This window comes from Kocuria sp. CPCC 205235, assembly GCF_040980905.1.
Lineage (GTDB): Bacteria > Actinomycetota > Actinomycetes > Actinomycetales > Micrococcaceae > Kocuria > Kocuria carniphila.
In genome coordinates this window covers 1-93,611 of sequence record NZ_JAVKPR010000014.1, presented here as the reverse complement: position 1 = coordinate 93,611, position 93,611 = coordinate 1, and the positions used below count along the sequence as shown (strand labels likewise).

The following is a 93,611-nucleotide window of genomic DNA, read 5'->3' as shown; positions in this document are numbered from 1 at the left end:
TGGAATACCGGACCCAGGCCCTAGCGGCCTAAGCTTTTACTTGGCCAGTCCAACTTCTTGGGACCAGTTCAATTGACGGCGTGGGCCCCGGACCGCTCGTACAGAGCGATCCGGGGCCTTTCTCCTGTGATAGCGTCACATCAAGATCGCAACCTTTAAGTCCGTCCAGTGAGGCGGGGAAGGAGGCGGCACGTGAGCGTGCCCGAACACGGCGAATCATTGCCCGCGACCACGTCGCGCGTGATTCTCTCGACTGCCGACATAGACCGGGCCCTGACCCGGATAGCCCACGAGATCCTGGAGTCCAACAAGGGCACCGCAGGTCTCGTGATTTTGGGCATCGCCCGCCGCGGTTATCCACTGGCCCAGCGTTTGGCCGCCAAGCTCGAACAGACCGACGAGTCGTTCGATGCCCGTACGTCCACCGGACAGTTGGACATCACCATGTACCGCGATGATCTGCGCAAGAATCCCGCGCGGACCCCGCAACCCACCATTATCCCGGACAGTGGCATCGACGGCCGCACCGTGGTGCTCGTGGACGACGTCCTGTTCTCGGGCCGCACTATCCGCGCGGCCCTGGACGCCCTGGTGGACGTGGGTCGCCCCAAGGTCGTGCGCCTGGCCGTTCTGGTCGACCGCGGTCACCGCGAACTCCCCATCCGTGCCGATCACGTGGGCAAGAACCTGCCGACGTCTTCGCAGGAAAAGGTCCGGGTACTGCTGCGCGAATCGGATCCCGAAGAACGCGCGGAGAACCACGAGGACTGCGTGGTCATCGACGCCCCCGTCGCCTCCGATCCTGACGTGGCACGCGCGGAGAAAGGGGTCACCTCGTGAAGCACCTGCTGACCACCGCCGACCTGAGCTACGCCGACGCCCTCAGCATTCTGGACACCGCCGATCAAATGGCCTCCGTGTCCTCACGTTCCGTGAAGAAGCTGCCCGCCCTGCGCGGTCGCACCGTGGTCAACCTGTTCTTCGAGGACTCCACCCGCACCCGCATTTCTTTCGAAACGGCCGCCAAGCGACTCTCGGCGGACGTGATCAATTTTTCCGCCAAGGGGTCCTCGGTCTCCAAGGGTGAATCCCTCAAAGACACCGCGCAGACGCTGATGGCCATGAGCGCGGACGCCGTGGTCATCCGCCACGGTGCCTCGGGCGCACCCCAGCAGCTCGCGTCGTCGGGCTGGATCGACGCCGCCGTGGTCAACGCCGGTGACGGCAAGCACGAGCACCCCACCCAGGCATTACTGGATGCGATGACCCTGCGGCGGGTGCGCGCGCGTCGCGAGGACCGGCCCAGCACGGGCATGGACCTGGAAGGTATGCACGTGGTGATCGTGGGGGATGTGCTGCACTCCCGCGTGGCCCGCTCCAACGTGTGGCTGCTCAACACCCTGGGAGCGCGCGTGACCTTCGTGGCACCCCCCACGCTGTTGCCCGTGGGCATGGGTCACTGGCCGTGCGAGGTCTCCTACGACCTGGACGAGGTACTCGCGCAACGTCCTGACGCGGTGATGATGCTCCGGCTGCAGAGCGAACGCATGAACGCCGCGTTCTTCCCGAGCGAGCAGGAGTACACGCGTGCGTGGGGATTGACCCCGGAACGTGTTGCCGCACTGGACGCGATGGATGCGCCCACCGTGATCATGCACCCGGGACCCATGAATCGCGGCCTGGAAATCTCGTCCGAAGCGGCTGATTCACCCCGGTCCACCGTGCTGGCCCAGGTGGCCAACGGTGTGTCCGTGCGCATGGCCGTGTTGTTCCTGTTGCTCTCGGGAGACGAGAGCACCCCGTCCCTCTCCGACAATTGAAGGTGACATCGTGAGTTCCTTTCTCATCAGCACTGTGAGCCCCGAGGGCTCGGACCCCGTTGACCTTCTGATCGTGGACGGCGTGATCCAGGCCGTGGGCGAGCCCGGCTCCCTGGAGACCCCGGACGATGTCACCGTGGTGGACGGCACCGGACTCATTGCCTTGCCCGGCCTGGTGGACATGCACACCCACTTGCGCCAGCCCGGCCACGAGGATGCCGAAACGGTCGACACCGGAACCCGCGCCGCGGCCAAGGGCGGTTACACCGCGGTCTTCGCCATGGCGAATTCCAAGCCCGTGGCGGACACCGCCGGTGTGGTGGAGCAGGTCTGGCAGCTCGGTCAGGACGCCGGCTGGGCGGACGTGCACCCCGTGGGCGCCGTAACCGTTGGGTTGGAGGGCCAACAGCTGTCCGAGATTCGTGCCATGGCCGAATCCCGCGCTCAGGTGCGGATGTTCTCGGATGACGGCAAGTGCGTCCACGACCCCGTACTCATGCGCCGCGCCCTGGAATACGTGAAGTCCTTCGACGGACTGGTCGCCCAGCACGCCCAGGAACCGCGCCTGACCGAGGGCGCGCAGATGAACGAGGGTGTCGTCTCGGCGGAACTCGGGCTGACCGGTTGGCCGGCCGTGGCGGAGGAAGCCATCATCGCCCGAGACGTCCTGCTGGCCCAGCACGTGAACTCCCGGTTGCACATCTGCCACCTCTCGACCAAGGGCTCGGTGGAGATCGTGCGCTGGGCCAAGGAACGCGGCATCAACGTGACCGCGGAGGTCACCCCGCACCACCTGCTTCTCACCGAAGAACTGGTGCGCACCTTCGACCCGGTTTACAAGGTCAACCCGCCGCTGCGCACCGATGAGGACGTCATGGCGCTGCGCGAGGCCGTGGTGGACGGCACGATCGACGTGATCGGCACCGACCACGCTCCCCACACCATTGAGGACAAAGAATCCGAGTGGAGCTGCGCCGCAATGGGCATGACCGGTCTGGAGACCGCACTGTCCGTTGTGCAGAAGACCCTGGTGGACACCGGAATGATCGACTGGTCGACGGTGGCCAGGATCACCTCGCGCCGCCCGTCCGAGATCTTGCGTCTGCGGGATCAGGGTGGCGCACTCGAGGCCGGCGCTCCCGCCAACATCACGCTGTGGAATCCGGCGGGGGAGACCCCGGTCAATCCGGAAACGCACGTGTCCAAGGGTCGCAACAGCCCCTACAAGGGCATGCCGCTTCCGGGCAGCGTGAGCGCAACCTTCTACCGGGGCCACCCCGTGGTCCTGGACGGAGAGCTCAACTCGCCGCTGTCCTCCTGAGACCCGCTCCGACCCGTATCACGAAAGGCAACCCCGTCCATGTCTGACAAGCTTCTCCCCACGCTCCTCGCGATCCTGATCGTGGTGGTGCTCTTCGCCCTGGTGTGGTGGGGGTGGCGTGGCCGCATTCGACGCCAGTCGGACGTGCCCCAGTTGCCGCAGGCACCCGTTGACCTGCTGGATCGGCTCGTGACCCGAGCGGACGGCATGTACGTGGTGACCACCTACACGGCCCAGCCGCTCGAGCGGATCGCGATTCACGGCCTCGGAGTGCGCTCCAACGCTGAGGCGATCGTCGCCGAGGACGGCGTGCTGATCAACCGTCAGGGCGCTCAGGACGTCTACATCCCCCGCGAGCAACTGCGCTCGGTGGCCACCGCCTCCGGAATGGTCGGCAAGTTCGTTGAACGTGACGGCCTGGTCGTGTTCACGTGGGAACTCGGCGAGACCGTGGTTGACACCGGCTTCCGCGCACGCAACGGCGAGGAATCCCGCGAACTCGAGAACGCGGCGTCGGCCCTCGTGAACGCCCACTGAATTAGCTTCCGTTGCGCCCAGCGCATGCAGTTTTTCATGAAAAGGAAAGGAGTTCTTCGTGAACTCACACCCCCTTCAACCGTCCGTCCTGGTGCTCGAGGACGGCCGCGTGTTCCGCGGCCGTTCCTGGGGCGCTCCCGGCAACACCTTTGGTGAGGCCGTGTTCGCCACCGGAATGACCGGCTACCAGGAAACGCTGACGGACCCCTCCTACGCGGGCCAGATCGTCATCCAGACCGCACCGCACATCGGCAACACCGGCGTCAATGAGCAGGACGCCGAGTCCCGCAAGATCTGGGTCAACGGTTTCGTGGTGCGCGACCCGGCGCGCCGCGCATCCAACTGGCGCTCCGAGCGCAGCCTGGACGACGAGCTCGCCGCCCAGGACATCGTGGGTCTGCAGGGTGTGGACACCCGCGCTCTCACGCGTCACCTGCGCGACAAGGGCGCAATGCGTGCCGGCATTTTCGCCGGCGACGACGCCGCTCGGCCCGTGTCCGAGCTGGTCCAGCTCGTCAAGGACCAGCCCACCATGGAGGGTCAGAGCTTGGCCGAGTCGGTCAGCATCGACGAGGCCTACGTGGTGGAACCGGCCGATCACGGCTGGGATGGCCCGGTCAAGCACGACCTGGCCGCCGTAGACCTGGGCATCAAGGGCATGACCCCGCAGCGTTTCGCGGAGCGCGGTGTGCGCGTGCACGTGCTGCCCGCGACCACCACGTTCGAGGACATCACGAACCGCAACGTGGACGGTGTGTTCTTCTCCAACGGTCCGGGCGACCCGGCGACCGCGGATCACCAGGTGGCGCTGCTGCGCGAGGTCCTGGACGCCAAGATCCCGTTCTTCGGAATCTGTTTCGGCAATCAGCTGTTGGGCCGCGCCCTGGGCTTCGGCACGTACAAGCTGCCCTTCGGCCACCGCGGCATCAACCAGCCCGTCATGGACCTGACCACGGGCAAGGTGGAAATCACCTCTCAGAACCACGGGTTCGCCGTGGACGCGCCGGTGGGGGAGACGGTGACCGCACCCGAATCCCGCTTCGGCCGTACCGAGGTATCCCACGTGGGGCTCAACGACAACGTGGTGGAGGGCATCCGTTGCCTGGATCTGCCGGCCTTCTCGGTGCAGTACCACCCCGAGGCCGCCGCGGGTCCGCACGACGCCGCCTACCTTTTCGACCGCTTTATCGACGTGATGGACCGGGCCGCTCAGGGCACCGCGACTCAGGAAGCAGGACAGCGCTAATGCCCCGCAGGCAAGATTTGAACAGTGTTTTGGTGATCGGCTCCGGCCCCATCGTGATCGGCCAGGCCGCGGAGTTCGACTATTCCGGTACCCAGGCGTTGCGCGTGCTCAAGGACGAGGGCATTCGCGTGATCCTCGTGAACTCGAACCCCGCGACCATCATGACGGACCCCGAGTTCGCTGACGCCACCTACGTGGAACCGATCACCCCCGAGGTGGTCGAGAAGATCATCGAGAAGGAACGTCCCGACGCCGTTCTGCCCACCCTGGGTGGCCAGACCGCGCTCAATACCGCGCTGGCACTGGATGCGAACGGTGTGCTGGACAAGTACGACGTCGAACTGATCGGCGCGGACGTCGAGGCCATCAACCTGGGCGAGGACCGCGAGGCGTTCAAGGGCGTGGTGGAGCGCTGCGGCGCGGAATCCGCCCGCTCGGTGATCGTCCACTCCATGGACGAGGCCCTGGCCGCCGCCGAAACCCTCGGCTACCCCATGGTGGTCCGCCCGTCCTTCACCATGGGTGGACTGGGCTCCGGCATGGCCTACAACGAGGCCGACCTGCACCGTATCGCCGGCGCCGGCATCCAGTACTCGCCCACCTCCGAGGTGCTGCTCGAAGAATCCATCCTCGGATGGAAGGAATACGAGCTGGAGATGATGCGCGACGCCAACGACAACGTGGTGGTCGTGTGCTCGATCGAGAACGTGGACCCCGTGGGCGTGCACACCGGTGACTCGATCACCGTGGCCCCCGCGTTGACCCTGACCGACGTGGAATACCAGCGGATGCGCGACATCGCGATCGCCGTGATCCGCGAGGTGGGCGTGGACACCGGCGGCTGTAACATCCAGTTCGCCGTGGAGCCGGACACCGGTCGCATCGTGGTCATCGAAATGAACCCGCGTGTCTCCCGTTCCTCCGCGCTGGCCTCCAAGGCCACGGGCTTCCCGATCGCCAAGATCGCGACCAAGCTCTCGCTGGGCTACACACTGGACGAGATCCCCAACGACATCACGCAGAAGACCCCGGCGAGCTTCGAGCCGACGCTGGACTACGTGGTCGTCAAGGTTCCGCGCTTCGCGTTCGAGAAGTTCCCGGCCGCGGATCCGACACTGACCACCACCATGAAGTCGGTGGGCGAGGCCATGGCCATCGGTCGTAACTTCACCGAGGCGCTGCAGAAGGCATTGCGCTCCCTCGAGCAGAAGGGATCGTCCTTCGACTTCACCAAGCCCGCGGTGGAGGCCGGCCCCAACACCGTGGCCCGGCTGGTGGAACGCACCAAGGAGACCACCATGGAGCGCTTACGCAACGTGCAGCAGGCGCTGTTGGCCGGTGCCACGGTGGAGCAGGTTTTCGACGCGACCGCGATCGACCCGTGGTTCTTGGACCAGATCCAGCTCCTCAACGAAACCGCCGAGCTGATCCGAGAGGACCGCGATCTGCGCCCCGAGACGCTGCGCGAGGCCAAGCGCCACGGCTTCTCCGACGCGCAGATCGGTGAACTCGTGCACCTGGACGAGGCCGTGGTGCGCGGTATCCGCCACGCCCTGGACATCCGTCCGGTGTTCAAGACCGTGGACACGTGTGCGGCCGAGTTCGAGGCGTTCACGCCGTACCACTACTCGAGCTACGACGAAGAGAACGAGATCGCCCCGCACGACAAGCCGTCGATCATGATCCTCGGTTCGGGACCCAACCGCATCGGTCAAGGCATCGAGTTCGACTACTCGTGTGTGCACGCCTCCATGGTGCTGCGTGAGGCCGGGTACGAGACCGTCATGGTCAACTGCAACCCGGAGACGGTTTCCACCGACTACGACATCTCCACTCGCCTGTACTTCGAACCGCTCACGTTCGAGGACGTCATGGAGATCGTGGAGGCCGAACGCCGCAGCGGTGGCCTCATGGGTGTGTTCGTGCAGTTGGGCGGCCAGACCCCGCTCAAGTTGGCCGCCGATCTGAAGGCCGCGGGTGTGCCCATTCTGGGGACCACCCCCGAGGCCATCGATCTGGCGGAGGACCGCGGCGAATTCGCCCGCGTGCTCCACCAAGCCGGTCTGCGCCAGCCCAAGAACGGCACCGCCTCCACCTTCGAGGAGGCGAGTGCGATCGCCAACGACATCGGATACCCGGTGCTCGTGCGTCCCTCGTACGTGCTCGGCGGCCGCGGCATGGAAATCGTCTACGACGAGGACTCACTGCGCCGTTATCTCGAGAACGCGACCGAGGTGAGCGCCAACCGCCCCGCGCTGATCGACAAGTTCCTGGAAGATGCCATCGAGATCGACGTGGACGCGCTCTTCGACGGCAAGGAAGTGTACGTGGGCGGCGTGATGGAGCACATCGAGGAGGCCGGTATTCACTCCGGTGACTCCGCGTGCGTGCTCCCGCCGGTCACGCTCGGTCCCGAGGTCGTGCAGCGTGTCCGAGAGGCCACCGCCGATATCGCCCGCGGTGTGGGGGTCAACGGACTGATCAACATCCAGTTCGCCCTGGCATCGAACATCCTCTACGTGATCGAGGCCAACCCGCGCGCCTCGCGCACCGTGCCGTTCGTCTCCAAGGCAACGGGCGTGCAGTTGGCCAAGGCCGCCGCACTCATGGGCACGGGCCGTTCCATCGCCCAGCTGCGGGACGAGCACGTGCTGCCGTCCAAGTACGACGGCGCGGACCTCCCGGTGAACACCCCGGTCGCCGTGAAGGAGGCCGTGCTGCCCTTCGCCCGCTTCCGTACCGCCGAGGGTTCCGTGGTGGATTCGCTGCTGGGTCCGGAGATGCGCTCGACCGGTGAGGTCATGGGCATCGACAAGTACTTCGACACCGCGTTCGCCAAGGCCCAGGCCGCCGTGGGCGGGCCGTTGCCGACCTCCGGGCGCCTGTTCGTCTCGGTGGCCAACAAAGACAAGCGCTCCGCGGTCATCTACGTGAAGATGTTCTCGAACCTCGGTTTCGAGATCGTCTCCACGGGCGGCACCGCCGATGTGCTGCGCCGCAACGGCATCGAATCCACCGTGGTCTCCAAGATCACGGACGCCCCCGAGGGGGAGGATTCCGTGGCGGACTGGATCACCGACGGCAAGATCGACCTGATCTTCAACACGCCTTCCGGCGGGCAGAAGGCACGCAGCGACGGCTACCAGATCCGCGCGGCGGCCACGTCCATCGGTGTGCCGATCATGACCACGGTGTCCGAGCTCGGTGCCGCGCTGCAGGCCATCACGGCGCAGCGGCAGTACTCGTGGTCGGTCAACAGCCTGCAGGTGCACGAGAAGAACCTGCGCGACGCCGTCCTCGCCGGGGAAGCGCGTGGCTGAGCAGGGAACACATCGAGCGGGTGACGACGCCGCGGCGTCGTCACCCGCGCTCGGGTCGCCCGAGGCATCGACCGCGGCCCGTGCGCCTTTCGGGACACGACTGCGCGAGGCCATGCTCAGGCACGGTCCGCTGTGCGTGGGCATCGACCCCCACCCGGCGTTGCTGGACGCTTGGGGACTGCCGTACTCGGTCGCGGGCCTGGAGAAATTCTCCTTGACCGTGGTCGAGGCGGCCGAGGGCCACGCGGCCACCCTGAAACCTCAGGTGGCGCTGTACGAGGCGTTCGGATCGGCCGGCATGGCGGTGCTCGAACGTGTGCTGAAGGAATCCCGCGAGGCCGGGGTCCTGAGCATTGCCGATGCCAAGCGCGGTGACATCGGGTCGACCATGGCCGCCTATGCGACGGCGTGGCTTTCCGATGATTCGCCGCTCGCGGCGGACTCCGTGACGCTGAGTCCGTACCTCGGGTTCGAATCTTTGCGGCCGGCCCTGGATCTCGCCCGCGAAACGGGCCGCGGAACCTTTGTCCTTGCGTTGACATCAAATCCCGAGGGCGCGAGCGTTCAGCACGTGGGAGGTGCTGAATCGGTGGCGAAGACAATCCTGAAAGCTGTACAGCACGAAAATCTTCGGAATACCGCTGCTACCTCGGTAAATAGCGTGTCGGGCGTCACAGAGAACCGTGACGAACGGACATCACAGGTAAATCGTGACCAAATCGTTATAAATGGTAAAAATAATACTCTGGGATGTTGCGGAGTGGTTATTGGTGCCACCGTCTCGGATGCCCTCTCACAACTGCAGATAAACCTCCAGGGCTTCAACGGCCCGATCCTTTCCCCGGGTTATGGGGCCCAGGGGGCCGATGCACACGCGGTGGCCGAGGTGTTTGGCCAGGTCAGCGGGAATGTTCTTGCTAATTCATCCCGGGGTGTCTTACGCCATGGTCCGGACGTTTCCGCATTGCGTTCAGCAATGCAGCGAGCCGGTGATGAACTTAGCGCTGCCCTTTATGGATGAATCGCTTCTCTGAAAGAGGCTGAAACACCACAGAAAACCCTGATCAGGGGCTATTCGTGGTGTTTACGGCTTTATTAATGTCGGGTACTTTTCCGATAGCGGCTACCCCCCAGATCCGCTACTGCAGGCGTGTGGGAGCGCACGCAGAGCAACCAGAGGAGAGAGATCCATATGGCATTACGTCCATTGACAGATGAAGAGAGAGCGCGGGCACGTGAGAAGGCGACTGCAGCGCGAACAGTGCGGGCGGAGGTGAAGAAAGCACTGCGTGAGGGCACCATGACCGTGGCCGAGGTTCTGCAACGCGGCGACAGCGATGAAGCCGTGAGCCGACTGAAGGTCACGGATCTGCTCGAAGCCACCCCCGGAATCGGAAAGGTCCGATCGGCGGCCATCATGGACCAGATCGGTATCGCACGAACCCGTCGGGTGCGTGGTTTGGGGCAGCACCAGCGACGTGCATTGATCGACTACCTTGACCGGTGAGTCGAGATCCACACCGGCGGAGCATTCGGTGAGCAGCGGCACATTGTTGTGAACGCAGCTGTTTGATCCCATTGATTGACCCGTTGGTACAGTGGCGGAACAGGTTTTCACCTGTTCCGCCACTTCTTTTTCCGGAGGTCCACGTGCCCGTCAAACCCACCGTCACCGTGCTGGCTGGACCCACGGCGGTCGGCAAGGGCACCGTGTCCACCTACATCCGCGATCACTACCCGCAAGTGTGGTTGTCGGTTTCGGCCACCACGCGTGCGGCTCGTCCCGGTGAGGTGGACGGTGTGCACTACTTCTTCGTCTCGGACGAAGAGTTCGATTCCATGGTGGCCAACAACGATTTGTTGGAGTGGGCCGTGGTGCACAATTCGCACCGCTACGGCACACCTCGGCAAAAGGTGGACCAAGCGTTGGCCCAGGGCAGAAGCGTGTTGTTGGAGATCGACCTGCAGGGCGCGCGTGAAATCAAGCGCACCCTGCCGTCCGCTCAGTTCGTGTTCTTGGCCCCGCCCAGCTGGGAAGAAATGGTGGCGCGATTGGTCGGTCGTGGGACCGAAACACCGGAGCAGCAGCAGCGACGGCTGGAAACAGCTAAAGTAGAGCTTGCGGCGCAACCAGAATTCGATCACACGGTGATCAATGACCGCGTGGAACGCGCCGCCGCTGAACTTGTAGAGCTCATGGGGTTGCCCGCCCAGACGCGGGACTGACCGCTGATCACCACGCACCCAGCCCACACGGCCAGGAGCCTACCCATTACCAAGAAGTCCATGACAGGAGTCATTCACTCGTGAGCACGAATTACGAAGGCATCGTCAACCCGCCCATCGACCGGTTGCTCGGCAAGACCGATTCCAAGTACGGGCTGGTCATCTTCGGTGCTCGGCGTGCCCGTCAGATCAACGCGTACTACTCGCAGTTGCACGAGGGCCTGTTCGAGTACGTGGGTCCGCTCGTGGACACCCAGCTCAACGAGAAGCCGCTGTCTATCGCGTTCCGCGAGATCGACGAGGACCTGATCGAGACCACCGAGGTCGATCACGCGGGCTTCTCCGCCAACGGCCAGCTCGTGACCGAGGAAGCAGCGTCCGCTGACGTCTTCGGCGGCGACTTCTTCGCTCAGGGCACCGACGAGGCCTCCGCGCCCATGTTCTCCGACAGCGCCGAGGTGGCCCCGGAAGAAGTCGTTGAGGTCGAGGAGGTCGTCGAGACCGAGGAACCCACCGACAAGTGACGGTTCCGCACGCTTCGGGTACCCCCGTTCACTCCCAATCGACCGCGCCGTTGCGCGTGGTCCTGGGCGTGGGCGGGGGTATCGCCGCATATAAGGCTGCACTGCTGACGCGCTTGTTCACCGAGGCCGGCCATCACGTGGTGCCCATGCCCACCGCGGCCGCGCTTGAATTCGTGGGGGCACCCACGTGGGAGGCGCTCACGGGGGAGTCGGTCTCCACGTCCGTGTTCGATCGCGTGGACACCGTCAATCACGTCTCCCAGGGGCAGCAAGCGGACCTGGTGGTCATCGCACCGGCCACCGCGGACCTGATGGCCAAGATCGCCCACGGCCTGGCGGACGACCTGTTGACGACTACGGTCCTGGCCTCCCGGGCGCCTGTCGTGCTGGCCCCGGCCATGCACACGGAGATGTGGCTCAACCCCGCAACCCAACGCAACGTGGCGCTGCTGCGCGAGCACGGGCACACGGTCATCGACCCGGATACGGGCCGGTTGACGGGTAAGGACAGCGGGCCGGGCAGGCTTCCCGAGCCCCAGCGAATTTACGACGCCGCTCTGGCCGTTCTCGTGCACGGCACCGAAGCGGCGTCGTCGGGCCCGCTGGCCGGGCGTCGAGTCCTGATCACGACGGGAGGAACCCGCGAGGCGCTGGACCCCGTGCGTTTCCTGGGCAATCGGTCTTCGGGCAAACAGGGGATCGCGCTGGCCGAGTCCGCCCGGGACGCGGGAGCCACCGTGCATCTGATCGCGGGACATGTGGAGACCGAGCTGCCGAGCGGCGTCGAGATCTCGAACGTGTCCTCCGCCCTGGAACTCCACGACGCGACGCGCGACGCCGCTGAGCAAGCGGACGTCGTGATCATGGCGGCTGCCGTGGCGGATTATCGACCCGTGTCGGTTGGGGAGCACAAGATGAAGAAGTCCGAGGACGGCACGGACCCCGTCATCGAGCTCACCCGCAATCCGGACATCCTGCGCGCCCTCGTGGACGATCGCAAGAACACGGGCCGCGAGCAGCTGATCGTGGGATTCGCGGCGGAAACCGGTGACGGCGAGCACTCCGTACTGGACTTCGGCCGGGCCAAACTGCAGCGCAAGGGCTGTGACCTGCTGGTCGTGAACGAAGTGGGTACGTCCAAGGTGTTCGGCCAGGACGCGACCGAGGTCACGGTGCTGTCTGCGCACGGCACCGAGGACGCTCACGCCGCCGGCTCCAAGGCCGAGGTGGCGCAATTCATCGTGGATCGTGTGGGCCTCGAACTGGGAGTCTGAGTGGACGGGTAGTCTTGGACGGTGACCGAATCTAGCCCCCACCTGAGAATTTTCACCTCCGAATCAGTGACGGAGGGACACCCGGACAAAATCTGTGACCAGATCTCGGATTCCATCCTGGACGCCCTGCTCACCGAGGATCCCGAGTCCTCGGTGGCCGTGGAGACCATGGTGACCACCGGACTGGTTCACGTGGCCGGTGAAGTCAAAACCAAGGCGTACGTGGAGATCCCGCACATCGTGCGCAAGTGCCTCCTGGACATCGGCTACAACTCGTCCGTGCACGGCTTCGACGGCGAGTTCTGCGGCGTGTCGATCAGCGTTGGCGAGCAGTCCAGTGAAATCCACGATGGCGTGTACAACTCCCTGGAGAGCCGTTCCGGTGTGGCCAAGGATCCGCGTGACATTCAGGGCGCCGGGGACCAGGGCCTGATGTTCGGTTACGCGTCGGACGAGACCGACGTGCTCATGCCCGCACCGATCTCCATTGCCCACCGGTTGTCCGAGCAGCTCACCCGCGTGCGCAAGACGGCCGTGCTGCCGAACCTCCGCCCGGACGGCAAGACCCAGGTGACCCTGGGCTACGACGGGCACACTCCCGTGTCCGTGGAAACCGTGGTCGTGTCCTCGCAACACGCCGAGGGATATGACCTGAATCAGCTGGCCACCGACATCTCTCAGTCCGTGATCGACCCGGTGCTCGCCGATTCCGGCCTGGACCTGTCCAACACCAAGATCATCGTGAACCCCGCCGGCAATTTTGTCCGCGGTGGCCCCGTGGGTGACGCAGGTCTGACCGGCCGCAAGATCATCGTGGACACCTACGGCGGTATGGCCCGCCACGGCGGCGGTGCGTTCTCCGGTAAGGACCCGTCCAAGGTGGACCGTTCCGCCGCGTATGCCATGCGCTGGGTCGCCAAGAACGTGGTGGCAGCGGGTCTGGCGCGCCGAGCCGAGGTGCAGGTCGCGTACGCGATTGGTCAGGCGCACCCGGTGGGTCTGTACGTGGAGACCTTCGGCACCGAGACCGTGGACCCGCAGCGCATCGAGAAGGCCATCCTGGAGGTCTTCGACCTGCGACCGTTGGCCATCATCGAGGACCTGAACCTCAAGCGCCCCATTTACGCCAAGACCGCGGCGCACGGTCACTTCGGCCGCACTGACCCCGATTTCACCTGGGAGCGCACCGACCGCGTCGAAGCGTTGCGTTCCGCCGCGGGACTGTGAGCGAGCGTTCCGGGCCGGGGGCAGTTCCCGACCCGGACGCCGCCCCGGAGCAACTCTCCCTGGACGGGTTGCCCGAACCTTCACCCGCACCCAAGAAATCTGACCTTCCGGTGGGGGCTGAAGGCCCGGCACCCGAAAACCCCATTGCCAAGGTGTTGTTGGACGCCTATGTTCCCCACCTTGATCGGCTCTTCGACTACCGCGTGAGCGCCGGTCTCGACCCGGACGCCGTGGTGGGTGCCAAGGTCTCCGTTCCTTTCTCCGGCCGCCTGATGACCGGATGGATCGTGGACCGCGTTGCCGAGTCCGACGTGACCGGTCGTCTCTTGAGCATCCGCAAGGTCCTTTCTCCGTTGCCCGTGCTCAAGCCGGGGATCGTGGAGCTGGCTCAGGCCGTGGCCGCCCGTTCTGCCGGAACCGTGTCGGACGTCCTGCGGGTAGCCGTGCCACCGCGAGTGGCCCGTATCGACAAGGAAATGCTGGCGCGCCGGAAGGCGGCTGCGGCCGAAGAATCCGAGGCGATACCGGCAACGGGCGATACGACCAAACACGACGCCGACGCCGCCAACGTGGCGCACGGCGATCCCCAAGCCGGCGAGCTCGGGCCGTCGGATGCCGAAGACGTGAAGCCTTCGGGCGACGTCGACAATGCGGCCGAAACTACCGAGGCGACCGACGCGGAGAAACCCGACCCAGCGACGTCGGCGGGGGAGGAGCCCGACGCGCCGGTCACCGTGCCTCGTGAACTCTGGCGTTACTACGACGGCGGCCCCGAGTGGCTCACCGCGGCCACGGAGGGAGCTCCGGCCCGAGCTGTGGTCGAAGTGTTGCCGTCCCCGGAGGACCACGACTGGGCCCTCCTGACGGCCTCCGCCATGGCCGCCACCTACGAGGCCGGGCACGGCGCCTTGGCCGTGGTGCCCGACTACAAGTCGCTCGAGCGCCTGGCAGCGGGTCTCGAATCGCTGGTGGGATCTGACCGCGTGGTGCGACTGCACGCCGACGACGGCCCAACGCCGCGATACCGGGGCTACATGGAGCTGTCCCTGGGCTACAAACGCTTGGCGATCGGCACGCGTTCCGCCGCCTACGCACCCGTTCACGATCTGCGCCTGGTGTGCTGTCATGACGACGGTGACACAAGCTATGTGGAGCAACGCGCGCCGTATCAGCACACGCGAGACGTGTTGTTGTTGCGCGCCCAGCAGGAAGACACGGCGGCGTTGTTCACGGGTTACAGCGTGAGTCCGGAAGCGCAGCGTCTCATCACCACGGGCTGGGCGGCCCACCTGCGTCCCGAGCGTGCGACCCTGCGCACGCACTCACCGAGGGTCGAGGCGACATCGGACTCGTTCAATCTGTCGCGCGATCCCATGGCCGCGCGAGCGAGGCTGCCGCACGAGGCGTTCCGGGTGGCTCAGCAGGCACTGACTCGTGGACCGGTGTTAGTTCAAGTTGCTCGTCGCGGCTATGCGCCATTCGTGGCCTGCGAGCGCTGCCGGACACCCGCCCGCTGCCGCGGCTGCGGGGGATCGCTGTCGCTGCGTTCGGGGCGCGAGGCTCCCGTGTGTACGTGGTGTGGTCGCAACGCCCACGGCTGGCAGTGTCAGGAATGCGGTTTTCAACGCCTGCGGCTGAGCAAGGTCGGGGCGCTGCGCACAGCCGAGGAGCTGGGGCGCGCGTTCCCGCAGGTTCCCGTCATTTCTTCGAGTGCCGAACATGTCCGAGCAAATGTGGGCTCCGAGCCCGCGCTGGTCGTGGCGACCCCCGGCGCGGAACCGGTCGCCGAGGGTGGCTACGCGGCGGCCCTGCTGTTGGACGGCAACGAGATGCTGGCGCGGCCGTGGCTGCGCGCCGAGGAACAGACCCTGCGGCGCTGGTTCAATGCGGCGGCACTCGTGCGGTCTTCATCGAAGGGTGGGACCGTGGTCGTGACCGCTGACCATGATCAGGCGGTGGGTGCCCTGGTTCGCTGGGACCCGTCGGGCCACGCCTATCGTCAACTGCAGGAACGTCACGAGCTGGGCCTACCACCAGCAGTACGGACCGCAGCCCTCACCGGCCCGCGGGACGCGCTGACCGCAACCCTGCGCGACCTCGACCTGCCGTCGCAGGTCAACGTGGTAGGCCCCGCGCCCATGAAAGATCAGGTGGGTGGCTGGTCCGACGAGGGCGATCCGGGGACCCTGGCCGGCCTCGCGACCGAGGATGAGCCGCAGTACCGGGCGCTATTGTTCTTCGGCTTCGGGATCGCTCCGCGCATCACTGCGGCATTGCGGGCCGAGAAGGCCCGTGCCTCCGCGCTGCGCGAGCACGCGGTGGTTAATGTGCGCTGCGATATCACTGACCTGTTGTAGTTGGGCCGCCACCCAGGTTGACGTCGGTCTCGAACGCCACGGGGGTTCCGTGTTCTACCGTGCGTGAGACGGTGCAGTACTTGTCGTGCGAGAGCTTCACCAGTCGGTCGACCAGACCGGCGGCCTTGCGCCCGCCCTCGTCATCTGGGAACGACAGGTTGAAGGAGAGGTTCAGGTCCTCCAAGCGGCTCCCGCCGCTGTCCTCCGCGATTTTGTTACCGCTGGCCTCGACCTTGAATTCCGCGGGCTCGGAACTGCGCGAGGTAACGGTATCCACGTCGATGGACGAGCACCCCGCGATGGCGGCCAGGAGCAGTTCCACCGGAGACATCAGGTCGTCGCCACGTCCGAAAGTGACCTCGACACCGGCCGCATTACGGGCGACGTAGCGGTTGGTGGCGGTGCGGATCAGTTCGACCGAGTGCGTGGGGTTCTGGTGATTGCTCATGACGTCATGATCTCATCGGTAACTGTTATGAGTCAGAATGTGGTTCACCACGCGAAGGAGACTGACACTGACGACAAACAACCCGACTTCCAACGATTCACCGACGGTACCTACGGATCCGGGTGAGCAGCTATGGCAGTGGAATGCGAGCGAGTTGGCTCGAGCAATCGCCGCAGGGCTCATCTCCAGTAGAGAAGTGATCGAGAGCTGTCTGGGCCGCATCGAAGACGTCAACCCACAGCTCAACGCGTTGGTTGAGGTGCGACCAGAGGAGGCGCTGTCTCTGGCCGACGCCGCTGATCGTCAGCGTTCGTCCGGTGCAGAGATGGGACCCCTCCATGGTGTTCCGGTTGCCACCAAAGTGAATTCGGACGTAGCGGGCTATGCGACTACGGACGGTATTCCGGCGTTGAAGGACTCCGTAGCGAAACAAGACAGTCCTCACGTCGCGAGTTTGCGGCGAGCTGGTGCCGTGCTTTTGGGCCGTAGTAACTCTCCGGCCTTCGCCTACCGCTGGTTCACCAACAACGATCTGTACGGCAGGACGCTCAATCCGTGGGACCCCTCGCGGACTCCGGGCGGCTCAAGTGGCGGGGCGGCCTCTGCCGTCGCTTCGGGAATGGTGCCGATCGCAGGGGGTAACGATATCGGAGGGTCGGTGCGGTATCCCGCATACGCCTGCGGTGTGGTTGGTCTGAGGCCCACTGTTGGTCGTGTGGCGCAGACATACCAGTCGGATGAAGTTGATTCATCATTGTCCGTGCAAATCATGGCCGTTCAAGGACCACTTGCGCGCAGTGTTGAAGATGTTCGTCTCGCGATGAAGGCCCTCGAAGATTTCAGTCATCGAGATCCGGCATTCGTTCCCGGTGCACGAGCTGCCAAACTCCGCGGGCATCGTCCGCGTGTCGGGCTCGTCCGAGACTTCGGCATTGGTACTCCTTCTTCTGCGGTCAATACATCGTTGGAGTCGGCCGCAGACTATCTCCGCAGCGCGGGGTATGTCGTCGAAGAAATCGAGTTGCCCGTTCTCGCTGAGGCCTACCGCCTGTGGTATTTGCTCTGTATGGAGGAGTTCCGGCTGGCGATGCCTCTGGTCAATGAGGTCGGTGATCACGGCATGAAAAAGGCCGCCGAGCATTACTATGCAGTCGCCCAGGAATGGTGGGGGAACAAACCCAGTCTTGATCAGTTCATTGCTGGTTACGCGCGCCGGGGCACACTGATTCGTCAACTCGGCGGGATCCTCGAGTCCCACCCGCTAATTCTCCTGCCGGTCTCATCAGAGCAAGCCTTCGAGCAGGACGCGGACATCGCCAGCGTGGAGAGCATGGGCCGGCTCATGGACGCTCAGGCCTCCACGATGGCAATACCCGTTTTGGGCTTTCCCGCCATGTCCGTGCCCACGGGTGTGGTCGATGGATTGCCAACCGGGGTACAACTGTTGGGCAGGCGGTTCGACGAGGACACACTTCTGGATGCAGCCACCGTCATCGAGGCGCACGCTGGAACATTCACGCCGATTGGGCCTCGCTGAGACAATTCACCGCTCAGGGAAGCGTTAGTTCGTCTTTGGCAGCGCCGGCAGTTTCTTCTCGAACAGCCAGTCATGCAGCAGCGGCTCCACGGGGCGTCCGCTGACCTCGGATGCCAGCGCGAAGAACTCTGCCGTGGTCACGTTGCCGCACCGGTTCTGGGAAGTCCACCGCTGCAGGATCGTGAAGAAGGTCTGATCGCCCACGGCCATCCGCAGTGCGTGCAACGTGAGTGCGCCGCGCACATAGACACGGTCGTCGAACATTTTCTTCGGCCCGGGGTCCCCGATCACCACTTTCTGTTTCGACCCGGACAGCTCCGCGTAGGCAGCCCGTGCTTCATCGTGGGCCGAGCGGCGACCGGAGGCCTCGGACCACACCCACTCCGCGTAGTGGGCAAAGCCCTCGTTGAGCCAAATGTCGGACCAGGAGGCCGGGGTCAGCGAATTGCCGAACCACTGGTGGGCCATTTCGTGGGCAATGAGTCGTTCGGACTCCCACGACTCGGTCATATGATTGGGGCCGAAAATCGACAGCGGTTGCGATTCGAGCGGAATTTCCAGTTCATCGTCGGTCACGACCACGCCGTAGTAGCCGAACGGGTACGCCTCGAACCGTTGTTCGAACACGGACATCATCGCGTGCTGTTTCGCCAACACGTGCTGAGCCTGTGACCACAGATGTTCACCGCAGGCCAGCGTCAGCGGAACGCGCGCCGGGGGATAGGACCCGGGTTCCACGGACCCGCGCCGGTACTGACCCATTTGCACGGTGGCCAAGTAGGTCGCCACCGGTTCGCGGGATTCCCAGGTCCACGCCGTGCGCGGACCGCGAGAATCCACCGAGACCAGCTCGCCGTTCGAAATCGCCGTGTAGTCGGAGTCCACCAGCACCGTGACCCGGAACGTCGCCTTCTGACTCGGATGGTCGTTGCACGGGAACCACGTGTCGGCACCGACCGGCTGCCCGGCGACCAGAACGCCGTCGGAAAGCTCCTCCCACCCGATGTCGCCCCACGCGCCAGAGGCCGGAGACGGCGTTCCCCCGTAGTGGATCTCAAGCGTGAGCGCCTCGTCCACGGAAAATCGCTCGCGAGCGTCCACCACCAGTTTGGTCTTCGCCTGTTTGAACGAACTGGGCTGACCGTTGACCAGCACCCGCTCCACCGTCAGCCCCTCAAGGTCCAGGGACAGCGCCGAACAGTCCTCCAGGACCCGGGCGTCCAACACGGCTCGCGCTCGCAGTGTGTTGGGCAGGATGTCGTAGTCGAGATCCAGGTCGTAGTGCGTGACGCGCACCTCGGACGTGCCCGACTGTGGCGTGTAGGAATCCAAGTAACTCATGGTGCTCCTTCCCCGGAACTGACGCCCGGTTCAACCGCGCTGATGCAGTTCGATCGCGAGCTCCAGGAGCCGTCGCGCGGAATCCGCCCACGTATGGACGCGTACCCGTTCCAGTCCCCCCAGGACCCGTTCTTGTGCGAGCTGCGGATCGGCGAGCTCGCGCACCCGGGTGGCGAACGCGGCGGCGTCGTCGGCGGGTGCGTACCCTGCGGCGCGGCCGGCCACCTCCCGAAAAATCGGTGTGTCCGAACAGACTACGGGAGCCCCGGCTGCGAACGCTTCGATGAGCGGTAAGCCGTAGCCTTCGGCGCGCGAGGCCGTCAGCAGGGCGGCGCACGAGGACAGCAGGTCTTGGTACTCGGCGTCGGTCACACCGCGGTGGAAGACCACGTTGTCGGCGGGGCCCACGAGCGCACGCAGTGCTTTTTCCCGCGCCGGCGAAATCCGGGACAGCACGTGCAGCGTGTGGTCGGGCAGCTGCCCGGCCGCGCGCAGCAGGGTCTCCACGTTCTTGTACGGCAGGAACGAACCCATGTAGAGCAGGTCCGTGCCGCGCGTTGCGAGCCTGGCGAGCGCCTCGCCGTCGGACACCGCCGCCGACGACGCCGCATTGGGCACCACGCGCACGTCCCGTTTGGTCAGGCGGTGGGCCAGGATCTGCTCGCGAGAAGTCTCGGAAACCGTGACCACGGCGTCGGCTCGGTTGAGCGCGACCCGCTGCGGCCACCACGCCTTGTGATAGGCCCGCCACCCCCATTGAATGGGCAGCGGCAGATCCGAGGGCGGCTGGGGATGTTCGTAGTAGATCAGGTCGTGAAGGGTCAGGATCAACTTGTACCGGCGGCCCAGCGAACCCATGGTCTGCATGGGGGAGAAGACCACGTCCGGGCGGTAACGATTGAGCTCAAGCGAGGCGAGAACTTCGGCGGGTGAGGTCACCGACGGCCCGGTGAGGTGGGGGAGTTCAGGGACATGCTCCAGCTGGGCGGGGTCGCTGATCAGCGCGGCCAAGCGGACTCGGGGATCGTCACGGGTCAGTTCGGCCAGCGCAGTGAGGAGCTCGGCGCTGTAGCGGCTGATGCCGTCGTGGTGGTCGGTGCGGATGTAGCGGGCGTCGAAAAGGAACTTCACGGGTGCTCATCACCGGCACTGCGGTCGTCACGGTCGCGGCGCTCGCGGAAGGCCTGCTGTGCGGCTTGTTCGCGGGCGAGCTGGTCCTGGCGAATGATCGGGGTCATGCCGGTGAGTTGGTCGGGCGTGGACTCGGTGGTGTCCGCGAGCGGTAGCTGGTCGTGAACGTCCAGGGGCTCCGGAGCGGGAGAGGAAAGGAAATCATTAATGTACTCGGCCGCGAGGACCGGGGCCTCGTAGTGGATCAGGTGGCCGGTCTCCGGAATGATTTCCAGGCGGTGGCTGCGGATCCAGGAGGCCATGGTCTCCTGGGACTGCACGGAACCCAGATCGTCCTCGGCACCCACGATCAGCAGGGTGGGCATGGTCAGCTGCATGGCGACCTCGGCCACGGTGCCGGAAACGGACGCCTGGTACGCCTCGTGGAGGACATCGCGGTTGGCGAAGGTCGAGAAGTAGGACTCGTGCTGGCGCAGTGCGTACTTCTTGACCTCGGGGTCCTGGGACTTGACCATCACATCCGTCATGAGCTTCACCACGGACCCGGAGGACAGCAGCTTGGAGCCCAACGCGCGGGGCAGCTTCTTGCCCACACCGTAGTAGAACTCGGTGAGTTTGGTCAGCCCCTTGTGCTGGCCGTCCAGGGCCGGCTCTGAAATCGGGTTGATGAGCACGAGCCGCTGCACCATGGACGGGTAATCGACAGCGAAGTGCGAGGCAATGATGGAGCCGAAGGAATGGCCGACCACAACGATGCCGCTGCCGCTGTCCGGGGACACCGCACCATCGGTCAGAGCCGTGATGAAGTCCCGTGCGAAGTCCACGTAGTTCGGGATGTTGTGTTCACGCGCCGGGAAGGGTTCCGAGCGACCGAAACCCGGCAGATCGGGCACGACCACGTGGTACTTATCACGCAGCTCGGTGGCGATCAGTTGCAGACCGTGGTGGTCCCCGCGGAAACCGTGAAACATGACGATGAGCGGTTTGTGCTGTTTGTCGGCGTCGTAGAACCAGTACCTGACCTTGTATCCGTCCAGTTGAACGCTGCGACGTTCGGCGTACGGATTATCCACGGTGACCTCCAAGTCATGGGCGAGCAGCGGGTCCATGGTAACCGTCCGGCCCGGGAGCACGCCGCAGTTGCGGTGCTGGTCTAAACTGGCGAGAGATCCCCATGTCATTCCGCGTGGAATCACCATGCCAGCGGTTGCCGCCGGTCAGGGCGGCGCGTGAATGACTCAACAATGTGATGTGAAGGCGAGGCACGTGAGCGCGCAGAACACCCCGGAGACGGGAACCGAGTACGACGTCCAGCGAATTGAGGCCGCCTGGCCCCAGTTCTGGGACGAACAGCAGGTGTACAAGCCCCTCGACGACGGTTCCAAGCCCCGGCGCTACGTGCTGGACATGTTCCCCTACCCCTCCGGTGACCTGCACATGGGTCACGCGGAAGCCTTCGCCATGGGCGACGTGGTGGCCCGTTACTGGAAGCACCGCGGCTATGACGTGATGCACCCCATTGGCTGGGACTCCTTCGGTCTGCCTGCGGAGAACGCCGCGATCAAGCGGAACACCCACCCGGCGGAGTGGACCTACCGCAACATCGACACGCAGAAGAAGTCCTTCCAGCGCTACGCGATCAGTGCGGACTGGACGCGGGAGATCCACACCTCGGATCCCGAGTACTACCGCTGGACCCAGTGGCTGTTCCTGCAGTTCTACAAGCACAACCTGGCCTACCGAAAGGACTCGCCGGTCAACTGGTGCCCCACGGACCAGACCGTGCTGGCCAACGAACAGGTCGTCAACGGACTGTGCGAGCGTTGCCATACGCCGGTGACCAAGAAATCCCTGAACCAGTGGTACTTCAAGATCACCGATTACGCGGACCGGCTCCTGGACGACATGAAGGAGTTGGGGGGCCACTGGCCCGAGCGCGTGCTGGCCATGCAGCGCAACTGGATCGGCCGTTCCGAGGGCGCGCACGTGAACTTCGTGATCGAGGGCGCCCCGGCCGAGGGTGCGGATGCCTCCGACGCCTCCGGTCGCACCGTCACTGTGTTCACCACCCGACCGGACACCCTCTACGGCGCCACGTTCTGCGTGGTCGCCGCGGATGCCGCAATTGCCGGTGAGATCGTCGACGACGAGCACCGGGCGTCCCTGGAGGAATACCAGGAGAACATCAAAGCGCTCTCGGACATCGACCGTCAGGCCACCGACCGCACCAAGACCGGCGTGTTCCTGGGCCGCTACGCGGTCAACCCCCTCAATGGCGAGAAGCTGCCGGTGTGGGCCGCGGACTACGTGCTGGCCGACTACGGCACCGGCGTGATCATGGCCGTGCCCGCCCACGATCAGCGTGACCTGGACTTCGCCCGCGAATTCGATCTGCCCGTGCGCGTGGTCGTGGACACCGGTGAAGAAGACCCCGCCGTCTCCGGCGTGGCCACCACCGGTGACGGCCAGTTGGTCAACTCCGGTCCGCTGGACGGTCTGCCCAAGGCTGAGGCCATCACCCAGGCCATCGACATCGTGCGCGAGGCCGGTACCGGCGAGCGCTTCATCAACTACCGGCTGCGTGACTGGCTGCTGTCCCGTCAGCGCTTCTGGGGCGCACCCATCCCCATCATTCACTGCGAGGCGTGCGGCGAGGTGCCGGTCCCCGAGGACCAGCTGCCCGTGAAACTGCCCGAAAACCTGCGCGGCGAGGAACTCTCGCCCAAGGGACAGTCCCCGCTCGCGGCGGCGTCGGACTGGGTGAATGTGACCTGCCCCGAGTGCGGCGGGCCCGCTAAGCGCGATACCGACACCATGGACACGTTCGTGGATTCGTCCTGGTACTACCTGCGTTTCGCCTCGCCCAATGACGAGAACGCCCCGTTCGATCGTGACGAGGTGGACCGTTGGCTGCCCGTGGATCAGTACGTGGGCGGTGTGGAGCACGCGATCCTGCACCTGCTGTACAGCCGGTTCTTCACCAAGGCCCTCTACGACTTTGGCCTGATTGGTTTCCAGGAGCCGTTCAAGGCGCTGCTCAACCAGGGCCAGGTGCTCAACGGTGGCAAGGCAATGTCCAAGTCGCTGGGCAACGGTGTGGACCTGGGCGAACAGCTGGACGCCTTCGGTGTGGATGCCGTGCGCCTGACCATGGTGTTCGCCTCCCCGCCCGAGGACGACGTGGACTGGGCGGACGTGTCCCCGCAGGGTTCGCAGAAGTTCCTGGCCCGCGCGTGGCGTCTGGCCCAGGACAGCACCGCCGGCCCGGATGCGGACTTCTCCGCCGGTGACAAGGCGTTGCGCAGCGTGACCCACCGGACCATTGCCGACGCCACGCAGCTGCTGGATTCCGGCAAGTTCAACGTGGTCATCGCCCGCACCATGGAGCTGGTCAACGCCGTGCGCAAGGCCATCGACAGTGGCCCCGGTGCCAATGATCCCGCCGTGCGCGAGGCCGTGGAGGCCGTGGCCATCCTGCTCTCCCTGGTGGCGCCCTACACCGCCGAGGACATGTGGCACGCGCTCGGTCACGAGGATTCCGTGGTGCTCGCACCGTGGCCCGAGGTGGACGAGGCTCTGCTCGTGGACGACACGGTCACCGCGGTGGTCCAGATCAAGGGCAAGGTCCGCGATCGCCTGGAAGTCGCCGCGGACATTTCCGAGGCCGACCTCGAGGCCGCAGCACTGGCCTCGGGGACCGTCCAGCGCCACATCGGTGACGCCACGGTCCGGAAGGTCATTGTGCGCGCGCCCAAGCTCGTGAATATCGTGGTGTGATGAACTCCGCCAGCGAACAGCGCCCGTCACCCGGAACTCCGCCGGGGGACGGGCGCTGTCCCGTTCCCGGGGCCAAGGTCGCGGTGGTGACGGACAACGCGGCCGCGCTTTCTTCCGCCTGGCAGGCAGAGTTCGAGGCCTCCGGGGTCTTCGCGAGCGTCGAGTTGCCCGTGTTGATCGGCGGTCAGCTCTACACCGAGGACGAGGCGGACATGCTCTCGTCCCTGGTCATCGCGCTCGCGGAAGGTCGGTCGGTGACGACCTCCAGGCCGGCCCCAGGGCAACTGCGCAAGATCTACGAGGCGTTCCAGGCCGCGGGTTTCGAAGCGATCGTCTCGGTGCATCTGTCGGCGGAGCTGTCCGGGACGCTGGGTGCGGCACGCATTGCGCGCCAGGACATCGGCATCCCCGTTCGTCTCGTGGACACCCACAGCGCCGCACTCGGGCAGGGCCTGGGCGTGCGCGCGGCGGTCCAGGCGGCCTTGGCGGGGCAGGGGATCGACGACGTCGCTGCGGCCGCCTCCGCGGCGGCCTCCGACGCTCAAGTGCTGATCCAGGTGAGCTCACTGGAGACGCTGCGCCGGGGCGGGCGGATCAACCCGACCTCGGCGATGCTCGGGACCATGCTGCAGATCAAGCCGCTGCTGTCCCTCCACGAGGGCAAGATCGTGACCGTCGAGCGGCCGGTGTCTGCGATCAAGGCGCGCGGCCGCTTTATGACGCTCGTGGGGGATGCGCTGGCCCACTCCGAGGCGTCGACTCCCGTGCTGTGTATTCACCACGTGTCCGATCCCCATGGCGCTCGGGAGATCGGGGAAACCCTGGTGGACCGGTACCGCCCGGATGCCCAGCTGATCCTGAGCGAGTTGCCCGCGGTGTTGAGCGCACACGTGGGGTTGGGGACCAAGGCCGCGATCGTGGAGGGCCCGACGAGTCGACCCATCGCGCACGGCAACCGGGCTGCACCGGCGGAGTCCTGACTCTTTTTCCGCCACGGTGATCCCCTGACCGTGGCTTGAGCATTGGTTCGTCCCGTCCCGGCCGGTTGGCTGGTGGACATGAGCGGGGTCAATTATCGGGGACGAGCACGGCTGCGGGATCAACAGGCCACGGAGCGGTTATCCGCTCTCCTTGAGGGGGTGGCGGAGCGCGCGGACGGACCGGTGGATGCGGCGTTGGATGCAGAGGGCTTCGAGTCCGCTCGCGATCCTGCCGTCGAAGTGGGCGGGCCTCAACACCGAGAGCCGGTGGCCGTGCGGGCGTTCTTTGCTCGCCCCGCCGTCGTGGTGCTGATCGCTGTGCTGCTCGTGGTGTGCGGGGTCTCCGCGCTGTCCTTGCTGCCGGGCGGCTCGGACCCGGAAGCCTCCGTGGTGGCGGAAGCGGACGCTTCTGGGTCCCCAGAGGATTCGGGGCAGGCATCGGGCGCTGGATCACCAGCCAGCCCACCAGGCCCGGCCCCCAGTCCCGGCGCCCCGCATTCTGCGACTCCAGCCGGGGCGCCCTCATCCGCGCTGACCGTGCACGTGGTCGGTGAGGTGAAAAAACCCGCGGTGGTGCAGTTGTCCCCGGGTGCTCGCGTGATCGACGCCGTGGAAGCCGCCGGAGGGCTCACAGATGCCGCCATCACCGAGCGCATCAATCTGGCTCAGCCCGTTACCGACGGACAACAGGTACTGATCCCCAACAAGCAAACTGCGGCGGACGTGCAAGCCCCGGGACAACCGGCAGGTTCCGCACCCGGGCCACCGGCGGGGGACGACCCTGCAAAGACACCGGGGAGTGAGGGAGCCGGAAAAGTACCTGGTGACGGCGCTGGGAAGAGTGGGGCGGCGTCGGGCGGGATGATCAACCTCAACACCGCGACTGCTGCCGACCTCGAAGAACTACCTCGGGTCGGACCGGTCCTCGCCCAACGCATTATCGATTTCAGAACCGAACAGGGCCCCTTCACCGCCCCCGAGCAACTCGATGATGTGAGTGGAATCGGCCCAGCCATGCTCGACGCCCTGTTGCCACTGGTTACGGTATGAATCGTCGGTGGGACCTCCGCCTGGTCCCGTCGGCCGTCACGGCCTGGTTGTGCTCCATGGTGTTCCTGACCGGCGGGGTTACACCGGCCACGTGGACCGGTCTGGCGTGTGTGGGCGTCACCGGTGCGATGTTGTTCCTAGTGCGTCGTCTTCGGCACCGTCGACGACGCCGCGGCGGCCATCCGTACCCCCGCCACCCACCCGGGCGTCTCACCGAGGTCACGGGGGCGCTCGCCGTCGTGGCCCTCTGCGCCGCCGCTGCCGTGTTGACAGCGTGGAACACGACCCAACCCGCACGCGCTGCACTGAGCGATCATCCGCCCGGGTCGACCGTACGGGTGAGCGCCACGGTGAACGACAAGCCCATGGCGTACTCGAGCCAGTCGTTCGCAGGTCGGGGTGAGGAGGGAGAGGGGACGGCCGTCTCATTACGCACGGAACGGATCGGCAACGATCTGGAGACCACCGAGGTCACCGTCTTCGCCACCCACCCTGACTGGCGAGAACTCGATGACGGCGACAAGGTGACCGCCACGGTGACACTCACCGATACCGCGAGCCCTGCAAAGCTGACGGCACGAGCGTCGTCGGCGCCCGTGGTGGGGAGGGTCCAGAACGAGACGGAACAGGAGCCGGGACTGCTGGAGAGAGCCCGAGCCGACCTGGCGCGGTTGAGCCTGTCCCACGGGGCCGCCGCGGCGGGGCTGGTGCCCGGCATGACGGTGGGGGACACCTCGCAGATCTCACCGTCGCTGACCGAGGACATGCGGACCACCGGACTGACGCACCTCACGGCGGTGTCTGGGTCGAACTGTGCCCTGGTGATGACCCTGACCGGATACGTGGCGCTGGCGATGGGGGCCGGGCGGCGACTGTGCCTCCTGGCGGGTCTGCTGGCACTGGGCTGCTTCGTCCTGCTCGTGGGGCCCGACCCGTCCGTGCTGCGAGCCTCAGTGATGGGTGCGCTTGGTGCACTGAGTATGCTCAGCGGCCGCAACGGGGTGAGCCTCAATGCGCTGAGCGCCGCCGTGATCGGCCTGGTGCTGGTCTCACCGGGGCTGTCCATCGACTTCGGGTTCATCCTGTCGGTGCTCGCGACCGCGGGAATCGTTGTGAGCGGCCGCGCCGTCGCCCGCCTGTTGGCGTTGAAGCTGCCGGTGCCCGTGGCGCTGTGCATCGCCATCCCGTTCGTCGCGCAGCTGTGGTGCGGTCCCGTGCTCCTGCTGCTCAACCCCGCGCTACCCACGTATTCACTGCCGGCCAATATGGCGGCCACACTGCTGGTGCCCGTCGCGACCGTGGCCGGGCTCATCGCCGTCTGTGTCCTGGTCGTCCCCAAGGTGTTGATGCCCGCTCTCCTGCTGATTCCCGGATTGGAAGCCGATCCCGTGACCGGCGCGTGGGAGCGAACCGCGCAGCTTCCTCTTGCGGTCGCCGCTCTGCCGGCCCGCGGGGTCGCCTGGATCGCGGACTTCTTCGCCGGTCTACCGGGCTCACTCACGCCGTGGCCACCGGGCCTCTGGGGCATCGTCCTGCTCGCCGCCATCAGCGTGACGGCCGGAGGAACCCTGCACTGGCTGGACGCGCGGTGCCAACGCCCCACCGACACCCACGGGATCGTGGTGAGGACGCCCGCGCCCGCTCCCATACCCGATCCTGTCTGGCGGCAACTCGCCGACCAACGCCGCCGACGACGCCGCGCGCTCGCCGTCCTCGCGGCCGTCACCACGTTGGTGTTCATCGTTCAGGGGCTGATCTGGTGGCTACGTCCCGCCCCGGCGTGGGATTCGGTGGTGTGCGACGTGGGCCAGGGCGATGCCGTCCTGCACCGCACGGGGGAACACAGCGCAGTGCTGGTGGATGCCGGGCCCGAACCACGGGCCCTGAATTCGTGTATCCGCCAGGCCAAGATCGAGCGGTTGGATGCCGTGATCCTCAGCCACGACCACGCCGACCACACCGCCGGTCTGGAAGCACTTGCGGGTGACTTTCCGGTGGATCACGTCTGGTACTCGACCGCGACCGGTGATGTCCCGGAGGCCGCTCGACACTTCGCTGACCGAGCTCAGGTTCCCCGCCCCGGGGAGACCCTGGAGTTGGGATCGACCACGGTGACCGTTCTGGGGCCCGTGCCACCTTCGGCGGGATCCGGAGCACGCCGATCCGCCCCAAGTTCCGAAGATGAGAACAACGCGTCTCTGGCACTGCGCATCACGATAACCGGCGAGAACGGAACCACCACGTGGCTCTCAGCCGGTGATCTCGAGGAGGACGGCGCCAACCGTCTGATTCGTAGTCAGCCCGATGCTGCCACACTCGAGGCCGACATCCTCAAGGTCTCCCACCACGGTGCCCGCAACGGCGGCACCCGACTCATCGACACTGTGAACCCGGCGCTCGCGGTCATCTCGGTCGGGGAGGACAACACGTACGGCCACCCGCATCCGACTATTACCCAAGCCCTGCAGGACAGTGGAGCCTCTGTGGCAAGAACCGACCAGAACGGCTCTCTCTGGATCCGCAAGGACGGGTCCCGCATTTCCGTCTCGACGCGGTGAAGACACCACCCCGGCCAGGGCCCCTCTCCGTGGTGACGGTACATTGCTCCACAGAGGAGGGTGCCTTGGGACGGGAACTCTGCGAGAACGCAGTCATGAGACGCGTCCCGATAGCTATCCCATAGAGAGGGTTTCACCCGACGGGTTGTCCTTGGGCCAGTGCCAACACATCTTCAGTCGTCAGCGAGTTTCCGCCGATGGCCCAGTCGCCACTGGCAACTTCTTCGATAACACACCACGTAACGGTGCGCAGGTTCTCGCCCTCGATACTCACCATGGTGTCGGTGAGCTTGCGTGCGATCTCGTGTTTCTGTTCGGAAGTGAATACACCTTCGATGATTTTGACGTTGATGAACGGCATGACGTGCTCCCTTATTGAGGTGTCCTGAACAGGACACTTCGACAGTAGGCGTGGAACGTGAGTCGGCGCATCGGCAGCAGCCGCCATTAAACGTGACCGGGCACGATGACCGGTGGCGGGTAGTACCCAACCCGCCAACGAACCAGCAGACGCCGCTCGTGGAAAATCCGGGCCACCCGAAAGCCCGAATCACGTTCCGGAGCTGCGGCGGATCAGCTCGGGCAGCATTGCGGCGGTGGCCGCTCGGGCAGATTTTCCCGACAGGTCGAGTTTTGCGTAGACGTTGGAAAGGTGTCTTTCTACCGTCCGGGCACTTAGCAACATGCGATCGGCGATCTGAGAATTGCTGAACCCTCCGGCAACCAATTCCACGAGCTCGATCTCTCGTGCGGTAAGAACGGCGGTCGGGCGGCGCGTGATACCGGTGAATGCATCGACTTCGGCCAGGAACTGGGGCCATGCGTCCTCCTTCGCGAGGAGGATGTGGTTCGACGACACCAGGGAGACGAAGCGGGCACCAGGAATCATTCGGGCGAGTTGACGACCGTTCTCGAACGGTACGGCCCGATCACCTTCACCATGTACAACGAGGGTTGGCGTAGTTACAGCTGCGGCCGCCCTGCAGACGTCCAGTCCCGCTCTGGCCCGACTGCTCGCCAGAGCGGCTTCAGGGGACATAGAGCGACGTTGCAACTCGTCGAACCAGCGCATCTGAGACTCGGATGCTTCCGGAATGAACGACGTGGTGAACACACGGCGGAATACTGGGTCAGCACGTCCCCAGCCCACTTTGATCAAATGTTCCCTGAGGAGACGCTCCTCTTCTTCCTCTGCTGAGGCGCCGCGTCGAGCCGCACCCAAGGCGTACGCGCCGTAAAGGATGAGAGTGTTCACTCGATCTGGATGGGTATGCGCGTAATCCACGGCCACGGCCCCGCCCTGGGACATACCGAACAAGGTGAAACTGTGGACGCCGGCGGCGGCGATAACGGCTTCGAGGTCTGCCCGCCATGTTTTCAGGGAGTATTCGACCGGAGCGCGATCTGACAGCCCACCACCACGGTCGTCGTAGCGGATGACGGTGAATCGTTGGCCGAGCGCCTCGAGCCAGTGGCGCCAGACAGGGCTCGACCAGTCGTGGTCAAGATGAGTGAGCCACGTGCCGACCCAAACGAGGGGCGGCCCGCTTCCGTGACGCGACCAAGCGATCCGTGTCCCGTCGGCGGAAGTCACGAAGGAGACTTCCATCACCATCCTTGGATTATCCCACGCGTCCATTCATCGATACAGCGGCTCGAACCCCACATCTGCACATCGGTTGAAAACTGAATTGAACGTCGGACCGCTCAACTAGCATGGGCAGCCAGATCACTTCACACCGATCACCATCGCGCAGGTTTGTCCTGCGCCGAGGAGGGCCCATGGCAGCCACGCGCCGTTCCACGCCGTCGAACCCGGGCACTTCCTGGCGGGAAGCCGCACCCCAGCCGCTCGTATTGGCTACCGGGTCGGACGAGTACCTGATCCAGCGAGTGCGTGAGTCCCTGCGTGACCAGATTCGCGAGGAACGGGGAACGTGCGAGGTCACGCTCATTTCTGCGGCCGACTACGCACCGGGGCAGCTTTCGGTGGTCACCAGTCCGTCCTTGTTCGACGAACCCAAGCTCGTGTGCGTCACAGAACTCTCGAGCATGAACGAGAACCTCCTGACGGATGCGCTCTCGTACGTGAAGTCACCGGACCCGGAGGTCACTGTGCTCTGGGAACACGGCGGCGGCAACCGCGGCAAAAAGCTCTTGGATGCGATCAAAGAGAAGGCGCTCGTCGTGGACTGCGCGCCCTTGAAATCCGACCGCGACAAGTCCGCGTTCATCCTGGCCGAGTTCAAGCAGCACGGAAAGCGCATCGAACCCGACGCCGCTCGCGCACTGGCCGCTGCTGTGGGCACCAGTACCGCAGAACTCGCGGCCGCGTGCGCGCAGTTGATCTCGGACGGCCCCACCACCATCGATCACGACCTGGTGGAGAAGTACTACGGCGGACGCGTTGAGGTCACCGCATTCCGCGTAGCCGACGCCGCCGTGGCCGGTAACGCCGACCAAGCCCTGAAGCTCTGGCGGCAGGCGGTGGATGTGGGAGTGGATCCCGTACCCATGGTGGCCGCATTGGGCGCCAAACTGCGCCTCATCGCATTGGTGGCCGGATCCCGGGGTAGCTCGGGAAGCGTGGCGCGGGATGTCGGCGCTGCACCGTGGCAGGTGGATCGTGCTCAGAACGAGGCCCGCCGTTTCACTCCGGGGCACGTGATCGAAGCACTCAAGGCCATTGCTCACGCGGATGCCCAGGTCAAGGGGGAGTCCCGTACCCCGTACTACGCGGTCGAACGTGCCATTACCGTGATCGCGACATCCGGAAGGCACTGACCCCGACTCAGTATCCGTCGCCGGTAGCGTGTAAACATTTCGGGCAGGGCCTCGCATCCTGAACTGCGATTCTGGTACATACCTCCACCCAGAATGTCAGCAGGTACGAACCACTGTCCCAGAGGTCTCCCAGGACGCGAACCACCGCCCCCGCTCTCTCCCGGAACGGGAACTACCGCCCCAGATGTCTCCGTGAACGGGAACTACCGCCCGAGATGTCCATAATGGGCGGCACTGACCGCACCCAAACAGCAATGCTGTCGGCCACCTCGCCCAGCGGTCGTCCTCGGACATTCAGTGTGCCGATAGAACCCTCCGCTGCACGGAGTGCGGCGCTAGAACCCTTCCGAGACTCCCACCAGGTTCTAACCACCCTTGAGGTGACGTGTAACGCCCTAACCACCCTTCATGTGACGTGGAGGGCCCTCACGGCGCCTGACGTTTCTGCTTGCTATGACACCCGACACCGCTTATGACATGCCCGGGCCATACAGACATTTCTGCCTATAACCCCTATAACCCGCATATGACCCTAGATCCCAGAATGCGGCAAACGCGGGAGATGGAGATACAGCAAGAGCCCGGTACCTCGAGGTACCGGGCTCTCAGGCTGTCAGCTGAGGCTTAATCAGATCTTGGAGACCTTCTTGGCCAGGCCGGACTTCTTGTTGGCCGCGGTGTTCTTGTGCAGAACACCCTTGGACACGGCCTTGTCCAGCTTGCGGGACACGATGCGCAGGTTCGACTCGGCGGCGTCCTTGTCGGAAGCGCCGATAGCGTCGTTGACCTTGCGGATCAGGGTCTTCAGCTCGGACTTGTAAGCCTTGTTGCGCAGGCGAGCCTTCTCGTTGGTGAGGATGCGCTTCTTCTGCGACTTGATGTTGGCCACGTATAACTCCTAAAACTGTTCACGGAATTTCGGTCAGTGAGGGCTCACGGATGATCATCGACTGAGTGTGAGAGTGGGGATGCTCGGTGGCAACCATCCGCTGTGCCCGACGACCAGCGCGGACACACAGCGATAAAGCTTATCAGATCAACGTGTCCAGCGCCGGTTCCCGAGTTCTCGGGCCACGTCGTCGAAACGTTGGCGGTCCAGAACGGCGCCCTCACGACGGACATCGGCGGCCAGCACGGGAATCACGCGGTTGAGGCGAGCTTCCGACGGCCGGCCGTCGCGATCCCACGTGCCGGTTCCGACATCCACGAAGTTCGGATCGTTGTAGGACGCATTGTCGTAGTCCTTGGAGGTGAGCATCAGGCACAGCAGGTAGTCACCGGCGCGGTCCACGATCAGCACGGGACGGTCCTTGCCCTGATGGTGGTCCTCCTGGAACGGCACCCAGGTCCACACGACTTCTCCAGGATCCGGACGGCCGTCCGGGTGGGGGTCGTAGTGCGGATTCACGGGACCGGTCCAGTCACCGAGATACGGCTTGGACAGCCGACCACCGGACGAGGGTTGCGAGGAGGGCGCCTGGTACTGGCCACCCGGTTCGTATTGACCGCGCGGTTCATACCGGCCCTGAGGCTCGTACTGGCCCTGCTGCGGCGTCGGACGCTGCTGCATGTCCGGGCGGGAGTCCTGGCCGCGGTTCTGCTGCATGGAACCGGACACTCGTTTGTACATGCGGTAGGCCCGAAGGCCCTGGCGCGCGAGGCGCATGAAATCTGCCATGTCCCCGAGTCTAATGGCGGCACGCAACCCGCCCCGCGTGAGTCATGGACGCCCGGTTCGCCCATCCGCACGGAACGTGGGAAACTGGGGAGTCATCCTGAGAACGAAAGGACCGCCTGTGTCACCGTTGGCCGTCAATCCACCGGCACCCGCCTCGACCGACCCCTCGGTGCTCAGAAACTTCTGCATCATCGCCCACATCGACCACGGCAAGTCCACGCTGGCCGACCGCATGCTGCAGGCCACCGGTGTGGTGACCCCGCGACAGATGAAGGCCCAGTACCTGGACCGCATGGACATTGAGCGCGAACGCGGTATCACCATCAAGTCTCAGGCCGTGCGCATGCCGTGGAACGTGGACGGCACCGACTACGCACTGAACATGATCGACACCCCCGGCCATGTGGACTTCACGTACGAAGTCTCCCGTTCCTTGGCCGCGTGCGAAGCCACTCTTCTGTTGGTGGACGCCGCGCAGGGCATCGAGGCCCAGACGCTGGCGAACCTCTACTTGGCGCTCGAGAACGATCTCACGATCATCCCCGTGCTCAACAAGATCGATCTACCCGCGGCCCAGCCGGACAAGTACGCGGAAGAACTCGCGAACCTGATCGGCGTGGAGCCTGAAGAGGTGCTGCGCGTGTCCGGCAAGACCGGCATGGGCGTTGAAGCGTTGCTGGACAAGATCGTGCAGGACGTACCGCCGCCCCAAGGTGTCAAGGACGCCCCCTCACGCGCGATGATCTTCGATTCCGTGTACGACACCTACCGCGGCGTGGTCACCTACGTGCGCGTGGTGGACGGCACCCTCAAGCCCCGTGAACGTATCCGCATGATGTCCACGGGCGCCGCTCATGAAATGCTGGAAATCGGTGTAATTTCCCCCGAGCCCATGCCGTCCAAGGGACTCAGCGTGGGCGAAGTGGGTTACCTGATCACCGGAGTGAAGGACGTCCGCCAGTCCCGCGTGGGCGATACGGTCACCTCCCACATCAAGCCCGCCGAGGAATCCCTGGGCGGTTACGAAGACCCCAAGCCCATGGTCTTCTCGGGCCTGTTCCCGGTCGAGGGCTCGGATTACCCCGTCCTTCGCGACGCACTCGAAAAGCTCCAGCTCAACGACGCCGCTCTGGTCTACGAACCCGAGACCTCCACCGCGTTGGGCTTCGGTTTCCGCTGCGGCTTCCTGGGTTTGCTCCACTTGGAGATCACCCGCGACAGGTTGGAGCGCGAGTTCAACCTGGACCTGATCTCCACGGCACCCTCGGTGTCCTACAACGTGACGCTCGAGGACAACACAGAGACCGAGGTGACCAACCCGTCCGAGTTCCCCGAGGGCCGCATCAACGAGATCCGCGAGCCGATGGTCTCCGCCACGGTGCTCGTGCCTTCCGAGTTCATCGGCGCGGTCATGGAACTGTGCCAGTCCAAGCGCGGCGAGATGAAGGGGATGGATTACCTCTCCGAGGACCGCGTGGAGCTGCGCTACCGCCTACCGCTCGCGGAAATCGTGTTCGACTTCTTCGATCTGCTCAAGTCCAAGACCCGCGGTTACGCCTCCCTGGACTGGAAGGCGGACGGCGAACAAGCCGCGGACCTGGTCAAGGTGGACATCCTGCTGCAGGGCGAGCAAGTGGATGCGTTCAGCGCCATCACCCACAAGGACAAGGCCTACTCCTACGGGGTGGTCATGACCGGCAAGCTCAAGAACCTGATCCCGCGTCAGCAGTACGAAGTGCCCATTCAGGCGGCCATCGGCTCGCGCATCATCGCGCGCGAAAACATCCGTGCGATCCGCAAGGACGTGCTCTCCAAATGCTACGGCGGCGACATCTCCCGTAAGCGCAAGCTGCTCGAGAAGCAGAAGGAAGGCAAGAAGCGCATGAAGATGGTGGGCCGCGTTGAGGTTCCCCAGGAGGCCTTCGTGGCCGCGCTGTCCTCCGATGAAGAATCGGGCAAGGACAAGAAGAAGTAATGCCCGCTCAGCCCGAAGGGGACCCGGCTCCCGCGGACGGGTCCCTGCCCTCGAGTGCGGTGGCCCGAGCGGGCGATCGCACGCTGAGCCTGTACGTGCACGTCCCGTTCTGCGCCGTGCGCTGCGGGTACTGCGACTTCAACACCTACACAATGTCGCAGCTAGGCCCGGGCGTGTCCCGCGACGATTACCATCACGACGCCGCCGCGGAAGTACTTTTCGGCCGTTCCGTTCTCGACGCCGCTGGGGCACCCCCGCGCCCGCTGCACAGCGTGTTCTTCGGCGGCGGCACACCCACCTTGCTCCCGGCCGAGAACCTCGCCGATGTCCTGGTCCAGGCCAGGGAATGCTTTGGGCTCGCTCCGGACGCCGAGGTCACGGTGGAGGCCAACCCGGACTCGGTCACGGACCGCACGTTCGAGATCCTCGCGGAAGCGGGAGTGACGCGGGTGTCCTTCGGGATGCAGTCCGCCGTGCCGCACGTGTTGCAGGTCCTGGAACGTACCCACACCCCGGCCAATGTTCCACTGGCGGTGTCCGGTGCGCGCAAGGCGGGACTCTCGGCCAGCGTGGACCTGATCTACGGAACACCGGGGGAGACCGTGGCGGATTGGCAACGCTCCGTCGAGGCCGCACTGGAGCTCGAACCCGACCATATCTCAGCGTATTCGTTGATCATCGAGGACGGAACCAAGCTCGCAGCGCAGATCCGGCGCGGTGAGGTACCCGAGGTGGATCCCGACGATCAGGCAGAGAAGTACATCCTGGCCGATCGCCTACTGCGCGAAGCCGGATTCGAATGGTACGAGGTCTCCAACTGGTCCCGCGCCGCCGAAGGCCGCAGCGCCGAGCAGAACCGCAGCGCACACAACATTGCGTATTGGCGGAATCAGGACTGGTGGGGCATCGGCCCCGGAGCCCATTCCCACATGGACGGCGTGCGCTGGTGGAACATCAAGCACCCGCTGCCGTACACGAACAAGGTCCGTGACGGGGTATCACCGGCCGTGGGCCGCGAAACCCTGGATCCGGACACGCAGTACCTCGAGCACGTGATGCTGGGGATCCGCATACGTGAGGGTCTTGAGACTTCAAGTCTGCGTCCCGAAGGGCGTAACGCGGTGGCCGGGCTCATCGCGGACGGCTGGGTGGACGGGCCCGCCGCGATCGCTGGGCGCGTGATACTCACCGACCAAGGTCGTCTCATGGCCGACGCCGTGACCCGTCGCCTGCTCGACTGGTGACGCATCCGCCGCTGGGCGCAGCCGTCCGGTGGAATGCCACCACGAAGTGGCGCGCAGGGCAGTAGAACGAAACGCGAACAAAAACCGCCGCGTCCGGATCAACCGGACGCGGCGGCGTCGTCATAGCTGAGGTGAGGTTCAGGCCTTGGCGGAACGCCTGGTCTGCAGCTTGTCGAAAAGGTGTGTGTTGCCGCGGTATTGGTAGGGCTCGCCCTGGTTGACCTTGATGCCGGCAATCACCGATTGGACCGCCAGAACGACCCAGGTGAGGGCGGCTACCAAGGCAAAGACCCAACCGACCGCGGGAATCAGGGACAACGCAATGCCCACCAGGATGATCAGGGTGGGCAACAGGGAAAAGTTGAGCGCTTCGCGGGACTCCTGGCGGGTGAACGGTCCGCGATCTCCCAGCGTGCGGTGAATCAAGTAGCTGGGCAGTGCACCGGCGACACCGCCCAGGTGCGCGAGGGTGGCGAACTGCCTGTCCTGGGAAATATCCAAGGGTTCGGCCTGGGCGGAGATGCTCTCGAAAGCGGGAGCGTTACCGGTCACCGATCGGGAACCGGAGGGGGCGGAGGCTTGATCAACCACAGATGTCTCTTTCCGGGGCAACGAGCCCGTCGTGCAGCGAGATGCTGCGCTTGAAGTATTCGGTTCATTCTAGGGGCCTGAGTCTGTGTTCGAGCTGAGCCGGCGATGTTACTCGCACCACCCCGAAGGGCCACCATTGGCTCTGATCCATAGCCTCGGTAGTGCATTTGCTCCATTGACGTCGCGGGGGGAATTACTGCGGTGCCGTGAGGAAATCGATGAGCTCCTCGACCCGTCCCAGCAGTGATGGTTCCAGGTCCGAGTAGGAGTCCACGCGGGCCAGAATCCGCTGCCAGGCCTGCCCGATGTCCGCGGGAGTCTTATGGGGCAGACCCAGCGCCTTGGCCATGCCCGTTTTCCAATCGATCCCGCGCGGAATCACGGGCCACTCCTGTAAGCCCAGAACCGAGGGTTTCACGGCCTGCCAGATGTCCACATACGGGTGGCCAAGGACCAACAAATTGCCCTGGGCCCCGGGAACGCGCAGCGCGTCCGCAGCGATCTTGGATTCCTTGGATCCTGTGACCAGGTGGTCCACCAGAACGCCGAGTCGTCTTTCGCGGCCCGGATTGAACTCGCGGACCGCCGCGGGAAGATCGTCGATACCGTGCAGCGGTTCCACCACGATGCCCTCGACCGCCAAGTCATGACCCCAGACCTTGGCGACCAGTTCGGCGTCGTGATAGCCCTCGACCCAGATGCGTGACTCCTTGGCCACGCTGGCGCGCAACCCCTCCACCGCCACGGAGCCCGAGCGGGTGCGAGCGGGTTTCTTGGGCCCGGTCTTTCGCGCGGGTGGCCCCAGCTTGATGGGCTCACCGTCGAGCAGGAACCCGGGTCCGAGCGGAAAGGTCTTGATCTTCCCGTGCCGGTCCTCCAGACCGACCACGCGCATACCACCAATGGTTTCCAGGCTCACCGCGGCACCCACCCAGCCGGTCTGCGCATCTTCGAGAACCATGCCGGGTTCCAGCGCGGTCTCGCGGGGCACGGGTCCGGTGCGGGCCACCGCTGGGCTGGTCAAATCCTGCGGGCCCCAGGTCCAACCGGATGCTGTCACGATGCGCCGTCCTCACGTGCGGGGTGGATGATCAGCCGCGAGCGTACCAAATAGCGTGCGGGGAGACCGGGGGTAGACTCATGTGAATTAGCACTGTCAACCATTGAGTGCCAAAATAGCCACGGAGACCAGATCCATGGTGCAAGCCCGTCCACGCCGGGGAGGTGACACGAGTGAGCCAGCCGCGCAGAGCAGAAATCTTGCGGGCCATTGTCGAGGACTACGTCCATTCACGGGAGCCCGTGGGATCCAAGGCGCTGGTGGAACGGCATCAATTGGGCGTTTCCTCCGCCACCGTCCGCAACGACATGGCCGCGTTGGAGGAAGACGGCCTGATCGTGGCCCCGCACACCAGTTCCGGCCGCATCCCTACGGACAAGGGTTACCGCACCTTCGTGGACCAGATTGCCTCGGTTCGGCCATTGTCGTCTCCGCAGAAACGCGCCATCCAGTCGTTCCTGGACGGCGCGGACGACCTCGACGACGCCATGGAACGCACCGTGCGGCTCCTCGCCCAGCTAACGCACCAGGTGGCAGTGATCCAGTACCCGGCGGCCTCCGGCACCACCCTGCGCCACGTGGAGCTCGTGGACGTGGGCGGCACCTCCCTGCTGGTCGTGTTCATTCCAACGTCCGGCCGGGTCCTGCAGCGCATCGTTGAAGTGAGCCGGGCACTGCCTGAGCACGAACTCATGGAGCTGCGGGCCCGTGTGCTGGCGTCGGTCATGGGGCGGCCCCTGCAGGACGTACCCGCGGGCGCCTCGAACCTGGTTCGGCAGCTGCCCCCGGAACTGGCCGAGGCCGGCACGGTGGTGGCCGAGGCACTCGCGTCGCTCGCGGCGTCGTCGGAGGACCACCGACTGGTCATGGCCGGCACGGCCAACCTGGCGCGCTTCAGCGGTGACTTTGCTCTCAGTATCGGTCCCGTGCTCGAAGCACTTGAGGAACAAGTGGTCATGCTGCGATTGTTGTCAGAGATGCAACAGGATGTCCGTGGTGTGGCCGTGCGTATCGGGTCCGACAGTACCGACGACCCGCTCGCGGAAACTTCCGTGGTGGCCACCGGCTACGGCCCAGAATCCGTGTCCAAACTGGGCGTGGTGGGTCCCACCCGAATGGATTACCCCTCCACCATGGCCGCGGTCCGCGCCGTGGCACGCTATTTGTCCCACACGCTGGGGGAGTAGCGGCGCCCGCCGTGGCACCGTTCCCCATCCGCGTTGAGAAACACACACTGACGAAAGAAGAATCGATTCCATCGTGAGCGATCACTACGAAACCCTGGGCGTGACCCGGGATGCCAGCCCGGAAGAGATCAAGCGCGCCTACCGCAAGAAGGCCCGCAAACTCCACCCGGACGTGAATCCCTCCCCGGAGGCCGCCGAAGAGTTCAAGCGTGTGTCCCACGCGAACGATGTCCTGGCGGACCCCGAAAAGCGCCGCGTCTACGACGCCACGGGTAACGAGAACGGAACCGACACCGGTTTCGGCGGGGGCTTCCCCGGCTCCGGCTTCGGTTTCGCGGACATCTTCGAGACCTTCTTCCAGGGCGCCGGTGCCGCCGGGCAGCGCGGGCCCCAGTCCCGTACCCGACAGGGCCAGGACGCGCTCATCAACGTGCGCATTTCGCTGAAGGACGCAGTGTTCGGCATTGAGAAGGACATCACCGTGGACACCGCGGTCGTCTGCCCCACGTGTCAAGGTTCGTGCTGCCAGCCCGGCACCAGCCCCACCACGTGCTCCATGTGCCGCGGCTCCGGTCACATGCAGTACCAGAAGCAGTCGATCCTGGGTGTGGTGACCACCCAGGCACCGTGCGCGTCCTGTAACGGCTTCGGCACCGTGATCGAGAACCCATGCCACGAATGCTACGGCGAGGGTCGCGTGCGTGACCGCCGCCCGCTCACCATCAAGATTCCGGCGGGCGTCCAGTCCGGTAACCGCATCCGACTCTCGGGTCAGGGTGAGGCCGGTACCGCCGGCGGACCCAACGGTGACCTCTACGTGGAACTCAAGGTCGATCCCGACCCCACCTTCCATCGCGAAGGCGACGACCTGCACGCCCGCCTCCGCATTCCCATGACCTCGGCCGCCCTGGGTACCACGGTCCAGCTCGACACGTTCGACGGCGCTCGCGACGTCGACGTCGCCTCGGGCACCCAGTCGGGTGCCACCGTGACGCTCGAGGATCTGGGCGTGACCCACCTGCGTGGCAAGGGCCGCGGTGATCTTCAGGTGCACATCGAGGTGGAGACCCCGCAGGATCTCAACTCCGAGCAGCGGGACTTGATCGAGCAGTTGGCCACCCTGCGCAATGAGCGCCGCTCGGACGCAACCACCATGAACACGCCGTCCTCCGGTGGCTTCTTCTCCCGGCTCAAGGATCGGTTCAACGATCTGTGACGGATCCGGTCTTCTTCGCCGACGGTTCCGAACTGAACGGCGCGAGCGCCGGTGAGGAGTTCGTCCTCGCCGGCGCCGAGGCGCGCCACGCGGTCACAGTCCGCAGGCTACGGGCGGGGGAGACCCTCGATCTCGTGGACGGCGCCGGGAAGCGGGCAGCGTGCGAATTCGTGAGCGGTGAGAAAGACACCATGACCGTTCGGGTCGTCTCCGTGACGCAGGAGCCCGCCCCCGCCACCGAGTTCGTTCTGGTCCAGGCGCTGGCCAAGGGTGACCGTGATCTGCAGGCCGCCGAGAGCGCCACCGAGCTGGGCGTGGACCGGGTGATCCCGTGGCAGGCAGACCGAAGCATTGTGCGACTCAAGCCCGAACGCGCCGCCAAGACTCTCGCCAAATGGCAGTCCACGATGGCCGCTGCGGCCAAGCAGTCACGGCGTGCGCGCTGGCCCGAGCTCGGGGAGCACGTGAATTCGAGCGGCCTTGCCTCCTTGATGCAACAGGAAAGCGGAACTTTGTGGTTCGTGCTGCACGAGTCCTCCGCTGTCTCCTGGGGCGGTCTCGAATCCCAAGAGCTCTCCGGAGCCGAGTCGATCGGTGTGATCGTGGGCCCAGAGGGCGGGATCAGCGATCAGGAACTGAATCGGTTCGTCGCGGCAGGGGCGAGACCCCTGAAGCTCGGCCACGAGGTCATGCGCGCCTCGACCGCCGGACCGGCAGCTCTGGCCGCATTGTGTGCCTTGACCGGGCGTTGGGCCTGATCTCCAGCGCCGCCGTGGCTCGCTCATCGGCGATCAAGGAGTGAACCGACGCCCCACACCAGGGGTGAGTTCGGGTAGGTTGCTCAGTCTTCGACGACCGTGACAGTGTGGTCGTCCTTGACCTCTTGTCCTGCGTCATTCACACCGATGACCCGCACCGTGTACTCACCAGCGGGAACCTCGACCGGGAAACGGAACTCGGTTCCGGCGGTGGACGCGGGTGTGTTCTTCGGTTCGGAAATCTCTCCCGATTTCACAGCTCGATCTTCGCCCTCCGGAATGACTTCCCACCGGGCCGATGCGTATTCCGGCAGCACCCTGCCGAAGATCGTCATGGGCTGACCCGCTTCCGTACCGGTCTGGGGATCGATCAACCACACCGGTGAGGCTATCGAGGCGTCACGGGAAATCGGTTCATCCAGGTCCACGGAACCGAAAGCCTTGTATCCGGTTTCACCGTCCACCAGGACGCGAACTTCTTTGGCCGTAGCGGCATCGAGGAGTCCAGCCGTAACGGCTGCAGCGGACACGGTGTAGACGAGTTGTTGGAGTGCAAGTTTCGCGTCGTCCTCCGAAAGCCTGCTGGCAAAGGCGGTGGAGGGCATGTCCACGGTGATGGTTCCATCCGGGGACACGGATGTGCCCACGTTCTCCACCTGGGTCCACATCGAACGGTAATCCTCGTCGAGGGGCGACAGCGTGGTCATCATGACTACGGCTTCGGCCACGGGATCCACGGTGTCCGCGTTGGAGGCGGTGCGGAACTCCCGGAAGAGATAACCCTCTTGCGCTCCACTTCCGGCCCAGTAGACCGGAGTCTGTTCGGTGGCGACACCCTCGTAGGCGTTGTCCGTGCTCATGGGTGCGGAGGCAATCCTGGGAGCGGTGCTCAAGGCATTGGTCGCGCGGTCAGCGGCGGACCCGCATGCGGAGAGAACCAGGCTCACGGCAAGACCCGCGGACAGTAGGACCGCCGCATTGCGGGCAGAGTAATGCCTGTGTTCCATGAGTTCACCACCCCGGTATGAGCTGTAGCAGTTGATCGCCGCACACGAGTTGAGAGCGCGCAGAACGTACGAGTTTGGTACCGGTGGACAAAGATACCCACAGTTACAGGTGGCGATGAACCCAGAAGTGCGTCCTGGGTGAAACCGTTATCAACCTGCAACACAACGAGCGGTAGGCTGGACCCCAATGACTGATCATGTATCCGGGGTCGATCCGAACCCACAAGACCACGAAGGCCACACCCGCGTTGTCGTGCACATGCCCGACCGGGACACCGCTCTCCGCGCACTTGGACAAGCCGATGCCACGCTGCGCCTTCTTGAACAGAACTTTCCCGCCGTGCGCATCACCGTGCGCGACGTTGACGTTGCCTTTGAGGGGCCCGTGCACGACACGCGCTCGGCCGCTGCACTGCTCGAAGAACTCGTGGTCCTGGCTCAACGAGGGACCGAGATCACGGAGCGAACCGTCATGCGCGTGACGCGCATGCTGCGCGAGGCCGAAGGCATGCGCCCGGCCAGTGCGCTGTCGACGAGCATCCTGTCGACCCGCGGCAAGACCATCCGGCCCAAGACGGTGAACCAGAAGCACTACGTGGACGCCATCGACGAGCACACCGTGGTCTTCGGCGTGGGCCCGGCCGGTACGGGTAAAACCTACTTGGCCATGGCCAAGGCCGTGCGCGCTCTGCAGGCCAAAGAGGTCAGCCGGATCATCCTCACTCGCCCCGCCGTGGAGGCTGGCGAGCGCCTGGGGTTCCTGCCGGGTTCCCTCAACGACAAGATCGATCCGTACCTGCGCCCGCTCTACGACGCGCTGCACGACATGATGGACCCGGAGTCCATTCCGCGTCTCATGGAAGCGGGCACCATTGAGGTGGCTCCGCTGGCTTACATGCGCGGCCGCACCCTGAACGACGCCTTCGTGATCCTCGACGAGGCGCAGAACACCACGCCGGAACAAATGAAGATGTTCCTCACCCGCCTGGGTTTCGGTTCGCGCATCGTTGTCACCGGCGACGTCACCCAGGTGGACCTGCCCGGCAGCACGTCGTCGGGCCTGCGCCAGGTGCAGCACGTGCTCCAGAACATCGACGACATCGCGTTCTGCGAGCTCACGGCCCAGGACGTGGTGCGCCACGAACTCGTGGGCGAGATCGTGGCCGCCTACGATCAGTTCGACACCACCAACCGGCACCGGAACGAGCGCCGTCGCCGCAAGGACGAGCGCAGGGTGGCCGCTTCGGTTCCCCTCGAACAGGGCGAGCAGAACGAGCGAGCATGAGCATTTTCATCGACACCCCGTGGGACTCCCCGGAAGAACAAGCGACGTTCCCCGCTGCCTACCGCGCCGTGGACCAGGAACAACTGACCGCACTGACCGACCTCGCCTTCGCTCGCTGGCACCTTCACCCGGACACGGAGCTGTCCATTTCGGTGGTGGACGAGGACGAGATGGCCGAGCTGCACGTCCAGTGGCTCGACCTGCCCGGTGCCACGGACGTGATGTCCTTCCCCATGGATGAGCTGACGGCCGGCACGGAGACCGAACCGAGCCTGGGTGTGCTCGGAGACATCGTGCTCTGCCCGCCCGTGGCCGAACGACAGGCACAAGCGGCGGGGCACAGTACACAGGACGAACTGTGCCTGCTCACCGTGCACGGCATGCTCCACCTCCTCGGACACGACCACGTGGAAGAGGACGAACGCGAAGCAATGTTCACCCTTCAGCGGGGCCTGCTCGAAGAGTTCCTGGGGCGCGACGCCCCTGTCGAAACGATGAAGTAGTCCCGCCCCCACGCTTTCCGAAAGGACACGTTGATGTCTGACGATCATCAGGACACCCCCGACCATCAGTTCCGCGCGGGATTCGCCGTGTTCGTGGGCCGCCCCAACGTGGGCAAGTCCACGTTGACCAACGCCCTGGTGGGCCGCAAGGTGGCGATCACCTCCAACCGGCCCCAAACCACCCGCCACACGATTCGCGGCATCGTTCACCGCCAGGACGGCCAGTTGATCCTGGTGGACACCCCGGGCCTGCACCGCCCCCGCACCCTCCTCGGACAGCGGCTCAACGACGTGGTGGCCGAGACCCTCGGTGAAGTGGACGTGATCGGTCTCTGCATCCCGGCAGATCAGAAGGTCGGCCCCGGCGACCGGTACATCGCACAGCAGGTGGCGGCGGCGGCCGGGCGTAATCCCGTGGTCGCCATCGTGACCAAAGCTGATTCCGTTCCGCGCGACAAGCTCGCCGAGCAGTTGGTCGCGGTCACCGAACTCGGCCGCGAGGTCATGGCCGAGGAGCAAGCACAGCGCGAGCAACGACGACGACGCCGCGCGGCGTCGTCGTCGAATGTCGCCTCCGTCAACGAAAAGCCGCGCGCGGACCAGTCCGAGGCCGGGTGGAGTAACGTGATTCCCGTGAGCGCCAAGGACGGCTTCCAGGTTGAGGAACTCGCCTCGCTGCTCGTGAGCCTGATGCCGGAATCCCCGCCGCTCTACCCTGACGGCGAACTCACGGACGAACCCGAGATCACCATGATGGCGGAGCTCATCCGCGAGGCCGCGCTGGAAGGCGTGCGGGACGAATTGCCGCACTCGCTGGCCGTCGTGGTGGACGAAGCGTCCGAGCGGGAGGGCCGCCCCGAGAACAACCCGATGTTGGATGTCCACGCGAGCCTGTTCGTCGAACGGCCCTCGCAGAAGGCCATCGTGATCGGCAAGGGTGGCTCGCGGTTGCGGGAGATCGGTACCAAGGCCCGCACCCAGATCGAGGCACTGCTGGGGACCAAGGTGTACCTGGATCTGCACGTGAAGGTCGCCAAGGAATGGCAGCGGGATCCCAAACAACTGTCTCGCTTGGGATTCTGATCCTCGCAATCATTCTCAGGTGGGATTAGGGAAACCTCACTAACCTGTCTGGGGCCCAGCACGGCGTCACGTACCGATACAGGAGATTTACCCAGTGGATTCACGCAGCACACACGGCCGCGACAAGAACGCGTCCCGTGAAACTGCGCCCTGGGACACTCCCGCCACGCGTCGCGAGTCCCTCCACGAGGACCGCGAGTTCGAGCACGTCAAGCTCAAGCAAACGGGTCGCCATCACCGCTCTCGGGACCACCGGCCCTCCGCCCGCAAGATCGCGGTGATCCTGGCCGTATTCGGTCTGATCGCGGTCATCGGTATCGGGGGAGTGGCGGCCCTGCGACTCAGCAGCAACCTGGACAGCAGCCCCCTGAACCTTTCGGACGGTTCCTCGTCCGTGGGCGATGGACCATTGGACATCCTGGTCATGGGCTCGGACACGCGCACCGGCTCCGGCAACAGCGAGTACGGCGACGAGGAGGATGCCACCGGACGCACCGACGTGATGATGCTCGTGCACGTCACCGAGAACCGTGATGCGGTGACCGTGGTGTCCTTCCCTCGCGACCTGATGGTTGACATCCCCAAGTGCACCGATCCGGAGACGGGCGAGGTCTTCCCGGCGCACCGGGACATGATCAACTCCGCCGTGGAGAACGGCGGTCCCGGGTGCACCGTGGCAACGGTGAACGAGATGGCCGGTGTGGACATCGATCACTTCATGCTCGCCGACTTCAACGCGGTCAAGGAGCTTTCGTCGACGGTCGGCGGTGTGCAGGTGTGCGTGAACCGACCGGTGGACGATCCCAAGTCCGGGCTGAAACTTCCCGCGGGTATTTCCTCGGTCGAGGGAGATCAGGCCCTGGCGTTCCTGCGTTCCCGTGCCGCGTTCGGTGACGGCGGCGACGAATCCCGGATTCGTTCACAGCAGTCCTTCCTGGCCTCCCTGACCCGCAAGATCCAGGGCGACGGCACGTTGAACAATTTGCCGCAGCTGTACCAGATCGCCGAGGTCATGACCCAGAACCTGCACGTGGACGAGGGGCTCACCTCCCTGCCCACGCTCGTGGGGATCGGCGGGACGTTCGCGGGGATCGACCTGGGACGGATCGCGTTCGTCACCGTGCCCAGTGTCCCCAATCCTGAGAATCCCAACCGTTTGATTCTTGACGAGGAGCCTGCCGAGCGCCTGTTCGACACGCTCCAGGAGGATCGCGCCGTGACTGACGCGGCGCCGTCGGCCTCCGCGAGCGGGTCCGCCGCCGAAGCGGGACAGGAATCCGGCCCGGCACAGCAGGACGACGCCGCCGCGGAACCCACCGAGGCTCCGGGCACCACCGACGCCGCTCCAGCCGAAACCGTCGCCCCCGCGGCCCCGACCACCGCACCCGAACCGTCCGCGACCGAGGACTCCGCCGATGAGTGGGTGCCCCAGGTGCAGCCGTCGTTGGTGCCGCTGACGGTGGCCAACCGCTCGGGTGACCCCGATCGCGGTGAGGAAATCCGGGACCTGCTCGCGGAGGCGGGTTACGCGCAGGCGGAAACCAGCCGCACCGGGACCGCTCTGGCTGGAACGCAGATCTTCTACAACCCCTCGTGGGCCACCGCAGCCGATGATCTCGCTGCCCTGCTGGGCGTCCCGGACAGTCAGCTCGTGGCCGACTACGAAATGCAGGGCCTGCGTGTGTCGATCGGTCAGGACTTCACCTCCGGCGACAAGCTGGACCTCTCCGGTGCACTGCCGGACGAGCTGCAGGGTCAAACAGCGGAACAGTTCACTTGCCAGGATTGACAAGTGGTACGTTGGATCACATGCGGCCTGGGAACGTGCGACTCCTGCTTATGTGCCGCAGCGGGGCCTCACCCATCTGACGGACGGCCGACCTACCCGCTGCGGAGTTTTGTGGTGCCGGCCCTATCTCGTATTTATTGAAAGGCCCGCTTTTCGTGAAGAATTTGCAGCGTCCCTCCGGTATGCCCGTGCACAAGTACACGCCGTACCAGCAGAATTTCCCGTTCGACATGTCGGACCGCACCTGGCCCGACAAGGTCATCACCAAGGCACCCCGCTGGTGCGCGGTGGACCTGCGTGACGGCAACCAGGCTCTGATCGAGCCCATGGATCCCACTCGCAAGCTCAAGATGTTCGAGCTGCTGGTCGGCATGGGCTACAAGGAGATCGAGGTGGGTTTCCCCTCGGCCTCACAGATCGACTTCGATTTCGTCCGCAAGCTGGTTGAAGAGGACCGGATCCCCGAGGACGTGTCCATCCAGGTCCTCACGCAGTCCCGCGAACACCTGATCGAACGCACCTACCAGGCCATCGAGGGCGCACCCAACGCGATCGTGCACCTGTACAACTCCACGTCCCGGCTGCAGCGCCGCGTGGTGTTCAAGCAGGACATGGACGGCATCGTGGACATCGCCCTGACCGGTGCCCGCCTGTGCATGAAGTACGAGGAGCAGCTCAAGGACACCAACGTGACCTACGAGTACTCGCCCGAGTCCTACACCGGCACCGAGCTGGAGTTCGCGGCACGCATCTGCAACGAAGTGGCCGAGACCTTCGAGATCGGCGACGGTCGGCAGATGATCGTCAACCTGCCCGCCACGGTGGAGGAAGCCACTCCCAACGTGTACGCGGATTCCATCGAGTGGATGGGCCGCCACCTCTACCAGCGTGACGACATCATCATCTCGCTGCACCCGCACAACGACCGCGGCACCGGTGTGGCCGCGGCAGAGCTGGGCTACTTGGCCGGTGCGGATCGCATCGAGGGCTGCCTGTTCGGCAACGGTGAGCGCACCGGCAACGTGGACTTGGTGACCCTGGGCCTGAACATGCTGACACAGGGGGTGGATCCCCAGATCGATTTCTCCGACATCGACGAGATCCGCCGCACCGTGGAGTTCTGCAATCAGCTGCCCGTGCCCGAGCGCAGCCCGTACGGCGGCGACTTGGTCTTCACCGCGTTCTCCGGTTCACACCAGGACGCGATCAAGAAGGGCTTCGAGTCCATGGAGAAGGACGCCGCCGAACAGGGCGTGGGCGTCAACGACCTGGAGTGGGCCGTTCCTTACCTGCCCATCGACCCCAAGGACGTCGGTCGCAGCTACGAGGCCGTGATCCGCGTGAACTCACAGTCCGGTAAGGGCGGCGTGGCCTACCTGCTCAAGAGCGAGTACGGCGTGGACCTGCCCCGCCGCGCCCAGATCGAATTCTCCGGCGTGGTGCAGAAGTTCACGGAGACCTCCGGTTCGGAGGTGTCCGGCGAGCAGCTGTGGAAGATCTTCACGGACGAGTACCTGCCGGCCCGCGAGAGCGGCGAGCACCGCTGGGGCTGCTACCGGATCTCAAGCATGTCCACCCACGCGGAGGACGAGGGCAACACGGTTCTGGAGATCGGCCTGGACGTCGACGGGCAGCGTCACGACCGCACTTCTCAGGGCAATGGCCCAATTGACGCGTTGATCTCGCTGTTCAACAACGAGGGCGTGGACGTGCGTCTGCTCGACTACTCCGAACACACGATGTCCGCGTCTGCCAATGCGCAGGCCGCGAGCTTCGTCGAGTTGGCCGTGGGCGACCGCGTCCTGTGGGGCGTGGGCATGGACAACAACACCACGCGCGCGTCCCTCAAGGCCGTGATCTCCGCAATCAACCGCGCCGTGCGCGACGCCCAGTTGGCGGAGCAAGCCTAAGCGTCGTTGTCTCGATCCAGCCGCCGACGCCGCTCGGTGACCTCCCGCACGGAGGGCCACCGAGCGGCGTCGGCGTTTTTGCGTGCCCGCCCGGGCACCCAGGAGAACGTGGGAGACTAGAGCGGTGGCCGGTTCAACTTTCGCTTCTCGCTCGTACCGCGATGAAGCCGTGGTGCTTCGCACCTATAAATTGGCCGAAGCGGACCGCATTGTCATTCTCCTGACCAAGGACCACGGACAGGTCCGCGCGGTCGCCAAGGGTGTGCGTCGGACGACCTCACGCTTCGGTGCACGGTTGGAGCCGTTCAACGTGGCCACGCTGCAGCTTGTGCAGGGGCGCACCCTGGACATCGTCTCGCAAGCGCTGGGCAAGCGCTCCTACGGCGAACAAATCGGTTCCGACTACGCCAAGTACACGGCCGCGGCCGCCATGGTGGAGACCGCGGAGAAGTTGACCGCAGACGACTACGACACCGCGCGACAGCACTACCACTTGCTCATCGGGGCCCTCTCGGCGGTGGCGCGTGGACTCCATGAACCCGGACGCACCCTGGACTCGTATTTGCTGCGGGCCGTGTCGATTGCTGGCTGGGCTCCCAGTCTTGTCGACTGCGCCCGGTGCGGTGCGCCGGGGCCTCATCGCTCTTTTTCCGCCGCGATCGGCGGCGCGGTGTGTCCTCAGTGTCGGCCACCGGGGTCCGCCGCACCGAGCGAGGCGACCTTCGTGCTGCTGCAGGGCTTGTTGGCCGGAGACTGGGAAACCATCGATGCCGCGGACTCCAAGACGGCGCGGGCCGCCGCGGGTCTGGTCGCCAGCTACATTCAATGGCACATGGAACGATCGGTGCGTTCCTTGAGCCTGGTCGAACGCACCGAATGATTCAGTAAAGGACTGTGAGCGTGAGCAGATTTATCCCACCTCCGGCGCACCCCAGCGGCGCCAAGCCCCCCGCCATCCCGGAGCAATTCGTTCCCAAGCACGTTGCCCTGGTCATGGACGGCAACGGGCGCTGGGCCAACGAGCGTGGACTGCCGCGTAACGAGGGGCACCGTGCGGGGGAGCGGGCGCTGCTGGACGTAGTGGCCGGTGCCATCGAGATGGGCATTCCCAACGTGTCTGCGTACGCCTTCTCCACCGAGAACTGGAAGCGTTCGCCCTCGGAGGTCGCGTTCCTCATGAACTTCACCGGGGACGTGATGAAGCGCCAGCTGCCCACGTTCCAAGAATGGGGTATCCGGGTGCGCTGGGCAGGCCGTCGACCCAAGCTGTGGAAGTCCGTGATCAACCGCCTCGAGCACGCCGAAGAAGAAACCAAGGACAATGACGTGGTCACCCTGACCATGTGCGTGAACTACGGCGGCAGGGCAGAAATTGCCGACGCCGCGGCAGCCATGGGCCGGGACATTCAAGCCGGTGTGCTGGACCCGCGTTCCATCTCCGAGTCGACGGTGCAGCGGTACCTGGACGAGCCCGAGCTGCCGGACGTCGATCTGTTCCTCCGGTCCTCGGGTGAACAACGCATTTCCAACTTCATGCTGTGGCAGTCGGCCTACGCGGAGCTCGTGTTCCTGGATGTGCTGTGGCCTGATGTCGATCGCACGGTGCTGTGGCGCGCCGTCGAAGAATATGCGAGCCGGGACCGCCGTTACGGGGGAGCCGTGGATAAAGTCGCACGGCGTAGTTGAGAGTTATACTTAAACGTTAAATCGTGAGTTGAATAATTTGTGACTCCTTGAGCGCTCGAGTTCGAGGGTTGGGACCGTATGTAAAACTGAGACCATGCGCTTGTACCCCACGTTCTTCAAAGTCGCGTTCTCCTGGATGGATGCGGAACTTGCCCACACCCTCGGTTTTGCCGGCATCAAGGCGGTGCACCGCAGTGGCCTCGGCTCCGTTCTGAACAAGGTCACCCGGCCCGATCCCGGAAGCGCAGTGGAGGTCATGGGACTGCGTTTCCCGTCCGCCTTCGGTCTGGCCGCCGGTTTCGACAAAGGTGCCACTGGGACCCACGCGCTCACGGACCTCGGGTTCGGTCACGTGGAGATCGGCACCGTCACGGGCCAGCCACAGCCTGGGAATCCCAAGCCCCGCCTGTTCCGCCTGATTAAGGACCGCGCGGTGATCAACCGCATGGGATTCAACAACGACGGCGCGGCGGCGGTCGCGCCGCGCGTTGCTGCGGCCCTGCAATCACTCAGCGAACAGGCACTGAAGACCGGACTCGAGCGACCCATCGTGGGTGTGAACATCGGTAAGACCAAGGTGGTCGATCTCGAGAATGCCGTGGGGGACTACGTCACGAGCACTCGCGCCCTGGCCCCGTACGCCGATTACCTGGTGGTCAATGTGTCCTCGCCCAACACCCCTGGACTGCGGCAACTGCAGGAACTTGATTCGTTACGGCCACTGCTCACCGCTGTGCGTGAGGAGTCTTCGGCCGTCACCGGGCGCCATGTGCCCCTGCTGGTCAAGATCGCGCCCGACCTGGCCGATGCGGACGTCCAGGCGGTCGCCGAACTGGCCCTCGACCTGGGACTGGACGGCATCGTGGCCACCAACACGACCATTGCCCGCGAGGGCCTGGGGCTGCGTAGCACCGAGGACGAGGTCGCCGCGTGTGGTGCGGGCGGGCTGTCCGGGCGAACAGTGCGGCGTCGTTCGCTGGACGTTCTGAAAATGCTGCACCAGCACGCGGGGGACCGGCTGACCCTGATCTCCGTGGGTGGGGTGACCACCCCCGAGGACGTGATCGAACGTCTCGATGCCGGTGCGGATCTCGTGCAGGGCTACACCGCGTTCCTGTACGAAGGGCCGTTCTGGGCCGCCAGGATCAACCGTGGACTCAAAAAGGCCGCGCGCCGCGTTCGTGGCTGACGATTGAGCGTTCACTCTCGAGTGCAGAGTGACGCGCAAAGCAACGGGACCCGCACCGATGTGGTGCGGGTCCCGTGTGCTGTTGCAGATGAGAAGGGTAGGGCCTAGGCGGGGCGTTCTCCGCGGCGAACCTGCGGCTTGGGCAGGCGAAGACGGCGGATGGTGAAGGTGCGCATCGCGGCGTACCAGCGGGTTCCCCGTTGGACCTCGCCGAACTTCCGGCGCATTGCGGACTGCATCCGGGTCGTGGTGATGATGGCGTCGATCACGCACAGGGCGATGTAGCCGTACATGATCCAGATGAAGGTCAACCCGATCGCCTGGTTGGGCAGGAACAGGATGAACAACATGAGGATCAGGAAAATCAGGACGAACTCGCCGATATTGAAGCGTGAGTCGATCCAATCTCGGGCGAAGCGGCGCTGCGGGCCGCGATCGCGTGGGCCGAGGTAGCGCTCGTCACCTGCGGCCATGCCCGCCTGTGCCACGGCGCGGCGTTCACGTTCTGCCTGACGTGATTCGGCCTTGGCGATCTTACGGTCGGCGGGGACCAGAGGGCGCTTGCGCGCGGCTTCCTGTTCCTTGCGGCTAGGAGTGGGTCGACCCTTGCGGCCATCGGTGGGAGCGGTTTCCACCGGCTCGCTCGAGGCGCCTACGGCCGTTGATCCCGTGGATTCATCTGCTTTCTTGCGTCCAAACACCGATCCAGGATAGCGGAGTCCGCGCGAGACGCGGCATCGCGGTGCCTTCGGCGCGTAACCGGGGCGCGGCGATAGTGTTGGGGCCATGAGTACCGAGTTCACTCCACCGAGCCAGGACACCATCGATGCGCTGCGGGAAACCGTCAACGGATCCCGTGACAAATTACTGGGGGAGCTCTCCGAGCTCGTGGCGATACCGAGTGTGGCCTGGGATTCTTTCGATCCCGCCGATCTGGAGCGCAGCGCGGAAGCCGTCAAGGGTCTGCTGTCGGAACTGCCGTTCGACAGCGTTGAGATCCTGCGCGTGGCTCAGGGCGATCAGCCCGGGCACCCTGCGGTTGTGGCTCGCACGGCTCCGGCACCGGGATACCCGACCATTCTTCTGTACGCCCACCACGACGTGCAGCCTCCGGGCAAACGCGAGCTGTGGAACACCGAACCGTTCGAAGCCGTCGAGAAGGATGGCCGACTGTGGGGCCGGGGCGCCGCGGACGACAAGGCCGGAGTCATGGCCCACATCGGTGCCTTGCGGGCGTTCTTCGAGCACACCGGCGAGGAACCGTCACTGGGTGTTGCCGTGTTCATCGAGGGCGAGGAAGAGGTCGGTTCGCCCGGTTTCGAGGATTTCCTGCGCGAGTATCGTGAGCAGCTCGCGGCGGACGTCATCGTGATCGCCGATTCGGCCAACTGGGAGGTCGGGGTTCCGGCCCTGACCACCAGTTTGCGCGGCGTGGTCGGAGGCATTGTCGAGCTGTCGGTTCTGGACCACTCCGTCCACTCAGGTATTTACGGCGGTCCCGTGCTGGACGCGCCCACACTGCTCGCCCGCCTGATTGCCACCCTTCACGACGACGACGGCGCCGTTGCGGTAGCGGGTTTGCTCTCCGAGGACGACGTGGAAGTGGACTACGAGGAAGACCGCTTCCGGGCGGACGCTGGAGTGCTCGACGGCGTGCAGTTGGCCGGCACTGGTTCCATTGCCTCCCGGCTCTGGACCAAGCCGGCACTGTCCGTGACGGGCATCGACGTGACGGACGTGGCCACCGCGTCGAACTCGATTGCCGCAACCGTGCGTGCCAAGCTCAGCCTGCGGATCGCCCCGGGCCAGAACCCCAAGGACGCGGGGGAGGCCCTCCGCCGGCACATCGAGGATCACGCGCCGTTCGGTGCAGACGTGAGCTTCTCGGTGGAAGAAGCCGGACCCTCCTTCCGTGCGGACACGCAAGCCGTCAGTTCCCAGATCGCCTTGTGGGCTTTCGAACAGGCCTGGGGGCGGCCGGCCGTGAAATCCGGCATGGGAGGCTCCATCCCGTTTACGGCGACCCTCACCAAGGCGTACCCTGATGCCCAGATCCTCATCACGGGAATCGAGGATCCGGACACCCGGGCCCACAGCGCCAACGAATCACTGCACATCGGGGATTTCCTCCACGCAGTGACTGCAGAGGCTCTCGTGTTGGCCGCGCTGGCCGAACAGGGCCGCGCAAACGCGGAATGATTCCCGCGCCCGCAACGTTTGAAGATTAACGAAAGGTTCGTCTCAGCGAACCGCTCCCGGTTGGACAGAAAGCGAGCACCATGAGCGTCACCACCGAAAACGAGACCACCCAAGAAATGCCGACCCACGAGGTCCAGTTGACCGATGTCGCCGCGCAGAAGGTTCGCGATCTCCTGAACCAGGAAGGTCGTACGGACCTTCGGTTGCGCGTGGCCGTTCAGCCCGGCGGTTGCTCGGGCCTGATCTACCAGCTCTACTTCGACGAGCGGGTCCTCGACGGCGATAGCACCCGCGATTTCGACGGCGTGGAGGTCATCGTGGACAAGATGAGCGTCCCGTACCTCAACGGCTCCACCGTTGACTTCGAGGACAGCATCTCCAAGCAGGGCTTCTCGATCGACAACCCTAATGCCGGCGGTTCCTGCGCCTGCGGTGACTCCTTCCACTAAGCAGTCCCAACCACTCCTGAGCGGGGTGAATCCAGTGCCACGTCGCACTGGATTCACCCCGTTTTCTGTTGTTCTCTCCTACTTCTCGCGGTGCGTGTGCGGCACGTCCGAGAAGGTGACCTGATCGGCCGGAAAAGGCGACACGGCACGGTGACACAGTGTCACCAGAAGTGCCGGTCGAGAGGTAAGCTCTCAAGGGAGAATTATTAACGGGCCACGTATGCCCTCTGCCCAGCGCAGAAGCAGCTACGTAGCCCACACAAAGAAGAGGAAGGGCCGTCTGTGAGTTCGCAAACTCGATCCGGCAGCCGCCGAAGCCGGATGCTCAAGGCCTCGGCAGTGGCAGTCCTGGCTGCGACCACGCTCACCGCTTGCTCCGAACAAGCGAAGATGGGCTTCTTGCCCACCGAGCGTGGCACCACTGACAACGCGGACCACATCATTGATCTGTGGATCGGTTCGTGGGTAGCAGCACTGGCAGTGGGTCTGGTCACCTGGGGCCTCATGCTCTGGTGCATGATCGCTTACCGTCGTCGCAAGAACGAGACCGGTTACCCCCGTCAGTTGGCCTACCACGCACCGCTCGAGGTGTTCTACACCATCGTCCCGATCGCTTTGATCGTGTCCCTGTTCTTCTTCTCGGAGCGGGCACAGACGGCCATCACGGCGCGCCACGACAACCCTGACGTCACCGTTCAGGTGTACGGCAAGCAGTGGGCATGGGACTTCAACTACCTCGATGACGACGTCTACTACCAGGGCGTTCAGGCGCACCTGACCGGTGAGGAAGGCGTGGAGGAAACCCTCCCCACCCTGTACCTCCCGGTGGACAGCAAGGTCGAGCTCGAGATCAAGTCCCGTGACGTGATCCACTCCTTCTGGGTTCCCGCCTTCCTCGAGAAGATCGACATGTTCCCCGAGCGCACCAACTACATGAGCTTCACCACCGGTCGCGAGGGTGTCTTCGCCGGCAAGTGCGCCGAGCTCTGCGGCGAGTACCACTCCGAAATGCTCTTCAACGTTGCCGTTGTGAGCCAGGAAGAGTACGACGCTCAGATGGAACAGCTGCGCAGCGAGGGCAACACTGGCTCCGTCGGGGACGAGTACAACCGCAACCCGAACCAAAACGAAACGTCCAACAACTAGGGGATAGGCAATGTCTACGCTCGAATATTCGCGGGACGAAGCGACCACGGTCGCTCCCCGTGTTGTGCCTAGGTCAAAGGGCAAGGTGATCGTCAATTGGCTCACCTCCACTGACCACAAGACCATCGGGTACATGTACCTGATCGCGTCCTTCATCTTCTTCTGTGTCGGTGGCGTCATGGCGCTGCTGATCCGCGCGGAGCTCTTCGATCCGGGCATGCAGATCCTGGAGACCAAGGAACAGTACAACCAGCTGTTCACCATGCACGGCACCATCATGTTGCTGATGTTCGGTACTCCGCTGTTCGTCGGTTTCGCCAACGTCATCGTCCCGCTTCAGCTGGGCGCCCCCGACGTCGCGTTCCCCCGTCTGAACGCCCTGGCGTTCTGGTTCTTCCTGTTCGGCTCCCTGATCGCCGTTGCCGGCTTCGTAACCCCCCAAGGCGCCGCGTCCTTTGGCTGGTTCGCGTACGCGCCACTGAACAGCACAACGTTCAGTCCAGGGGTCGGTGGTGACCTATGGGTCTTCGGCCTGGTCCTGCAGGGCTTCGGCACCATCATGGGTGGCGTCAACTTCATCACCACCATCCTGTGCATGCGCGCACCGGGTATGACCATGTGGCGTATGCCCGTCTTCACCTGGACCACGCTGATCACGTCCTTGCTGATCATCATGATCTTCCCGCCGCTGGCAGCCGCGCTATTCGCACTGGGTATGGATCGACGGCTCGGTGGTCACATCTTCGACCCGGAGAACGGTGGTGCCATCTTGTGGCAGCACCTGTTCTGGTTCTTCGGTCACCCCGAGGTGTACGTGCTCGCTCTGCCGTTCTTCGGCATCGTCTCCGAGATCATCCCGGTGTTCTCCCGCAAACCGATCTTCGGGTACAAGGGCCTGGTCTTCGCGACCATCGCCATTGCTGCCCTGTCCGTGACCGTGTGGGCGCACCACATGTACGTGACCGGTGCCGTGGCTCTCGGGTTCTTCTCGTTCATGACCATGATGATCGCGGTGCCAACCGGTGTGAAGTTCTTCAACTGGATCGGCACCATGTGGCAAGGGTCGCTCACCTTCGAGACACCCATCCTGTGGGTGCTGGGCTTCCTCTTCACCTTCCTGTTCGGTGGTTTGACCGGTATCATCCTGGCCACCCCGCCGTTGGACTTCCACGTCTCCGATACGTACTTCGTGGTGGCGCACTTCCACTACGTGATCTTCGGAACCATCGTGTTCGGCATGTTCGCCGGCTTCTACTTCTGGTGGCCCAAGTTCACCGGCAAGATGCTCAACGAGCGCATCGGCAAGATCCACTTCTGGCTGCTGTTCGTCGGCTTCCACATGACCTTCCTCATCCAGCACTGGCTGGGCGTTGACGGCATGCCTCGCCGTTATGCGGACTACATGCCCGAGGACGGTTTCACCTGGATGAACCAGTTCTCCACGTGGGGCTCGATCCTCCTCGGTATCTCGATGATTCCGTTCTTCTGGAACGTGTACACGACTGCGCGTAACGCCAAGAAGGTCGAAGTTGATGATCCCTGGGGCTTCGGCGGCTCCCTGGAGTGGGCAACCTCTTGCCCGCCCCCGCGTCACAACTTCACGTCCCTGCCCCGCATCCGTTCCGAGCGACCCGCTTTGGACCTGCACCACCCCGAGCTGGCAGCGTTCTCCAGCCAGCAGTACGATGCAGAACAGCCGCTCGTCGGCGGATCTGGAAGGACCGGTCGATGAAAACCACTATCAAAACGTTCATCCTCCTGGGCGTCTTCTGCGCGGTCGTAGGCATGGTCTACGGATACCTCACCGGTTTCCAGGAACTGGCCGGGTTCCCGGCGTTGCTGGCCGTTGCAGCCATGAGTTTCATGCTCGCGATCTACCTCTGGCTCGTGGATCGTTCCACCGGTGCCATGCTTCCGGAAGACCGTGAAGACGGCGAGATCGTGGAGATGTCGGGGGACTACGGAGCCTTCTCCCCGTGGAGCTGGTGGCCGCTTCTGCTGGGTATCGGTTGCGCGATCTTCGTCCTGGCTCTCGCCGTTGGTTGGTGGATCATTGGTCTGTCCGTGCCGGTCGTGATCCTGGGCCTGTTCGGCCTGATCTTCGAGCATTCCCGCGGAGACCACGCTCACTGATGTAACCGTTCTATTCCCTGAGAAGCCCTCCTCGTCTTCGGACGAGGAGGGCTTCTCTGTGCCGTTCTCGGATCATGGAGCGTGGGCCCCGCCATTCTCGCGCGCCTGCGTCACTGTCCTGCCTGAGAGAACGCAGGGGTGGATAGAGTAGAAGGCGTGGACAGGACAGTGGAATCCCGGTTGACCAGACGCTCTCTCATGACCGTGGCCCTGGGAGTTGGCGCGGTCACTGTCGCGGGTTGCGCGACGCGTACGGATACAACGCAGGAACAAGCTTCGGTTCCCCCGAGGTCGAGCCCTGAGGCTTCATCCGCCGCACCGTCACCGACGGCTCCAGTCCTGTCGCGAGAGGAAGTCGTCGCCGAGTACGGTTCTCGAGCTCCAAATTCCTGGGGGATCGACGTACCCGGGGTAGCAATGTCCCTGCCCGAAGGAACGGAACCTGTTGCTCTGACCTTTGATTGCTGTGGCGGGCCCGGAGGCGACACTCTGGACGAGGCCCTGGTGAAGGCATTGCGCGGCTCTGGAACCGCCGCCACATTCTTCCTGGCCGGTCGATGGGTAGAAGCGAATCCGGCCCTCACCGAGGAACTGGCGGCCGATCCGCTGTTCGAGATTGCCAATCACGGTACGGCACACCAGCCACTGTCCGTGTCTGGTGCATCTGCCTACGGCATTGCTGGCACGACGGACGCCGCAGCCGTCTACGACGAGATCATGGGCGCACAGAAGCTGATCGAAGAGCGAACCGGGGCCACTCCCACTTTCTTCCGATCGGGGACCGCTCATCTGGATGATGTGTCGGCGGAGATCGCCCGGTCCTTGGGGTTGCTCGTCGTCAATTTCAACCGCAATGGCGACGACGGTGGCACACTGCCCGCACCTTCTGTCACTGACCGATTGGTGGGCATGGAACCAGGAGACATCCTTCTCGCGCACTCCAACCATCCCTCGGGTGGCACGGCCGCTGGTGTCACAGCCGCTCTGCCCGTCCTTCGAGAGCGCGGAATGAGCTTTGCCCGGCTTTCGGACGTCCTTCCGACCGAAGCGGAACAGGACTAGCATCGGCGCCAAGGCGAACGCGTCATAGGCTCAGCCCTTCCGCAGCCTGGCGGCCAACACGGCCGAACTCACTTCGGCTACGACCACTCTCCATCGATCGTGGCCCAACGACCAGGAGGTCGTATGTCACGCGTAAGAGTTCACAATTTCTCCATTTCACTCGATGGATTCGGAGTAGGCGAAAGCCAGTCCCTCGAGGCTCCCTTCGGACACGCAGGGGAGCGTCTGCTGCGTTGGGCCCTGCCCACCCGCACGTTCCAACGCATGGGGTTCCACGGCCGCGAGGAGCCGACCGTGGGCGTAGACGACGCGTTTGCCAGTAATTGGGCCGAGGACATCGGGGTGGAGATCATGGGGCGGAACAAGTTCGCCCCATCCAGAGGTCCATGGGAGAACGAGGAATGGCGCGGGTGGTGGGGAGACGATCCGCCATTCCACACACCCGTAGTGGTCCTGACCCACTACCCCCGGCTCCCACGCGAGATGGAAGGTGGAACAACGTTCTATTTCGTCAATGCGGATCCGCCTGAAGCGTTGCGTCGGGCTCGCCAACTGGCGGAAGGCAAAGATGTCCGGATCGGCGGCGGCACCACGACAGTCCGAGAGTTTCTCCAAGCCGATCTGATCGACCAGATGCACATCGTGGTGGTTCCCATACTGCTCGGACGCGGGGAACGGCTCTGGGAGGGTCTGGAAGGACTTGAGGATCGGTTCACTATTGAATCTGTGGTCTCTGGATCGGGTGTCATCCATCTGACCTTCACACGCCGGGTAGGGGAGTAAAGATACGAAGGAAGCCCCCGAGGCACCTCGGGGGCTTCCTTCTGGACGATCTAGCGGATCATCCGATTACTTGTCGAGCTGAGCCTTGTGGGACCCTGCACCAACGGCCTCGTGAGCGTGGTCATCGTGGTGACCGTGCGCAGTGTCGAGCTCGTGGGGAGTCACCGGGGCGACGCGGTCCTCGAAGAACCAGCGGCTCAGGCGGCCGCGGAGCTTCTCGCTTCCGGTCACCTTGCCCTTGACGTTGGCACGGGCGGGCTGTACCTGCTGGTCCTCAAAGTTGACCAGACGGTAGCGCTTGTACTCGTCCAATGGCTCATGAACCTCCACGAACTCGCCGTGGGGCAGCGCCTGAATCCTGCCGGACTCGCGACCATGCAGCACGATCTCACGGTCCTTACGCTGCAGAGCCAGGCACATCCGTCGAGCAATGATGAACGCGAGGATCGGGCCGAGGAAGTATGCGGCGCGGAGCCAATACGTAACGTCGTTCAGACCCACATGGAAGTGCGTGGCGATGAGGTCGGAACTCGCGGCCATCATCTGGACGGCGTAAAACGTGACAGCCGCAGCACCAATTGCGGTACGGAACGGCGCGTTACGCGGGCGATCCAGCACGTTGTGGACGCGGTTGTCCTTGGTGACCCAACGTTCGATCCAGGGGTAGGCGAACATCGCGACGAACAGCAGAGCGATGGGGATTAGCGGGAGAAGAATGGCCATCGGGAGAACCCAGCCGAAAATGGTGAACTCCCAGGAGAAGGGCCAGGAACCCGGCATGAGTCGCAGAGCGCCGTCCGGGAAACCCATGTAGAAGTCAGGCTGCGAACCTGCCTGCACAGGTGATGGGTCGTACGGACCGTAGTTCCAGATGGCGTTGATGGTGGTGGTACCAGCCAAGAGCGCCAAAATACCAAACACGATGAAGAAGAAACCACCGGCTTTCGCGGCGTAGACAGGACCGACCGGGAAGCCGACCACGTTGTCCTCGGTGCGCCCCGGACCCGGGTACTGGGTGTGCTTGTGCACGACGACCATGAACAAGTGCACGACGATCATGACCAGGATCAACGCGGGGATGATCAGGACGTGGGCAATGTACAGACGACCGATGATGGCCAGTCCGGGGAACTCGCCACCGAACATGAACATCGACATGTAGGTACCCACCACGGGGATGGCCTTCAACATGGCGTCAGCAATGCGCAAACCGTTACCGGACAGAACGTCATCCGGGAGGGAGTAGCCGGAGAAACCGGCCACGATCGCCAGCAGGAACAGCACGCAACCGACCACCCAGTTAAGTTCGCGGGGGCGTCGGAACGCTCCGGTGAAGAACACGCGCAACATGTGCACGGACAGTGCCATTACGAACATGAGCGCCGACCAGTGGTGCAGCTGACGCAGGAACAAGCCACCGCGGATGTCGAACGAGATGTTCAAGGACGACGCGTACGCACCGGACATTTCCACGCCCTGCATGGGGACGTAGCTGCCGTGATACTCCATGGAGGTCATGGTGGGGTCGAACCAGAACGCCAGGAACGTGCCCGACAGCAGCAGGATGACGAAGCTGTAGAGCGCGACCTCACCGAACATGAAGGTCCAGTGGTCCGGGAAGATCTTGCGACCGAATTCCTTGACCATGGGAGAGACACCCGCACGGGTGTCCACGAAGTTAGCGATCCGCCCGGAGCGTGTGCGGGGCTGGTACTCGTAATCAGTAGTAGATGACATCAGTTTGCCTCACCCTGCATATCTCGGACTGCGAATCCGCGCTGCGAGTAGGTGGGTCCCACGGGCTCGTGGAAGTCACTACGCGCAACGAGGTATCCCTCGGAATCAACGGTAATGGGCAGCTGGGGCAGCGGACGCGATGCCGGGCCGAAGATCACTTCACACTCGTTCGTGAGGTCGAAGGTCGATTGGTGGCACGGGCACAGCAGGTGATGAGTGTGCTGCTCGTACAATGCGATGGGGCAACCGACGTGGGTGCAGACCTTGGAGTAGGCGAAGATGCCGTCCACGTTCCAGTCTTCACGGTCGGCAGAGACGTTCACCTTGTCCGGGTCGAGTCGCATGAGCAGCACAACGGCCTTGGCCTTCTCGTCCAAGTAACCGTCGTGGTGGCCCAGTTCGGAGAGGTTCTCGGGGACCACGTGGAACGCGGAGCCCAGGGTGACGTCCGAAGCCTTGATCGGGGTACCGGAGGGGTCGCGCACCAGGCGGATTCCTTCGTCCCAGATGGTGTGGCGCAGAACCGTGAGGTCGGTAGGACCCAAGTCGCGGAGCAAACCGACGAAGGGGAGCGGAGCCAGGATAGCGGCGCCGATCAGCGTGTTACGAAGGAGCGGACGGCGCTTGATGCCGGACTCGTCGTAAATGGTGGTCAGGATTTCCTGAGCCTCTGCACGCTGCTCCTCGGTACGAACGTCGTGACGTTCCTCGACTAATTCGTGGTCCGGCATGAGGGTTCGTGCCCACTGCACAACGCCAATACCAATACCGAACATGCCCAGCGCAATGCCGAGGCCCAGCAGCAGGTTCTGCAGGCGCAGCTGGCTGGTGGGCTCCGTATTCACCACGTCGTAGATCGGTCCGTCGACTCGAATACCGAAGTACGCGATGAAGAACAGAATTGATCCGAGGATCGAGATGATGAACAGCAGTACTACCTGCCGTTCGGCACGCTTAGCAGCTTTGGGGTCAACGTCTGTCACACGCGGACGGTGCGGCGGAAGTCCCGGGTCGGGGAACTGATTCTTAGCCGCTCCGTCCGAGGTGACAACCGCCCCGCTGTGCTGGGGAGTGCCGTCACGATGGTCGCCCATGTGGTCCCTCATTCTTCTCTTGATGCTTTGAATAATGCTGTGTCAGGTTGCCGGGGTGAGCCGGCAGACGCTCTCAGGCGGAGCGGGAAGTGAGCCAGACGGTGAAGCCGATGACCACGGCCAGACCGATGCTCCAGATCATGAGACCTTCAGAAACCGGGCCGAGCGAGCCGAGGTTGAATCCACCCGGGTCGGTGTTGTTGTCCAACGCCTTGATGTAGGTGATCACGTCACGCTTTTCCTCGGGAGTGATGTTGGCGTCATTGAACACCGGCATGTTCTGGGGGCCGGTCTGCATGGCCTCGTAAATGTGGGCCTCGTCGACGCCCATCAGGGAGGGAGCGTACTTGCCGCGTGTCAATGCACCACCGGCGCCGGCGGCGTTGTGGCACATGGCGCAGTTGGCCAGGAAGACCTTGGCACCGTTGGCGGAGTCACCCTTGGTGACGTCCAGGTACTCGTCCTCGGGGATGGCGGGTCCGGCACCCAGCGATGCTACGTAGCCGGCAAGCTGCTTGGTCTGTTCTTCATTGAACTGTTCCGGCTTGACCTGTGCCTGGGGGCCCTGCATCTGCATGGGCATGCGGCCGGTGCCGACCTGGAAGTCGACGGACGCGGCGCCCACACCGATGAGGCTGGGGCCGGCCTCGGTGCCTTCGGCGTTCAGGCCGTGGCAGGTAGAGCAGTTGGCCAGGAAGAGCTTCTGGCCTTCTTCAATGTCCAGTGCCGAGTAGGTCGTGGTCTCGGCCTTGGCTTCGTTGGTGGTTGTGGCAACTGCATAGAGTCCACCGGTGAGAAGCAAAGCCATGACGAGCAGTGCGAGGACTGCCAGGGGATGGCGGCGCTTTTGTGAGAGTGCCTTCACGTCAAACGTTCCTTTTACTCGGTACTTGGAGACTGGGATGGGGTGGGTCGTTCCAGCTGGCTACTGAATGAAGTAGACCAGGATGAACAGGACGATCCAGACGACGTCCACGAAGTGCCAGTAGTAGGAGACCACGATGGCCGAGGTGGCCTCGTAGTGTCCGAACCGTTTGGCAACGAAGGCGCGGCCCATGATGAAGAGGAATGCGATCAGACCGCCGGTCACGTGGATCGCGTGGAAACCGGTGGTGATGTAGAAGGCGGAGCCGTATGCGTTGGCCGCAATGGTCACACCTTCGGAAACCAGCACCGCGTACTCGTACACCTGTACGGAGACGAAGACGGCACCCATCAAGAAAGTGAGAGCAAACCATTCGGTCATTCCCCACTTGGTGAACTGGAAGATGCCGCCGGTACGGCGGGGCTGGAGACGCTCAGCGGCGAACACTCCGAACTGGCAGGTCACAGAGCTGAGCACCAAGATGATGGTGTTGATCAACGCCAGCGGGACGTTGAGCATCGCAGTCTGTTCTTCCCACAGCTCCGGAGACGTTGCGCGGAGGGTGAAGTACATGGCGAAAAGACCGGCGAAGAACATCACTTCGGACGAGAGCCACACGATGGTGCCCACGGAAGTGAGGTTGGGGCGATTGATGTTCGCGCCTACCGGTTTGGCTGGGGTATGGGTTGCAGTTGTCACAGAGACATTATGTCGCCAAAACTCTCCCCGAACCAACCACCGGGCCCTTCTGGAGGTGCCGTGTCGCGAGTCAGCTGCTTCTCTTGCAACTTATTTCAGTGCTCCTCTTATTAAGGAACCGAAATCGCCCCGCTTCGGCGGCTTCGTGCAGAGCCGGAATCTGGCGGTAGAGTCGAATTGTGACTACCTCAACTGGCTCCCAAACAAGCATGCACTGGCCGAATCTTCTGACCTCGCTCTCGCGTGGCGAGGATCTCACCTGGGATGAGTCCTATTGGGCGATGGACACCATCATGAACGGCGAAGTGCCCGACGCCGTGATCGCCGGGTTCCTCATGGCGCTGCGCACCAAGGGTGAGACGGTCGCGGAACTCAACGGTCTCGCCGATGCCATGGTTGAGCACGCGCGGGCGGTAAATGTTCCGGCGCCCGCGTTGGACATCGTGGGCACCGGGGGAGACCGGCTGTCGAGCGTGAATATTTCAACCATGTCCGCTCTCGTGTGCGCCGGCGCCGGGGTGCGCGTGGTCAAACACGGCAACAGGGCGTCGTCGTCGAAGTCCGGCTCGGCCGATGTCCTGGAAGCCCTGGGCGTTCAACTGGACATGCCCATCGACAAGGTGGAGAAGGCGGCGTCGGACGTGGGTATCACGTTCCTGTTCGCCCAGACCTTCCACCCGTCCATGCGGTTCGCGGCCGTGGCCCGTAAGGCACTCGGCGTGGCCACCGCGTTCAATTTCCTGGGGCCCATTACCAACCCGGCCAAGGTCAAGGCCTCGGCGATTGGCGTTGCAGACGCCGCACTGGCACCCCTGATGGCCGGCGTGTTTCAGAATCGTGGGGACCGAGCGTTGGTCTTCCGCGGGGGAGACGGCCTGGACGAGCTCACGGTCACGGCGCCGTCGGACGTGTGGGAAGTTCGTGACGGTCAGATCACGGAACATTCGCTCGAACCACTCGATTTCGACATGCCGCGCGCGACCATCGAAGATCTGCGCGGCCAGGATGCCCAGTACAACGCGGGGGTCGTTCGCGACGTTCTCGCCGGTACCCCGGGTCATATTCGCAACGCGGTGCTGCTCAACTCGGCCGCGGGCCTGATGGCCGTGGACGAGAACGCTGACGGCGAGTTCCACGACCGTTTCGCCCAAGCCATCGCTCGCGCTGCTGAATCCATTGACTCAGGTTCCGCGCAGGCCATCCTGGATCGCTGGGTCCAGTTCGCCAGGACGGCTTAGGTCCCGCACCTTCGTTAACTACGACGACGCCGCTCGGCCGGGTTTTCCCGGGCGGGCGGCGTCGGTCGTTGGTGGCTTGATTCCGGTTAGTCGATACCCAAGGAGAACGCGGCGTCCAGATCGTGCTCACTGTAGGCGCGGAAGGCGATGTTGGTGTTGGTCGAAACCACGCCCTTCACCTTGGACAGCTGGTCTGCGATCACATCGGCCAGCCGTTCGTGCTCGCGCACGCGGACCATGGCGATCAGATCCCAATCACCAGTGACCGAGTAGACCTCGGTGATGCCCTTGATGTTGGAGATGTCCTGGGCCACCTCGGGAATGCGGTCTGCGGATGTCTTGATCAGCACGATTGCGGTCAGCATGTGAGTCCTTTCTCGACGTTTGTCTTCAGCCTATCGATTGCGGAGTGAGCGGCCGACCAGGAGCACGATCAATCGGTACCCCAGGAGGAACAAGCCCAGGACACCCAGGCTCACCAGGACGAACGCGAGGGCAGTGCCCTGGCCCGTCAGCATGCGCAACAGCATGCCGATGATCTCAGCCGACAACCAGACGACCACGCCGGTTGGGAACAGCGCTGCAGGACGCCGGTGCGCCCGGGTGAGAACCCAGCCCACGAGGGCTCCGACAAGGAACGGCCAAGCCGTTTCCAACGCACCCCAAGGGCTTTGTTCGTGGGCGTTGCGGCCCAGCGCCGCGAAGATCGTCACGAGGACCAGGTCCGCGATCAGGAACAACGGCCAGCGATGGGAACCGGATCGCGGGGGAGAGGTTCCGTTGACCGGAGTGGGGGATGTAGACGTGGAGGACGGCGCAGATCGAGACATAGTCCCAGTCTAGGCCCGGGTCATACCTGAACTTTTACGTGAACGTTTCTGTAATAGTATGAACTATCGCTTGAAACAATCGACTTTAGCCACCGCAACTATGGGTGTGTTCAAGTGACACCGGCGGGATAAACTGCCGAGCGCCGTCGTAACCTCGAGGGCACTTCGCCAACCACTGGAGACACGGTGAGCACAACCGATGCGGCCCCCGAGCACGCGGCCGACACCCACGATCTGATCCGAGTGCGAGGTGCCCGCGAGAACAACCTCCGGGACGTAAGTGTGGACATCCCCAAGCGCCGACTCACCGTTTTCACGGGCGTCTCCGGCTCGGGTAAGAGCTCCTTGGTGTTCGGCACCGTGGCCGCGGAGTCGCAGCGGCTGATCAATGAAACCTACAGTGCCTTCCTGCAGGGCATGATGCCCACGGTCGGTCGACCCGAGGTCGACATGCTGGAGGGCATCACCACCGCCATCATGGTGGATCAGGAACCCATGGGCGCGAATCCGCGCTCCACGGTGGGCACCGCCACAGACGTCAACGCGATGCTGCGTATCGTGTTCTCTCGCTTGGCGGAACCGCATATCGGCGGGCCCAAGGCCTTTGCCTTCAACATTCCCTCGGTCAGCGGCGCCGGAGCGGTCACGGTGGAACGCGGCAACCAGAAGAAGGAAAAGAAGACCTTCTCCATCACCGGCGGCATGTGCCCTCGCTGTGAAGGCATGGGTAAGGTTTCCGATCTCGACTTACGCGAACTCTATGACGAGAACCTGTCCATCAAGGATGGCGCCATCACCGTTCCCGGCTACAACAAGGGCGGGTGGAACGTGCGCCTGTACGGCGGGCTCGAGTTCTTCCCCGGCGACAAGCCCATCAAGGACTTCACGGACAAGCAGCTCCACGACTTCCTCCACATGGAGCCCGTGAAGGTCAAGGTCGAGGGCATCAACATGACCTTCGAAGGCCTGATCCCTCGGATCCAGAAGTCCATGTTGAACAAGGACCGCGAGGCCATGCAGACCCACGTGCGGGAGTTCGTGGACCGCGCCGTCACGTTCAAGGCGTGCCCGGAATGTGAGGGCACGCGGTTGGCGGCGGGCGCGCGCAACGCGAAGATCGAAGGCGTGAGCATCGCCGATGCGTGCGCCATGCAGATCACGGATCTCGCCCAGTGGGTCCGCGGCCTGGATTACCCGTCCATGAAGCCCCTGCTCGATGGACTGACCGCCACGCTGGATTCGTTCGTGCGAATCGGACTGGGCTACCTGTCACTGGATCGCCCCACCAGCACGCTGTCCGGCGGTGAGTCTCAGCGCGCCAAAATGATCCGGCACCTGGGCTCGCCGCTGACCGATGTCACCTACGTGTTCGATGAACCGACCATCGGCCTGCATCCCCATGACATCCGCCAGATGAACGAGCTGCTGTTGGAGCTGCGGGACAAGGGCAACACCGTGCTCGTCGTGGAGCACAAGCCCGAAACCATTGCGATCGCCGACCACGTGGTGGATCTCGGACCCGGCGCCGGCACGGACGGCGGCACCATTTGCTTCGAGGGCACCGTGGACGAGCTGCGGGGGAGTGACACCAATACCGGCCGCCACTTGGACGATCAGATCGCGCTCAAGGAATCGTTCCGCAAACCCACGGGCCAGCTCGAGATCCGCGGGGCCACCTCGCACAATCTGGACAACGTGGACGTGGACATTCCGCTGGGCGTGCTCACCGTGATCACGGGCGTGGCCGGTTCGGGCAAGAGTTCACTGGTGCACGGATCGCTCCCGGACAACCAGGACATCGTGTCCATCGATCAGAGTGCGATCCGCGGGTCCCGTCGCAGTAATCCCGCGACCTACACGGGCCTGTTGGATTCCATTCGCAAGACGTTCGCCAAGGTCAACGGTGAGAAGCCCGCGCTGTTCAGTCCCAATTCCGAAGGCGCATGCCCCACGTGTAAGGGCGCCGGTGTGATTTACACGGATCTGGGCATGATGGAGGGCGTCACCTCCACGTGTGATGACTGCGAGGGCAAGCGGTTCCAGCCGGCAGTTCTCGAGTTCGAGGTGGACGGCAAGAACATCAGCGAGGTGTTCTCGATGTCCGTCTCGGATGCCCTCGAGTACTTTGCCGACGGCGACGCTCGTACGCCAGCCGCAGTCAAGATCCTCGAGCGTCTCTCGGACGTCGGCTTGGGCTACGTGAAGGTGGGTCAGCCGCTCACCACGCTGTCCGGCGGTGAACGCCAGCGCCTCAAGTTGGCCACGCGCATGGGGGAGAAGGGTGGCGTCTACATCCTGGACGAGCCCACCACGGGCCTCCACCTCGCCGACGTCGAGCGTCTCCTGGGCATGCTGGACCGCCTGGTCGACTCGGGCAAGTCGGTGATCGTGGTCGAGCATCACCAGGCCGTCATGGCGCACGCGGATTGGATCATCGATTTGGGTCCCGGTGCAGGTCACGACGGCGGGCGGATCGTTTTCGAGGGCACACCCGCAGATCTCGTGGCCGAGAAATCGACCCTCACGGGCCAGCACCTCGCGGAGTACGTGGGCGCCTGACCAAGTCTCCGGGAACGACGACGTTTGCCCCAGTCAGGCGGCCTATTTACGGTCTGACTAGGGCAAACGTTATTTATGGAGAGTTGCCGGGGGACTAGCCCGCCTGGAGCGGCCGCAGTTCAACCTTCTGACCGCAGGCCGCCGATGCCCGGGTTGCCAGATCGATGGCCACTGTTTCGTCAAGCGCCTCGACAATCCAGAAACCACCGATCGACGCTGACGACACGGAAAACGGCCCGGGGGTCACGGACGGTGTCGTGCCGGTGGCATCCACGGTGTGGCTGGATTCCGGAGGCATCAAGCCACAGGCGTAAACGAATTGTCCTGCTGCTTGAAGTCCGGCGTTGAACTCGGCGACGGCCGCGAAGGCGGCCTGTAAGGCGGCGTCGTCTTGATAAGCGGTGCCGGCGTTCTGAACGCCAGGCTCGTGGAAAACGGAAATCATGTACTGGGCCACGGGTGAACCTTTCGCGGGTCTGTCGCTCGCACAGTGAAGACGACTGCGAGTGCTTCCATCAGAGATCCAACCATCGTGAGGGCCGCACGTATCTAGAGGTGTGGAACCCGGGAACCGCCCAGATCAACCTTTGACCGATAATGTACATTATGTAAAGTAGGTCGTTCGAACGCGAGGATGCCTCTGGGCTGGCGCTCCCCTCGATCGCCGGACCGGGCTCCCATCACGTGAGTGCTGTCAGTCCGATCAGCGATGCCTCAGCTGCCCGTTGTTGGTTCGGAACTTGGCGACGAAAAGAGCAGCCTCGCGATATCGCGTGCTGCGGCCTCGGGGTCTTCACCCAGCCACGGCGGCAAGGCGTTGTTCAGCCACAGCGTGGCGAATCCGTGCACGAGTGACCATGCAGCAACCCCTCCGACGTGGACATCGCGATCACCTCTTTGCTCGGAGGGCATGTTTTCGACGCCGCCATACAGCGCGTTGGTTGCACGCTGCCGGGCCGCCACTACCCCGGTGTCGCCTGCCCGATAGAGATCAGGGCGGAACATCACCTCGAAGTGAGCTCGATGGTCGACCGCAAAGCGCACATAAGCCACGCCCACTTCGAGGAAATCGCCGCTGCGCTGCTGTTCCGCGTCGAGCGCCTCGGCAAGAAGTTCGAATCCCTGCGTGGCCAGGGCAGTCAACAGCCCGGCCTTGTCGCCGAAATGATGTGCCGGCGCCGCATGGGATACGCCAGCGCGCCTTGCCAGATCGCGCATGCTAAGTCGCTCGGGACCAGATTCGGTAATCACGGCCACCGCGGCACTCAGTATCGCCCGTGCGAGATCGCCGTGATGGTACGGCTTTGTCGTCTTCACTCTTTGAGACTATCCACCTATCTAGTCATTGACAAGACTGGATCGCGAGCGCATCCTGACAGTGTCTAGATTGACACTTCGGAAGGAAGACGTTATGGAACCCCTGATTGTTCTTGTAGTGGTCACACTCGCAGTGCGAGCGGCCGGCATGGCACGGTTCAGTCGTTTGAGACCGTGGCGAATCGCCTTGCGCGGCGGTCTGGCGGCGATGTTCTTCATGACCGGCGTAGTCCACTTCGTTGGAATGCGTGCGGAAATGATCGAAATGGTCCCGCCTGCCCTCCCAGCGCCCGAGCTACTCGTGACGGTGACCGGCGTACTGGAACTGCTCGGCACCCTCGGCCTGCTATGGTCCCGAACTGCACCGTGGGCCGCCGGAGGGCTAGCGCTCATGCTGGTCGCCATGTTCCCGGCGAACGTTTACGCCGCAGTTTCCGGCCTCACGAGCGGCCCCATGGAAGCGCTGCTCCCCCGGACCCTGATTCAGATCGTTTTCCTGGCGGCCACCTTGGCTGTAGCGGTCCCACATTTTCGTGATCGACGGCGAATCGGCCGGGATGCCGGGCGACGGTCATCTGAAGAGGTCATCGTGAACTCTTAGCGAGGATGCTCAATCTGTGCCTCGATGCACGAGTCTGTCTCCGGACCCTACCCAAGTTTCCTCAGCACGCTTAGAGTGAGTTCACGGCCGATCAAGTGACCCAAGGCACCGTGCGCTTCCAGCGTCCCGGCCACGCGGTGTCGAGAATGGAACGCCCAGGAGGCACCCCGTGATCAAAGCATTGCAGCAGCTCACCGACCGGATCGAACAGACGAACTCGCTGGACTCCGTCATCGCCTTCGCCAAGGAAAATGCCGGCCCCATCATGAAACAACCGATGGTGAGCAAGGTACTGAGCGGGGATTTCCTGGGCCATCCGCTGCATCCCATGCTGACCGATATCCCCATCGGCGCGTGGAGCATGTCGGCACTCTTAGATGTCTTGGGTGGCGAGGAGCTAGAGGATGCATCAGCCATCCTGGTGGGCGTTGGCGTGCTCAGTGCAATCCCCACGGCGGCCACCGGTCTGCACGATTGGCAGACCACTAAGGGTGCGACCAGTCGCGTGGGATTCGTCCACGCGGCGACCATGGACGTGACCGTCTTGCTGTACTCCGGGTCGCTTCTTGCACGGGTGACCGGACACCACACTCCCGGCAAGCTGCTGGGCTTGGCCGGACTGGGTGTCATGACAGTGGGTGGCTTCCTGGGTGGACACCTCACATACTCCATGGGGGTCAACGTGGAGCAGGAGGGACCCACGCTGCGGGCAGTGAAGTAACCGTCCAAAGAGGCGAACAACCGCCTCCGGAGACCCAAGAAACTCACTCCATGACCGGTCATATTTCGGGCAATTTGGCGCGCGCCACACTCCCGCGTTACTTTTGAGCGACCATCCCGAGCGGCCGAGAGACCTGGATCTGTGACGCCGCAGCAACCGGCTTCGTGCAAGGTGCTACCGCCAGGACCGATGGAGTGATTACACCATGTCTCTTGATGCCAGCACGTCCGTTCGCGCTGAAGAAGCCGCAACCGACACCGGATCCGCCTCGCCGAGAAAACACCAGCGGAGCTCCGAGGCCCTCTCAGTTCGCTTCGACAATGTCTGCCGGGCCTTCCCGGGCAAGAACGGCAACGAACCGCACGTGGTGCTCAAAGACATCACCCTGGACGTCGTCCCCGGTGAGGTTCTCGCCATTCTCGGCCCCAGCGGCTCCGGTAAGTCCACGCTGCTGCGCGCAGCATCAGGTCTGGACGCGCCCACCCAGGGAACCGTTCTGATCGACGGAACGCCAGTGAACGGAATCGACGACCGCTGCGCCGTCGCCTTCCAGGAGCCGCGCCTCCTCCCCTGGCAGAACATCCACAAGAACGTGGAACTGGGACTGCCGCAAGGAACCCCCAAGGCCGAGGGCCAGGAACGTGTCGAGAAGCTCCTGGAACTGGTCGAGCTCGCCGATTTCGCCCACCTGCGTCCGCGGGAAGTGTCCGGCGGCATGGCTCAGCGCACTTCGCTGGCACGGGCGTTAGCGCGACGCCCCGGTGTGCTGCTGCTCGATGAGCCCTTCGGCGCCCTGGACGCGCTGACCCGCCTCAAGATGCAGGATCTGCTGCTGCAGGTCCACGAGGCCCACCCGACCACAGTCCTGCTCGTGACCCACGATGTGGACGAGGCACTTCAGCTGGCCGACCGCATCGTCGTGCTGGGCCGCAAGCCGCGCGAGACGGCGGCGTCGATCGCGCACGTCTTCACCGTGCCCGGCGACCGCCCGCGTAATCGCAGCGACGAACAACTGGGCCGAATGCGCCTGACGCTGCTCTCCGGCCTGGGCGTCGACACCCACCGCCACTAACGCCACACCCCGCCCATTTCGGGCTACCCCACACCCAGTTTTCGGGCCCCGAGTCTCTCGACCGGCCTACTCGCACTGCACACGATCCCCTGGAGGTCCCACCATGAATCCGTCCAAAAACACGCCGTCTCGCCGTTCCGTTCTGAGAGCGGGGGCCTTGGGCCTGGGTGCCGTGACGCTCTCCGGTTTTCTGAGCGCATGCGCCGGTGAAGGCTCCGGCGGCGAGAACATTCCGAGCCAGGGCGGCGGGGACGGAGAGGCCTTTACCCTCAACATCGACTTCGCCACGTACAACCCGTTGAGCCTGGTCATCAGGGAAAAGGGTTGGCTCGAGGAGACCTTGAAGGACCAGAACGTCACGGTGAACTGGGTTCAGTCGGCCGGCTCCAACAAGGCCAACGAGAACCTGCGCGCGGAAGCCATTCATGTGGGATCCACCGCCGGTTCCGCAGCACTGTTGGCGCGTTCCAATAACTCACCCATCAAGGTGGTCTCGCTCTACAGCCGTCCGGAGTGGGCCGCGCTGGTGGTCCCCGCCGATTCCGAGATCACCGAGGTCGCAGATCTCAAGGGCAAGTCAGTGGCCGCGACCAAGGGCACCGACCCGTATTTCTTCCTGCTCCAGGCCCTGCAGGACGCAGGCGTGGACCCCGGCGAGGTCACCGTTCAGAACCTGCAGCACGCGGACGGCCGCTCCGCCATGGAGAACGGTTCCGTGGATGCATGGAGCGGACTGGACCCGATCATGGCCGGCGCCGAAGAGAAGGGCGCCGAGCTCTTCTTCCGCAATCTGGAATTCAACACCTACGGATTCCTGAACGCCACGGAGTCCTTCCTGGAAGACAAGCCGGAGATCGCGCAGACCGTGGTCGATGCCTACGAGTACGCCCGCGAATGGGCCGCAGAGAACGTTGACGAAACCGTCAAGATTCTCGCCGAGGTCGCAGGTCTGGACGAGTCGGTCGCGCGCAAGGTCATCGCGGAACGCTCCAACCTGGACGTCGATCCGGTTCCCGGCGACGCCCAGCTCGAAGTCCTGCGCCGCGTAGGCCCGTACCTGGTGGAGTCCGGTGACGTCTCCAGTCAGTCCCAGGTGGACGACGCCCTCGACACCATCATCGACGCCTCCTTCATCGAGAAGGCCGACCCCTCGACCATCAAGGCTGACGCATGAGCACCTCGGTAGAAACTCCCTCGCCCAAGAATTCGAACGCGACCGATACAGCGAACGACGACGCCGCCCTGCAGCCTCGCGTCGCCGGTCCCCTACGCCGCGGCGTAGGGGCCAAACGCGCCGTCCTCGGTGCCATCGTCCCGTTGGTTCTGCTCCTGCTCTGGTGGTTGTCCACCAGCGTCTTGGGGATCTTCTCCCCCGTTCAGCTACCGTCTCCTAGCTCGGTGGTCGAGGCCGGGATCGACCTAGCTCAGCGCGGAGAACTGTGGACTCACGTGGGCATCTCCGTGCAGCGCGTTCTGCTGGGCTTTGCAATCGGCGCCGTATTGGGTCTGACCTTCGGCTCCCTGGTGGGCCTGTCCAAGTGGGCGGATGCTCTCCTCACCCCCACCATCGGTGCCTTCCGCGCGGTCCCCAGCCTGGCGTGGGTTCCGCTGCTGATCCTGTGGATGAAGATCGGCGAGGACTCCAAGGTCACCCTGATCGCCATTGGCGCGTTCTTCCCCATCTTCACCACCGTCTACATGGCGCTCCGTCACGTGGACAAGAACCTGGTGGAAGCCGGCCGTGCGTTCGGTCTCTCCGGGCTCAAGCTGCTGACCACCATTCAGTTGCCCGCGGTCGTTCCGTCCGTGTTCTCCGGCCTCCGACTGGCGCTCGCGCAGGCCTGGCTATTCCTGGTCGCCGCCGAACTCATCGCCAGCTCCATGGGCCTGGGCTTCCTACTGACCGATTCGCAGAACAACGGTCGAACGGACCGGCTGTTTTTGGCGATCATCTTGTTGGCCGTGATCGGCAAGATCACGGACGCCATCCTCGGGGTCGTCGAGCGCAAGGCCGTGAACCGCTGGGCCTGATTCGCACTGCTTCTTAACCGCCGACGCCGGGTGGTCGCCTCACAGAGGTGACCACCCGGCGTCGTTATGGCTAGGCGTGGGGCCTGTGCTTAGCGGCCGAGCACGCTCATGGCATCGTTGGCGCGGGAAGCCTGGACCTGGACCAGGTAGGTCTCGGCGGCCATGGTCTTGAGGGACTTGAAGTCGCGCTTGCCGCCGGTGGCCAGGTGGGCGACGAAACCGAAGATCGCACCCCAGATTGCGCCGATGACCACGGACCACAGCATGATCGAGAGCAGGCCGAAGCCGGGTGCGAAGAGGCCGAAGAGGATACCGATGAACAGGCCGAACCATGCACCGGAACCGAGTCCCGCCAAGGCTGCGCGGCCCTTGGTCATGCGGCCGGTGACGAACTCCTCGGAGCGCAAGCCTTCACCCACGATCTTGATGGTGGAGACGTCGAATTCCTTATCGGAGAGCTGATCGACGACGGCCTGTGCCTCCGCATAGTCCGGGAACCGGGCGATGGTCTCGTACTTCACGTCGGTGCTGATCTGAGGGGCCTGGATGGGCTCGGACATGCTTCCTCCTGCATTTGTTGGATGCTTCAAACTGTTATAGTTTGACTCTACCAACCACTTTTTGCGGTAACAAGCAGGGTGATGACATGAGCGGTGAGACAACGGACACAGTGACGGTAATGGCCCGGACCATGTCGGCCCTGGGGCGACTCACCACGCGGTCCAGGATGCGGCGGGAGCTCGGCGGTCAGAGCGCCAAACTCTCCCCCACCGACATGTGGCTGGTTGACCGAGTCAGTGAGTTCGGTCCGGCGCGCATGTCCGAGCTGGCTACATGGCAATCCGTGGATCGCTCGACCATGACCACGCAGGTCGGCAAGCTCGAGAAACTGGGCCTGGTGCAGCGTGCACCGGACCCGCAGGACCGCCGCGCCATTGTGGTGTCGGTGACCGAGGCGGGGCGCCAGTTGCACGAAGAAAGCCGCGCAGCTGCCTGCGCGGCTTTCGACAGTATGTTGGCCGACTGGAGTGATGCGGAGCGCAGTCGGCTGACCGAGTCACTCACCCACCTGGTGGACAGTCTGGAGAAGCATCTCTCCACCAAGTCCGAGGATCACAGCACGGAGCGGTAGACCTCCAGGGTCCGCTCCGCAATGGTCTCCCAGGCGAAGTGTTCCTGGGCGCGCTTGCGTCCGGCGATGCCCATCTGGCGAGCGCGTTCGGGGTCGCTGACCACGTCGATCAGTGCGGCTGCGAAGTCGTCCACGAACTTCTGGGGATCCAGCGGGGTTCCGGTGCCGTCGGTGACCTGTTCGATGGGAACCAGTCGCCCGGTCTCACCGTCCACGACCACCTCGGGGATGCCGCCCGTGGCGGAAGCAACCACGGCGGAGCCGCAGGCCATGGCCTCGAGGTTCACGATGCCCAGGGGTTCGTACACGGAGGGGCACGCAAACGCGGTGGCGTGGGACAGGATCTGAATGACCTCGCGGCGGGGCAGCATCTTCTCGATGAGGACCACGCCGGTGCGCTTGGCCTTGAGCTCGTCGATGAGCCCGTTGACCTCGGCGGCGAGCGCGGGGGTGTCGGCGGCGCCGGCGCACAGTACGAGCTGCACCTCGGGCGGCAGCTGCAGGGCGGCGCGCAACAGGTAGGGCACGCCCTTCTGGCGGGTCACGCGGCCGACGAACACCACGGAGGGGCGCTCGGGGTCGATGCCGTACTCCTCCAGGACGTCGGTGTTCGGGTCGTGATCCCACTGAGAGACGTCGATGCCGTTGTGCACGGTGCGCACACGGGCCGGGTCAACGTTGGGGTAGGAACGCAGGATGTCATCGCGCATTCCGTCGGAGACGGCGATGATCGCGGCGGCCGCTTCGTACGCGGTCTTCTCGGTGAAGGAGGACACGCGGTAGCCGCCACCGAGCTGTTCGGCCTTCCACGGGCGCAAGGGCTCCAAAGAGTGGGCGGAGAGCACGTGGGGAATGTCGTACATCAGGGAGGACAGGTGCCCGCCCATGTTGGCGTACCAGGTGTGGGAATGTACGACGTCAGCGCCGGACACATCACCCACCATCCCGAGATCCACGCCCAGCGTCTGGATCGCGGCGTTCGCCGAGGACAACTCTTCCGGCACCGGATAGGCCTTGACGGTTGCTCCGTGGAAGTCGGGTTCACGCGGGGCGCCGAAGCACCGCACGTTCAGGTCTACCAGTGGCGCGAGGACTCGGGAGAGCTCGGCCACGTGCACCCCCGCTCCCCCGTAGATCTCGGGCGGGAACTCTTTGCTCAAAATGTCTACTCGCACACTGCGAGCCTAGACCACATGCACCGGCCCGCCCCAGGGTTACGGCGAGCGCCACGGAAAGGCGACCTGGAGCGGCGCGGCACTCAAGCCGTACTCCTAAGGAAACTTACGCAATGTTTCGTGCGACACGATGGCGGAGGCAAGGAATTGGGACACAATAGCGGTGAAGGCCAGTCGTTGGGGATTGCGCGTTTCAGCCCTCCGGCTATGACTCGAACGGGAAGTGAGAGCTACATATGTCACGCAAGAAGAAGGTTTTGGCCATTGTCTTGGCCGGCGGTGAGGGCAAACGTCTGATGCCGCTCACGGAGGACCGGGCCAAGCCCGCGGTTCCCTTCGGTGGCGGTTACCGTTTGATCGACTTCGCGCTGTCCAACCTGGTCAATTCGGGGTACCTGCAGATCGTGGTGCTCACCCAGTACAAGTCCCATTCCCTGGACCGTCACCTCTCGGAGACGTGGCGCCTGTCCACGCAGTTGGGCAACTATGTGGCCTCGGTGCCCGCGCAACAACGCCGCGGCAAGGACTGGTTCCTGGGCTCGGCCAACGCGATCTACCAGTCCATGAACCTCATTGATGACGCCGATCCGGACATTGTGGTCGTGGTCGGTGCGGACCACGTGTACCGCATGGATTTCGCGGACATGGTCGACTTCCACATCAACTCCGGCGCCAAGGCCACGGTGGCCGGTGTGCGTCAGACCATGGACATGGTGACCTCGTTCGGCGTGATCGAGACGGACCCCAATGATGTCTCCAAGATCAGCCGGTTCGTGGAGAAGCCCCAGTCCACCGCCCCGCTGCCCGATGACCCCAATGCGTTCCTGGCATCGATGGGCAACTACGTGTTCGACCGCGACGCCCTGGTGGAAGCGCTGCGTTACGACGAGCAGCAAGAGGGCACCAAGCACGACATGGGCGGTGACATCATGCCGTACTTCTCCGATCGTGGAGAGGCAGCGGTCTACGACTTCACCAACAACAACGTACCCGGTTCCACCGACCGCGACCGTCAGTACTGGCGCGACGTGGGCACGTTGGACTCCTACTACGACTCCCACATGGACCTGATCCGTCCGCTGCCGGTGTTCAACCTGTACAACTACTCGTGGCCGCTGTACACCCACCAGATCATGGCTCCGCCGGCCAAGACCGTGCGCGGACCCAATGGCCAGCCGGGTGTGGCGCTGGATTCGATCGTCTCCCCGGGTGTGCTGATCACCGGTGGTCGCGTGGAGTCCTCGGTGCTCGCCTCCAAGGTGGTGGTGGAACACGACGCCCGGGTCTCCGAATCCGTGATCATGCAGAACGTCCGCGTGGGTGCCGGTGCACAGGTGCACCGGGCGATCATCGACAAGAACATGGTGATCCCCCCGGGAGCCACCATTGGTATCAACAAGGAAGAGGACCTGGCCCGCGGCTTCACGGTCACCGATTCCGGCCTGACGGTCGCGCCCAAGAACTTCAAGTTCGAACGCTGACACCACGCAACACATGAGCGAGTGCCCGGGTCGGAAACGGCCCGGGCATTTCGTTGTCCCCGGCGTGACCAGCACCCCATTAACACCCCCATTAGCTCCCCGACCAGCATCCCGACCAGCACCCTTACCACCCACCTACTGGCCCCCGCCCAGGTTGTGCTGCCTAGAATGATGCATATGGTGCAAAGTTCCCTGACCCGAGCCGAAGCAACGACCCGTGCGGAACAGATCAGGGTGGCCTCCTATGACGTCACGGTGGATCTGTCCGGCGCGCTGGACCCGGCGCAGACCACGTTCGGTTCCCAGGTGACCGTTCGCTTCACGGCGGAGGATGGCGCGGAGACGTTCATCGACTTCATCCACGATTCCATCTCCCTGGTCGAGCTCAACGGCGACGAACTGGACGTCGACGACGTCGTGGAAGGCTCCCGGATCCGGCTGCCCGAACTCGAGGGCGCCAACGAACTCACCGTGGTCGGCCGCGCCCTCTACTCCCGTTCCGGTGAGGGCCTGCACCGGTACGTGGATCCGCAGGACGGCAGCGTCTACACCTACACCCAGTACGAACCCGCCGATTGCCGCCGCGTGTTCCCGGTGTTCGAGCAGCCGGACCTCAAGGCGTCCTTCACCTTCACGGTCATCACTCCCCCGGAGTGGATCGCAGGCTCCAACGGCGAACACATCTCGTCCGAACTGGCCGGTACCAGTGACGTGCCCGGCGCGATCGCCCACGAATTCGCGCCCACCGAGCGCATCTCCACCTACATCACCACCATCCTGGCCGGGCCCTACACCAAGGTCTGCGACGAGTGGCAGGGCGTGGACGTCCAGGGCGAGACCCAGACCGTCCCCCTGGCGCTCTACTGTCGGCGAGCGCTCGCCGAGCACCTGGATTCGGACGAGCTGTTCGCCGTGACCAAGCAGGGCCTGGATTTCTTCACGGATTTGTTCGCCTTCGACTACCCGTTCGGCAAGTACGAGCAGGCCTTCGTGCCGGAGTACAACCTGGGCGCCATGGAGAATCCCGGTCTGGTCACGCTCACCGAGGATTATTTGTTCCCGTCCGGGGCCACGCGCACGCAGTTGGCCGGGCGCGCCAACACCATGCTGCACGAGATGTGTCACATGTGGTTCGGCGACTTGGTCACCATGACGTGGTGGGATGACCTGTGGCTCAAGGAGTCCTTCGCGGAGTTCATGGGCGCGTACGCGTCCGTGCGGGCCACCGAGTACGACGACGCCTGGGTCGCCTTTGCGCTGGGCCGCAAGGAATGGGCCTACCGCCAGGATCAGTTGCCCACCACGCACCCGATCGTTGCGGACATCGTGGACCTGGAGGCGGCCCGCCAGAATTTTGACGGCATCACCTACGCCAAGGGTGCTTCGGTGCTCAAGCAGTTGGTCGCGTTCGTGGGTGAGGAGGCGTTCATTGACGCGTGCCGCGCCTACTTCCGCCGTTTCGCCTACGGCAACACGAGCCTCAACGACTTCTTGAACGTGTTGGACGAGGCTTGTGACGCGGACGTCCGTTCATGGGCCGATGCGTGGCTGCTCACCACCGGTGTCCCCCATCTGGAAGCTGCCGTGGAACGCGATGAGCAGGGTGCCATTACGGCCGCCGCGCTGACCCAGACCTCTCACGCACCCCGCCCCCACGTGGTTGCCGTGGCCACTTACGCTCCCGATGATTCCGGGCAGCTGATCGTCCAGCGCAGCACCGAGGTGCGCGTGGACCCGGAGCACCCGGCCACGGACCTGCCCGAGCTCCTGGGTGATACGTCCCCCGTGATCCTGGCCAATGATCGCGACCTCACCTATTGCCTGGTATCCCCCGGGCCAGACGGCCTCGCCGCGCTCGCCGACGGCGTTCACCTCCTGGCCGATCCCCTCGCCAGGGCCTTGGCCCACTCCCAGTTGTGGGCGGCGGTCCGCGATGCCCGCTACGATCCCCGCGATTACGTTCACCTGGTAGCGAGTAAGGGCATCACCGAGGAGCACAGCAGCATCCTCACCACCGTTCTGGACCGTGCGGTGGAGGCCCTCGAGAGTTTCGTTCCGCCTCGCCTACGGCCGCCCCTGCGCGCCGAACTTCTCAACGCCCTGCACACCGGCATGACCGAAGCGCCAGCGGGTTCGGACGCCCAGCTTGTGCTGACCCGAGCCTTCGCGCGCGTGGCCACCAAGGACGGCTCCCACGCCAAGACCATTGCGAAGCTTCTCCGTGGTGAGAAGAAACTGCCCGGCCTGGGCCTGGGCTCCCAGCTCACCTGGGCCCTGTGGACCGCCCAGACCGCCACGACCCACGCAACGCGCTCGCAATTGGACCGGGCCCACGCTGCCGATCCCTCCCGCGAGGGCCGCCTGGGTTACGTGCGTGCCCTTGCGGCGATCCACGCCGAGGAAGCCAAGGCGGAAGCCTGGAAGGCCATCATTTCGGGCGCGCTGTCCAACGATGAGCTCTCCGCGACGATCTCCGGTTTCCAGCTGGCCACCCCCGCCCAGCTGGGCACGTACCAGGACGCGTACTTCGGCAGCATCACCGCATGGTGGAACGAGCATTCCATGGAGATCGCCACTCGGATGATCCGAGGACTGTACCCGCGGACGCTGGATGCGCAAGCGGCGTCGTCGGCGGAGGAGAACCCCACGCTGGTGGCCACGCAGGCCTGGTTGGACGAGAACAACCAGGCTCCAGGGGCGTTGCGACGTATCATGACGGAACTACTGGATGACGCGCGCCGGGCCGTGAAATTGCAGGCTGAAGTGCTGGCTCACCAGAGCCGATAGGTATTCACCGGGGCCCAAGTGTTGCCGGTGAAACCAAAGCATTCCGTGAGAAGCTGGGAGCGTTAGGCGCTGCCGCTACAGCGAGGGAGACCATGACCGATTACGCGCTCAACGACCGAGGGTCCTTGGACGTTGTCACCGAGAACTTTTACGACACCGAGATCATGCGAGTGTTCGGAGGGTTGTCGGTCGGTCGTTCCCAGACGTGGGCGGGACTGGCCGCGCTGGTGCCGGAGCCAGACCACCCCTTTGACCCGCGCACCATCTCCGTGCGCATCGGTGAGAACAAGGTGGCCCACCTGCCCACGCAGGACGCCCACCGCTACTGGGATCCCATCGCGCGTGTCGTGGCCTCCGGTTACACGCCGGTGGTGCCGCTCAAACTGGACGCGCGGCTGGAACGCAATGACGGTCTGGCGGAAGTGGACGCGACCGCGGTCATCTCCATTGCTCCCCCGGATCTGCTGTTTCCCATCAACCCCGCGCCCATCCAGGCCGCCGTGTTGCCCCAGGGCTCCTCGATCAAGGTGCTGGACGAGCAGGATTTCGCCGAGTACCTGCACTCGATCGTGCCCGCCAGCGGCGAGGGTCGCGTGATCGTCACGTTGGAGGCCAATAAGGTCCGCAACTCCCACGGCGTCACCGTGGACACCGTGGACGTGCTCTACGAACGCAAGCAGGTGGGCCGGCTGTCCACGCAGATGTCGCAGCAGTTCATCCCCATCATCAATCACGCGTTCGATCACAATCTGCTCACGGCCGCGTGGGGCACCATTCGCGGCTCCTCGTTCGAGGTCTCCATGACACTGCAGGCCGCCCGCGCCTCCGAGGTTCCGGATGCCTGGTACGAGGAACTACCCAACGACGTTCCCGAGCTCGTCGAAGAGGCCGAAACCTACGACGTGCCCCCGGCCTACATCCCGGTCGAAACCGACCGCGGCCGCAACTCCAAGAAATGGCGCAAGGGCTACACCGCCGCGCACCCGCAGGGGCCCGCCGACGCCGCCGCTTCGCGCCCTGCCGCGGGCAGCTCACGTGTCGCGGAGGATCCGCTGGCCATCGGTGATCGGCCCGCCTCCGATCGGCGCCGCGCTCCCAAGGGAGCGAAAGCTGCTGTGCTGGCGCTGGCTCTGCTGACCTTGGTGTTGATTGTGGGCGCCGTGGTGATGATCTCGTTCGAGCCCTTGGCCACCACGCTGTTCGCCATTGTGGCTGTGGCTACCGGTTTCATGGCCTTCTATCTCAATCGAACGTTGTAAGGCAGACTTAGCCCCCTATGATTTCTCGCCGCGAACGCTTCATCCAGATCATCGAGGTCCTCTCCAGGCACGGTTTCGGTTTTGCAGTGGGCGGCATCAAGCCCGAATGGCGAGCCCCGTTGGCCCGCGCCCGGCTGCTCAAGACGCAGACCATCCACACCCAACCCGAACATCTGCGCATGGCGTTGGAGGAACTGGGTCCCACGTTCATCAAACTGGGTCAGCTGGTCTCCACGCGCCCGGACCTCTTGCCGCCCGGTTACGCGGATGAGCTGCACAAGCTCCAGGACAACACTCCCCCGGTGCCCGTGGACCAGATCGCCGCCCTGATCGAGGCCGAGCCGGATTCCCAGGCGGAAGAGATCCTGGCGCACATCGACCCCACGCCCATTGCCACCGGTTCGATCGGTCAGGCCCACGCGGCGACCTACAAGGGTCACGACGTGATCGTGAAGGTCCGCCGCCCGGGCGTGATGGACGAGGTCAACCGTGACCTGGAGATCATGAGCGACCTGGCCAAGCTGGCCTCCCGTTACTGGCCGGCGGCCCGCGACTACGACCTGGAAGGTCTGGTCCACGAGTTCAACGACTCCCTGCGCGGTGAGCTGGACTACTTGCAAGAGGCTCGCAACGCCCAGCGAATGGCCGAGAACTTTACGGGCCACCCCCGCATCCACGTCCCGGAGATCTTCTGGGAGGCCACCTCGTCCCGCGTGTTGACCATGGAGCGGATGTTCGGGGTCAAGATCAACAACTACCCCGCGCTGGAAGCTCAGGGTGTGGACCGGCACCTGCTGGCCCGCGAGGCCACGGACGCGATCTGCAAGATGGTCTTCGAGGACGGTTTCTTCCACGCGGATCCCCACCCGGGCAACCTGTTCGTGGAAGAGGACGGCCGCATTGCGATCATCGACTTCGGCATGGTGGGAGAGCTCAGCGAGGAATTCCGCGATCACCTGATCACCATGATGCTCGGCGTGGTGCAGAGCAATCCGCGCCGGGCCACCACCGGCCTGCTGGGGCTGACCGCCACGGGTGAGCACGATGTCTCCAAGCGGGACCTCGAGCGGGACGTTGCGGTCATGATGCGCCGCTACGCCAACAAGCCGCTCGAAGAAATACGCGTGGGCGAGCTCATGGGCGACCTGGTGCACGTGCTGCGGTACCACAAGCTGCAACTGCCCCGGCAGTCCGCGCTGTTGCTGCGCATGCTGGTCACCGCGGAATCCATGGGCACCGGTCTGGACCCGCACTTCGATCTGGTCTCCGTGCTCCAGCCGTACGCGGAGCGCTTCATTCTGCACCGGTTGTCGCCGGAGGCCCTGATGGCTCGCCTCCGTAGCTCGGTGGAGGACGCCATGCAGATGAGCGTGGACATCCCCGAGTACGTGCGCCGGCTCATCGTGGTTCTGGAACGCGGTGGATTTGACGTGCACCTGCGCACCGACGAGCTGGAACCGGTCATGAAGAGCGGCGCCAAGATCGGTCACCAGGTCGTGGCCGGCGGCATCATTGCCGCGTCCATCAACGGCACGGCGCACATCGTGGCCTCGGATCCGGAGCGCTGGAAGAAGTACCACACGCCCATGATCCTCGGCGGCATGTCTACGGTGGGTGTGCTGGGTGGCTACCTGGCCGTGTCATCCAACGTGGACCGTGCCCGGAAAATCGTGCGGACCCTGCGGGGCAGGAGGCCTCGCGGGCTGTCCTGATCGAATCGACAACGGCGCACGCGCAACTCGCCGCGGTTTAAATCGGTGTTAGCTCTGGTCTATATTCCACCGAATTTCGTCCTCGCTCTGGCACGCCACGGTGGGTTCGAAAGACTGGGGCTTGAGCGGCTCGCCCTGGATGAACTCGCGGACGGACCCGTTGGAGACCATGACCTGGTTGAACACACCCAGGGCACCTTGGACCTCCCCGCGAATGGTTACATAGCCGAACTCCGGATTGGTCAACGGCGCCATGGCCGCTCGCAGCGCGGACTGAACGGCGCGGTCTCCCACCAATTCCATGAGCGAGGCCTGGAACACCATTCGAGGCAGGCCGTCGACCAGCACTTCCACGTCCGGGCCGTACAGGGTCTCCACCCAGCGCAATTCGCAACCGGGGTTCCCGGCGATCAGCATGGCCAGTTCACCCACCGTGGCGTATCCCGCCAGTGCCTGGTCCAGCGCCACGTAATTGGCCACATCCCACCCCGAGGGATGCTTACCCCACGTTTTGACCGTTTTGGAATCCCTCATGTCGAATTGGAAGTCGAAGGAGGAAGGCCCCGCCTGCAGGAAGGTCACCCGAATGGAGTCCGGGTCCAAAGTGTCGGCCCCCAGTCGGATGCATTCACGGAACAGATCTTGCATTCCCGTGAAGGAATCACTCATGGTCATATTCGGTATGTCGAGCTGCTGGCCGTGTGCGTTGTAGCACGTCACCAGCGCGGACATGCGGCTGATCGTCTTGGTGGAGCGGTCCCCGGTCTTGAGGGACCAGGTTTTGTCCAGTGCTTTTTTGTCCCGTGTACCGCGTGCGGCGGCCATGGCCACTCCCTGCTCAAGTCTCTGCGAATTAGCGCCAGTCAACCCCCCAACGATGAAGTCCGGGTCGGAACGTGACCCGCTCGATTCGTCTGTTGCACCGACGAATTCATCCTAGGTCACACCAGAGGCGATATTCCCTTAAGCCAAGTAATGATTGCGGTGGTGAAAGATCATTCGGCCATGTCATCCTCCCGGCATCCGCATCTGATCTGTCCTAGACTGACAACGAATCTCGCGTCCCCTACAGCGGTGCTGCTGTGGCCCACCCCCTCGGGCCATTCCCCCGGCGCACCGCCGAGATCGCGTTTGCGCCTGGAAGAGGATTATTCATGCACACGATCATGCCGATCTATGGCACTCGTCCGGAGGCCATCAAGATGGCCCCCATCGTCAAAGCACTTGAAGAAAGCCCCCTGTTCAATTGCGTGGTGACCGTGACCGGCCAGCACCGCGAAATGCTGGACCAAGTGAACGAGATTTTCGAGATCACCCCCGATCACGATCTGAACATCATTCAGCCCCGCCAGACCCTCAATGGCGTGCTCACCCGCACCGTGGACGGCCTGGACAAGATCTTCGCCGAGAACGCTCCGGACGCCGTGGTCGTCCAGGGTGACACCACCACCTCGACTGCCGGTGCCATTGCCGCCTTCTACCGAGGCATTCCCGTGATCCACGCCGAGGCCGGCCTGCGTTCCTTCGATCTCTTCTCCCCCTTCCCGGAGGAAGCCAACCGCAAGCTGACCTCCCAGATCGCCTCCCTGCACCTGGCGCCCACGTCCACGTCCCGGGACAACCTGCTGCGCGAGGCCATCAACCCGGATGACATCGTGGTCTCCGGCAACACCGTGATCGATGCGCTTCTGCACACCGTGGAGAAGCAGCTGCCCTTCTCGGACCCGCAACTCGAGGAGATCGCCCAGTCCGGCAAGCGCGTGCTCTTGGTGACCACTCACCGCCGTGAGAATCAAGGAGAGGCCATGCGCGGCGTCGGACGCGCCCTGGCCCGTATCGCTGCGGCAGAGCCTAACCTGACCATCGTGCTGCCCGTCCACCGCAACCCGGCCGTGCGCGAAGCCGTGCTGCCCGCGATCGAGAACCTGTCCAACGTGGTGGTCACCGAACCGCTGGCGTACGGCGAGTTCACCCGCATGCTTTCCGTGGCTCACCTGGTGCTCACCGATTCCGGTGGCGTCCAGGAGGAAGCGCCGTCCTTGGGTAAGCCCGTTCTGGTGATGCGTGAGAACACCGAGCGCCCGGAGGCCGTCACGGCCGGCACCGTCAAGTTGATCGGCACGGACGAGGAGCGCATTGTCGAAGAGGTCGACAGCCTGCTCAACAACCAGGCGATCTACGAGGCCATGGCCAACGCCGTGAACCCTTACGGTGACGGCAAGGCCGGTGCCCGCACGGTCGCCGCGATCGCCCAGATGTTCGGCGTGGGCGAGCGCATCCCGGATTTCGATTCACAGGTCTAACTAGTCCATCGGTAACTCTCGGGGAAAGAGGACACGCATGAAGCTGACGGTCATTGGTACGGGGTACTTGGGGGCAACCCACGCTGTCTCCATGGCGGAGTTGGGCCACGAGGTGATCGGCCTGGACGTGGATCAGGCCAAGATCGATGCCCTGGCATCCGGTGAAGTTCCGTTTCACGAGCCCGGTCTCCCGGAATTGCTGACCAAGCACATCGGTACGGGCAAGCTGCGGTTCACCACGTCCTATGAGGAGGCCGGGCCCTTCGGCGATGTCCACTTCATTGGTGTGGGTACCCCGCAGAAGGCCGAGAGCCACGCGGCGGACATGACCTACGTGGATGCGGCGGTCACCCAGATCGCGCGCGCCGCGGACCACGACTGCATCATCGTGGGCAAGTCCACGGTCCCGGTCGGTTCGGCCGTCCGCCTCCAACAGCTCGCTCGCGAGAATGCCGCCGACGGCGTTCGGGTCACCCTGGTCTGGAACCCCGAGTTCCTGCGCGAGGGCCACGCCGTGGATGACACGCTGACCCCGGACCGCATGGTGTTCGGTCTGGAGACCGACGCCAACGGGCAGTACACGGAGGAAGCGCTCGCGGCGAAGAAGATCCTGCGTGAGGTCTACGCGTCGCAGCTGGCCGCCGATATTCCGCTGATCATCACCGACTACCAGACCGCTGAGCTGGTCAAGGTGGCTGCGAACAGCTTCTTGGCGACCAAGATCTCGTTCATCAATGCGCTGTCCGAGATCACCGAGACCGTGGGCGGTGACATTCGCACCCTGGCGGACGCGATCGGCCTGGACGAGCGCATCGGGCGTAAGTTCCTCAACGCCGGCGTTGGTTTCGGCGGAGGTTGCCTCCCCAAGGACATCCGCGCACTCCGTGCCCGCGCGGCCGAGTTGGGTGTGGACCAGTCGGTCCGGTTCCTGGCCGAGGTGGATGACATCAACCTGCGACGCCGCGAGCACACCGTGCAGTTGGCCGTCCAGCAGCTGGGTGGCTCCGTGCACGGCCGTGACATTGCCGTGCTCGGCACTGCGTTCAAGCCCGAGTCCGACGACGTGCGCGACTCCCCCGCGCTGGACATCGCCGCTCGTCTGCACTCCATGGGCGCCGAGGTGCACGTCTACGACCCTAAGGCCAACGCCAACGCAGCCAAGCGCTACCCCCGCTTGGACTACGTGGACAGCATCGAACAGGCTGTGGCCCGTGCAGAGATCGTCCTCCTGCTGACAGAGTGGAAAGAATTCCGCGAGCTGACGCCCGAGCAGCTGGAACCCCTTGTTCGAGAGCGGACTATTGTGGACGGACGCAACGTGCTGGATCCGGATCAGTGGATTGACGCTGGATGGAAGTACATGGCGTCCGGACGCTCGATCAAGAAATAACTGGCTAAAATCCGCGTCACACGGTCCCCCGACCAAGTGCCGCGACCCCTCTGAACGGCAGGTTTTCCGTGGTTGCACTATATCCCTACCCCCGGGGTTTCATAATCTTCCGCAGCGACTCATCCCCCGCTCTACCGGAAGGTTGGTCCACCGTGTCTCTTGGAGACTCCGAGTGGGTCTTCGCACATGACCAATTGGAGGTTCCCGAGCTAGTTCATGCAACCGACGGTGACCGGTGGGTACTAGTACATGGATTGTGTCTGTTCGCGGGTGAAAACGAACAAGACTTGTCGCCAGCACAGCGACTGACCGAGGCCGCGATTGTAGGGGAAACCAAGTTCCTCAACCTACTTGATTACTTCGGAGGTAGGCACGTCGTCCTCTCAGGCGATGCCAACGGATTCTCTCTTTACCAAGATGCCACGGGGATGAGATCGGTGTATTACTCCAAAAGCAATGCACTGATAGCTTCACACGCGAATCTGCTGAATGAACTGGTGCCGCACCGGCGCAGAAGTCCGCAAGAAGGGCTCAACGGTTTTATGCGCGCCTGGGATCGAACTCCGTATATAGGCATAGATGCACTCCTTCCGAATCACGCGCTAAACGTCCCCGGATTCGACTTCAAGCGGTTTTTCCCTCGACAAAATAACAAATTTCGTTCATGGACCGTTCAAGAGCGAATCACGGAATTCCGAAAATTATGGGACCAAAACTGGACATCACTGGCCAAAAGCCATACCGAAATCGTAATGTCCATAACCGGTGGCCATGACAGCCGCACTACACTGGCATTGTTGTCTCATCAGATACATTCCATACGTACATTTACCTACACAACTTCTGGGAGTGCGAAGGACGCGCGCGAATCGAGCCTTCATCTCGATCGAATAATAGTAGACGAGATAAAAAAATACATTTCCCTTGACCATGAGTACATCATGGAGCCAGAGAAACGACCCATACTGGAGGAACAGATAAGTGCGCTACTCTCTAAAAATACACTAGGTAAACACGGTAGATGGTTGCTGCCTTACTATCTCGACATGGCAATAAGTCATGAAGCTGTCCATGTACGGGGCAATGCCTACGGGGTTTACAAAATTCCGTGGCGCCCTAAAAGTGACCAGGATAGTCTAGAAGAGTTCAGGAAACTGTACTTCAGACTGACTAAATCAGATCAAACTCATGAACCTGAATCCTCACGGAATGCACACTTTGTCGAAGGGTTACAGCGATGGGGATATGAAGAAGCGCTGTACGACTACCACCGTTTCGAACTTCTATTTTGGGAAATCCGTTTGGGACGATGGGCTAGTGAGATTTATAACGAGACGGATATTGCATTCAACTCTCTAGAGCCCACGAACGTTCGTAGAATGCTTGAGATTGCAACTTCGTTCACATACCCCGAGAAAGTAAATATGTTCTTTCAATCGGAACTAATCAATAGCACCTATCCGCTATTGAATTTTCCAGGTAAGAACGATGTTCGAAATCTATACGAGATTACTCGCGACAATTTAAAGGTAAACCAAAGCGTAACAAGTCAGCCCTACGAACCGGGCGGAACACGAATGGGACTTGCAAAGACTTTTAGGATTGAGAAAAACGATGGGACGTTCATCGACGAGCCCGCTTACGGAAACGAAATATCTATCCCTGCCCAAAACTTTCACCCGGGCAATTCTGTAACAAGAAAATTTAATGCCATTAAGGAAAGCGGAGATCTCACATTCACACTCTCGAATACATATGCGAACCCGAACGGCAGAGGCGTTTGGCGGCTCGAAATACTTCTCGACAATGTGCCGGCATTCTGCTTCGATGGGGCCGAAAGACATAGACCGGTACACATATTAGTTGCGAATCTATCATCCAAAACACAAGTTGCGATTCGTCTGATACCCCTCCAAAATCGCACGGGAAAACAATCATGGGCGCGCGCCAGTAGGACGCAGGTCTACGACGCCTTCCTTAGTGCCACGCATACTGTAGGACCACTCGAAGTGCACGCAGATATAGATGGATTCCGACCAATCGACTCTCAATAGTCCAGTCCACTGCTTTTAAGAGTCTGAACTCAAGGAAAACCGAAACAGGTAGAGCATGGTAATGATCGCTGACGAATACCATAAGTCACTACTTCAAGTAACGCTTGACGAATTAGCCGCACTTTCTGCCGATGTATTCCGGGAAGAGCAACCGTGCCGGTTAGACTTAGTCACGCCTGAAACAGCAATCCCCTTACTGATCGTGCGACGCGCACGCGCGAATCGTCTCCTTATACTCAATAACGGAGCCATGGACCTCGGTCGCTCAAACGGTGCCCCTACATTTCAAAGATCTTCATGGTGGAAGGATTTAGCAAGTCACCAAATCTACATATGTGACCCAGGAACAATTGGTAAGAACGCGATTTCAATTAACTGGTTCCAAAGCCAACCCCCGCTTTGGAGTACCGCATACGTTGCAAAAGCAATCAGGCAAATATCTAAACATCTAGGTGTCACAAACGCGAGAAATCGGACATATTTTGGATCCTCCGCCGGGGGTTTTGCTGCGCTACTTCAGCTTTGTGCCGACAAGAATGCGCATTGCATCGTTAACAACGCACAATTTGACTGGACTCGCTGGTTTCCCAATGAGGTCAGAACCATCCTTAATCTTCACTTTAATGGACGCACCGCGGCAGACGTGCGTAACTCATGGCCGTATCGAACCAACGCGCTGGAGTTTCTCGCTAGGACACCAAAGCCTCTCTATATTGACTATCACGTTAATATGGCGTCGAGTTATGACAGAGATGTCCAACTACCAATCTTGGAACGATTCTTGGCTGTGCATCCTGAAATATGTGGATTAGTCTGCATACATCGATATTATTCAGAAAGAGAAGGACATAACCCAATGTCAATAAGTAAAACAATAAATATTTTAAATTCGCAAACATAGGGTTAGCTATGTTATGTCTCAGGACATCGGTGACAGTTCTGTGTCAGGACATCGGTGACGGTTTGAAGGGTTTAGGTGGTGACAGTTCTGGGCTGAACTTGGTCGATGAGACCGTCTTCGCCCAGCAACTCACCCCTTGATCCCCGCGTGCGACTCGCGATCGCGTTGTGGCCTGATGATGCACCACGCGGGGCGGTGAGCGTGTTTTGTGCCGAGCAGGGGATCTCACGCAAAACCTTCTATCAATTGCGCCGACGCGCCCGTGAGCAGGGTCCCGATGCCGTGATCGAGCCCCGCTCACGCCGCCCGAAGAACTCACCGTCCAAGACAGCCGATGAGACGATCGAGATGGCGCTAGAGGTCCGTAGGCTTCTGGAGGAATCCGGGCTGGATTACGGGCCCATCAGTGTGTCCGACAAGATGGCCGCACTGGAGATGCCAGCGCCCTCACCAGCGACGCTGGCTCGGGCGTTCCGCAAGGCCGGGGTTGCCCGGGCTCAGCCGCAGAAGAAACCACGCTCGTCGTGGAAACGATTTGTCTATCCCCGTCCCAATGACTGCTGGCAAATCGATGCCACCGCTTGGGTACTCAGCGCTGGGCGCACCTGCGTGATCTTCCAGCTCATCGATGACCACTCTCGTTTCCAACTGGCTTCTTCAGCGGCGGGGTCGGAAAACGCAGCCAGCGCGGTTGAAGTCGTGACTACCGCGGTAGCTCGTCATGGGATACCGCGGCGATTCCTCTCCGATAACGGGACCGCACTGAACCCCACCCGGTTTGGCGGCTCTTCCCAAATGAGTGTGGGTGAGCGGTAGCGCCGGGTGCGTGTCACGGGGGTTGGGGAGAGGCCGAGGCCTCCAGGATGGGGGTGCTGAATCCAACCGTCCTCGAAGGCCTCGACGTGTCCCATGCTAGTTGCGCGCCGGCGTGCGCGCTTTTCGACCTGCCCGACGTCCATGTACTCACAGTGGAGCGTCACCGGTCCTCATTCACTCTTCTGGTCGAGACCACGTCGTCGCTGGCGGGCTGCCCATCCTGCGGGGTGCTCGCCGTCGGTCACGGCCGGGTTCCGGTGCTGCTGCATGATCTGCCCTGCGCCGGAGTACCCGTGCGCGTGGCCTGGCGCAAACGCCGCTACCGCTGCCACGAGACGGCGTGCGAGGTGACGACCTTCAGCGAGGTCCACGAACTGGCCGCCCCGCGCGCGAAGCTCACCACCCGCGCGATCGCCTGGGCCGTGTCCCAACTGCGCGCCCACGACATCGCTGTCTCGGCACTGGCCGAGATGCTCGGTGTCGCCTGGAACACCGTGTGGGGCGCCGTCGCCCCGGTCATCGAGGACCAGCTGGCCGCTGAGGAGCGGTTGGCCGGGGTGGATGCCCTGGGAGTGGATGAGCACGTCTGGCGCCACGTGGGTCCGCCGGGCAGCGGGCTGGTCACCGGGATCGTCGATCACTCCCGCGACGAGCACGGCCGGCCCCGGGCGAGGCTGCTGGATCTGGTGAAAGGCCGCACCGGCGCGGCCTACGGTGACTGGCTGGCTGACCAAGGAAAGGCATTCACGGACGGGATCCGCACGGCGACCCTGGATCCGTTCCACGGCTACGCCAACGCGATCCGCGACGAACTCCCTGAGGCGGTCACCGTCCTGGATGCCTTCCACGTGGTCAAGCTCGGCGGTCAGGTCGTCGACGAGGTCCGCCGCCGCGTGCAGCAGGACACCCTGGGCCACCGCGGCCGGGCCGGCGACCCGCTCTACGGGATCCGCCGGACCCTGCAGATCGGCGCCGAGCACCTCACCACCAAGCAGATCACCCGGCTCAACGCGAAGCTCGAGGCCGGGGACCCGCACCATGAAGTCACCCTCGCCTGGCACTGCTACCAGAAGCTGCGCGCGGTCTACCACGCCCGTCCCGAACAGGGACGCCGGCTGGTCGCCGAGATCCTCGCCGCGTTCCCGTCCTGCCCCATCCCGGAGGTCGCCCGGTTGGGCCGGACCCTGCGGCGATGGAGGTCGGCGATCCTGGCCTACTTCGACACCGCCGGCGCCTCGAACGGCCCCACGGAAGCGATCAACGGCGTGATCGAGACGATGCGCCGGGTCGCCCGCGGCTTCCGGAACTTCGACAACTACCGGCTACGAGCCCTGCTCGCCGCGGGAGGACGCCGACCCTGGCGGAACGCCTCTACCCACACTCAAATGTGAAGGGCCGGTTTGGCCGTTCCTCCCAGCTGGTCAATTACTTACTCAGTCTCGGGGTGCAACCGATCACCGGTAAACCGTACAAACCCACTACCCAAGGCAAGAACGAACGCTTCCACCGCACCCTGACCCAGTGGCTGTCTAAACAACCCCTGGTTGACACGTTGTCGCAGCTGCAAACCCAACTCGATGAGTTCGAGATCATCTACAACACCCAACGCCCCCATCAAAGCCTCCCAGAGCGGGTGACCCCGTTCCAGGCCTGGAATGCCCAGCCCAAAGCACCGCCACCGCAGTTACCGGCCGAGGACACCGTGAGCATCGATCCCGGCCCACGGCCGTCCCAGTGGCAGCACCGCACCTGGACCCCGGGCGTAGATGATCACGGGCTACGACTGGTGTCCTCGATAGGGGTGATCCAAATCCACACGGTGAATTTTCATCTGGGCCTGGCACTAGCCGGAGTCACGGTCGCAGCAGTCTGGGACAACAACACGGTCATGATCGCTACCACCGACGGGGAACTACTGATCACCTACCCCGCCCCAGGAAGCGACCACGCGCCCAAGGACACGAGGTACTTCAGCAAGAAACATGCCCTGGAAATCACCCCAGCACTACAGAAACTGTTACGGAAGTCCTGACACACCAAACGTCACCGATGTCCCGACACAAAACTGTCACCAAAGACCTTAGACATCACGCATAAGGACTAGCTATGTAGAACACTTCATCTTGCCAAAACGTTCCTCCAGCATCGTCCTGCTGACTCGAAGGAGTACCCAACTGAAGGGATCCGAACAATACTAGAATTACCTTGAACGGATCGGGGTTTCGATGTGAGGTGAAAGCCTTAAAAAAGACTCTTCATACGACCAACGAACTGAGACTACTTGAGCAGCTGGAGACCTCATTGCCACCTGAGTTGGCTCACGACCTGGGGCTCTGCGGCATGGCGGGGCTGTGACCTGTGGTGATGCTGTCGGCTTGGGGCGGTTTCACGCACTAATTGGATGGTTCTAGAGTCGTGGTGTGGTGTTCATCAGGCGGGTGCGGAC

At 63.7% G+C, this 93,611-nt stretch carries 79 protein-coding genes and 1 pseudogene; 57 read left to right on the top strand and 23 right to left on the bottom strand.

All coding sequences use genetic code 11. The features are described from left to right. The first annotated feature begins 192 nt into the window (after nt 1-192). The 13 genes from pyrR (at nt 193) to RF638_RS10775 (ending at nt 15,852) form a co-directional block, all read left to right on the top strand. Entirely contained in the window at nt 193-840 is a 648-nt protein-coding gene (gene pyrR, locus RF638_RS10835; RefSeq protein WP_129699309.1) for a bifunctional pyr operon transcriptional regulator/uracil phosphoribosyltransferase PyrR, read from the top strand. Then, on the top strand, nt 837-1,820 hold the full coding sequence (locus RF638_RS10830) for an aspartate carbamoyltransferase catalytic subunit (RefSeq protein ID WP_129699311.1): 984 nt from the start codon (nt 837-839) through the stop codon (nt 1,818-1,820). Before pyrR ends, RF638_RS10830 begins: the two co-directional genes overlap by 4 nt. A 10-nt stretch (nt 1,821-1,830) precedes the next feature. Then, nucleotides 1,831-3,141 carry a dihydroorotase gene (locus RF638_RS10825; RefSeq protein ID WP_129699313.1) on the top strand — a complete coding sequence of 437 codons (1,311 nt, stop codon included), beginning with the start codon at nt 1,831-1,833 and terminating at the stop codon, nt 3,139-3,141. A gap of 39 nt (nt 3,142-3,180) precedes the next feature. After that, entirely contained in the window at nt 3,181-3,678 is a 498-nt protein-coding gene (locus tag RF638_RS10820; RefSeq protein WP_095798015.1) for an ABC transporter permease, read from the top strand. A gap of 58 nt (nt 3,679-3,736) precedes the next feature. After that, on the top strand, nt 3,737-4,924 hold the full coding sequence (gene carA, locus RF638_RS10815; protein ID WP_368630461.1) for a glutamine-hydrolyzing carbamoyl-phosphate synthase small subunit: 1,188 nt from the start codon (nt 3,737-3,739) through the stop codon (nt 4,922-4,924). Beyond that, nucleotides 4,924-8,244: a carbamoyl-phosphate synthase large subunit gene (gene carB, locus RF638_RS10810; RefSeq protein WP_368842014.1), complete on the top strand. Its 3,321-nt coding sequence runs from the start codon at nt 4,924-4,926 to the stop codon at nt 8,242-8,244. The genes carA and carB overlap by 1 nt, the downstream gene beginning before the upstream one ends. 100 nt (nt 8,245-8,344) lie before the next feature. Continuing rightward, nucleotides 8,345-9,265, top strand: a complete 921-nt coding sequence (gene pyrF / locus RF638_RS10805; RefSeq protein ID WP_368842016.1) for an orotidine-5'-phosphate decarboxylase — start codon at nt 8,345-8,347, stop codon at nt 9,263-9,265. Nucleotides 9,266-9,436: 171 nt separating this feature from the next. Beyond that, the gene (gene mihF / locus RF638_RS10800; RefSeq protein WP_095798012.1) at nt 9,437-9,751 is read left to right on the top strand and encodes an integration host factor, actinobacterial type; all 315 of its coding nucleotides are present in this window, start codon (nt 9,437-9,439) and stop codon (nt 9,749-9,751) included. A gap of 143 nt (nt 9,752-9,894) precedes the next feature. Beyond that, a complete protein-coding gene (gmk, locus tag RF638_RS10795) occupies nt 9,895-10,470 on the top strand; it encodes a guanylate kinase (RefSeq protein WP_259913186.1) in 576 nt (191 codons plus the stop codon). A gap of 80 nt (nt 10,471-10,550) precedes the next feature. Further along, nucleotides 10,551-10,994 carry a DNA-directed RNA polymerase subunit omega gene (gene rpoZ, locus RF638_RS10790; protein ID WP_095798010.1) on the top strand — a complete coding sequence of 148 codons (444 nt, stop codon included), beginning with the start codon at nt 10,551-10,553 and terminating at the stop codon, nt 10,992-10,994. A 50-nt stretch (nt 10,995-11,044) separates the two neighbouring features. Then, nucleotides 11,045-12,268, top strand: a complete 1,224-nt coding sequence (coaBC, locus tag RF638_RS10785; RefSeq protein ID WP_368842015.1) for a bifunctional phosphopantothenoylcysteine decarboxylase/phosphopantothenate--cysteine ligase CoaBC — start codon at nt 11,045-11,047, stop codon at nt 12,266-12,268. 21 nt (nt 12,269-12,289) lie between these two features. After that, a complete protein-coding gene (gene metK, locus RF638_RS10780; RefSeq protein WP_368628918.1) occupies nt 12,290-13,495 on the top strand; it encodes a methionine adenosyltransferase in 1,206 nt (401 codons plus the stop codon). Then, entirely contained in the window at nt 13,492-15,852 is a 2,361-nt protein-coding gene (locus RF638_RS10775) for a primosomal protein N' (RefSeq protein ID WP_368842012.1), read from the top strand. The genes metK and RF638_RS10775 overlap by 4 nt, the downstream gene beginning before the upstream one ends. Here the strand turns inward: RF638_RS10775 and RF638_RS10770 are convergent. Beyond that, a complete protein-coding gene (locus tag RF638_RS10770; RefSeq protein WP_368842011.1) occupies nt 15,836-16,300 on the bottom strand; it encodes an OsmC family protein in 465 nt (154 codons plus the stop codon). The genes RF638_RS10775 and RF638_RS10770 overlap by 17 nt on opposite strands. Before the next feature lie 37 nt (nt 16,301-16,337). Between RF638_RS10770 and RF638_RS10765 the strand changes: the two genes are divergently transcribed. Continuing rightward, entirely contained in the window at nt 16,338-17,837 is a 1,500-nt protein-coding gene (locus RF638_RS10765; protein ID WP_368842010.1) for an amidase family protein, read from the top strand. A 24-nt stretch (nt 17,838-17,861) separates the two neighbouring features. Here the strand turns inward: RF638_RS10765 and RF638_RS10760 are convergent, their stop codons facing one another. From RF638_RS10760 to RF638_RS10750, 3 genes are read right to left on the bottom strand one after another with little or no spacing between them, the layout of a single operon-like run. After that, nucleotides 17,862-19,178 carry a M1 family metallopeptidase gene (locus RF638_RS10760; protein ID WP_368842009.1) on the bottom strand — a complete coding sequence of 439 codons (1,317 nt, stop codon included), beginning with the start codon at nt 19,176-19,178 and terminating at the stop codon, nt 17,862-17,864. Nucleotides 19,179-19,208: 30 nt separating this feature from the next. Further along, nucleotides 19,209-20,309 (bottom strand): glycosyltransferase family 4 protein, encoded by a 1,101-nt coding sequence (locus RF638_RS10755; RefSeq protein WP_368842008.1) that lies wholly within the window; start codon nt 20,307-20,309, stop codon nt 19,209-19,211. After that, nucleotides 20,306-21,418 carry an alpha/beta fold hydrolase gene (locus RF638_RS10750; RefSeq protein ID WP_368842007.1) on the bottom strand — a complete coding sequence of 371 codons (1,113 nt, stop codon included), beginning with the start codon at nt 21,416-21,418 and terminating at the stop codon, nt 20,306-20,308. Before RF638_RS10750 ends, RF638_RS10755 begins: the two co-directional genes overlap by 4 nt. Nucleotides 21,419-21,542: 124 nt before the next feature. Between RF638_RS10750 and leuS the strand changes: the two genes are divergently transcribed. From leuS to RF638_RS10730, 4 genes are all read left to right on the top strand, one after another. After that, nucleotides 21,543-24,086, top strand: coding sequence for a leucine--tRNA ligase (gene leuS, locus RF638_RS10745; protein ID WP_095798004.1), 2,544 nt, complete (start codon nt 21,543-21,545; stop codon nt 24,084-24,086). Continuing rightward, on the top strand, nt 24,086-25,066 hold the full coding sequence (locus RF638_RS10740) for a DegV family protein (protein ID WP_368842006.1): 981 nt from the start codon (nt 24,086-24,088) through the stop codon (nt 25,064-25,066). Before leuS ends, RF638_RS10740 begins: the two co-directional genes overlap by 1 nt. Before the next feature lie 78 nt (nt 25,067-25,144). Beyond that, nucleotides 25,145-26,116: a helix-hairpin-helix domain-containing protein gene (locus RF638_RS10735; protein ID WP_368842005.1), complete on the top strand. Its 972-nt coding sequence runs from the start codon at nt 25,145-25,147 to the stop codon at nt 26,114-26,116. After that, the gene (locus tag RF638_RS10730; protein WP_129699334.1) at nt 26,113-28,674 is read left to right on the top strand and encodes a ComEC/Rec2 family competence protein; all 2,562 of its coding nucleotides are present in this window, start codon (nt 26,113-26,115) and stop codon (nt 28,672-28,674) included. Before RF638_RS10735 ends, RF638_RS10730 begins: the two co-directional genes overlap by 4 nt. Before the next feature lie 133 nt (nt 28,675-28,807). Here the strand turns inward: RF638_RS10730 and RF638_RS10725 are convergent, their stop codons facing one another. After that, nucleotides 28,808-29,035, bottom strand: a complete 228-nt coding sequence (locus RF638_RS10725) for a 4-oxalocrotonate tautomerase family protein (RefSeq protein ID WP_095797970.1) — start codon at nt 29,033-29,035, stop codon at nt 28,808-28,810. A gap of 189 nt (nt 29,036-29,224) precedes the next feature. Further along, nucleotides 29,225-30,289: an alpha/beta fold hydrolase gene (locus RF638_RS10720; RefSeq protein WP_259913143.1), complete on the bottom strand. Its 1,065-nt coding sequence runs from the start codon at nt 30,287-30,289 to the stop codon at nt 29,225-29,227. 167 nt (nt 30,290-30,456) lie between these two features. Between RF638_RS10720 and holA the strand changes: the two genes are divergently transcribed. Beyond that, nucleotides 30,457-31,458 (top strand): DNA polymerase III subunit delta, encoded by a 1,002-nt coding sequence (holA, locus tag RF638_RS10715; protein WP_129699338.1) that lies wholly within the window; start codon nt 30,457-30,459, stop codon nt 31,456-31,458. 628 nt (nt 31,459-32,086) lie between these two features. Here holA and rpsT read toward each other — a convergent pair. Continuing rightward, complete coding sequence (gene rpsT, locus RF638_RS10710; RefSeq protein WP_368842004.1) at nt 32,087-32,347, bottom strand: 30S ribosomal protein S20; 261 nt, start codon at nt 32,345-32,347, stop codon at nt 32,087-32,089. Between the two features lie 147 nt (nt 32,348-32,494). Then, on the bottom strand, nt 32,495-33,136 hold the full coding sequence (locus tag RF638_RS10705; RefSeq protein WP_095797967.1) for a type II toxin-antitoxin system PemK/MazF family toxin: 642 nt from the start codon (nt 33,134-33,136) through the stop codon (nt 32,495-32,497). A 118-nt stretch (nt 33,137-33,254) separates the two neighbouring features. Here RF638_RS10705 and lepA point away from each other — a divergent pair, with 118 nt between their 5' ends. Beyond that, on the top strand, nt 33,255-35,111 hold the full coding sequence (gene lepA, locus RF638_RS10700; protein WP_095797966.1) for a translation elongation factor 4: 1,857 nt from the start codon (nt 33,255-33,257) through the stop codon (nt 35,109-35,111). Then, nucleotides 35,111-36,355 (top strand): radical SAM family heme chaperone HemW, encoded by a 1,245-nt coding sequence (gene hemW, locus RF638_RS10695; RefSeq protein ID WP_368628901.1) that lies wholly within the window; start codon nt 35,111-35,113, stop codon nt 36,353-36,355. Before lepA ends, hemW begins: the two co-directional genes overlap by 1 nt. A gap of 138 nt (nt 36,356-36,493) precedes the next feature. Here hemW and RF638_RS10690 read toward each other — a convergent pair whose 3' ends face one another. Both RF638_RS10690 and RF638_RS10685 read right to left on the bottom strand, forming a co-directional pair. After that, complete coding sequence (locus RF638_RS10690) at nt 36,494-36,946, bottom strand: DUF4870 domain-containing protein (RefSeq protein WP_368628900.1); 453 nt, start codon at nt 36,944-36,946, stop codon at nt 36,494-36,496. Between the two features lie 193 nt (nt 36,947-37,139). After that, nucleotides 37,140-38,006, bottom strand: coding sequence for a DUF3097 domain-containing protein (locus RF638_RS10685; protein ID WP_095797963.1), 867 nt, complete (start codon nt 38,004-38,006; stop codon nt 37,140-37,142). 173 nt (nt 38,007-38,179) lie between these two features. On the opposite strand from RF638_RS10685, the gene hrcA reads away from it, so the two are divergent. From hrcA to RF638_RS10670, 3 genes are all read left to right on the top strand, one after another. Further along, on the top strand, nt 38,180-39,193 hold the full coding sequence (gene hrcA / locus RF638_RS10680; protein WP_095797962.1) for a heat-inducible transcriptional repressor HrcA: 1,014 nt from the start codon (nt 38,180-38,182) through the stop codon (nt 39,191-39,193). Between the two features lie 73 nt (nt 39,194-39,266). Continuing rightward, a complete protein-coding gene (gene dnaJ / locus RF638_RS10675) occupies nt 39,267-40,409 on the top strand; it encodes a molecular chaperone DnaJ (protein WP_095797961.1) in 1,143 nt (380 codons plus the stop codon). Further along, nucleotides 40,406-41,167: a 16S rRNA (uracil(1498)-N(3))-methyltransferase gene (locus tag RF638_RS10670; protein WP_095797960.1), complete on the top strand. Its 762-nt coding sequence runs from the start codon at nt 40,406-40,408 to the stop codon at nt 41,165-41,167. The genes dnaJ and RF638_RS10670 overlap by 4 nt, the downstream gene beginning before the upstream one ends. An 83-nt stretch (nt 41,168-41,250) precedes the next feature. On the opposite strand, the gene RF638_RS10665 is transcribed toward RF638_RS10670, so the two are convergent. After that, the gene (locus RF638_RS10665; RefSeq protein ID WP_368842003.1) at nt 41,251-42,174 is read right to left on the bottom strand and encodes a GerMN domain-containing protein; all 924 of its coding nucleotides are present in this window, start codon (nt 42,172-42,174) and stop codon (nt 41,251-41,253) included. A 259-nt stretch (nt 42,175-42,433) separates the two neighbouring features. On the opposite strand from RF638_RS10665, the gene RF638_RS10660 reads away from it, so the two are divergent. The 8 genes from RF638_RS10660 (at nt 42,434) to RF638_RS10625 (ending at nt 51,619) form a co-directional block, all read left to right on the top strand. Continuing rightward, nucleotides 42,434-43,459: a PhoH family protein gene (locus RF638_RS10660; RefSeq protein WP_129699500.1), complete on the top strand. Its 1,026-nt coding sequence runs from the start codon at nt 42,434-42,436 to the stop codon at nt 43,457-43,459. Next, the gene (gene ybeY / locus RF638_RS10655) at nt 43,456-43,962 is read left to right on the top strand and encodes an rRNA maturation RNase YbeY (protein WP_129699347.1); all 507 of its coding nucleotides are present in this window, start codon (nt 43,456-43,458) and stop codon (nt 43,960-43,962) included. The genes RF638_RS10660 and ybeY overlap by 4 nt, the downstream gene beginning before the upstream one ends. A 33-nt stretch (nt 43,963-43,995) precedes the next feature. Then, nucleotides 43,996-45,045, top strand: a complete 1,050-nt coding sequence (locus tag RF638_RS10650) for a GTPase Era (protein WP_129699349.1) — start codon at nt 43,996-43,998, stop codon at nt 45,043-45,045. A 94-nt stretch (nt 45,046-45,139) separates the two neighbouring features. Beyond that, the gene (locus RF638_RS10645; RefSeq protein ID WP_129699350.1) at nt 45,140-46,834 is read left to right on the top strand and encodes an LCP family protein; all 1,695 of its coding nucleotides are present in this window, start codon (nt 45,140-45,142) and stop codon (nt 46,832-46,834) included. Between the two features lie 155 nt (nt 46,835-46,989). Continuing rightward, nucleotides 46,990-48,744, top strand: a complete 1,755-nt coding sequence (gene leuA / locus RF638_RS10640; protein ID WP_368628896.1) for a 2-isopropylmalate synthase — start codon at nt 46,990-46,992, stop codon at nt 48,742-48,744. A 124-nt stretch (nt 48,745-48,868) separates the two neighbouring features. After that, nucleotides 48,869-49,624, top strand: a complete 756-nt coding sequence (gene recO / locus RF638_RS10635; protein ID WP_129699354.1) for a DNA repair protein RecO — start codon at nt 48,869-48,871, stop codon at nt 49,622-49,624. Nucleotides 49,625-49,644: 20 nt separating this feature from the next. Continuing rightward, a complete protein-coding gene (locus RF638_RS10630; protein WP_129699356.1) occupies nt 49,645-50,430 on the top strand; it encodes an isoprenyl transferase in 786 nt (261 codons plus the stop codon). A 94-nt stretch (nt 50,431-50,524) separates the two neighbouring features. Continuing rightward, the gene (locus RF638_RS10625) at nt 50,525-51,619 is read left to right on the top strand and encodes a quinone-dependent dihydroorotate dehydrogenase (RefSeq protein ID WP_259916770.1); all 1,095 of its coding nucleotides are present in this window, start codon (nt 50,525-50,527) and stop codon (nt 51,617-51,619) included. A 104-nt stretch (nt 51,620-51,723) separates the two neighbouring features. Here the strand turns inward: RF638_RS10625 and RF638_RS10620 are convergent, their stop codons facing one another. Next, nucleotides 51,724-52,320: a DUF3043 domain-containing protein gene (locus tag RF638_RS10620; protein WP_095797952.1), complete on the bottom strand. Its 597-nt coding sequence runs from the start codon at nt 52,318-52,320 to the stop codon at nt 51,724-51,726. Between the two features lie 85 nt (nt 52,321-52,405). On the opposite strand from RF638_RS10620, the gene RF638_RS10615 reads away from it, so the two are divergent. The 7 genes from RF638_RS10615 (at nt 52,406) to RF638_RS10585 (ending at nt 59,391) form a co-directional block, all read left to right on the top strand. Then, nucleotides 52,406-53,818, top strand: a complete 1,413-nt coding sequence (locus RF638_RS10615; protein ID WP_129699359.1) for a dipeptidase — start codon at nt 52,406-52,408, stop codon at nt 53,816-53,818. Between the two features lie 80 nt (nt 53,819-53,898). Further along, nucleotides 53,899-54,267, top strand: a complete 369-nt coding sequence (locus tag RF638_RS10610; protein WP_095797950.1) for an iron-sulfur cluster assembly accessory protein — start codon at nt 53,899-53,901, stop codon at nt 54,265-54,267. Nucleotides 54,268-54,549: 282 nt separating this feature from the next. Further along, the gene (gene coxB, locus RF638_RS10605; protein WP_254049359.1) at nt 54,550-55,413 is read left to right on the top strand and encodes a cytochrome c oxidase subunit II; all 864 of its coding nucleotides are present in this window, start codon (nt 54,550-54,552) and stop codon (nt 55,411-55,413) included. Nucleotides 55,414-55,423: 10 nt separating this feature from the next. Further along, on the top strand, nt 55,424-57,145 hold the full coding sequence (ctaD, locus tag RF638_RS10600) for a cytochrome c oxidase subunit I (protein WP_259916763.1): 1,722 nt from the start codon (nt 55,424-55,426) through the stop codon (nt 57,143-57,145). Continuing rightward, the gene (locus tag RF638_RS10595; RefSeq protein WP_129699364.1) at nt 57,142-57,546 is read left to right on the top strand and encodes a cytochrome c oxidase subunit 4; all 405 of its coding nucleotides are present in this window, start codon (nt 57,142-57,144) and stop codon (nt 57,544-57,546) included. Before ctaD ends, RF638_RS10595 begins: the two co-directional genes overlap by 4 nt. 417 nt (nt 57,547-57,963) lie before the next feature. Then, on the top strand, nt 57,964-58,608 hold the full coding sequence (locus RF638_RS10590) for a polysaccharide deacetylase family protein (protein WP_259916760.1): 645 nt from the start codon (nt 57,964-57,966) through the stop codon (nt 58,606-58,608). A gap of 123 nt (nt 58,609-58,731) precedes the next feature. Beyond that, on the top strand, nt 58,732-59,391 hold the full coding sequence (locus RF638_RS10585) for a dihydrofolate reductase family protein (RefSeq protein WP_368842002.1): 660 nt from the start codon (nt 58,732-58,734) through the stop codon (nt 59,389-59,391). Between the two features lie 66 nt (nt 59,392-59,457). Here RF638_RS10585 and RF638_RS10580 read toward each other — a convergent pair whose 3' ends face one another. The 4 genes from RF638_RS10580 to RF638_RS10565 all read right to left on the bottom strand — a co-directional run bounded on the left by RF638_RS10580 (nt 59,458) and on the right by RF638_RS10565 (nt 63,786). Further along, nucleotides 59,458-61,128, bottom strand: coding sequence for a ubiquinol-cytochrome c reductase cytochrome b subunit (locus RF638_RS10580; RefSeq protein WP_259916755.1), 1,671 nt, complete (start codon nt 61,126-61,128; stop codon nt 59,458-59,460). Beyond that, nucleotides 61,128-62,234 (bottom strand): ubiquinol-cytochrome c reductase iron-sulfur subunit, encoded by a 1,107-nt coding sequence (locus tag RF638_RS10575; RefSeq protein ID WP_095797944.1) that lies wholly within the window; start codon nt 62,232-62,234, stop codon nt 61,128-61,130. Before RF638_RS10575 ends, RF638_RS10580 begins: the two co-directional genes overlap by 1 nt. A gap of 61 nt (nt 62,235-62,295) precedes the next feature. Further along, nucleotides 62,296-63,087, bottom strand: a complete 792-nt coding sequence (locus RF638_RS10570; protein WP_368842001.1) for a c-type cytochrome — start codon at nt 63,085-63,087, stop codon at nt 62,296-62,298. A gap of 60 nt (nt 63,088-63,147) precedes the next feature. Then, complete coding sequence (locus tag RF638_RS10565; protein WP_095797942.1) at nt 63,148-63,786, bottom strand: heme-copper oxidase subunit III; 639 nt, start codon at nt 63,784-63,786, stop codon at nt 63,148-63,150. Nucleotides 63,787-63,965: 179 nt separating this feature from the next. On the opposite strand from RF638_RS10565, the gene trpD reads away from it, so the two are divergent. Then, the gene (trpD, locus tag RF638_RS10560) at nt 63,966-65,024 is read left to right on the top strand and encodes an anthranilate phosphoribosyltransferase (RefSeq protein WP_259916747.1); all 1,059 of its coding nucleotides are present in this window, start codon (nt 63,966-63,968) and stop codon (nt 65,022-65,024) included. A gap of 86 nt (nt 65,025-65,110) precedes the next feature. Here the strand turns inward: trpD and RF638_RS10555 are convergent, their stop codons facing one another. Both RF638_RS10555 and RF638_RS10550 read right to left on the bottom strand, forming a co-directional pair. Continuing rightward, a complete protein-coding gene (locus tag RF638_RS10555; RefSeq protein ID WP_095797940.1) occupies nt 65,111-65,389 on the bottom strand; it encodes an Lrp/AsnC family transcriptional regulator in 279 nt (92 codons plus the stop codon). Between the two features lie 30 nt (nt 65,390-65,419). Further along, nucleotides 65,420-65,854 carry a DUF3054 domain-containing protein gene (locus RF638_RS10550; RefSeq protein WP_259916742.1) on the bottom strand — a complete coding sequence of 145 codons (435 nt, stop codon included), beginning with the start codon at nt 65,852-65,854 and terminating at the stop codon, nt 65,420-65,422. A gap of 702 nt (nt 65,855-66,556) precedes the next feature. Between RF638_RS10550 and RF638_RS10545 the strand changes: the two genes are divergently transcribed. Further along, the gene (locus RF638_RS10545) at nt 66,557-68,413 is read left to right on the top strand and encodes an excinuclease ABC subunit UvrA (protein WP_259916774.1); all 1,857 of its coding nucleotides are present in this window, start codon (nt 66,557-66,559) and stop codon (nt 68,411-68,413) included. Between the two features lie 94 nt (nt 68,414-68,507). Here the strand turns inward: RF638_RS10545 and RF638_RS10540 are convergent, their stop codons facing one another. Beyond that, nucleotides 68,508-68,870 (bottom strand): YciI family protein, encoded by a 363-nt coding sequence (locus tag RF638_RS10540; protein WP_095797937.1) that lies wholly within the window; start codon nt 68,868-68,870, stop codon nt 68,508-68,510. Nucleotides 68,871-69,127: 257 nt separating this feature from the next. Then, nucleotides 69,128-69,730, bottom strand: coding sequence for a TetR/AcrR family transcriptional regulator (locus RF638_RS10535; RefSeq protein WP_095797936.1), 603 nt, complete (start codon nt 69,728-69,730; stop codon nt 69,128-69,130). Between the two features lie 94 nt (nt 69,731-69,824). Between RF638_RS10535 and RF638_RS10530 the strand changes: the two genes are divergently transcribed. The 5 genes from RF638_RS10530 (at nt 69,825) to RF638_RS10510 (ending at nt 74,155) form a co-directional block, all read left to right on the top strand. Then, nucleotides 69,825-70,331: a DoxX family membrane protein gene (locus tag RF638_RS10530; protein ID WP_095797935.1), complete on the top strand. Its 507-nt coding sequence runs from the start codon at nt 69,825-69,827 to the stop codon at nt 70,329-70,331. 169 nt (nt 70,332-70,500) lie between these two features. Next, entirely contained in the window at nt 70,501-71,052 is a 552-nt protein-coding gene (locus tag RF638_RS10525) for a DUF2231 domain-containing protein (protein WP_095797934.1), read from the top strand. Nucleotides 71,053-71,257: 205 nt separating this feature from the next. Beyond that, nucleotides 71,258-72,124 (top strand): ABC transporter ATP-binding protein, encoded by an 867-nt coding sequence (locus RF638_RS10520; RefSeq protein WP_368841998.1) that lies wholly within the window; start codon nt 71,258-71,260, stop codon nt 72,122-72,124. A 103-nt stretch (nt 72,125-72,227) separates the two neighbouring features. Next, nucleotides 72,228-73,298 carry an aliphatic sulfonate ABC transporter substrate-binding protein gene (locus RF638_RS10515; RefSeq protein ID WP_259916732.1) on the top strand — a complete coding sequence of 357 codons (1,071 nt, stop codon included), beginning with the start codon at nt 72,228-72,230 and terminating at the stop codon, nt 73,296-73,298. Continuing rightward, entirely contained in the window at nt 73,295-74,155 is an 861-nt protein-coding gene (locus RF638_RS10510) for an ABC transporter permease (RefSeq protein ID WP_368841997.1), read from the top strand. Before RF638_RS10515 ends, RF638_RS10510 begins: the two co-directional genes overlap by 4 nt. Before the next feature lie 89 nt (nt 74,156-74,244). Here RF638_RS10510 and RF638_RS10505 read toward each other — a convergent pair whose 3' ends face one another. Beyond that, nucleotides 74,245-74,715, bottom strand: coding sequence for a general stress protein (locus RF638_RS10505; protein WP_368841996.1), 471 nt, complete (start codon nt 74,713-74,715; stop codon nt 74,245-74,247). Nucleotides 74,716-74,801: 86 nt separating this feature from the next. Here RF638_RS10505 and RF638_RS10500 point away from each other — a divergent pair, with 86 nt between their 5' ends. After that, nucleotides 74,802-75,287 (top strand): MarR family winged helix-turn-helix transcriptional regulator, encoded by a 486-nt coding sequence (locus RF638_RS10500; RefSeq protein WP_368628888.1) that lies wholly within the window; start codon nt 74,802-74,804, stop codon nt 75,285-75,287. On the opposite strand, the gene glgA is transcribed toward RF638_RS10500, so the two are convergent. After that, complete coding sequence (glgA, locus tag RF638_RS10495) at nt 75,269-76,462, bottom strand: glycogen synthase (protein WP_129699396.1); 1,194 nt, start codon at nt 76,460-76,462, stop codon at nt 75,269-75,271. The two genes, RF638_RS10500 and glgA, sit on opposite strands and share 19 nt — an antisense overlap. Nucleotides 76,463-76,698: 236 nt before the next feature. Here glgA and glgC point away from each other — a divergent pair, with 236 nt between their 5' ends. The 4 genes from glgC to RF638_RS10475 all read left to right on the top strand — a co-directional run bounded on the left by glgC (nt 76,699) and on the right by RF638_RS10475 (nt 83,701). Then, the gene (gene glgC / locus RF638_RS10490; RefSeq protein ID WP_095797927.1) at nt 76,699-77,943 is read left to right on the top strand and encodes a glucose-1-phosphate adenylyltransferase; all 1,245 of its coding nucleotides are present in this window, start codon (nt 76,699-76,701) and stop codon (nt 77,941-77,943) included. A 177-nt stretch (nt 77,944-78,120) separates the two neighbouring features. Next, nucleotides 78,121-80,730, top strand: coding sequence for an aminopeptidase N (pepN, locus tag RF638_RS10485; protein ID WP_368841994.1), 2,610 nt, complete (start codon nt 78,121-78,123; stop codon nt 80,728-80,730). A gap of 92 nt (nt 80,731-80,822) precedes the next feature. Continuing rightward, nucleotides 80,823-81,989: a hypothetical protein gene (locus RF638_RS10480; RefSeq protein WP_368841993.1), complete on the top strand. Its 1,167-nt coding sequence runs from the start codon at nt 80,823-80,825 to the stop codon at nt 81,987-81,989. A gap of 17 nt (nt 81,990-82,006) precedes the next feature. Next, nucleotides 82,007-83,701 carry an ABC1 kinase family protein gene (locus tag RF638_RS10475; protein WP_368841992.1) on the top strand — a complete coding sequence of 565 codons (1,695 nt, stop codon included), beginning with the start codon at nt 82,007-82,009 and terminating at the stop codon, nt 83,699-83,701. A gap of 48 nt (nt 83,702-83,749) precedes the next feature. Here the strand turns inward: RF638_RS10475 and RF638_RS10470 are convergent, their stop codons facing one another. Beyond that, entirely contained in the window at nt 83,750-84,526 is a 777-nt protein-coding gene (locus tag RF638_RS10470; RefSeq protein ID WP_368841991.1) for a hypothetical protein, read from the bottom strand. A 329-nt stretch (nt 84,527-84,855) separates the two neighbouring features. Between RF638_RS10470 and wecB the strand changes: the two genes are divergently transcribed. The 6 genes and pseudogenes from wecB to RF638_RS10440 form a co-directional block, all read left to right on the top strand. Further along, entirely contained in the window at nt 84,856-86,004 is a 1,149-nt protein-coding gene (wecB, locus tag RF638_RS10465) for a non-hydrolyzing UDP-N-acetylglucosamine 2-epimerase (protein WP_368841990.1), read from the top strand. Nucleotides 86,005-86,041: 37 nt separating this feature from the next. Next, nucleotides 86,042-87,394, top strand: a complete 1,353-nt coding sequence (locus RF638_RS10460; protein WP_368841989.1) for a UDP-glucose/GDP-mannose dehydrogenase family protein — start codon at nt 86,042-86,044, stop codon at nt 87,392-87,394. 152 nt (nt 87,395-87,546) lie between these two features. Next, complete coding sequence (locus tag RF638_RS10455; RefSeq protein ID WP_368841988.1) at nt 87,547-89,448, top strand: hypothetical protein; 1,902 nt, start codon at nt 87,547-87,549, stop codon at nt 89,446-89,448. Nucleotides 89,449-90,544: 1,096 nt separating this feature from the next. Beyond that, the gene (locus RF638_RS10450; RefSeq protein WP_368841987.1) at nt 90,545-91,165 is read left to right on the top strand and encodes a DDE-type integrase/transposase/recombinase; all 621 of its coding nucleotides are present in this window, start codon (nt 90,545-90,547) and stop codon (nt 91,163-91,165) included. 53 nt (nt 91,166-91,218) lie between these two features. Beyond that, nucleotides 91,219-92,556, top strand: coding sequence for an ISL3 family transposase (locus RF638_RS10445; protein WP_251355558.1), 1,338 nt, complete (start codon nt 91,219-91,221; stop codon nt 92,554-92,556). 23 nt (nt 92,557-92,579) lie between these two features. Continuing rightward, nucleotides 92,580-92,846 (top strand): annotated as a pseudogene (locus RF638_RS10440) (integrase core domain-containing protein); the annotation flags it as partial. Nucleotides 92,847-93,611 lie beyond the last annotated feature (765 nt).

Bases quoted from the DNA above. Each gene is read 5' to 3' on its own strand.
- glgC (WP_095797927.1), top strand. From the start codon at position 76,699: ATGTCACGCAAGAAGAAGGTTTTGGCCATTGTCTTGGCCGGCGGTGAG.
- RF638_RS10765 (WP_368842010.1), top strand. From the start codon at position 16,338: ATGTGGTTCACCACGCGAAGGAGACTGACACTGACGACAAACAACCCG.
- RF638_RS10550 (WP_259916742.1), bottom strand. From the start codon at position 65,854: ATGTCTCGATCTGCGCCGTCCTCCACGTCTACATCCCCCACTCCGGTC.
- RF638_RS10610 (WP_095797950.1), top strand. From the start codon at position 53,899: ATGAGCGTCACCACCGAAAACGAGACCACCCAAGAAATGCCGACCCAC.
- RF638_RS10820 (WP_095798015.1), top strand. From the start codon at position 3,181: ATGTCTGACAAGCTTCTCCCCACGCTCCTCGCGATCCTGATCGTGGTG.
- mihF (WP_095798012.1), top strand. From the start codon at position 9,437: ATGGCATTACGTCCATTGACAGATGAAGAGAGAGCGCGGGCACGTGAG.
- RF638_RS10580 (WP_259916755.1), bottom strand. From the start codon at position 61,128: ATGTCATCTACTACTGATTACGAGTACCAGCCCCGCACACGCTCCGGG.
- RF638_RS10750 (WP_368842007.1), bottom strand. From the start codon at position 21,418: ATGGACCCGCTGCTCGCCCATGACTTGGAGGTCACCGTGGATAATCCG.
- RF638_RS10650 (WP_129699349.1), top strand. From the start codon at position 43,996: ATGTCTGACGATCATCAGGACACCCCCGACCATCAGTTCCGCGCGGGA.
- holA (WP_129699338.1), top strand. From the start codon at position 30,457: ATGGCAGCCACGCGCCGTTCCACGCCGTCGAACCCGGGCACTTCCTGG.
- RF638_RS10760 (WP_368842009.1), bottom strand. From the start codon at position 19,178: ATGAGTTACTTGGATTCCTACACGCCACAGTCGGGCACGTCCGAGGTG.
- RF638_RS10615 (WP_129699359.1), top strand. From the start codon at position 52,406: ATGAGTACCGAGTTCACTCCACCGAGCCAGGACACCATCGATGCGCTG.
- RF638_RS10735 (WP_368842005.1), top strand. From the start codon at position 25,145: ATGAGCGGGGTCAATTATCGGGGACGAGCACGGCTGCGGGATCAACAG.
- RF638_RS10480 (WP_368841993.1), top strand. From the start codon at position 80,823: ATGACCGATTACGCGCTCAACGACCGAGGGTCCTTGGACGTTGTCACC.
- ybeY (WP_129699347.1), top strand. From the start codon at position 43,456: ATGAGCATTTTCATCGACACCCCGTGGGACTCCCCGGAAGAACAAGCG.
- pepN (WP_368841994.1), top strand. From the start codon at position 78,121: ATGGTGCAAAGTTCCCTGACCCGAGCCGAAGCAACGACCCGTGCGGAA.
- RF638_RS10500 (WP_368628888.1), top strand. From the start codon at position 74,802: ATGAGCGGTGAGACAACGGACACAGTGACGGTAATGGCCCGGACCATG.
- RF638_RS10590 (WP_259916760.1), top strand. From the start codon at position 57,964: ATGTCCCTGCCCGAAGGAACGGAACCTGTTGCTCTGACCTTTGATTGC.
- leuS (WP_095798004.1), top strand. From the start codon at position 21,543: ATGACTCAACAATGTGATGTGAAGGCGAGGCACGTGAGCGCGCAGAAC.
- RF638_RS10505 (WP_368841996.1), bottom strand. From the start codon at position 74,715: ATGTCCGAGCCCATCCAGGCCCCTCAGATCAGCACCGACGTGAAGTAC.
- RF638_RS10515 (WP_259916732.1), top strand. From the start codon at position 72,228: ATGAATCCGTCCAAAAACACGCCGTCTCGCCGTTCCGTTCTGAGAGCG.
- carB (WP_368842014.1), top strand. From the start codon at position 4,924: ATGCCCCGCAGGCAAGATTTGAACAGTGTTTTGGTGATCGGCTCCGGC.
- RF638_RS10665 (WP_368842003.1), bottom strand. From the start codon at position 42,174: ATGGAACACAGGCATTACTCTGCCCGCAATGCGGCGGTCCTACTGTCC.
- RF638_RS10625 (WP_259916770.1), top strand. From the start codon at position 50,525: ATGCGCTTGTACCCCACGTTCTTCAAAGTCGCGTTCTCCTGGATGGAT.
- RF638_RS10740 (WP_368842006.1), top strand. From the start codon at position 24,086: ATGAACTCCGCCAGCGAACAGCGCCCGTCACCCGGAACTCCGCCGGGG.
- RF638_RS10555 (WP_095797940.1), bottom strand. From the start codon at position 65,389: ATGCTGACCGCAATCGTGCTGATCAAGACATCCGCAGACCGCATTCCC.
- RF638_RS10720 (WP_259913143.1), bottom strand. From the start codon at position 30,289: ATGGTGATGGAAGTCTCCTTCGTGACTTCCGCCGACGGGACACGGATC.
- RF638_RS10585 (WP_368842002.1), top strand. From the start codon at position 58,732: ATGTCACGCGTAAGAGTTCACAATTTCTCCATTTCACTCGATGGATTC.
- RF638_RS10460 (WP_368841989.1), top strand. From the start codon at position 86,042: ATGAAGCTGACGGTCATTGGTACGGGGTACTTGGGGGCAACCCACGCT.
- ctaD (WP_259916763.1), top strand. From the start codon at position 55,424: ATGTCTACGCTCGAATATTCGCGGGACGAAGCGACCACGGTCGCTCCC.
- RF638_RS10530 (WP_095797935.1), top strand. From the start codon at position 69,825: ATGGAACCCCTGATTGTTCTTGTAGTGGTCACACTCGCAGTGCGAGCG.
- RF638_RS10730 (WP_129699334.1), top strand. From the start codon at position 26,113: ATGAATCGTCGGTGGGACCTCCGCCTGGTCCCGTCGGCCGTCACGGCC.
- RF638_RS10520 (WP_368841998.1), top strand. From the start codon at position 71,258: ATGTCTCTTGATGCCAGCACGTCCGTTCGCGCTGAAGAAGCCGCAACC.
- RF638_RS10510 (WP_368841997.1), top strand. From the start codon at position 73,295: ATGAGCACCTCGGTAGAAACTCCCTCGCCCAAGAATTCGAACGCGACC.
- RF638_RS10475 (WP_368841992.1), top strand. From the start codon at position 82,007: ATGATTTCTCGCCGCGAACGCTTCATCCAGATCATCGAGGTCCTCTCC.
- RF638_RS10470 (WP_368841991.1), bottom strand. From the start codon at position 84,526: ATGGCCGCCGCACGCGGTACACGGGACAAAAAAGCACTGGACAAAACC.
- RF638_RS10770 (WP_368842011.1), bottom strand. From the start codon at position 16,300: ATGAGCAATCACCAGAACCCCACGCACTCGGTCGAACTGATCCGCACC.
- RF638_RS10575 (WP_095797944.1), bottom strand. From the start codon at position 62,234: ATGAGGGACCACATGGGCGACCATCGTGACGGCACTCCCCAGCACAGC.
- hemW (WP_368628901.1), top strand. From the start codon at position 35,111: ATGCCCGCTCAGCCCGAAGGGGACCCGGCTCCCGCGGACGGGTCCCTG.
- RF638_RS10660 (WP_129699500.1), top strand. From the start codon at position 42,434: ATGCCCGACCGGGACACCGCTCTCCGCGCACTTGGACAAGCCGATGCC.
- RF638_RS10705 (WP_095797967.1), bottom strand. From the start codon at position 33,136: ATGGCAGATTTCATGCGCCTCGCGCGCCAGGGCCTTCGGGCCTACCGC.
- wecB (WP_368841990.1), top strand. From the start codon at position 84,856: ATGCACACGATCATGCCGATCTATGGCACTCGTCCGGAGGCCATCAAG.
- RF638_RS10545 (WP_259916774.1), top strand. From the start codon at position 66,557: ATGTGCCCTCGCTGTGAAGGCATGGGTAAGGTTTCCGATCTCGACTTA.
- RF638_RS10595 (WP_129699364.1), top strand. From the start codon at position 57,142: ATGAAAACCACTATCAAAACGTTCATCCTCCTGGGCGTCTTCTGCGCG.
- RF638_RS10725 (WP_095797970.1), bottom strand. From the start codon at position 29,035: ATGCCGTTCATCAACGTCAAAATCATCGAAGGTGTATTCACTTCCGAA.